Raw genomic sequence first — 86,531 nt, 5'->3', positions numbered from 1 at the left:
CACAGGAGCCTGAGCCTCAAACACAATCAAGCGATTCGACATTACACAGTGAGTCGTTGGATTTAGCCGATCTAGATATACCTAAATTTGGTGACGCAGCTCCGACAGAGAGTAATGTTGAATTAGAGGAACGTGAACCCAACGCATCAGCCGATCAAGACTATGACAATCTGCCTGAATTCGATGAACAAGATGCCCTAGCGGCAGCATTTGATGCTGGCTCTCAAGATGTTGACTTTAAGCTAGATGAATTGGAGCTACCATCTTTGGGGGAAATACCTTCTGAAGCGGCACAAGAGCTAGCAAATCATGAATACAATGAGGATGCGTTTGATGAGCTGCTTGCGGAAGAAGATCCGAAGCAGTCAACAAGTTTTGATTTTGAGTCTCCAGATCCTCTGACTTCTGATAGCGCAGGTATGGATATTGAGGCCATGTTGGAAGTGGGAGAGGATTGGAATGGATTCAGTCTTTCTCCAGAGCAGCAGTCTCAGATTTCGGATGATATCCCGGAATCTGAACAGGGAGTATGGGATGACAACAATCGTCCTGAACAAGCTCAGATATTGGATGAAAATTGGGAAGACCAAGACGAACTCGACGAGTTCACACCTCAGGAAGGTGAGTTCCGAACAATCGATGAGTTGATGGCTGAAGTTGAAAAAGAAGAGCAGCAGGACTTTCAGGAAGAAGATCTGAAATTAGATGTTGGGCTGAGTGACTTCCCTGACGTTATCGGTGATACAGGTGATGTTGATGTCGATAGTAACTCGGAGGCCGCAGGTAAACTTGATTTGGCCAAGATCTACATTGAGATGAATGATTCACAAGGAGCAATTAAGCTTCTTGAGGAAGCGATTGTCGATGGTAGTGATGAAATCCGTCGAGAAGCCAAAAATCTTATCGATGCGATTAACGCTAGCTAAAGTTTAGTCATCAGAGAGGGGGCGGGGAGCCCCTTATCTTTTTGAGTAAAAATGTTTATACTTCTCGGCCTGTTTTTGAAGAGATCACCCCGATGAGAATTGCATTAGGTATTGAGTACAATGGCACTCAGTACTTCGGCTGGCAGCGTCAGAAAGAAGTGAAAAGTGTTCAGGAAAAGCTTGAGCGGGCACTGAGCATCGTAGCAAACCACCCAGTAGAGGTTCAGTGTGCAGGTCGCACTGATGCAGGCGTACATGGTACTGGGCAAGTAGTTCACTTTGACACCACGGCGAATAGAAAGATAGTTGCTTGGACGATGGGCGCTAATGCAAACTTGCCAAGTGATATTGCGGTTAGGTGGGCGAAAGAGGTACCTGAAGAATTTCATGCCCGTTTTGCTGCTACAGCTCGTCGTTATCGTTACATCATATTTAACAGCGCCCTACGACCAGGTATTTTGTCATCAGGGGTGAGCCACTATCACGGTGAGCTTGATGTCGACAAAATGCATGAAGCGGGTCAGTATCTGCTGGGCGAGAATGACTTTACATCCTTTCGTGCCATCCATTGCCAGTCACGTAGCCCTTGGCGCAATATGATGCATCTGAATGTTACCCGTCATGGGCAATATGTTGTCATCGATATTAAAGCCAATGCATTTGTACATCACATGGTACGTAATATTACCGGAAGTTTGATATGTGTAGGGCGCGGCGAACAGACTCCGGAGTGGATAAACTGGCTGTTAGAAGTGAAAGATCGCAAACTGGCTGGTGCCACAGCTAAGGCTGAAGGTCTATACTTGGTTGATGTTGATTATCCCGCAGAATTTGAATTGCCAAGAGTGCCAATTGGGCCACTATTTTTGCCAGACAATTTGAACTAGTTCGTTCTAAATTGTCCAACTAATCAGTTCTTTAGGGCGTGAGATACTAGTGTAAGAAATAGGTACAACCAGTTTTTTGTCTACACTTGGCATTTTATATGCTTTAATCCTCTCGCGTAAATTCAGAATTTTTGTCCTTCGCAAAGTGCGGAGGCGATGAGATAAAAAGGTCTTCCATGAGTTGGCTTGAAAAGATTTTAGAAAAAAGCAACATTGTTAGTTCACGTAAAGCGTCCATCCCTGAGGGTGTATGGACCAAATGTACATCTTGTGAACAGGTGCTTTATCACGCTGAACTAGAGCGTAACCTAGAAGTATGTCCAAAATGTGATCATCACATGCGTATGAAAGCGCGTCGTCGTTTGGAAACATTTTTGGATGAAAACAACCGCGTAGAACTTGCGGACGAGCTTGAACCTCAAGACAAGCTTAAGTTTAAAGATTCAAAGAAATACAAAGATCGTATCTCAGCTGCACAAAAGAGCAGCGGTGAGAAAGATGCTCTTATTGTAATGAAAGGTGAGCTGTTAGGCCTCCCTATCGTTGCTTGTGCATTTGAATTCTCTTTCATGGGCGGTTCAATGGGCTCTGTAGTTGGCGCTCGTTTTGTCCGTGCTGTAGAAGCGGCTATCGAGAACAATACAGGCCTTGTTTGTTTTTCTGCAAGTGGTGGTGCACGTATGCAAGAGGCTTTGATGTCTTTGATGCAAATGGCCAAAACCAGTGCTGCACTTGAGCGCCTGTCTCAGAAAGGTCTGCCGTTTATTTCAGTAATGACGGATCCAACTATGGGGGGGGTCTCTGCAAGCCTTGCGATGTTGGGTGACGTGAATATCGGTGAGCCCAAAGCGTTGATTGGTTTTGCGGGCCGTCGTGTTATTGAACAGACGGTACGTGAAGATCTTCCTGAAGGTTTCCAGCGTAGCGAATTTCTGCTCGAGCATGGTGCTATCGACATGATTGTTGATCGCCGAGAAATGCGTCAGCGTATTGGTAGCCTGATTGCGAAAATGACTAACCAACCTTCGCCTCTGGTCGTTTCTGTTAACGATTCACAAAATGAAGCTGCTTATTCTGTACCAGAAGCGGACAAAAAAGGGTAAAGTAACATACTAACAAACAACCACAATGACTTGGTTAGAGTTAGATGAGTCAATCCCAAATTCCTCAAGCCACATCCTCTCTTGCGATGTGGCTTGATTATTTAACAAACATACACACCTCTGCTATCGATCTTGGCTTAGATCGTGTTAAGGCTGTCGCCGAGAAAACCAACCTAGTTAAACCTGCTCCTACCGTGATTACTGTCGCGGGGACCAATGGTAAAGGTTCCACTTGTGCACTTATGGAAGCCATATTGCTTGATGCAGGCTACTCCGTTGGTGTTTACAGTTCACCCCACCTGATTCGCTATAACGAACGTATCCGTATTAATGGTCAAGATTTGGCTGATGAGAAGCACACTGAAGCGTTTGACTTTATTGAAAAGCAGCGTGGCGATATTAGTCTAAGTTTTTTTGAATATGGGACTTTAGCGGCATTGCGCCTGTTCCAAACTGAAAAAGTGGATGTTGTCTTACTTGAAGTCGGTTTAGGTGGGCGTTTGGATGCGACGAATGTTGTTGACCACGATGTTTCTATCATTACCAGCCTAGCGATTGATCATGTTGATTGGCTTGGTGATGATATCAATGTCATCGGTTTCGAGAAGGCAGGCATTTATCGCGCCGGTAAACCAGCGATTTGTGGTCAGCCTAAAGCACCGTCAACAGTTGCAGCACACGCTGATGACATAGGCGCTGAACTGTTTCAGGTAGAAATCCAATACAACTACCAGTTGGTAAGTGAGAATACCTGGCGTTGGACACATGGCTCTTATGAGCTTGATGAGTTGCCTGTTCCGGGATTACCGTTACAAAATGCCGCCACAGCATTAATGGCGCTTGCTACTTCTCATCTCGATATCTCTGACATCAATATTGTCAAAGGTTTGAAAGAAGCAAAGTTACCAGGAAGAATGCAGGTGGTGAGTATCGATCCAACAGTCATTCTCGATGTGGCGCACAATCCGCACTCCGCTGAGTACTTGGTAGAAAGCGTTCAACGAAAGTTCTCGAGCAAAAATATACACGCCGTGGTTGCGATGTTACACGATAAAGATATCAAAACGACGTTGGAGGCTTTATCTCCAGTTGTTAGTCAGTGGTACCCTGCTTCACTGCAAGGCCCGAGAGCGGCGAGCGCTGATGAGCTCTGTAAATTCTTACCCGAAGGCAACGAGCGCTTTGCCACCCCTGTTGACGCTTTTAAAGCTGCCATGACAAGCGTAGGAGCTGAAGATGTCATTTTAGTGGTGGGATCATTCCATACTGTCGGTGAAGTTCTCGAATTCTGGCAGAACCAAGGAGAGTAAATGGCGAGTAAGTTTCAAAATCGTTTGGTTGGCACCATTTTACTGGTATCAATTGGCGTTATCGTGTTGCCCGATGTCCTTGATGGCAAGAAAACGCATTATGAAGAAGAAATTGCCAGTATCCCTATTAAGCCAGAGCTCGATAGTGATGTTGAAAGTTTCGATGTGCTTGAACCTGTCGATGACACCGCAAGCCTACCTGAGACTCCGGTAGAATTAGTACAAGACATAGAGCCATCCGTTGAAGCAACGGATGATAAACCACTGCCAGTTGCGATAAAGGAAGTTCCAGAACGCAATGAGTATCAAGACAGCGCTTGGATTATTCAACTGATGGCGTTGAAGAATGCTGAGAATGCCAAAAATGTTGTAAAAGACCTTCAAAAGCGTGGCTATCAGGCTCATACCAAACTCGAAAACGGTTTTACTCGTGTCATTATCGGTCCTGATGTCTCTAAGAATAAGCTAGAGCAACAAGTGACAGAACTCGAAAAAATAACCGGCTCTAAAGGTCGATTGCTTAAATTTAAGCCACTAAACCCATAAGAAAACGTTTGCGTCGGCGTTTTTTCTGTTAAAATGCGCGCCAACTTAAGATGTAAGAACAGATGAATTCGTTAGATATTGTCATTTTGAGTGTGATCGGCCTATCGGCATTGATCAGTTTGATTCGAGGCTTCGCAAAAGAAGCATTGTCCTTAGTTATTTGGTTTGGTGCTTTTTTTATCGCCAGTCAGTACTACGCAAAATTAGCGGTGTACTTCTCCAATATCCAAGACGACATGTTTCGTAACGGAGCCGCGATCGCAGCCTTGTTTGTTTCAACGCTAATCGTGGGGGCTATAGTGAATTATGTCATCGCTCAATTAGTACAGAAAACAGGCTTGTCGGGAACAGATAGAGTACTTGGCGTCGTCTTTGGCGGCTTGCGTGGTGTTTTGATTGTTTCTGCTGCATTGTTTTTTATGGATGCGTTTACATCGTTTCCAGACTCAGAGTGGTGGAGGAGTTCGCAACTGGTACCGGAATTTAGCCGTATCATTGCGCCTTTCTTTGAGCACTTGCAAGCAACATCAAGTTTCTTATCTGGCGCGCTATAACGCGCCAGCCATTGTCGCAAATCGAGGGTTAGGACATGTGTGGTATTGTTGGAATCGTGGGTACAACGCCTGTAAACCAGTCTATCTATGACGCACTGACTGTATTGCAGCATCGTGGCCAAGATGCCGCGGGTATTTGTACCATAGAAAGCAATCGTTTTCGTCTGAGAAAGGCGAACGGTTTAGTTAAGGATGTGTTTGAAGCAAAACACATGCAACGCCTCCAGGGAACGGTTGGTATTGGTCATGTGCGCTACCCAACAGCCGGTAGTTCTAGTGCCTCAGAAGCTCAGCCTTTCTACGTAAACTCTCCATTCGGTATCACTCTCGCTCACAATGGTAATTTGACTAATGCTGCTGAAGTTCGCGAGAAATTATTTGAGAAAGACCGCCGTCACGTCAACACGACTTCTGACTCTGAAGTCCTACTCAATGTGCTTGCCCATGAAATTGATACAGTCAAAGGCAATGTCACCGCAGAAGACGTATTTCGTGCAGTGACTAACGTACATCGAGCTATCCGTGGTGCTTACGCTGTATCTGCAATGATCATAGGTCACGGTATGGTGGCTTTCCGTGATCCTAATGGTATTCGTCCGCTATGCCTTGGTAAGCGTGTTGTCGGTGAGACGATAGAATACATGGTTGCTTCAGAGTCTGTTGCTCTGGATGCTGTTGGCTTTGATTTCATCCGTGATGTCGCTCCGGGAGAAGCTATTTATGTAACTTTTGATGGTGAGTTACATACCAAGCAGTGCGCTGATAACCCTGTGCTCAATCCATGTATTTTCGAGTTTGTTTACTTCTCACGACCTGATTCGTTTATTGATAAAATTTCGGTTTATAGTGCTCGCGTAGAAATGGGTAAGAAACTTGGTGCGCGTATTCGTGATGAATATAGCCATCTTGATATTGATGTGGTTATCCCAATCCCAGAAACTTCATGTGATATAGCCTTGCAAATCGCACAGGCTATCGATAAACCTTATCGTCAGGGATTTGTGAAAAACCGTTACGTTGGTCGTACTTTTATCATGCCAGGGCAACAACAGCGTAAAAAGTCAGTGCGCCGCAAGCTGAATGCGATTCGTTCGGAATTTAAAGACAAAAATGTTCTGTTGGTTGACGATTCGATCGTTCGTGGTACTACGTCAGAACAAATTATTGAAATGGCTCGCGACTCCGGTGCTAGGAAAGTCTTTATGGTTTCAGCGGCACCAGAGATACGTTTCCCTAATGTGTATGGTATTGATATGCCAAATGCGAATGAGTTAATTGCCCATGGTCGTGACAATGATGCGATATGTAAGCAAATCGGTGCCGATGAGCTGATATTCCAGACATTGGATGACCTAGTAGAAGCCGTAGGCATGGGTAATACGGATATCATTCAATTTGAAACATCGGTTTTCAATGGTCAATATGTCACTGGTGATATCGATCAGAAGTACTTGGACTTTTTACAATCTTTGCGTAGCGATGATGCTAAGGTTCAGAGAGAGATTCAACAAGATCTCGCTAATCTAGAGTTACATAATGAGGGAGCGTAAGACTGGCGACGACGCTCTTTCTTGAGGCTCGATAAAAGGGTTGGCGCATTGCGTCAACCCTTTTATCTTTCCATGACCTCAGTGTTTTGTGCGATAAGCCTGCGCTAACATGAACATCGCCGTAGCACTGATAACAACGGAAGGGCCTGCCGGGGTGTCATAATGCCAAGACATACTTAGACCAAGTAAGACTGCCACAGCACCAATACAAGAAGCCGTGAAAGCCATTTGCTCCGGAGTCTTTGAGAAACGTCGTGCAGTGGCTGCTGGTATAATCAAAAGTGATGTCATTATCAATGCACCGACAAACTTCATACCGATAGCGATCACGAGACCAACCATAACCATCAAGATTAGTCGCATTAAATCAACGTTATGTCCTTCAACAGCAGCCAAATCCTCATTCACTGTTGTTGCGAGCAACGAGCGCCAGAAACAAAACAAGATGACAGAAACTATTGCCGAACCGACATAGATATAGAAGAGATCGTTCGGGGTTACTGCAAGTAAATCACCGAATAAATAACTCATAAGATCGATACGAACATTGTCAAGAAAGCTCACTGCAACAAGGCCCAGTGAAAGTGCACTATGGGCTAAGATCCCCAGCAAAGTATCGGTAGCCACAAGCTGTTGTCTTTGTAATGCAACCAAAATGAAAGCCAACGCAAGGCAGCAGACGATCAAAGCAAGGTATAAGTTGACGTCGAGCAAGAAACCGAGAGCAAGGCCCATTAAGGAAGCATGTGCTAAAGTATCACCAAAATAGGCCATTTTACGCCAGACGACGAATGATCCAAGTGGGCCAGCAATTGCTGCAATACCAAGCCCAGCGAGAATAGAAGGTAGCAAAAACTCAATCATGGTGATGGCCGTGTGAATGATGGGAACAAGAAGATGCAGCACCCAGAACTGGGTCACCAGCAAGATCATGATGATGGTGTTGATGCTGATGATGATAAAACGCGAGAGATTCGCTGCGAACTTCCCCAAAAAGAGCGATGTAATTAGGGTGCTTAGTGATATCCGCTGGTGCGCCTGAACAACAGATATGATGGTGTAAGCAGATTACATCATCCGTTTTAGCCATTACAAGATGCAAATCGTGTGAGACCATGAATACCGCACAACTAAAACGATGGCGAATGGTATCAATCAATTCGTACAAGTCAATCTGTCCTTGAACATCAACACCTTGAGCTGGCTCATCAAGTACGAGTAGGTCAGGTCGTTGTAGTAATGCTCTCGCCAACAGAATCCGCTGGTTTTCACCTCCAGATAACGAGTGCATGTTGGCCCTTAGCAGATGCTCGGCACCAACAAGTTTAAGCGCATCTTGGAGTTCCTGCTCACTGTATTTGCCAGCGAGTTTCATAAAACGTTTAACGTCTAGAGGAAGTGAATCATTGAGTCTTAGCTTTTGAGGGACATAGCCAATCTTGAGCCCTTTTGCTTTTTTTACTGACCCTGTGAACCTTTTTTGCAGCCCCAAAAGTACTTTTACTAATGTAGATTTACCCGCACCATTGGGACCAATTAAAGTAGTGATCTCGCCTCTTTTAAGCTGGAGGCTAATGTTATCTAGGACTTTACGCTCATCAAATTGAACGCAAACTTGTTGAAGTTCGACCAGTGCCGACATGAATGGAACTCATTTGCAAATAACTAGTGTTATAATGTAACATTTGTCGCACTTTAACGCCAGAGAGTAGTGGTATTGAATTATGAAATATCTTATCCCTTTGCTATCCATACTTGCTATAGGTAGTGCCAATGCTAACGAGGTACTGACCAGTATCAAGCCGATTCAAATGATCACCTATGAGATCACCCAAGGTGTTTCTGAGCCAGATGTATTGCTTGACTCCAACACTTCTCCCCATGATTACGCGCTGAAGCCATCTGACGTAAAGCGAATTAGAAAAGCGGATCTGGTTGTTTGGTATGGAAAAGACTTAGAACCTTTCCTAGCCAAAGTTCTTGAGGATCAGAAGAATGTTTTAACCATTAGCGAGATCCATGGTTTAAACCTACGTGAGTTTTCTGCTGACGGGCATAGTCATGATCATGATGGACATCATCATGGTTCACACGATCCGCATTTCTGGTTAGGTCATGAACAAAGTATCAGGGCCGCGGAAGCAATCAGCCAAAAACTTGCTGAGGTAGACCCGAGCAACAAAGATGTTTATCAAGCGAACTATCAGGCGTTTGTGAAAAATGCTAATCAGTACGATGAAAAGTGGCGGGCAGCGTTAAAGCCAGTAAAAGATGTGGGTTACTACGTATTCCATGATGCCTATGGTTATTTCGAGCAGGACTATGGCTTAAATCATTTGGGGCAATTTACTGTCAGCCCTGAGAGAAAACCAGGTGCTAAGACACTTATTAAAATAAAGAAAGCCTTGGCAAAAGGTGATGCTAAGTGTGTTTTTTCTGAACCTCAGTTTACCCCTGCAGTTGTTGAGTCTGTAACACGTGGTAGTCAAGCTAAACAAGGAGTGCTTGATCCTATTGGTACCGGAATTCAAGTTGGACCGGGAAGCTACTTTACTTTTATTCAATCTATAACGGACAGCTTTGCAAAATGTCTTAATCAATAAAAATCGGTTTGATAAAGAGTTAAAGGGAAGTGTAACACTTCCCTTTTTTGCATTAACACAACAACAAAAGATGGATTTTTTGAAGCAGCTTCTTGTTTCTCGGTTTAAATACAAGATAATTATTCGCACAAAATAATTTAATGATCTCATTCATTTAGTCTAGTTTTGTCGATTAGATGAACCGATAGCTCAGTCTAGATGTAATTAAATGCCATTTTTGCTGCAAGGGAACTGTGAGTGTATAAAGCTATTTGCTTCTTATCGCTATTGCTAATAACTCGTTTGGCATCCGCGATGGATCTTCCTTTGTCGGTTTTTTACCCACTGCCTACTAAAATTCAGGGTAAAGCTTTCGCAGCCAAAGCTCTTTTTTTAGCCGATAATGGTGGAGTTTGGTTTCAGGATGTCAGAAATCAGCTACTTTTTTTTGACGGTCAGAATATCTTACCTAAATCAGGTTCCGCACTTGAGTTTAGTGCAGAAGATATTGCGTTTATCGACAATGCGTTTTGGTCGTTTGTGGGGAACGAGATCTATCGGACCATTCCAGGTAAAAAACGAGAGTTGATGTTTGGCCTGACCCCCGGAACTGAAGTATTACAGATCGGGGTTTCCAATCGCTATATTTGGATCTCTGATGCCTCTAGTTTCTACACGTATCATGTCGACAACGCCGAGTTTACCTCTTATTCCTTGATAGAGTTATACCAATACAATCAAGCGGCAAAAATAAGCATTACTGACGCTACGCTGATTAATGAGAAGTGGGTGTTGGCAACAAATGCAGGGGTATATTTGTCTGATGGCAGTCACTTTGAGCATATTCCTCGCTCTGGAACGAACTATATAGAAACCCTCCATTTTTCTGATAAACGTCAAGAGTTGGTTTTAGGAACTCGTTATGGGACAGTCCTAATCAATATCAATGAACCTGATTCCTCTATAAAACAGATTCCAAGCGGGCATGTTTTGAGTATAGAGGAAACGCAAGAAGCTTATTGGATAGGCACGGACTCTGGTTTACTCACTCATACTTTTACTACTGGTGAAAGTGAGTATTTCCCTGAGAGTCTCAAGCGTAATAGCATTTTGTTTGGTGAAAAGGTTTATTCGTTACTCAATGATCATCGTGGTGGGATGTGGATTGCCACTGAGCGGGGGATATACTATTTCTCTTTGTTCGCTCACCACTTCAAGCGTTTTCCTGATTTGATGCTTAGCCATGGTTCTGTTTCAGAAAAACTGATCCAACTGACCAACATGAAAAGCAGGAGTGGATTCTGGATGATCACGAGTGCTGGCGTTTATGCGCTAGCCTTAGACCAAAATGCTTCCAGGAAACGCCTTTACAAAGGAAAAGTGAACGATGTGATTGAGCAGAATGGGGTACTTTGGCTCGCTACCGAGAACGGTATTATCTCTGTTGATAGTGCATCTGGTGCAGTTATTTCTAGTCGTTTACCCAACCTTCTCAACAACTCTTCAGTGAAGTTGCTAGAACTGGATTCACAAGGGCGATTATGGGGAGCTAGTGATCTAAAACTATGGCGTTATGACATCAAAAGTCGGCAGTTGATTCAGTACGGGTCTGAGTGGATACTAAATAAACACCTACCAACTCAGTTGACCCAGATGGCAGTGACAGAGAATGGAAGCCTAGTTCTTGGTACCGAGAATGGTTTATATGTTCTAGTTAATGGTCAGATTCATTATGTTGATGAAGCAGAGCATTTTGGTCGAGTCGTGAGCATCGAAGAAGTCAACAAAGGTGAAGTATGGATTGCGAACACCTACGGTTTGTATCGATTAGATATTGCCAGCTTACAACTTAACCCTCTAGACATGGTAGATGAGCATATTACTACCAAATGTCTGGTTAGAAATAAGAATGGTATCTGGATGACGTCTTCTGCTGGGCTTACGCATTATGCGAGTAGTGGGGAAATTGAAGCACACTATAGTGAACCGTTGGGCCTAGAGAACAACGAATTTCTGTCTGGATTATGCACTACTGGGTCTGAGAGTAAAGACAATCTGCTATTTGGCTCTAGGAGAAGTTTGGTCAAGATTGATACGAAAACGTTGAGTGTTACCCCCCCTCCTAAGCGACAAGTCGTATTCAGCCAGGTCGTTGCTAACCAGGAGCTATTCTCGCTTGGCGGAAGTGTACTAAGCGCGCCAAACGTAAAATATGGAGAGTCGATTGCTTTCCAATTTGGTGTACTCCCCCAAGTTAGTAATGTGTCACTTCAATATCGTTTTGGCCGCCAAGAAAACTGGCAAGACCTTGAAGGAATGAAGCTGACCATAGAACATATTCTCCCCGGTGACTACACTTTGCAAGTTCGTGTCTCGACTAATGGTTTTGTTCAAGGCGACATTGAATCATTTCTCTTTACAGTGGAAGAGCCATGGTACATGGGGGTTTATGCGGTCATATCCTACATTGTTGCGGCTTCTTTACTTATCGCAGTTATTGTTTATTGGCGATCACACATGATGGCGAAAACCAATAAAGAGTTGAAGTCTCTGGTTGCACTACAGACCAACCAATTACGTCATCAAAGTCGGATTTTACTGACCAACAACGACAAATTACGTAAGCAGCTGCAAATAAGACGTATTTTGTACCACCAGTCGCTGCAGTCTTTACGGGAAAAGCTTCAAGGTTATTCTTTGAAAGAAGAGGTTGAGCTTGAGCAAGGACAGCAGCATTTCGTGCAATTTATGACTCATGAGCTGGACTTGTTGCTCAATGTTCGGGCTGCCAATGGTGACGCTTTACCTGTTTATAACCTGTCATTGGTCCTACGCTCGGCCTTGTATGGCTGGCGAGAGGAACTTAACAAATCTGCTTTGTCTGTCGAAGTCAGGCCTGCGCAAGATAAAGATATTTATGTCGCGCTCGAAGTGTTTAACCTTGATAGTGTGTTTAATCTACTGATTGATAATCTGATCAAACGCTCGTATCGGGGACAAGTTGCCTTGATGACTTGCCGTATCAGTAACGACAAAGTGCATTTTTCTATGACTGAACAAGGCAAAAGATTTGATGATCCGTCAGTGAATACCATTGAGCTGTGGAATGAACTGGAGTCTCTAGTCAATGAAAGCGGCGGCTGCTTTCATCGATACTGTTCTGATGAAAACAACACTATCGAGTTTGTATGGTCAGCGGGTAACGAGTTTAAAGAAAATTCAATGGTTAAACTCTCAGATATTGGGGTATCTAAAGACCCATGGATTGAGAAACTTGAAGCCTTAGTCATGCAACACTATTCCAATCCAGAGTTTGGTACCGCGGCAGCAGCTAAGCAGATGTATTTATCAGAACGAAGTTTGCAGCGCCGATTTAAATCTGCCACACAACGTACATTTATGGATTATGTCACAGAGGTACGGTTAGACTATGCCTGTCGGCGCTTGCTGGCTGGTGAGAAAATATCCGATGTAGCCTTTGAATGTGGATTTAATGATCCCTCTTATTTCAGCCAACGATTCAAACATCGTTTTGGTGTGTCACCTTCCCAATTCATTGAAAACCAAGATAGTTGATGAGACTAAGCTGTCCAGTGAGCTTAAAAGGCACACTTGAAGCTATGTACTGCAGAACCTGAGAACACACTGATTGACATACTTTAAAAAAATATCGTGGTATAGCCGGGGTGACTATACCACGGGTGCCAATGACACCTTCGCTTGCTGCCGGAGTGATGCATGCTGCACCACCTCTGGAATTTCTTGTCTTTGAGGAGCTTTCCCTGTCGACGTTTTTAACTATAAAACTATCGACTTATTTTACTTATAAAATTAACGCCAAGGTTGTATGACAAAAACGACAACTTTTCTAAATTATTGATTTTAATTGATTATTTATTGTTTATTACCAATGGTGTCAAAATGGAATGATGACTAAATACTCGTTATCGATAACTTTTAACGGATTTGACGAGTTGTAAATGAACAAAAATAACGTTCCATAAATGTAATGTTTGATTTCAGACAAGATTTACAAAATTTACACGGGCTAAGATTCCAGATTATTAATAATAATATTTCTCATTTTTATCTTTAATTGGCCTGTCTATGAAACTTTCAGATTTAACTCAAGGGCAAAAAGCAACGATCACCGGTTTTTCAGAGCTTTCTAATGATGTCAGGAAAAAGCTCATGGTAATGGGGCTGCTTCCTCAGACTCCAGTCACTCTTATCCGTAAAGCCCCAATGGGCGATCCTCTTCAGGTTGAGGTTCGTGGTGTATCTCTCGCAGTTAGAACTAATATTGCGAATTCAATTCATGTGGAGGCCAACTGATGAAATACAAAATTCTGACCGTCGGTAATCCAAACAGTGGTAAAACAACACTTTTTAATGGCCTGACGGGAGCCAAACAGCAAGTTGGTAACTGGGCAGGTGTGACGGTTGAAAAGAAAACAGGTCGTTACAGTCATTCTGGTGATGATTTTATGCTCACCGACCTTCCTGGTATCTACGCATTGGATAGTGGTAACGATGGCAACAGCATTGATGAGTCGATCGCTTCACGTGCTGTACTAACGCACCCAGCGGATTTAATCATTAACGTTGTTGATGCGACGTGTCTTGAACGCAGTTTATATATGACGCTTCAGCTGCGAGAGCTTGGCAGACCGATGATGGTTGTGCTGAATAAAATGGATGCATTGAAGCGTGAACGACAAACTATCGATGTTAAAGCGTTAGAAAAAATGCTGGGCTGTCCGGTCTATGCGTTATCTGCAAACAACAAAAATCAGGTCCAACGCCTGAAAGAACGTCTACATAAAGCGGTGGTTCAAGGCGTTGCGCTGAATGAACTGAAGATTCGTTATGACGTAGAATTTGAGCAGGCGATAGACCAAATCCAACCTGTTTTTGCTAATCATTCTGAGGTATCCGCACGCGCTCTTTCTATTCGAGCTTTAGAGCAGGATCTGTTGGTCTTAAACAATCTCTCGTCTGAGGAAAGGGATAACATTGCAAAGGTTCAGAACAACATAGACCTAGATATCGATCTTACGGTTGCCGATACCAAATATACCTTCCTCCATGAACAGTGCAAAAAAGTGCGCCGGACTGAAGGCAAGCTTAGTCATAGCTTTACGGAAAAGGTGGATAACATCATTCTCAATAAGTGGGTTGGTGTTCCATTTTTCTTTGTCGTTATGTACCTAATGTTTATGTTCTCTATCAATATCGGCAGTGCATTTATCGACTTCTTTGATATTGGTGTCGGCGCTTTGCTAGTTGATGGCGGACACTACTTGTTAGATGACCATTTGCCTGTCTGGCTGGTGACATTGATTGCGGATGGCGTAGGTGGCGGTATCCAGACTGTCGCCACTTTTATTCCGGTGATTGCTTGCTTGTATCTTTTTTTGGCTATCTTGGAAAGCTCAGGCTATATGTCTCGTGCTGCTTTTGTTCTCGATAAAGTGATGCAGAAGATTGGTTTACCGGGTAAAGCCTTCGTCCCATTAGTTCTTGGCTTCGGCTGTAACGTACCAGCCATCATGGCAACACGAACGTTAGATCAGGAACGTGAACGCAAACTTGCTGCTTCAATGGCGCCGTTCATGTCTTGTGGTGCTCGTCTTCCTGTATATGCATTGTTTGCTGCCGCGTTTTTCCCTGAAAGTGGCCAGAATATCGTATTTGCTCTTTACCTACTGGGGATTGCTGCGGCTGTATTCACTGGGTTGGTGCTAAAGCATACGCTTTATCCGGGCTCAAGCGACAGCTTAATCATGGAAATGCCTGATTACGAATTACCAACGATACAGAATGTACTGATAAAAACGTGGCAAAAACTGAAACGCTTTGTTCTTGGGGCAGGTAAAACTATCGTTGTTGTTGTGACTATTCTTAGCTTCCTCAACTCTGTAGGTACTGATGGGTCATTTGGCAATGAAGACAGCGAGAATTCAGTACTGTCCAAAGTCTCTCAGGTGGTGACGCCTGTATTTGAACCGATTGGCGTTCATGAAGATAACTGGCCAGCGACAGTGGGTATTATCACAGGCATTTTTGCCAAAGAAGCGGTAGTGGGTACTTTGAACAACCTTTACGCCCCAAGTGAAGGAGAAGAAAGCGAGTTCAATCTTATGGCGAGTTTGGAAGAGGCGGTCATGTCTATACCGGAAAACTTAGCTGGATTGAGTTATTCCGATCCGTTGGGTATTGAAGTGGGTGATTTGACCGACAGTTCTACTGTGGCAGAAGAGCAGGAAGTCGACGCTTCTATTTTTGGTAACCTGAACCAGTATTTCGTCTCGGGCCATGCCGCGTTTGCTTACTTGATTTTCATCTTGTTGTACACACCGTGTGTCGCGGCTATGGGCGCATATGTCCGTGAATTTGGTCAGAAATTCGCGCGCTTTATTGCTGTATGGACGATGGGTCTTGCTTACGGCGGTGCAGTGCTTTACTACCAGACGATGCATTTCACAGACCACCCAATCTACAGTGCAGCCTGGATAGCCGGAGTCATTTTGGTTTCCTTTGCGACTTATCGCGCGTTGAAAGCGGCGGGGCTGAAGCAGGTGCATTATGCTGAGGCACAAACAGCATGATCTTACAGGAGTTGAAACGGCACATCGAACAGCAGGGTTGCGTTAGCCAGAAAGAACTCGCGAAGAAATTTTCAATGAGTGAAGACGGTGTCGATGCCATGCTGGCGGTATGGATCAAAAAAGGGAAGATATCTCGCTTAGTCGATACCAATAAAGCTCAGAAAGTGACCCGGATCCGATACTCCGCGAATAGGGTCGATGAGTTATCTCTCACGGTGACCATGTAAAGAAAATGCCGCTGGTAACAGCGGCATTTTTTATGCTTTTTTAAACAAGCTACTTAGTGACAAGACATTTTGAATCTTACTGAGTATCGCTTGTTGTTCCTCTTCAGCACGAAAATTCCCCTGAGTATTTCCCCATACGGGCCCCGGCCAGGCAACGTCATCTTTAAAACGAGCGATGTGATGGACATGAAGTTGCGGGACCATATTACCAAGCGCACCTAAGTTGAGTTTATCTGGGCGAAACGTTGCTTCTAATGCTTGGCTTACTGCTTGTGATTCGAGTAAGAACTGTTGTTGCTCTTGCATTGGCAAGTGATGCAGTTCTTTGAGGTTGTCCCGCTTAGGAACAAGAATGACCCAAGGAACAGCGTTGTCCTTGTGGAGCAGAGCAATAGTCAAAGGAAAGTGACCGATGACGCTAGTATCCTTTACCAGTTGTGGGTGGAGTTCAAAACTCATGATTCATTCCTATTAGTATTTTTAGCCAGTATACGCCAGAAAAAACAAAAGGTTGATGCTTTCACATCAACCTTTATTTTCTATCGCTAAAGCCCTAGCTTACATACGTTCTAGCGTATCAATACCTAGCAGAGAAAGACCTTGCTTAATTGTCTTCGCCGTCAGTGCTGCCAGCTTCAGACGACTCTGTTTAACAGACTCATCTTCTGTGTTCAGAATTGGGCATGCTTCATAGAAGCTTGAGAATTGGCCAGCAAGTTCGAATAAGTAACTACACATGATATGCGGTTGACCTTCACGAGCAACAGACTGCACGGCTTCTTCAAATTGAAGTAGCTTGGCGATAAGAGATTTCTCTTTCTCTTCGGTGATCTGAATGTTACCAGCTAGCTCATCCATAGAGGTGCCTGCTTTGGCAAAGATAGATGCAACGCGCGTGTATGCGTATTGCATGTAGGGCGCTGTGTTACCTTCAAATGCTAACATGTTGTCCCAGTCAAACACGTAGTCAGTTGTACGGTGTTTAGACAGGTCTGCGTACTTAACAGCAGCCATTGCTACAGTGTTCGCGATGTTTTGCTTTTCAGCCGTTTCTAAGTCTGGGTTCTTAGACTCGATAAGTTTGATTGCACGCTCTTCTGCTTCATCTAGTAGGTCCGCCAAACGAACTGTGCCACCTGCACGCGTCTTAAATGGACGGCCATCTTTACCAAGCATCATACCGAAAGCGTGGTGCTCAAGAGTTACCTCTTCTGGCACATAGCCTGCTTTACGAACGATTGTCCATGCTTGCATGAGGTGTTGATGCTGGCGTGAGTCAATAAAGTACAATACGCGGTCTGCACCTAGCGTTTCGTAGCGGTATTTCGCACAAGCGATATCGGTAGTGGTGTACAAGAAGCCGCCGTCACGCTTCTGGATGATGACACCCATAGGCTCGCCGTCTTTGTTTCTGTACTCTTCAAGGAATACAACTTGTGCACCGTCATCTTCTTGTGCAAGACCTTGCTCTTTCAGGTCTGCTACAATGCCAGGAAGCATGTCGTTGTACATGCTCTCACCCATTACGTTTTCGCGAGTTAGAGAGACATTAAGACGATCGTAGTTGCGCTGGTTTTGGATCATGGTGACATCCACCAGTTTCTTCCACATCTCTGCGCAGTATTCATCACCACCTTGCAGTTTAACCACGTAGTTACGCGCCTTTACTGCAAACTCTTCATCTTCGTCGTAAAGCTTTTTCGACTCGCGGTAGAAGGCTTCAAGGTCAGCCAGCTCCATTGAAACTTCACCAGACTCTTGCTGTACACGTTCTAGGTTGGCGATAAGCATACCGAACTGAGTGCCCCAGTCACCGATGTGGTTGGCACGGATAACTTTATGACCAAGGAATTCGAGAGTGCGAACCACAGCATCACCGATGATTGTTGAACGCAGGTGGCCAACGTGCATTTCTTTAGCAACGTTTGGCGCTGAATAGTCAGCAACGATCGTTTTTTGCGCTTCAGCTGCAACACCAAGGCGAGAGTCAGATAGCGCGGACTCAGCCTGTTTAGCGAGGAATTCTTCGCTCAGGAAGATGTTGATAAAACCAGGGCCTGCAATTTCAGTTTTGCTTGCAATACCGTCAAGGTCTAGAACATCCAATACTTTTTGAGCAAATTCGCGTGGGTTTGTGCCGAGTTTCTTAGCAACGCCCATCACACCGTTTGCTTGGTAATCACCAAACTGTGGCTTTGCTGATTGACGAACGGCTGCAGGGCTGCCCGCAGGTGCGCCAGCGGCTTCAAGAGCCTGAGATACTTTGTCGTTAATAAGTGCTTGGATATTCACACGCGCTTCCTTCAATTCTTGGGAATTGGTTGGATATGCATTGAGTTATTCAGCTTCGTCAGACGCTATTACTGAATAATATCCACTCTGGTGGAGTGAATGCATATCTCTATAGAGTTCATAATTTGGCGCACATAATACCAACTTTATTACTTTTCTTATAGGGAGTGTACTGGGAAATTTTCTACTTTTCCTTAGGTTCTTGCTAGTATTGCGGAAAAATCAACGTTTTGGATAGATGAAAATGTCTCAAAGACTACTGGATGCTGAATTGATGCCTTCACAAATGAAAGGCAAGATTGAAGATTTTATGCATAAAATTCAAGGTTTAAGCGAGAAACTGCATATTAATTTACGTCCTTTTCAGGCGGATCATATTGCATTACGTATCAATGACTTGGAATTGGCAAAACTGGCTCATCAAGAATGGTTAAAAGAAGGCTGTGAAATATCAAATGCGGTGATAAATGGTCGTCCGATCATTGTGATTGAATTCACTGAGCCATTGAAGGCATTAAATTGGTCCATAGAGTGCTTAGAATTGCCTTATCCAGCCGAGGGTAAAAGCTATCCGCAGCAGTCATGGGAGCATGTCGAGTTCGTTGTTCCTTCGCAAGCTGAAACAGCAGAGGAATTTTTGCAGGGCATCAAGCAGCAACAGCCAGAACTTGCCAAGCACTGGAATCAGCTGGGAGAGCAGGGAATTAAGGTCAAATTATCAAGTCCGAAGGGAGAGGGTGAGCGTCTCAACAATCCTACAGTGGCATTTAAGCACGATGGCGTTTGTATCAAGCTTCACCCACATTCATTGAAAAAGATTGTCGAGTCGGAGCAATCAGCCTAAATCGATGTCCTTTGGTCTCAATTGAAATTCTTCAATTGAGCCAATTTCCAAACCTAATTGGAGCGGAGCGGAGTCATGATGTGCGTTTCCTTGAGTGTGCATAATCAGGCGGTTCGCTGTTCTTGGCTTAAGCTCGTTGACCACAAAGCGAATCATATCAGCGCGTGTTAAGGTTTTGAGTTCCTCTAATACCCTCTCTTTCTGATTGAATTGGTGATCTTTATTACCGATGGCAACCCATAGGCGTTGAGCTCGACTCCTTAACGTTGTATCTGGCGTGGCTATCTGATTCCATAGTCCTTTCTTACTGCTGTGCCATTGGTACTCGTTGAGCTCAAGAAGCACCATGTAGAACGCATTGAGAAACTCATCAATCGAGCTAATCAAATCGATAGGGGCGGCATTGGGAGACTGTACATAGAGCACAATACCCGGATGACGATTGAGTGGTAAGTTCCCTGTTCCTACCATATAACCCAGCTGTTGTTTGGTTCTTATTTCATGAAAGAAAGTGGCAGACATCAGGTGGTTGGCCAGTGAATAGAGTGCTATGTGTCGGGGTTCTATGTCATCACATTGGTAATAAACCACAATGGCAGAATCGTCTTGGTTACACTCCACCGAACGTTGGAAAGAACCATTTTCGCCAAGCATAATTAGAGGGCGAAGCGCTTCTTCATATTGTTGATTGTGCACTCGGAGTGCATCTTTAAGGGTTGTCCCTAACTGAATGGCGTCGGTGCGGTTCCAATCTCCATAAACAAACATCTCGACATGCAATTCAGCCAAAATGTCCTGAACGAAGTCCGCTAACTCTTCGACATGAATGTTTTCAAGCGCCTCCAGCAATTCCACGTAAGGTGGGTTATTGGGTTGCAACAGCCCGGTCATTGCGTTGAACAGCTGCGAAATAGGCTTGTCTTGTGCGGCGTTACGCCAGTTCCTGATTAGCTGAGTTTTGATGGTCTCAAAGCGTTTGGCACTGAATTCTCTTTTAGCAAAGCGATTGAGGATCATTTTCATCAACTCAGGCTGCTTCTTGCTAAAACCAGACAGTGTTAACGTTACGCCACCTTGATGGGCATACATGTTGTAGCCCATACCGGCAATTTCCGCCTGATAAGTCTCTTTAGCCAGCGAATCGAGGAACATTTCTACACACAAGCGTGTTTTGACAATGTTTTTCGGATTAGCGACCGCATGCGGGCTATCAATCGCCACATAGATGACTCCCTTAGGCACGCGGAATTCATGGTCTTGTAGGTGCCACAATTTGAAGCCTGGAAGATCTTCAATGATTTCAGGAATGTCAGCCTGAGAATCGATGGGTTGCGGATCCAAGTCATAACAAATAAATGGGTTCTTTGGTGGAAGGCAAAAGCTCAATTCGCTTGTGGCTTTGTAGTAAGCTAGCTTCTCTGAGTTAAATGGAGTGACAGAGTAGGGGGAAGCGTACCATTGAGCTTGCTTGTCATACGTGAAGCCCTGCGCGAGTAGAGTAATACGAAGGTTCTCTGGCGTTAAATATTGGAGTAGGTCTTTGAGCAGAGGTTCGTCATACTCATTCATCATAAAGTCGCCGTAGATCGTATCGTCTGGCGAATAATGCTGCATGTTGACCACTAAATGACTCACTAGGTCGAGTGGTCTGGTAGGTTCTTGAAAGCGGAAAGCAGATTCCAATACTGCCTGCTTTTCAAGATAGCGCCACTCATCAAAGCCTTCATGGCTCAGGAGAGAGAGGTAGCTAAACATGGCTTGAACTATCTCGTCTACGTGATCGACGCCATTAGACGTTAACGCACAGCTAACAGTAAACTCTCGATAGTTACTTCCGCTTGTTCCGCCTCCGGCAGAAAGGGAAGTTATCCATCCGGCGTCCTTTAAGGCAAGCATTAGACTGCCGTCTCCCTCATACCCCAGAAGATGAGCAAAGTATGACAGTGGTTTTTGACGGTAATATTGGTCCATACAAGGCATGGGGAAAGTCAAAATCAGTTTTCTAATTTCTTTTACAGGTTCAACATTAACCAAAATACGGGTGGAATGCTCATCGACATACGGGACATCAATCGTCTTACCCGCCAAATTGTGCGTAGGAATTGCGGAAAACTTTTCGCTGATCCAGCTCTCGATTTCATCTAGCGGCTGGGGACCCATTGCGGTTAGTGTCATTAAGTCAGCAGAATAGTGCTGCTCATAAAATTTAACGATGTCATCTCGAATTGACTGACCATCGCGGTCCGCTAGTGTTTCTAGATTTCCTACAGAGAATTTAGCAAAAGGATGGGCCGGATTAACCAGCTCTTTATGGACCTGATACAGCCTTCTAGAGTCATCTTTAAGTTTGAGTTTATATTCAGATTCTACCGCTTGGCGTTCCTTATCTAGAGCTTCATGGTTAAAAAGTGGAGCGGTAAAAAATTGACTGAATCTTTCAAGGCTGTCATCAAATGCAGAGGGTGCGATGTCAAAAAAGAAGCAAGTGTGCTCTGTTCCGGTCCATGCGTTATTGCTGCCACCATGCTGGTTAATGTAGCTTTGAAACTCACCTACTTTAGGGTACTTTTCGGTTCCTAGAAACAGCATGTGTTCCAAATAATGCGCGAGTCCCTGTCGTTCAATAGGATCGTCAAAATGACCGACATTAACAGCTAAGGCTGCCGCTGATTTTTGTGCATCGCTATCGTGGATCGCCAACACTCTAAGCCCGTTTTCCAACGTGAAGTAGCGATATTGGCTGGTATCATTCGGGCTTATGTGCACAAGAGATTCTCCGCTAAAGGTGCTTAGATATTAGTATGTACGTGATGTCGATGAGTGCCAACAATCTGTGTAACAAATAGAAGCTACGCAAATTATTGGTTCGTACATCAAGATTGTTAAGAAAGTCGAAGTCTTTAGCAAGGCACTTGATATAATTATTTTTTAAACGGGCTCTAAAAGTCCTCGTATAAAACAATAACAATCGTAATGACTAGAAAGTCGCAGAGTTAGGAAGAAGCCATGAAAATATTCATCATGCGTCATGGAGAAGCTGAGCATTATGCAGCCTCTGATGCAGAACGAGCGTTGACAGAGAAAGGACGTAGCGCTTCTACAACAGTGGCTAGGACATGTGTAGAGCAAGGTTACGTTCAGTTTGATATGGTGCTTGTTAGCCCGTATTTACGTGCACAACAAACTTGGCAAGAAGTCTCGCGCAGCTTTAGCGCCAAACAGATTCAAACATGCGAAGACATAACGCCTTATGGTGAATCCAGCCATGTCGCTGATTACGTTGCTGCTATCGCTGAGGTGCAAGGACTGGATTCTATTTTGTTGGTCTCCCATTTGCCGTTGGTTGGTTACCTAACCGCTGAGTTTGTGCCCGATATGGCACCTCCGATGTTTCCTACGTCAGGTATCGCTTGTATTGAATATGACTTAGCAAAACGACGTGGCAAATTGATCTTCAATATCCAACCCTAGCCAGTACGTCAGCTGTTTTACGAGGTAAGCGCAATCAACCTGTTTGCGCTCTCTCCGAACTTGTGCCGTTAGCCATAAAATTGACAGGACTTTTGGACTGGAATTTGCATATAAGCACAAGTCCTTCAATTTTGGTTAAGTTATAGATTTCTTTTTATGAAATTTACATTGCCGTTCGCGGATAAGTTACCTTCCATTCCTCAAAGAGCGATGCCAGCGATAGGGGCGCCTATCATGGTACTGGCGACGCTGGCGATGGTGGTATTGCCAATACCCCCTTTTCTGCTCGACTTATTTTTCACTTTCAATATCGCATTGGCGATGGTCGTGCTTCTTGTCACCGTATACACACGTAGGCCTTTGGATTTTGCAGCTTTTCCGACGGTACTCCTTATTGCTACTTTGTTACGACTGGCGCTAAACGTGGCATCGACCCGAGTTGTACTCCTGTATGGCCATGAAGGTACAGGTGCTGCGGGTAGCGTGATTGAAGCTTTTGGTAGCGTTGTGATCGGTGGTAATTACGCTGTTGGTTTGGTGGTATTTCTCATCCTGATGATCATCAACTTCATGGTTGTAACCAAAGGTGCAGGTCGAATTTCTGAGGTGAGTGCACGATTTACCTTGGATGCATTGCCCGGTAAACAGATGGCAATCGACGCTGATTTAAATGCGGGGTTGATTGACCAAGAACAAGCAAGAACTCGTCGTCAAGAAGTCACCAAAGAAGCGGATTTTTATGGTTCGATGGATGGTGCGTCAAAATTTGTTAAAGGTGATGCGATTGCCGGAATTTTGATTCTTTTCATTAACATCATCGGTGGTTTATCGATTGGTATGGCTCAATACGGTCTTGCTTTTGGGGAGGCGATTCAGATCTATACCTTACTGACTATTGGTGACGGTCTGGTGGCGCAAATCCCATCGCTATTACTTTCTATTGGTGCTGCGATCATGGTGACTCGTCAGAACACGGACGAGGACATGGGTCAGCAGGTTGTCTTTCAAATGTTTGACAACCCAAAAGCGTTGATGATCACCGCTGGCATATTGGGGGTAATGGGCGTTGTTCCTGGTATGCCACATTTTGCATTCTTACTGCTTGCAATACTGGCTGGTGGTGGCGCGTACTGGATTTATCGTAAGCAGAAAAAAGAGGCAGAACAGGCGAAATTGCCTGCGACAACAGAGCAAGAAGTACCAACTTCAAAAGAGTTGTCATGGGATGATGTTCAACCTGTTGACATTATTGGTTTGGAAGTCGGTTATCGTCTGATACCTCTCGTCGACAAAGATCAGGGTGGGGAACTGTTAGAACGCGTTAAAGGTGTGCGTAAAAAATTGTCGCAAGATTTTGGTTTTCTTGTGCCTGCAGTCCATATCCGAGACAACTTAGAACTAACGCCAAATAGCTATCGGATCACGCTCATGGGCGTGGCTGTAGGGGAAGCAGAGATCCGTCCCGATATGGAGCTAGCGATTAACCCGGGACAGGTGTACGGGATGGTGGAAGGTGAGCCAACCATTGATCCTGCTTTTGGCCTAGAGGCTGTATGGATAAAAGGTGAACAGCGAGAGCATGCGCAAGCGCTTGGTTACACTGTCGTGGATTCATCTACCGTTCTCGCTACTCACTTAAGCCAACTGTTAACGAACAATGCTTCCAATCTGATTGGTCATGAAGAAGTGCAAAACTTGTTGGAGATGCTTAGTCGAAGTGCGCCGAAATTGGTGGAGAACTTTGTGCCAGATCAGCTGCAGCTTGGTGTGGTTGTTAAGGTCCTGCAGAACCTACTGAACGAAGCAGTGCCAATTCGAGACATTCGTACCATTGTCCAAACATTGGCTGAATACTCGAGCAAGAGTCAAGAACCTGACATCCTAACTGCGGCCGTTCGAATATCATTGAAACGATTAATTGTTCAGGAAATCAATGGAATAGAGCCAGAACTGCCTGTCATAACTTTGATACCAGAATTGGAACAAATATTGCATCAAACAATGCAAGCATCTGGGGGAGAATCTGCAGGTATTGAACCAGGCTTGGCAGAGCGACTACAATCTTCTTTAACTCAGGCAACACAAGAGCAGGAGTTGAAAGGGGAACCAGCCGTTCTTCTGACCTCTGGGGTATTGCGTTCGACATTGGCTAAGTTCGTGAAGAATACAATTCCATCGCTGCGAGTGCTTTCTTATCAGGAAATCCCAGACGAGAAACAAATACGTATTGTTCAAGCTGTTGGTAACTAGCATTGATGCGTTAATAGACGGATATCTAATTTGAAGATTAAACGATTTTTTGCCAAAGACATGCGTACCGCACTACTCCAAGTGAAAGGAGAGTTGGGCGATGATGCTGTGATCATGTCTAATAAAAAAGTCGCAGGTGGTGTTGAAATTGTTGCGGCGATAGACAACGAGACGGCCGCCGCGCGTTCCAGTGCTAACTATAACTCCCAGCCTCGCTACAATAATTCACAAGCCGCAGCGACAATGCAGAGTGCGTCTACACCAAAGCAACGCCAACTAGATGAAGACCGCGTGAGTTTGCAGACTAAGGCAGATTCTGGTCGCTCTATGACGAAGCGTTTTGCCAATATGCTCAAGCAATATAGTAATGGAGCTGAGGAGGCGGACGGCAGAGAAGCGGAAAATGTGGATTCATTGTCTGCATTGTTGAAACGACAATCTGCCGCTCGTAATGGCAACAATGGTGTTCAATTAAAAGAAGACTCCCCATTAGCTCGTTTGATTGCCGAAGATACAAGTGCCGAGCGTCCTGCTCCACGCCTTGACCCCACTCGTTACGAGCGTCATCGTGCCGAAGAACAAAATGTGCGCAGTGAAGATCTTGAAGATATGCGTGAAGAAATGACATCAATTCGTCGTTTGCTGGAACACCAAGTCTCAGGGTTAATGTGGCAGGAAGTTGAACGACGAGAGCCGCTGCGTGCTATGTTGATTAAACGTCTTGAGCGAATGGGAGTTTCGGCCGAACTTGCGGATCAGTTGGCTTGCTATATCCCTGAAGATACCCCTCCGACAAAAGCTTGGAAAGCGTTACTGGGTTTGGTTTCCGATCAGATCCCTATTTCTAAACAAGACATCCTAAAACGTGGCGGAGTCGTGGCGTTACTTGGACCGACGGGTGTTGGTAAAACGACCACTGTCGCTAAGCTTGCCGCTCGGGCTGCAATGGAGTTTGGTTCAGATAACGTCGCTTTGGTGACAACCGATACCTATCGTATCGGCGCCCATGAGCAGTTAGCAATTTATGGACGTATTATGGGATGCGCTGTAAAAGTTGCTAAAGATTCCAAAGAGTTAGCCGATGTAATATACCAATTGAGAAATCGTCGCCTAATTCTAGTAGATACAGCAGGTATGGGACAACGAGACGTACGTCTGTCAGAGCAGCTGGATACTCTAATGCACGAAAGCGGGGAGATTATTCACAGCTACCTCGTTTTACCAGCCACCGCGCAGCGAAAAGTACTGCAGGAGACGATAGACCATTTTAAAAGGATCCCACTATCAGGCTGTATCCTTACCAAATTAGATGAGTCGTTAAGTCTTGGAGAGTTTGTCAGTGTCGTTGTACAAAACTCATTACCCGTTGCTTACATTGCTAACGGGCAACGAGTTCCGGAAGACATAGTGATAGCGCAGCCTAAGTATATGGTTGCCAAGGCAAATGAATTGTTAGAGAAGTCGACAGATGACGAACCTCACTACTGGAATAGTGAATCAGAAGGGTTCTAGGCGGCGTACGATTATGACTAAGAATATGATACAAGACCAAGCAAGCGGACTACGCCGCTTAACACAACCTTCACTAACCAAAGTAATCGCAGTTACTGGTGGTAAGGGTGGCGTGGGTAAAACAAATGTAACCTTGGGTCTGGCGATTTGTATGGCTCGTCAGGGCAAAAAGGTCATGGTACTTGATGCTGACCTGGGCCTAGCCAATGTTGATGTAATGCTCGGTATACGGGCGAAAAAGAACCTTGGACACGTATTGGCAGGTGAATGTGACCTACAAGATGCTATTGTTGAAGGACCGTATGGGATCAGAATCATTCCAGCGACCTCAGGCACCCAGTCTATGACTGAGCTGTCACATGCACAACATGTAGGTTTAATTCGTGCTTTTGGCAGTTTGGAAGATGAGATGGACGTACTACTCATTGATACTGCAGCCGGGATCTCAGACATGGTAGTGAGCTTTTCACGCGCGGCTCAGGATGTGGTAGTGGTGGTTTGTGATGAGCCGACATCTATCACGGATGCATATGCTCTGATCAAACTTTTGAGTAAAGAACATCAAGTTCAACGATTTAAAATTGTTGCAAATATGGTCAGAAGCTATCGTGAAGGGAGAGAATTGTTCGCAAAGTTGACCTTGGTCACAGAGCGATTCTTGAATGTTAGCATTGAGCTCGTAGCATGTATTCCATTGGATGATAAAGTTCGACAAGCTGTTAAAAAACAAAAGATTGTCGTGGATGCATTCCCTCGTTCGCCTGCATCGTTGGCTTTGGGTTCGTTAGCAAATAAAGCGCTAACTTGGCCAATTCCCAAAACACCGAGTGGACATCTGGAGTTTTTTGTAGAACGCTTACTTCATAGAACAGAGATGTTAGAGGAACCATTTGGTGAATAAGGCATTGACCTATGACCAATACGCAAATCAAAACAGCCAGCGAGCATTTTTAGAAAAATACTCGGTACTGGTTAAGCGCATTGCACACCATTTGCTTGGACGATTACCTCCGAGCGTGCAGGTTGAAGACCTTATTCAAGCTGGAATGATCGGCTTGTTGGAAGCTCAAAAGAATTACGATGGCAGCAAAGGTGCCAGTTTTGAAACCTATGCTGGTATTCGCATTCGTGGTGCTATGCTAGATGATATACGCCGAGGGGATTGGGTCCCTCGCTCCGTACACAAAAACAGTCGAGAAATCAGTCAGGCGATTGCGCAGTTAGAAGGTGAACTCAATCGTGATCCGACAGATGCAGAGGTTGCCAAGCGTTTGGATATGACTCTCGATCAATACCACAGTGCACTAACTGATATAAACAGTTCACGCCTCATTGGTATTGACGATTTAGGTGTGTCAGAAGATGCGATATCGCACGAAGATGCTGACGAAGAAAATATCCCTTTTCAGGGCGTCGCAGATGAATATTTTCGTACAGCACTGGTAGAATCAATTAAATCACTTCCTGAAAGAGAAGCTCTAGTACTTTCGCTTTATTATGATGAAGAGTTAAACTTGAAGGAAATCGGCGAAGTTATTGGTGTTAGCGAGTCGCGCGTTAGCCAAATACTAAGCCAATCAATGCAGCGTCTACGCACTAAGTTGAGTGTTTGGACAAATAATGACTAGAAATCACTGATATCAAACTCAGTGGAGGCAATTTTGAATAAAAACATGAAGATCCTTATTGTTGACGATTTTTCAACAATGCGCCGTATCGTTAAGAACTTACTTCGTGACTTGGGTTTCAATAACACTCAAGAAGCGGACGACGGCTTAACGGCGTTACCAATGCTTAAAAAAGGTGAGTTCGAATTTGTTGTAACAGACTGGAACATGCCTGGTATGCAAGGTATAGACCTTCTGAAGCATATTCGTGCCGATGAGGAGCTTAAGCACCTACCTGTTCTAATGATCACAGCAGAAGCAAAGCGCGAACAAATCATTGAAGCTGCGCAAGCTGGTGTAAACGGATATATCGTTAAGCCATTTACTGCAGCTACACTAAAAGAAAAATTAGATAAAATCTTTGAGCGTTTATAAGTCAAGGAATTGACGAAGTATCGCAAAAGGCCAATTCAGAATGATTTCATTAGAACAGGCAAAGCACCTGGTAGAGTTGTTAGAAAACGATCAGCAAAATGAAGCTGACCAACTTGTTAAAGACATACATGATGGCTCTTCTAATCCAATGCTACAGGAAATAGGCGAGCTAACGCGTGACCTTCACGAGTCTATCAAGCAGTTTAGCCTTGATGAACGTATGAGTGAGATCGCGAATGATGAAATCCCTGATGCTAGGGACCGACTCAAGTACGTCATTGAAAAAACAGAGACAGCGGCAAACAAAACCATGGATGCTGTAGACCGCTGTATGCCAATAGCGGATAACTTGCATGACGGGTTGCTTCAGGTTCGCCCTCAATGGAACGAGTTAATGCATGGTAGGATTGATCTGACTGAGTTTAAAGCACTTTGCCATCGTATTGATGCATTGTTGAGCGAGGTAGAGGGCGATAGTACTGAACTCAGAGGGCAATTAACCGAGATTCTAATGGCTCAGGATTTCCAAGACTTAACAGGTCAGATTATTAGTCGAGTCATTACTTTGGTTAACGAAGTAGAGGATCGGCTTGTGGAAATTCTGACAGCATTTGGTGCTAGCCAGCTGGAAAATGCTGCAAACAATAAGAACAATTCATCGATAGACCCAGAGGGGCCAATACTCAACCCTCATGAAAGGGATGATGCGGTTTCATCACAAGACGAAGTCGACGACTTACTCTCAAGTCTTGGGTTTTAGAGGTAACTTATGAGCTATGAATTAGACGAAGATATTCTACAGGACTTTTTGGTCGAGGCAGGAGAAATTCTAGAGCTGCTTTCTGAGCAGTTGGTAGAATTGGAAAACAACCCCGACGACAAAGATCTTTTAAATGCAATCTTTCGTGGATTCCACACAGTCAAAGGCGGGGCAGGTTTTCTTTCATTGACCGAACTGGTCGATACTTGTCACGGTGCGGAGAACGTATTCGATATTTTGCGTAACGGGCAGCGTGAGGTATCTGCAAGTCTAATGGATACTATGCTGACGGCCTTAGATACTGTTAATGAACAGTTTCAAGCTGTGCAAGATAGAGAGCCTCTAACCCCAGCTGACCAAGCTCTCTTGGACGAACTGCATCGATTGAGTCAGCCGCAAACCGCGGATGAAGAAGGGCCTGGTGAAACCGCACCAGTGGAGCCTGAAGTTGTAGCTGAAGAACCAGCTCCGCAACAACCAGAAGTCACTGAGTCAGTAGAAGCTTCATCAAGCTCTGAAACCATTTCAGCTGGTTCTATTGACGAAATTACTCAGGACGAGTTTGATAAATTATTAGATCAGTTGCACGGTGAAGGTAGCGCACCAGGAGCAGCTCAAGCTGCTGCTGCACCAGAAACACCCGCCGCCCCATCAGCACTTGACGGTGATATGAGTGGCGATATTACAGATGATGAATTTGAAAAACTCTTAGATGAACTGCATGGTAGCGGAAAAGCACCTGGTGAAGGTGCGGTAACTACCCCAGCGGCCGCGCCTGCTTCTGGCAAACCTGAATCGCCAGCACCAGCTGCGGCTTCTGGTGCTGTTGACAGTGATCTAATGACAGACGCTGAATTCGAAAAGTTGCTTGATGATTTACATGGTTCAGGTAAAGGCCCTTCAATTGAAGAACTTGATGCCGTTACTAAGCCAGCCGCACAAAACGTAGCGCCAGATCCAGAACCGACGCCAGCCCCAAAAGCTGCGGCACCCGCGCCTAAGGCGGCCGCTCCTGCTGCTTCGACAGTTGCACCTGCGCCCAAACCAAAAGAGAAAGCTGCACCGCCAGCTAAAAAAGAGTCGTCTCCCCCAGCGACACAAGCCAAAAAACCTCAAGCTGAGGCCACGGTTCGAGTCGATACTTCAACCCTAGATACCATTATGAACATGGTAGGGGAATTGGTACTTGTTCGTAACCGACTGTTAAGTTTAGGCCTCAACAGCAACGACGAAGAAATGTCTAAAGCGGTAGCTAACTTGGATGTAGTTACTGCTGATTTGCAAGGCGCAGTCATGAAGACTCGCATGCAGCCAATTAAGAAAGTGTTTGGTCGTTTCCCTCGAGTTGTTAGAGATCTCGCACGTAGTTTGAAGAAAGATATTGACCTTGAGATGCGCGGTGAAGACACCGACCTAGATAAAAACTTGGTTGAAGCACTTGCGGATCCATTGATCCACTTGGTGCGTAACTCCGTTGACCATGGCGTTGAGATGCCAGATGATCGTGCTAAGGCAGGCAAACCAAGAACGGGTAAAGTCATTCTATCTGCTTCTCAAGAAGGCGATCATATCGAGCTAGCCATTGTGGATGATGGCGGTGGTATGGACCCCGATAAACTTCGCGGCATTGCGGTTAAGCGTGGCATGATGGATGAAGATGCAGCTTCTCGTTTGACCAATAAAGAGTGTTTTAATCTTATCTTTATGCCCGGATTCTCTAGTAAAGAGAAAATTTCCGATATTTCAGGCCGTGGTGTAGGTATGGATGTGGTTAAAACCGCTATCAATACTCTAAATGGCTCCATTGACATCGATTCAGAGATGGGTAAAGGGACCAAAATAACGATTAAGGTGCCGTTAACTTTGGCTATCCTTCCTACCTTAATGGTCGGTGTGGCTGGACACCCATTTGCTCTTCCATTGGCGAGCGTCAATGAGATTTTCCACCTTGATTTGAGTCGAACTAACGTTGTTGATGGCCAACTGACCATTATTGTTCGTGAAAAATCGATCCCATTATTCTATCTGCAGAATTGGTTAGCACCGAGAGCTGGGGATGTAGAACTTCGTAAAGGGCATGGTCATGTCGTGATAGTTCAGATCGGTAGCCAGCGTGTTGGTTTTGTGGTGGATACTTTGATTGGACAAGAGGAAGTGGTTATAAAACCGCTCGATAGTATGCTTCAAGGCACGCCAGGTATGGCAGGTGCAACAATCACCAGTGATGGACATATTGCGCTTATTCTGGATGTGCCAGATTTGCTCAAGCAGTACGCAACTGCTTCTCGAATCTAAGTCGTAGAAATAATAAGGATAGCTATGGCGATTAAAGTATTAGTAGTAGATGATTCGAGTTTTTTTCGTCGCCGAGTCAGTGAAATAATAAACTCCGAACCTCGACTTGAGGTAATGGACGTGGCCACCAACGGTAAGGAAGCGGTTGAAAAAGCTGTGAAGCTGAAGCCAGATGTTATTACTATGGACATTGAAATGCCAGTGATGGATGGTATTACCGCTGTTCGTGAAATAATGGCTAAAAGCCCAGTGCCTATCTTAATGTTTTCATCACTAACCCATGATGGCGCCAAAGCTACACTGGATGCTTTGGATGCAGGTGCATTAGACTTTTTGCCGAAGAAGTTCGAGGATATTGCGCGCAACCGTGATGAAGCCGTATCTTTGCTCCAGCAACGCGTTATTCAAATATCTACACGTCGTACCTTCATGCGTCGTCCGGCTTCTAAACCTGCGCCAACGGCCACTTCTACGACAAGGCAAACCGCTGCGCCGGCAGCTTCCGCGCAACGAGCGACGCGCCAAGCTGCACCTGCGTCTAAACCGTCTTCCACTGCGAGATTTAAAGCGAGCGGCAAAAAATACCAGTTGACCGCAATTGGGACTTCCACAGGAGGGCCTGTTGCATTGCAAAAGATACTTACAAAGCTGCCAGCTAACTATCCACACCCCATCGTTTTGATTCAGCATATGCCCGCGACATTTACGGCGGCTTTTGCAAGTCGTTTAAACTCTCTGTGTAAGATCCAGGTAAAAGAAGCTGCCGATGGTGATGCTCTCAAACCTGGGGTGGCATACTTAGCGCCTGGTGGCAAACAGATGATGATCGATGGTCGACCTGGCTCTGCTAAGTTGCGTATTATCGATGGTGGTGAGCGCATGAACTACAAGCCATGCGTTGATGTGACGTTTGGTAGTGCGGCCAAAATATATTCAGAACAAGTGCTCTCTATGGTACTGACTGGTATGGGAGCTGATGGTCGTGAAGGGGCTCGAATGCTAAAAAGTGCAGGCGCAACTATCTGGGCACAAGATGAAGAAAGCTGTGTTGTATACGGAATGCCACAAGCGGTGGCTAAAGCGGGTATTTCCACTGAAGACCTCCCCTTAGACCGCATCGCCGAGCGAATGTTGGTAGAAGTCGGTTTATCGTAGGGGCTACGCATGATTGTTTGGAGTATTGCAAACCAAAAAGGTGGTGTAGGTAAAACAACGACTACGATCACATTGGCAGGTTTGTTGAGCAAGCAAGGAAAACGGGTTTTGCTTGTCGATACAGACCCTCATGCATCTCTGACTACGTATTTAGGCTATGATTCAGACGGTGTAGATGCAAGCTTATTTGACCTCTTTCAGTTGAAAGAGTTCAGCGAGCAAAGCGTATTGCCTTTGGTGATGAAGTCTGACATTGAAGGTATTGATATTATTCCGGCGCACATGTCGCTCGCCACACTAGACCGAGTTATGGGCAACCGCAGCGGAATGGGCTTGATTCTCAAGCGCGCGATGATGGCGATCAAAGAGCATTACGACTACGTGCTGATTGATTGTCCACCTATTCTTGGTGTAATGATGGTCAATGCGTTAGCGGCGAGCAATAGAATACTCATTCCAGTTCAGACAGAATTTTTGGCGATGAAAGGTCTGGAACGAATGGTTCGCACGCTCGCGATTATGCAGAAATCACGAAATAGAGCCTTCAATGTTACGATCGTACCGACTATGTATGATAAACGCACAAGGGCGTCGTTGCAGACATTACAGCAATTAAAGAAGGACTACCCTGATCAGGTATGGTCTTCTGCAGTTCCCATTGATACAAAGTTTAGGGATGCGAGTTTAAAACATCTTCCTGTTTCGCATTTTGCGTCCGGGAGTCGTGGAGTTTTTGCCTATAAACAACTGTTGATCTATCTAGAGAGGTTAGCGGTGAATGAGTAGCGATACCTTACTATCAAGTGAACAGGCGCTGGACGAATATTTTTCGGCTCTACTCGATGAAACGATTGAATCTGAAGAGGTTTTAGAAGAGCTAGTCAGTGATAAGGATGGTTTACCAGAACCTGAGCCTCTGGTTCAATCGGTCGAAGAGAAAAGCTACTACTCTGCACCGACTCTGGAAGTCGAAGTACCGAATTTGGACGATGTAGAAAGGTTGTTAGAACAACTAGAATCTACGAATCCGGTTGCCGAACTTCAACTTGAAGAAGTCATGGAGCAAAACACGGTTCAGATCGCAGAAGCGAAAGAACCGGTTGAAGAAATTCAGGAGTGGAATGTTGAGACTCCTGAGGCAATTGAGGTAAGCGTTGAACCAGAGTTAGATGTTTCTTTAGTTGAACCAGAGTTAGATGTTTCTTTAGTAGATGAGACCTTAGAAGTCGAACTTGAACCAGAAACTTTCTATGAAGAACCTGAAATCATTGCTGAAAATACACCGCAAGCCGAGCCTGAAACAGAAACCGGTGGCAGCGACCTAGGGACTTGGCATTCGACAATACGTGATGTTGAGTTTCAGGTGCTTTACTTTGACGTAAATGGAGTGACCTTTGCGGTTCCTCTTGACGAACTTGGTGGCATACACCGAATCGCGGAATTGAATCATCTGATAGGCCGCCCTGAATGGTATTTAGGCCTACAAACAAGCCGAGAGGCTCAGTTGGATGTGGTAGATACGGCAAAGTGGGTGATGGCCGAAAAGCTGGTAGATGATAGCTACAAGGATGAATACCAATATATAGTGATGCTAGATGAGAGTATGTGGGGACTGGCTTCCACGCAGCTCAAAGGAACAGAATCACTTAATCCAGAGAAAGTCCGCTGGCGTAAAACGGCTGGAAAGCGACCGTGGTTAGCTGGAATGGTTAAAGAAAAAATGTGTGCTTTGATCCATGTTGAAGCATTGATAGCTATGCTTAATGCAGGACTTGATGTAAAAGCCTTAGATAAATAAAACATTTATGCCGATTTAGGCTTAGAGAGGAATAGGTATGTCTCAAACTAATGAAGTCGAAGTAAGAAAAGATCAGTCCAATGACGAAGTACTTCAGTGGGTGACGTTCCAGCTAGAAGAAGAAACTTACGGTATCAATGTCATGCAAGTACGTGAAGTACTTCGCTATACCGAAATTGCACCTGTGCCAGGCGCGCCTGAATATGTTCTAGGTATTATCAATCTACGTGGTAACGTCGTAACGGTAATCGATACCCGTTCACGCTTCGGCTTGATGGAAGGTGAAATTACCGATAATACACGTATCATCGTGATTGAATCTGAACATCAGGTGATTGGTATTCTAGTGGATAGTGTTGCTGAAGTGGTTTATTTGCGTTCTTCTGAAATTGACACCACGCCAAGTGTTGGTACTGACGAAAGTGCTAAATTCATCCAAGGTGTAAGCAACCGCGATGGTAAGCTTCTAATTCTGGTTGATCTGAACAAACTTCTGACTGACGAAGAATGGGATGAGATGGCTCACCTGTAATGGATTCGGTTGTGTTGGCAAATGCTCCTGTGATTGCAGGAGCCGTTGCGTTAGTTGTACTGTTGTTTGTATTGGCTCTTTTTCGTCTTAAGAAAAGTCAGCGTTTAATGGCCGACCATTGGCGACAGCAAAATCGTCATCTTGATAAAGAGTTACACAAGGCGACAAAGCAATTGCTTGAAGTACGCTCAGTGGTTGTCGGATTGGGACAACGCGTCAGTGAGCAGCAGGACCTCATCCAGCATCTGAACGAAAGAATATCAGAACTAGAACAGGAAGATGGTGATGGTCGGTTGTATTCACGCGCCACAAAAATGGTTCAGCTAGGCGCTGACGTTAACGAGCTCATTGAAGAATGTGAATTGCCTAAAGCGGAAGCGGAGTTGATGTTATCCTTGCAAAAAAAGATTGCTGGAAAAGAAAAGGTTCCTCCGCTAAGAGCAAGTAAAGAACAACGAAAAGCACCAGTACGGCGAAAAAGTGCAAGAAAATAACGATTGAAAAAGGATGCAAATAGCATCCTTTTTTTGTGTTCAATTGTAACCATTTAGTGGTAGTTAAATGGGGCTGTGATAGATTATTAACAGAATCTTACCGAGTTTCGTGATTCGTATGGGGCTATTTCTATTTTGTGTGAGTACGGCTGTGGTACTATACCCACATAAAATTTATCTAGTGAACGTTCATGTTAGAAGTATCTCAACTGACTGCCATCAGAGATGAAAGAATTCTCTTCGAATCCCTATCTTTTACTATAAATTCCGGTGAGTTAGTACAGATTGAAGGCCGAAATGGCACGGGCAAAACAACGTTATTGCGTATCGTTACTGGGCTCGGAGAGCGTGACAGTGGTGAGATTTTCTGGAACAACGAAAACATTGAGTCAAACCGGGATGGTTATCACCAAGAACTGCTGTTTTTGGGCCATCAAACGGGTGTAAAACGTGAGCTCACCGCTTATGAAAATTTGAGGTTCTACCTTAATATTCATTCTCACAAGCCAGTCGATAAAGAGACTATTTATCGCGCTCTTATGAAAGTGGGTTTAGTGGGTCGTGAGGATGTCCCTGTTGCTCAGTTATCTGCAGGACAACAACGTCGAGTTGCATTGGCACGTTTGTGGTTAAGCGATCATAAACTTTGGATCTTGGATGAGCCCTTGACAGCGATCGATAAACAGGGAGTGAAAGTTTTGGAATCTCTCTTTCTTAGCCACGCTGAAAAGGGTGGTATCGTGATACTTACAACACATCAGGATATGTTCGCTGATACTCCAAAACTAAGAAAAATAAAACTGGGTAGTTAACCATGTTTGCAACGATGAACAGTATTATTCGACGTGAATTGCTTATTGCGTTTCGCCGTCAGGCAGACATACTCAATCCGCTATGGTTTTTTATTATAGTGATTACACTTTTCCCACTCAGCATTGGTCCAGAGCCCAGCCTGTTGGCTCGTATTGCTGCCGGTATTGTGTGGGTCGCGGCATTGTTGTCTGCATTGTTATCTCTAGAAAGGCTATTTAGGGACGATTTTCAGGATGGATCACTGGAACAAATGATGTTAATGCCTGTCCCGTTGCCAGTCGTGGTGATGTCAAAAGTCATTGCTCATTGGGCTTTGACGGGCTTACCCTTGATCTTGATTAGCCCTTTGCTGGCTATTTTACTTTCTCTTGATATGAACTCTTGGTTGGCTATTGTTTCGACTTTGCTTGTAGGCACTCCAACGTTGAGCTTCATCGGTGCTATTGGTGTCGCGTTGACGGTGGGTCTACAAAAAGGGGGCGTGTTACTCAGTTTGTTGATTTTGCCTCTGTATATTCCCGTACTAATTTTTGCGACTTCGGCTATTGATGCTGCTTCACTTGGAATGGCATACAACGGACAGCTCGCAATCATGGGTGCGATGTTGATGGGGGCAATGACCCTAACACCATTTGCGATCAGTGCGGCGTTGAGAGTGAGTGTCAATTAATTGTTTTCGATCAAGCACGAATTTTCCCCTTTCTATAAATTACAAAACTAATAATTGTCAAAATAAGTCTAAGAGACGTACATAAGACAAAGACTGAAGTAAGAGTGAGAACGACGATGTGGAAATGGCTCCATCCTTATGCCAAGCCTGAAACTGCTTATCAGCTGTGTGGTAAGCTACTGCCCTGGTTTTCGATATTAGCCCTATTGTGTTTATCAGTAGGGACAATATGGGGTCTGGCTTTCGCCCCCTCTGACTATCAACAAGGTGACAGCTTCCGGATTATTTACATCCATGTCCCTTCTGCGATTTGGTCTATGGGTGTTTACATGTCCATGGCTATTGCCGCATTTATTGGCTTGGTATGGCAAGTGAAGCTGTCAGATATGGCCGCTTCTGCAATGGCGCCAATCGGTGCAGTTTATACTTTCATTGCTCTACTTACAGGTGCTGTATGGGGTAAGCCGATGTGGGGGGCATGGTGGGTATGGGATGCACGTCTAACTTCTGAACTGATCCTATTATTCCTTTATCTCGGTGTTATCGCACTCTATCACGCGTTTGATGATCAAAAAACCGCCGCAAAAGCCGCGGGCATTCTTGCGATTGTTGGCGTGGTGAACTTACCGATTATTCATTTTTCAGTTGAGTGGTGGAATACCCTACATCAGGGAGCGACGATCACTAAATTTGCAAAGCCTTCCATCTCTAGCGATATGCTTTGGCCTCTATTGCTGAACATTTTCGGTTTTGCCTTTTTCTTTGGTGTAGTGACGATGATTCGTCTACGCAATGAGATTATTAGCAAAGAGAGTCACCGCCCGTGGGTGATTGCTTTAGCTCAGGCTAAATCTCAGCGAGGTAACTAAACGATGTATTTTGAATCTTTGAGCGATTTTTTCGCGATGGGCGGTTATGCAGGCTATGTCTGGAGCGCTTTTGGTATCACATTCTTTTCTATGTTTGTTCTGCTTATAGTCAGCATCCGCCGTGGCAAAAACCTGTTGAATGAAGTGCAGTCGAAGGTAGACAGGCAAGCGCGTATTGATGCGGCTAAAAATTTGGAGAACACATTATGAACCCTAGGCGAAAGAAAAGGCTGGCTATTGTCTTAACCATTTTCATTGGTATTAGCGCTACTGTTGGTTTGATGCTTTACGCATTGAATCAGAATATGGATTTGTTCTATACACCGACAGAGCTAGTGGATGGTAAACCTGACGGCACCAAACCTGAAGTCGGCCAGCGTCTTCGGATTGGCGGTATGGTGGTTGAAGGTTCGGTTCGACGAGACCCTGAATCATTGCGTGTTTCTTTCGATTTGCATGATATCGGGCCAAAGGTCACCATCGTCTATGACGGTATTCTTCCAGACCTGTTCAGGGAAGGGCAGGGTATTGTCGCTCAGGGTGTCTTAAAAGATGCGACCACCGTGGAAGCCTTTGAAGTGTTGGCAAAGCATGATGAAGAATACATGCCGCCAGAGATAGCGGAAGCGATGAAGAAAAATCACCAACCGCTTGAATATACACAACAACAAAAACAAGGAAGCGGTCAATGATTGCTGAAATTGGTCATTTTGCAATGATTGTTTCACTGGCAATGGCAGTGCTATTGAGCATACTGCCGTTAGTCGGTGCATCTCGAAATAATACCATGCTGATGAACACCGCAAGGCCTCTGTCTTGGGGAATGTTCCTACTGTTACTTTTCTCTTTTTGTGTTCTGCTTTGGGCATTTTATACCAATGACTTTACACTTAATTATGTTGCTACTAACTCAAACAGTCAGCTGCCTTGGTACTATCGCCTGACCGCCGTTTGGGGAGCGCATGAAGGCTCCTTGCTTCTTTGGGTTCTGATCCAAGCCGCTTGGACAGTAGCAGTCGCGGCATTCAGCCGCGGTATGCCGCAAGAATCGGTTGCTCGTGTACTTGCTGTCATGGGGATGATTACGGTTGGGTTCTTACTATTCATCATAGTCACATCTAACCCATTTCTACGTACTTTGCCTTTCTTCCCTGTTGATGGGCGCGACTTGAACCCATTGCTTCAAGACCCTGGCTTAATTATTCATCCACCCATGCTCTACATGGGTTATGTCGGTTTCTCAGTTGCGTTCTCTTTTGCAATCGCTTCGTTAATGACGGGGCGGCTTGACACCGCTTGGGCTCGTTGGTCTCGTCCTTGGACCACCGCAGCTTGGTTGTTCCTGACTCTGGGTATCGCGCTAGGTTCGTGGTGGGCATATTACGAACTCGGCTGGGGTGGCTGGTGGTTCTGGGATCCAGTAGAAAACGCATCATTTATGCCTTGGCTTGCGGGCACAGCACTTATGCACTCATTAGCCGTAACCGAAAAGCGTGGTACTTTCAAAGCTTGGACTGTGTTGTTGGCTATCTCTGCATTTTCTCTGAGTTTGTTAGGTACTTTCCTCGTACGTTCGGGCATTTTGGTGTCAGTTCACGCGTTTGCATCTGATCCTTCACGAGGTATGTTTATACTCGGCTTCTTGGTATTTGTTATCGGCGGCTCACTGCTGTTGTTTGCTCTAAAAGGGGCAACCGTTCGTGCTCGAGGTAACTTCAGCTTAGTCTCACGCGAAAACGCACTGCTATCAAACAACGTCCTATTGATTGCTGCTTTGGTGGTGGTTTTAGTTGGTACGCTATTACCACTAGTGCATAAACAGATTGGCTTGGGCTCTGTGTCTATCGGTGCGCCATTTTTCAATATGTTGTTTGCGTGGTTAATGATTCCTTTCTCTTTCTTGTTAGGTATCGGTCCGCTGATTCGTTGGAAACGAGATAGCTTAACAAGCTTGCTCAAGCCTATGCTGGTTTCTGGCATAGCGTCGCTTGTACTCGCAGGTGTATTTGTATACTTGTTTGCTGATTTCTTCCAGTTTATGGCTTATTTAGGCTGGGTAATGGCGTTGTGGATTATCTTCATGCACGGCTTTGAGTTGCATGAACGTGCAACTCACCGTCACAGTTTTGCTGTTGGCATCAAGAAACTTCAGCGTAGTCACTGGGCGATGATGATGGGTCACATTGGCCTTGCCGTAAGTATTATTGGTATTGCGATGGTTCAGAACTACAGCATCGAGCGAGATGTACGTTTAGCTCCTGGTCAGCATTACAACATTCAAGGTTATGACTTCTACTTTGAAGGACTGCGTGACAAAGATGGCCCGAACTATGATGGTTATATTGCTGACTTCAAGATCACTCATAATGGTCAGTACATTAATACCCTTCACGCAGAAAAACGCTTCTATCGCACTGCACGCTCGATGATGACTGAAGCTGCGATTGATCGTGGTGTGACTCGTGATTTGTATATTGCTATGGGCGAACGTCTAGATGACAATAAGTCTTGGGCCGTGCGTATTTATTACAAACCGTTTGTTCGTTGGATCTGGGCAGGCTCCCTGTTGATGGCTTTGGGCGGCGCTATTGCAATCAGTGACAAGCGCTATCGTTTTAGACAAAGCACTAAGACGCAGGAGGCATAATGAATAAGAAACTACTGTTCATACCACTTTTTGTGTTTTTGGGTTTGGTGGCTGTCTTTGCTACCCAACTGATTAAAAACTCGCATGGCGATGATCCTACTAAGCTAGAATCTGTGCTAGTAGGAAAATCGGTGCCTGAATTTCGTCTTGAAGATCTCGCTGAGCCAGGCAAGCTTTATGATCAATCCATCTTTAAAGGTGAGCCACTACTGCTAAATGTATGGGCGACTTGGTGTCCAACTTGTTATGCAGAGCACCAATACCTTAATGAGTTAGCATCTCAAGGTGTGAAGATCATCGGCATGAACTACAAAGATGAGCGTGATAAAGCTGTTCAGTGGCTGAATGAGCTGGGTAATCCATACCTGATTAGCTTATTCGATGGTAACGGAATGCTTGGTTTAGACTTAGGCGTATATGGTGCCCCAGAAACCTTCCTTATTGATGCGCAAGGGAAGATTCGTTATCGCCATGTCGGTGATGTGAATGACCGTAACTGGAACGAAACGCTTAAGCCGATGTATGAGCAAGTTCTCGCGGAGGCTGGTCAATGAAAAAGATGATATTCGCTCTGCTTGCTGCGATGACTCTGTCTTTATCTGCACATGCCACAATCCAAATTTATGAGTTTGAAAATTTGCAACAAGAGCAGCAGTTCAAAGAACTCGGAAATACGCTTCGTTGTCCTAAATGTCAAAACAATACGATTGCGGATTCCAACGCAGAGTTGGCTGTCGACTTACGCCAAAAAGTGTATGAGATGACTAAAGAAGGTAAGCCAAAACAGGAAATTGTTGACTACATGATTGCTCGTTACGGCAATTTTGTTACGTATAATCCTCCATTCACAATGGCGACATCAATTTTATGGCTAGGACCGATTTTTGTCTTGGTATTTGGTTTTGGCTTTATTGTCCTAAGAACTCGATCGCGTAAAGTGCAACCTGAGCAGACAGAATCTTGGGATAAAGCGAAAGAAGCACGCTTGAAAGCGCTGTTGGATGATAAGAATGATGGAGACAAGCAGTAATGACACTATTTTGGGTAGCTTCAGTCATTCTCGTTGCATTGAGTTCACTGTTGATTGCTTTGCCAATCGTTAGAAAAAGAGCGAATAATGATGAAGCATTACGTGATGAATTAAATAAAGCGTTTTACAAAGATCGTTTATCGGAGCTTAAAGAAGAAACTGAAGAAGGGTTAGTCGAAAACCAACAAGAGCTTATTGACGATTTGAAACAGTCACTGCTAGATGACATTCCACAAGCTCAAAAAGCAGAGCGCGAAAACGGTATTTCACCTACGGCAGTACTTATACCATCGGTCCTTCTGGTCATTGTATTGTCTTATGCGATGTATATGGCATTTGGTGCTTCAGATGAAGTCGTAGAATGGCAGCAAGTGAGTGCCAATCTTCCTGCTCTGTCGAAAAAGCTGATGGCACCGGAAGGGACGGCGTTGAGTGATGACGAAATGCAAGATCTTACTTTAGCACTTCGCACTCGTTTGCATTACCAACCTGATGATTCTACAGGCTGGTTGCTTCTTGGTCGAATTGCACTCGCCAATAGGGATGTGGAAACGGCAATTGGGTCGATGAGAAAAGCGTACAGGCTTGAGTCAGATAACGCGGATGTGAAACTGGGTTATGCGCAAGCTTTGATGTTGTCTCAGGATGATATCGACCAAGACAAAGCTCGTAAGATACTTGGTCAACTGGTTCAAAGTGATTATGTTGATTTACGCGTATTCTCATTGTTAGCTTTCGATGCGTACGAGCGTAAAGATTATCCAGCAGCGGTTCGCTACTGGAGCGTTATGCAGCAGATGATTGGCCCGCAAGATAGTCGCTACGAGATGCTTTCTCGAAGTATCGAGAATGCTCAGAAACAAATGGGTGAAGACGTTTCTAGCGGTCAATCGGTATCCGTTTTAATATCGATCAGTGAGCAAGTTCAAGCAGATCCTAACTCAGCTTTGATTGTATCGGTACACACTGCTGATGGCGCGCCAATGCCAGTTGCTGCAGCGAGGTATCCACTCGGTTCTTTCCCAAGGACTGTTGTTTTGGATGACGGGAATAGCATGTTGCAAAATCGCAAGCTTTCTTCACTCGAATCTTTGATGGTAAGGGTTCGTTTAGATAGCGATGGAAATGTCGCAACGAAGCAAGGGGACTGGTTTGGAGAGAGCGAAGCCGTTAAAATGGGCGAACCTGTTGAAGTTATAATTGATAAGCAGTATCAATGATACTCCTTATGAATGTACGAAGGCTGGTGACGATACCAGCCTTTTTTATGGAAATTATAATAATGAAGAGCCTTAAGTCTCAGATCTGGGTGATTGCTTGTACGTCGATTTTATTATTCGGCTGTGCGGGTTCTCCTCAAGAAAATGAATACTCAACGTCAGCCGAATCTGAAGTGAATGATCCATTTGAGGGTTTCAACCGCACAATGTGGACCATTAACTATGATTTCCTGGACCCTTATTTTGTACGTCCCGTTTCGTTGGCATATGTTAATTATGTGCCTGATCCATTGCGTCATGGTGTATCTAACTTTCTTGGCAACTTAGACGAACCAGCGAGTATGGTAAATAATCTGTTGATGGGAAACGGTGAAAAAGCGCTTGACCATTTTAATCGCTTTTGGATTAACAGTACTTTTGGTTTGTTGGGTCTTATTGATATTGCCTCAGAAGCGGGGATTACAGATCACAATGAGAAAGCATTCAGTGACGCTGTTGGACATTACGGAGTAGGCAATGGTCCTTATGTTATGGTGCCGGGATACGGACCTTGGACTGTGCGTGAATCCACAGATATTGTCGATGGCTTATATATACCGCTGTCGTTAGTTAACTTCTGGGCTGGGCTAGGTAAGTGGGCGCTTGAAGGTATGGAGACGCGTGCGGCATTGGTGTCCCAAGAAGCTATGCTAGAAAATTCCCCTGATCCATACGCGCTGACACGTGATGCGTTTCTTCAGAGACAAGACTTTAAAGCAGAAATCGAGCCCAAGGATGATTACGATGCAGATGAAGAAGCTTACCTAGATGAATATCTGGATGAAGATTTCTAATAAAAAGGCTTGGTCATTGACCAAGCCTTTTTTCTTTGCGGGATAATTATTTAGAATGTGTAATTAGCTTGCACACCGATTAGCCAGACACTGCCTTTAGTTTCGCCGACGAATTGGCCTGCAACATTTTGTGCTTCATCATCCGATGTGTATCCGCGTGATTCGGTGATTGGTGCGTCTTTCGCGAGGATGTAGGTTAATCCACCATCTAGTGTGAACTGCTTAGTAAACTCGTAGCTCGCACCTAGGCTCAGCCATGTACGATCGGTTTCTGGAATGGTAATGGTGCGATTTTTATCACTGACTGCTGATGTGTCGTATGCGACGCCCGTACGCAGAGTTAGTTTTTGGTCAACCTGATAGGTGGCACCGATGGCGAAACGGTAGTTGTCTTCCCAGTTTTCAACCTTGACCATTTTAGTACCATAGGTATCAAGTTGTGCTTCAAGTTTCTCGAAGCTGCTCCAATCAGTCCAGTTTAAACTTGCGTGGATGGCAAGCTTTTCCGTTAGCTGGTGGAAGCTTGCTAGTTCAGCGGTTGCTGGTAGGGTGAGATCCATAGAGCCGTTGTCACGGTTTCCATTACCAAGGGACGAGTCAAAACCAATACCGGTTGCGTAGCCTTCAAGTTTTAGATCAATTTCAGATTTGTAAGTAAAGCCAATTCTATGATCTTGGTTAATTTGCCAAGCTGATCCGATTTGCCAACCCCAAGCGGTATCATCACCTTCCATGTATTTTAGAGTGGTGCCCTTGGCTGCTGAAATTGGAGTCGTGCCAATAACACCAATTACGTTGTTTTCCGGCGTTTTTGCACCGAAGCTACCTTCCCCCATGACGTAACGGAGACCACCACCAAAACTGAATTGTTCATTTAGCTGGTAAGCGGCGTTTAGATTAGCTTCCATCGTGGTGACGCTGGCTTCGTTACCAAAGTGTGCGGCGGCAAAGTCATCACCTAGATTGGTTTCCATACCGTAGTTAGTACCCAAGGCAAAGCCGACTGCGACTTTTTCAGAGTATTTATGAGAGAGATAAAAGTTAGGAATAACGGCGTCATTCGCGAAATCATCAGAAGAAGCATTGGATGTAGGAAGGGTCGGATTTGATGACTTAGAACCATCCACACTACCATTAACATCAACATTCGGGTTGACGTAGATAGCGCCAACAGAAATCTGAGTACCTTCTAGATAGGTTAGCATTGCTGGGTTGCGCCACTGAGCGCTCGCGTTGTCGGCTATAGCGGCTTCACCCGCGTAGGCGCGACCTAACCCTGTCGCTGAATATTCAGCGAGCTGGAATCCCGCTGCATTGACTGATGCTGATACTGAAAGAAGGCTACCTGCCACTGCAAGAGATAGGAGAGTTTTGTTTGTTTTCATTTTAATGTTCGCTGAACGTGTCAAGAGATGGTCGTGCGATCATAAGTTTAGAGTTATTGCTTTAAAAATTAAAAACAGTGTTAAGCTAGTATTTGGTATAAAATACTTGAAAATGAGTATTAACCTACTTAATCAACTAAATGTTAATGGCTTGTTTTGTAAACTGAGCGTACACGCGTAGTCTGAAAATGTTGTTTACGAGTACATGTGTAAGCTGAAAATAGTTGATAAACAGAGGTTTAAAGTGGGCTTTATCGTTCAGCTAAAAGAAAGGGCCAGTAAAAACTGGCCCTTTAAAGTTGTTATTAACTATACGTTAAAACTTGTGAGTGTATTGCATACCGAACAACATAGCTGTCGCTTTAGTCGTTGTATCTAGCTTAATGGTGTTCGCACCACTTGTGATGGTGTCGTTAACCTTTTGGTCTTCGCCTATGAGATAGGTGAAGCCAACATCTATTGCTTGATCTTGGTTGATATGGTAAGTGGCACCGGCAGAGAACCATTGACGGTCAGAATCAGGTACGGATACTGAAGTCAGTTCATCTTGAACGCCTTCGTCGAACATGTAGCCTACACGAGCTTCCCAGTCTTGGTTAATGTAGTAGGTACCACCAATAGAGTAGTGGAAGGTATCTTTCCACTTATATTCTTTAATTTCAGTACCGTTAGTTGTTGCTAAGCGATCGAAAGCGCTCCAACCAATCCATTGTACGCTGTAGTGAACAGCGAATTTAGTGTCTTCAATACGGTGGTAACCAGAGAATTCAAACATATCGGGTAGTGGGATCTTAAGATCACCGATATTTGAGTTACCGTTGTACGAAACAGTGCCGCTCACTTCTTTCTCTGGGCTGTAATGATAGCTTAAACCGAAGCGGTTGTTTTCATTTAACTCGTATACGGTTCCTAAGTTAAACCCTACTGCCCACCCAGACGCATCTATATTCATAAGCTCGCTGCTCTGAGTACCCAAGTTGCCACCCGGATTGTCCACTATATTTACAGTAGTCTGGCGTTTAAGTTCCCCTTCACCATAAATAATATCTAGTCCGCCACCAATGCTCCATTGTTCATTAAGACGATATGAACCAAGTAAAGCAATATTTGTTGTTTTAACGTTAGTAATGCCGCCGAAAGCGTCTGCACCAGGCACACTAGCGATGGTATTCGCGCCGCCTGATGAGGTGTACACTGTACCCGTTCCTTTACCCCAGTTGCTATCAAACTCATTGGTTGTACCAAAGTTAGAGTAAATACCAAGGCCGACAGCAAACTCTTCGTTAACAGGATGCACAATATAAAAGTTTGGCACAAAAGAGGTTGCGTCGTTTGTTGTGTCATCGACAGAACTAGATGAACCGCCGACTGCAGCTGGTTGAGTGTAAGTCGAATCCTTTATTTTTACTTCGGAGTCAATGATGTTAAAACCAAGCGACACTTCTGTTTGGTCGAATAATGACATTGCTGCAGCGTTACGAGACATAACAGAAGCGTTATCGGCGATAACAGCATCACCAGCGAATGCACGGCCTAAACCAGTCGCTGATTGAGAATTAAGTTGGAAACCGGCAGCGAGAGCTTGCTGCGAAGCCATTGTGGTTGTGGCAATGGTCACTGCTAAAAGTGATTTTTTAAACAGACGCGTCTTGTTCATTTTTGCTTTTTCCTTTTTTGTTCGTCTCTACCGGACGTTATACTCGAGCAAAAGCTCAGTGGTGGCTGATACTAGACTCAAGTATAAAAGATAGAAATCCGACCATTAGCTAATTGGATGATAAAATTATGGAAATGATGTGTATTTGGCAGGAAAATGCTGGAAAAAACTTCATTTTAGAGCTTGAGCTCTAATTTTATGCTAAAAAAATGGCTTGAACGATTCGCTCAAGCCATGAGGTGGGTCACAAAATGTTAAAATTTGGTTAACTCATAGGTTTGATGATAGTCATCAAGTTTTCGGCGATTTTGGCCACATCTTCACCCTCTTCTCCGACCAAGATTAAACTGGTCTGACCGACAGGTTCTACAACACCCGCCATACCTTCTTTCTCGAAGTCGACAGTCTTGTCTGAAGTAATGCCTGTTAAGAACAAGGTAACTTTACCTTTTTCACCACGGAAGACCATGTGAAGTGCATTCGATTGACCAAACCCACAATGATTGAGGTAGTAGACATGATATGGGAAGTTTTCACCAAGCTGGTGATCAAATGGCATCATCTTGGCGTTGATTTGCGATGATGCGACATTTTCATCCAAATTTTGAACGAATGGCTTTTCAGCAATGACGTGCTTGATGGCAGTATCAGCCAGACTTGCTTGTGCTGGAGATACAACGAGGTTACCCCAATTTACCTGTCCGACGAGCAAGCCAAAAACAAACGCAATCGATGCCGCCATGGCCATTGCTCGTTTAGCAAAGTTTGGTCTAACTACGTTTGATTCTGTGCTTGATGTCTGATGGAACAATATTCTGTCCGCCAGTTCTTCAGGGACATCTACATTCATTGCTTTGGCAATCTGAGCATCAAGATCCATTATATCATCGGCGAACTTGCCATTGGCATCATTCGACTTAATGGCTTCTAACATATCGCTGTCGCGGTCTTTAGGATCGGACATGATGCGACGACGAAACTCTAACTCATCCATTTTGCTGCCCTCTGTGACGGTTTTCTGTGTCTAACATATCTTTCAGTTGGTTTCTTGCTCTGAAGAGACGTGTCATCACAGTGTTCTTATTCAGACCGAGTATTTCACCAATTTCTTCGCCGCTAAATCCGCCGACGACTTGCAAGAAAAGTGGTTCGCGATACTCATCTTCCAGCTTCATGATCTGCGCCTGAATCCATTCGGATTGATGGTGTGGGTCATCGCTGACCTTTGCATCGTTGCCGTGATCATCAATATCGACCAGGTCAAACTGTTTTCTCTCAAAACGGCGAGCGTTTTCTCGTCTCAATATGGTAATGAGCCAAGATTTAGCTGCTTTTTCGTCCTGTAAACTATCCAGAGATTTCCATGCCCGTAGGCAAGTTTCTTGTACTAAATCCTCTGCCACCGACTGGTCTTTACATAACCAGTAAGCGTAACGGTACAAGTCTCTGTGATACGCTCTGACAAGCGCTTCATACTTTCTTTGTCTGTCCATATCCGAGTTGACCGGGCGGCTGGATTTTTTCTTCCCAAAAAAACTGATGATTGACACATGAGCCTCCAAATTTGCTCTGTGGTTTTTGTTGAACGCCTGTAAGTAAAGGTTGTTCGTGAGACCTGAATGAAATGGGCATGTCCAACTTTATGTGCAAGCGAATGTTCTCATAGCGACTGATAGAATTAAAGTTAATCGGATTATTTTATAAAATCTAATTAAGTGGATAAATCCACATAAACTTGATCTATTTCAAAATCCACTCAGTTTCAACGGTTATAGTATTCCTTGTCATCTAGTTGGTCTTATGACCAACATGTTGAGCAAGATGACACTTCCTTTTGAAGGCTGACTTTACTTTCTCCTAATCAGGAAACTGATTATTTTCAATTGGCGTAAGTTAATTGTTTTATATATTCCGACCACACAGTTCTGTGTGGTTTTTTTTTGCTCAACATTCTCCGCCACTGTAACTATAGATGATAGATTTTTTGCAAACAGCTTGCCTAAACCAAGGCTTTTTCTGCAAGCTATCTAATCTATAAATGCCGCTGCCATTCAGCTTTGGTTCATCCCAAACAAGTAAACTGCTTTTCCATCCTAAATCACGTTTATTTAAACGACCGTTTGATTGTATTAACATTCTGATTACAATGTTTCTGGTCAGACCTCTATTCTTTAAAGGAGAAACAATGGGCAAACAGGAAGTGAAAACGCGCTCTGGAGAGCGCGTCGCGGTTGTCGCTGGTTTGCGTACACCATTTGCACGTCAAAGTACTGAATTCAGTCAAGTGCCAGCAGTTGATCTGGGTAAAATGGTCGTAAGCGAGATGATGGCGCGAACTGAGATCGACCCAAAACTTGTCGATCAAGTCGTTTTTGGTCAAGTCGTGCAAATGCCGGAGGCTCCGAACATTGCTCGTGAAATCGTTCTTGGTACAGGAATGAATATTCACACTGATGCTTACAGCGTGACCCGAGCTTGCGCGACGAGTTTTCAGTCGGCGGTCAATGTGGCTGAAAGCATTATGTCTGGTTCGATTGATGTGGGGATTGCGGGTGGCGCAGACTCTTCTTCAGTATTACCCATTGGCGTGTCTAAAAAACTAGCGGCAAATCTACTCGCTCTGAGCAAAACGAAAACTCTAGGCCAAAAGCTCAAGATTCTTAAAAGTTTGTCCTTTAAAGATTTGATGCCAGTGCCTCCAGCTGTGGCAGAATACTCAACAGGTTTGTCGATGGGCCAAACTGCTGAACAGATGGCTAAATCACATGCGATTACTCGTCTTGAGCAAGATGCGTTGGCGCATCGTTCTCATACTCTTGCTGCTCAGGCATGGAATGAAGGGAAAATTGAAGGGGAGGTCATGACGGCATTCCCTGAACCGTATAAAAAGTGGCTCGCAAAAGATAATAACATTCGCTATGACTCTACACTCGAAGGTTACGCAAAGTTGCGTCCGGCCTTTGATCGTCAGTATGGCAGTGTCACTGCCGCAAACAGTACGCCACTCACCGATGGAGCCGCGGCAATTATGCTGATGCGTGAAGGCAAAGCAAAAGAGTTGGGCCTCGATATCATGGGTTACATCCGATCTTACGCATTCTCTGCGATTGGTGTTGAAACGGATATGTTAATGGGTCCTTCTTACTCAACGCCGATGGCTCTGTCCAGAGCGGGTATTGAACTGTCTGACCTTACTTTGATTGATATGCATGAGGCATTCGCAGCTCAAACCTTATCAAATGTGAAGATGTTTGCTTCTGATAAGTTTGCTCAAGAGCAACTGGGTCGATCCAAAGCGATTGGTGAAATCGATATGGATAAGTTTAATGTGCTGGGTGGCTCGATTGCCTATGGTCACCCATTTGCAGCGACAGGAGCACGAATGATTACTCAGACGTTACGAGAGCTAAAACGTCGAGGTGGTGGACTAGCGTTGAATACAGCGTGTGCCGCAGGTGGTTTGGGTGCAGCGATGGTTTTGGAGGTTGAGTAATGAGCGAGCAAAAAGCGTTTGAGTTAAAAATAGACGAACAAGATATCGCCTGGCTGTCTATTGATGTTCCGGGTGAGAAAATGAACACCTTACAAGCAGCGTTTGCTCAGGAAATGGAAGACATCTTTACCCAACTGAAGGAGAAAAAGTCCTCAGTAAAAGGTTTGATTATCCACTCTCTGAAACCGGACAACTTTATCGCAGGCGCTGATGTCAGGATGTTGGACGCATGTAACAGTGCTTCACAAGCGCAAGCTTTAGCCGAGCAAGGTCAACAGATGTTTCAGCAACTATCTGACTTACCTTATCCTGTTATTGCTGCCATTCACGGCCCTTGCTTGGGTGGCGGTTTAGAGCTTGCCCTTGCATGTGATTACCGTGTTTGTACGAACTCAGATAAAACTCGGCTAGGTTTACCGGAAGTACAGCTTGGACTGCTCCCAGGCTCTGGTGGTACGCAGCGACTGCCACGTCTTGTAGGGCTATTGCCATCTTTGGATATGATCCTGACAGGTAAGCAGCTACGTGCTAAAAAAGCCAAGAAACTTGGTGTTGTGGATGCTGTGGTACCTGAGACGATTTTACTTGAGGTAGCGAAGAGCTTTGTCGAAAAGCATGCTGGCAAATCGCGAGCTAAGCGCAAGGTTTCAACGAAAGAGAAGCTAATCGCTAATACTGGCCTTGGTCGTAAAGTGATCTTTGAGCAAGCATCAAAGAAGACCCTCGAAAAGACTCGTGGCAATTACCCAGCGGCAGAGGCAATCCTAGAAGTGATTCGCTACGGCTTAGAGAAAGGGTTTGAGAAAGGCCAGCAAAAAGAAGCGCAGCGCTTTGGTGAGTTGGTAATGACCTCTGAGTCGAAAGCACTTCGCTCTATTTTCTTCGCGACAACTGAGATGAAGAAAGAGAATGGCAGCGATGCTGAGCCTAAAATGATTGAACGTGCGGCGGTTCTTGGTGGTGGCCTGATGGGTGCTGGAATTAGCCACGTCAGCGTCTCGAAAGCGAAAGTTCCAGTGCGTATTAAAGATGTCTCTAATGATGGTATTCTTAACGCATTGAAGTACAACTACAAGTTGTTTGATAAGCAGCGTAAGCGTCGCATTATTTCTAAAGCACAACTGCAGTCCCAAATGTTACAGATGTCAGGTGGAACCGATTTCACCAGCTTCAATCATACGGATGTTGTTGTTGAAGCGGTATTTGAAGATCTGAGCCTCAAGCAGCAAATGGTCGCTGATGTGGAAGAGAATGCGAAAGATAGCACTATTTTTGCTACTAATACCTCTTCGCTGCCCATTCATCAGATAGCGGAAAAAGCTCAGCGACCTGAAAACATCGTTGGCTTGCATTACTTTAGCCCAGTAGAAAAAATGCCGTTGGTTGAGGTTATTCCTCATCAAACAACGTCTGATGAAACAATCTCGACTGTCGTTGAGTTTGCACGTAAGCAAGGTAAAACGCCGATTGTTGTTAAAGATTGCGCAGGTTTCTACGTGAACCGTATTCTTGCTCCGTACATGAATGAAGCGGCGCAAGTTTTGATGTCTGGTGAGCCGATAGAGCAATTGGATAAAGCTTTGCTGAACTTTGGATTCCCAGTAGGCCCGATAACCTTGCTTGACGAAGTCGGTGTCGATATCGGTGCTAAGATCATGCCGATTCTGGTTGAAGAATTAGGCGAACGTTTCCAAGGCCCTGACGTGTTCGATATCTTGCTGAATGATAATCGTAAAGGACGTAAGACAGGTAAAGGTTTCTATACCTATAAGGGTAAGAAGAAGGAAGTCGACAAGTCAGTGTATAAGCTACTTAGCTTGTCACCAGAGTCTAAGATGGCAGAGAAAGACATCGCGATGCGCTGTGTGCTACCTATGTTGAATGAAGCGGTTCGCTGTCTGGACGAAGGCATTATTCGTAGCCCTCGAGATGGTGACATTGGTGCTATTTTTGGTATTGGCTTCCCTCCTTTCCTTGGTGGTCCATTCCGCTATATGGACCAGATTGGTGTGAAGAAACTGGTAGAAATGATGAACGAGCACGCGCAGAAATACGGGGATCGTTTCGCTCCTTGTGATGGTTTGTTGACCCGAGCAGGGTTAGAGAAATCGTTTTACGAGTAACGCGAGATCGAAGATGGTAAGGCGAACCGTAAGGTTCGCCTTTTTTGTTACCTGAGGTTATGATCAAGCCAAAGCAAAGATAAAAACTCAGTAAGGATTTCAAATGGATGCTTTAGATTTGTTGCTCAACCGTCGTTCGATAGCAAAATTGTCTGAGCCTGCGCCAGAAGGACAGGTGCTTGAGAATATAATCCGTGCTGGATTGAGAGCCCCAGATCACGCAGGCTTAACACCTTGGCGCTTTGTTATTTCCCAAGGTGAAGGTCTTAACAAGCTGTCACACATTCTGGTGTCAGCGGCCAAAGTCGAGAACAGCGAAGACGCGGTTTTAGATAAACTGAAAAATGCGCCATTCCGAGCACCTATGGTTATCACAGTGATTGCTAAAGTTACTCAGCATGAAAAAGTACCGCCACTGGAGCAATATCTATCTGCGGGGTGTGCGGTGCAGGCTATGCAAATGGCCGCGGTGGCTCAAGGTTTTCAAGGCTTTTGGCGCTCAGGAAAGTGGATGTTTCACCCAGCAGTTCACGATGCGTTTGGTCTAACAGGTGAAGATGAAATTGTTGGCTTTCTCTACTTGGGAACACCATCATGTAACCCAATGAAAGTACCAGAACGGGACCTGAGTAAGTTTGTCGAGTACTTGTAACAAAAGAGCTTGGGTTCCCCCAAGCTCTTTTTATTTATCAATGGATGTTGTAAGCGATCACAAAGTCGATAAACAAGCGTACTTTTTCTGGTAGGTGGTCTTTGTGGTTATACAACATGTAGATATCTCGTGGGTTTGCGCTCCACTCTTCAAGAACCCGCACTAAACTGCCATCTTGGAGGTACTCCTTAAGCATCGCATCAGGCATAAGCGTTATACCCAAGCCATCTGAGCAGGCACTACGCACCACGTCTAAGGTGTTTGCTTGAAAACGTCCTTTATCATTATTTACAACGGTTTCTCCACTGGCGTTAGTCAGTTGCCATTTGAGGAGAGGAGCACCTTTCAACAGCGGGTGGGTGTGTAAATCTTCGGCATGTTTTGGAGCTGGGTTATTTTTCAAATAAATTGGGCTGGCAACCAAGATATCTTCAACAGAACTGATTTTACGAGCAATGAGGCTTGAATCTCGTTGCGGGCCGACACGGAATATGACGTCCCATTCTGTTGGGTCGAGCTGATCTGCATGGTTACTGGTAGTGAGTTCAATATTAATGTCCGGATAATGCGTCATGAACTCATTGAACATCGGCATCATCATTCTCTTGGTGAGGTTAGATGGTGCTGAAATACGAATTTTACCCGCAGCGCCACGACATTCGTCAGTGATCTCTTCAGCGGCTAGGGTCAGTCTGTTGAGTAGCGGAGAGCATTCGTTGTAAAAACGTTCGCCGGCTTCTGTGAGAGAAAGCTTACGAGCATGGCGATTGAGCAGTCTAAGGTTTAGAGCCTCTTCCAACGCTTGTATGCGTCGAGTGATTGTAGCAACGGGAATCATCGTCTTACGAGACGTGGCGGTATAGCTCCCATTTTCCACAACTAGCCTAAACAGGTTGAGATCGTCTAATTTCATTTTGTCCGACACATTTTTATGGATTTGGTTAATTTATATCTATATCAGATGTCAAAGGTTGAGTCACATCAACAAGTTTTACGATCTTTGACATTGCATACATATAGTATGTAACAAGTGCGAGAAGTGGAAGATTTGTATAAATACACTTTCGCGACTACTTTTAAATGAGTGTTTGAAACGAGTTATAAAAACAATAATAACAGCAGTTGTACGTTTTTAGTTGTGTGAGGCGAAGGTTTATGCATAAAACATACGAAGTGGCGACAAAGCCCTCAGTTCAGCTGGCTGCCAGCCCAAAACGGATTATGCTAGTCGACGATGATCCTGTTTTTCGTAAGATTACCAGCGGGTTTCTCGAAGCTCAAGGTTATCAAGTCGTAGAAGCTGAAAATGGCTTAGAAGGTCTTAAAAAGCTCAGAGATGCTGAGCCCGATATTATTTTGTGCGATCTATCGATGCCAGTGTTGGATGGTATAGAGTTTGTGGAAGAGGTGAGTTTAGAGTACCCATCGCTCCCGTTGATCGTTGTATCTGCAACCGATGAAATGTCAGATGTAGCAAAAGCGCTACGGTTCGGCATTAAGGATTTTTTACCGAAGCCAATTACAAATCATGAGCATCTCGCGAGTGCAATCGAGAACACGCTCGACGATTCAGATAACCATCTTTCTGATCAGCGTGATTTTGCCAGCCAATGGTTTCGTGTAGACAGTGGTGATATGCCAGAGGAACAGGAGTTACATTGGCACCTCGAATTTCTCGAAGACAATCCCATTGCTGCGAAAGATTTACTTCATGCTTTGCTACCCGATAAGGATACGTCTCAGGGGGATTGGAAGTGCAGTTACCGCTTATTGCAGTCCACAGATGTTATGCCTCTAGTGTTTGATTATGCTTGGCTTATGAATGGCCAGTTTGCGTTTTATCTTGTTGACTCAGCGAGCGAAGGGCAGCACGGTGCAGCGACGACTCTGCTGGTACGCGCGTTGTTCCATGATTACTTAAGAAATCTGAAGTGTTTCAACGCGGATCTGAAAGACATTGCTGACCTTCTTGAAAAAGGGGTGACGTGTTCCGAATGTGCGAGTCCAGTACGTGCCCTGTTTGGATTAGCTGATGTGTCTGAAGGAACACTATCTATTTTACCTGCCGGATTAGATGCCCAGTGGTCTAATGGCTACTTTTCGCAGCACATACCTGCGGGTGTGAGGCTAGGGGATAGTTGTGCGAAGAACTTCATTACCACTGATCTGCCAATACAGTCTGCTTGCCAGTTAACTTTAAGCTGTTTGGGTTCAAGTAGTTTCAGCTTAGATATTTTCCGCGGAGGGAGTGCGTAAGCGCTCCTTTGGCATTGAGTAGAATAGTGGAATAACCTTTTTTTTATTCGGTGTTTATGTGCAAGGTATTAGGGTATAGTCCGCCAAAACAAAAATGACCCAATGTTTTAACGAAAGTTTAACTCGTGGTCGGAAAATCGTCACTACATTAGAGAAGTAATCCCATGGCAGACAAAGATTTCAAAGAACCTTACAATATTTTCTACTTTCTAGGTTTTATTGCAGTGCTACTGATCCCTACACTACCAGCCACGTTAACTTGGATTCGTGTAATGAACGGATACGCGGGTTTCTAATTGATTTCTTGGAGCTTACCATCAGTATTCAAAGACTTGGTTTAAATATTGTCGGTAGCTTAAGTTTGTGCCTGGGCTTTCTGGGCATATTCCTCCCTCTTCTCCCAACGACGCCATTTATTCTTCTTGCCAGTGCGTGTTTCATGCGCAGTAGCCCAACCTTCCATCGTTGGTTGCATGAGCACAAAACGTTTGGGCCTATCTTAGACAATTGGCATCAGCATGGTGCAGTAACCAGCAAAGTAAAAACACGTGGTGCCATCTGTATGGTCGCGAGCTTTACCTTTTCTATTTGGGTTGTTCCCCACTTTTGGCTAAAGATTATGCTGGTAGTCATGCTGATCATCTTATTGACTTGGTTTATTCGTTTACCAGTGATAGAGCGCCTTGCTGACAAGCAAGAAAATCACTAAGATTGCAGTAAAGTGTGCCCGCTCTTCAGAGTGGGCGTTTATAATTGTAGGCACAGAACATTTAAGTCAGCGGTTGATGACCCAAATGTGCAGAGAACCCCGCTAGCGTCACCACATAATGACAAGATAGGTACACGCTTAGCCAATCTAAGAAATGAGTTATGACAACTGAAACAATCTCACTGATCAAATCCAGCATCAAAAGTATTCCAGATTATCCAAAGCCAGGCATTCTATTTCGTGACGTGACCAGCTTGATGGAAGACGCTCCTGCTTACCAAGCGACGATCCAACTATTGGTTGAAAAATACAAGGACATGGGTTTCACCAAAATTGTAGGTACAGAAGCGCGTGGTTTTCTATTTGGGGCTCCGCTTGCACTTGAGCTAGGCCTAGGTTTTGTTCCTGTGCGTAAGCCGGGTAAATTGCCACGTGAGACCGTTGCTCAATCTTATGAGCTCGAGTACGGCACTGACACACTGGAAATCCACACTGACGCGATTTCACAAGGTGACAAAGTGTTGGTTGTTGATGATCTTTTGGCCACTGGTGGCACTATTGAAGCGACAACGAAACTGATTCGTCAGTTGGGTGGCGTTGTGGAACATGCTGCATTTGTTATCAATCTTCCAGAGATTGGTGGCGACAAGCGTCTAGAAGGTTTAGGCCTCGACGTATACAGTATCTGTGAATTTGACGGCCATTAATCGGATATATTCATGAGTTATCTTGCTTTAGCTCGAAAGTGGCGACCTACTAACTTCAATGAAGTGGTAGGGCAAAGCCATGTTTTGACAGCATTGGAAAATGCTTTAGCCCAGAACCGGCTCCATCATGCCTACTTGTTTAGCGGTACACGTGGTGTTGGGAAAACGACGATAGGTCGATTGTTTGCAAAAGGGCTGAATTGTGAAACAGGAATTACAGCGACGCCTTGTGGTACTTGTGCTACTTGTAAAGAAATCGATGAAGGCCGGTTTGTCGACCTATTGGAAATCGATGCTGCGTCACGCACTAAAGTTGAAGATACTCGTGAATTGCTGGATAACGTGCAATATAAGCCTGCACGAGGTCGATTTAAGGTTTATCTAATCGATGAAGTCCACATGCTCTCGCGCCACAGTTTTAACGCGTTACTTAAAACACTCGAAGAGCCGCCTGAGTATGTGAAATTCCTTCTGGCGACGACTGATCCGCAAAAGCTACCTGTTACCATTTTATCCCGTTGTTTGCAGTTTCATCTCAAGCCAATCAGTGTTGATACTATCCATGAACAGTTGGATCATATTTTAAAACATGAGCAAGTCTCCTCTGAGCCGCGAGCGCTTGGAATGATAGCACACGCTGCTGATGGTAGTATGCGTGATGCATTGAGCTTAAGTGATCAGGCCATTGCATTAGGTAACGGACAAGTACTTACTGACAGCGTGGCACACATGTTGGGCACACTGGATACCGACCAGGCGTTGCATTTGCTTGAGGCGATCAGCTCAAAGCAACCTCAGGTGGCGATGGACCGTTTATCAGCCTTAGCGCAAAACGGCGTTGAATGGGATGGGCTGCTCCAACAGCTTGCGACTCAGTTGCATCGTCTAGCAATGTATCAGGCACTGCCTGCAACATTGGACAAGGCGCAGCCTGACGCAGAAAAAGTAGAGCTTTTGAGTCGTGCTTTAGCGCCTCAAGATGTTCAGCTGTATTATCAAATTGCTTTGAAAGGTCGCCAAGATCTTCCTTTAGCGCCTTCAGAGCGCATTGGTCTAGAGATGGTTGTGCTGAGAATGATGGCATTCAGGCCATCAGCGAAACCTGATGCACAAGCGATCTCGACAGATGTTACTCAGTCTGAGCTGACGACTCCAGTTTCAGTCTCTCAACCTCCCTCTAGTGCGACGACTCACAGTACCACCTCGCCTGTCGCACCGACTCCTTCCCATCGGCAGGATCGAGAAGCGTTACCGCCGGCTGGTTACACGCCAGAGCAATATAGCCATGAGCCTATGGATTACGAGCCTTTGCAGCCTGACACACCGGTCCCATCTATGTCTCAAGAGCAGCAGGTTCCGCCTTCAGTACAACAGGACCAACCTACATCGCCTGTGAGTGGGTTGCGTCATCAGCTTCGTTCTCAACGTAAAGGGAACCACCAAGGAAATACGCCAAAAAAGGCTAACGCGACATCAGCAAAAAAATCAGAATCTGTTCTTGACCGAGTTGCTCAGCGACAATCAGGAACTCTGCCGGTGTCGCCATTGTCAAACTCGCAGTCGGTAGCGACACCTGAGCCGATTAAGAATGAACCTTATCAGTGGAAGCCGACCCTAACTCAAGTCGAAAAACAGGACAGTGAACTGACTCCAACTCAGATAAAAAAAGCGTTGGAGCATGAGAAAACACCTGAAATGGCCCAAAAATTAGCAGAAGAGAGCCTAGGGAAAAATGAGTGGGCGAAGCTGATTAGTCAGCTGGACACGGCTAAGCTGACTGAGCAATTGGCTCTGAACTCCCATTATGAAAAACAAGGTTCATTAATCGCACTAACATTAAGGCCTCAGCAGGCGCATTTAAATACTGAGCGTGCGCAAAGTGAGTTACTCGAGGCAGTCAACAGAGCTATTGGTGAGGATTGTCATCTTACTGTTGAGATAGGCGATAGCGGAGAAACACCTTTAGAGCTGAGAGAAAAACTTTATCAAGGAAGATTGCAACAGGCGTTTGTGAGCTTAGAAAATGATAATCATGTTCAGTTCATTGAGCAAAGATTTGCTGCAGAACTCGATAAAGACAGTGTACGACCAATCTAATTCTGGGGTTGAAAAGTCATACTTCGACCCCATTTATTAACGAAATAGGCTAAATAACCAGAGAGATAATCATGTTTGGTAAAGGCGGTATGGGCAATTTGATGAAGCAAGCCCAGCAAATGCAAGAGCGTATGCAAAAGCTTCAAGAAGAAATTGCAAATATGGAAGTGACAGGTGAGTCTGGTGCAGGCCTAGTAAAAGTCACTATCACGGGCAGCCACAGCGTGCGTCGCGTTGAAATTGATGAAAGTCTGATGGAAGACGACAAGGAAATGTTAGAAGACCTTATCGCTGCTGCTTTCAACGATGCTGCTCGTCGTGTTGAAGAAACTCAGAAAGAAAAAATGGCTGGCGTGACTGGAGGTATGCAACTACCACCGGGCATGAAAATGCCTTTCTAATCGATAGGGTTAGTTAATGCGCACCAGTCATATGCTGGAGCAATTGATGGAGGCCTTGCGTTGTCTGCCTGGGGTTGGTCCCAAGTCGGCTCAACGTATGGCCTTTCATTTGTTACAGCGCGATAGAAAAGGTGGTTTGCAGTTATCGGATGCGTTAAGCCATGCGATGACTGAAATTGGTCACTGCAATGAATGTCGCACGTTTACCGAAGAAGAAACCTGCCATATTTGTACCAATCCTAAACGTCAGGAAAATGGTCAAATTTGTGTAGTTGAAAGCCCGGCTGATATTGCTGCTGTAGAGTCAACGGGTCAGTTTTCTGGCCGCTATTTTGTTTTGATGGGGCATTTGTCTCCCCTTGATGGAATTGGTCCGAGTGATATTGGCCTGGATGTGCTCGACTACCGCTTACGCCGAGGGGATGTTTCCGAAGTCATTCTCGCGACCAACCCCACAGTCGAAGGGGAGGCCACAGCACATTATATCGCTGAATTGTGTAAGGAACATCAGGTTCAGGCGAGCAGAATTGCCCATGGCGTCCCTGTAGGTGGTGAATTAGAGTTGGTGGATGGCACAACGCTCTCACATTCACTGTTAGGTCGACAAAAGCTATGATTCATACTGGATGATTGAAAAAGCCACTCTTGAGAGTGGCTTTTTTGTTATTTCTGTTTGGTGTGAAACTGTTCACAAGCCAACATTGTATTCTCAATCAAGCTGGCTACTGTCATTGGACCAACACCACCAGGAACGGGTGTAATAAAGCTCGCACTTTCCTTCGCGTTTTTGTAATCGACGTCACCGACGAGTTTTCCAGACTCTAAGCGGTTGATACCGACATCGACTACCACGGCGCCTTCTTTGATCCAATTACCTGGAATAAAGTTAGGTTTACCTACCGCTACTACCACTACATCAGCTTGTCGCACGTGGCTTTCGAGATCTTTGGTGAATCGGTGACAAGTGGTCGTGGTACAGCCCGCTAGCAGAAGCTCAAGCGTCATAGGGCGGCCAACAATGTTAGACGCGCCTACAACAACCGCATGCATACCGCGAAGGTTGATATTGTAGCGGTCAAGTAACGTGATGATGCCTTTGGGTGTGCATGAACGAAGTTTAGGGATACGTTGAGCAAGACGACCAACGTTATAAGGGTGGAAGCCATCAACGTCTTTTTCTGGGTGAATACGTTCTAATACATGTGTTGTATCGATACCAGCGGGTAACGGAAGCTGTACCAGAATACCATCAATTTCTTCGTCAGCATTCAACTCATCAATTAGAGACAACAATGCTTCTTCTGAAGTTGAAGCAGAAAGATCAAATGATTTTGATACGAACCCTACTTCTTCACACGCGCGACGCTTGCTTCCAACGTACACTTGCGATGCCGGATCTTCCCCGACCAGCACTACAGCAAGGCCAGGTGCTCTTAAGCCAGAATTGACACGAGCCTTCACACGAGCGGCAACTTCCGATCGAACGGTTTGAGAAATAAGTGTTCCATCAATATTTTGAGCAGTCATGGCGTTCCTTTAAATAGAATGGCTATCTAGTTGCCGCGCATTGTCGCAAAAAATTTGACTAACATCTATAAGCAAACGTTTGCCTTGGGGTGTTTTTAATCAAAATGCAATCTGGTGACCTTTTTTTAGTCATTCAGATCAGAATGTTAAGAAAATACCTTGTTTTAAGAACTCGAACTCGTATAATCCTTTCCCTGTAGCGCGCCCTTAGCTCAGTTGGATAGAGCACGTGCCTTCTAAGCATGTGGTCGCAGGTTCGAATCCTGCAGGGCGTGCCATTTCTTTAAAAACCCTGATGGCTTAGCGGCTGTCAGGGTTTTGTCTTTCTATGAAAGGATGAAAACTGGTTCATAACCATAGCGTGACGATTGCACTGAATTTGACCTGTACATAAGCTGAGCTTTTCTGTAGCATGACGTTCCTTCTCAAAGTACCTAAATTGATTAAAGCTTGAACAGGGCCCCATACGTTCAGACAACATGCGCAGTATCCATACTAAAATTAAACCCGAGTTTGAGCCTCTTCTGTCTGAGCTAGCATTACATGCATTGCTTCATCTGCACACTAATCATTCTGCACAGGCTTTAGGCCGAAAGTCGCGTTCGGACATCAATGATATACTTTCTGCTTGGCTGAACAAGGCGGCTAACAGCAAGAAGTATAAGCCTTTTAAGAAGAAAGTCCGCTCTCTGGTCAGTCACGCTCGCTCTCAGCGTCTGGATATGGAATCAATGCTAGGCAATCTGTTCTCACCAATTCATGGTGATGAATTGCCTCATTTAGACAGCTTTCTTTTGCTTATCAACTCTATAGAGAAAGAACTCAATACAACGGTGCTGGTGTCTAGTGCAGAAGAGGTGGACTTAGCCTTTAATCCTAAAGGTTGTCTATTGTGTGTGCTGTCACCGGATTTGAATGCGCATTTTGATAATCGCAATCGTCTATCTGCTAATATTTCAATGCTATTTCGTGGTACTCGTGGCGAAAAGCATGCCATTCTTCGAACCATTTACGCTTCCGCAATCTTTGAACATAAAGTTGATTACGAAGATGATAGCTTTGTGCGCATTAGCTTAGGTTTGAAATAAATTTACCGCTTCGTCCCTGAATGGACTGAAATCTTAATTGCCTTCATTTAATTGTATTTTTACGAATTTTAGCCGCAATTTACCGATAAATCGCGCACTGGAACCAATTGTTTACACTCTTTAAAGCTCGAAAAGTAAGCTTAAACTCTCAAATTTTTCAGATTGTCATAAAAATTTAATCTTATTGTGTATTGAGAAACCTCATCAAATTCATCATATTGTAATCAAGATGTAATAAAAATAATGAGGAGAATGTATGCAGCATCAAGAAATGATTCAACCTTCTAACTTTGGCGTTATCAGCCGCACTTGCCTATTTTCTCTTGTAGGGATTGTGGGTGTTTTCGCTCTTATTTAATATTGAATGACACTAAAGCAAAGCCTTAATAAGTGTTCAGGGACGTGGTTATAACATCATTTATTAGGGCAGCTTTCGAAGCATATCTATTCGCTTTAGTCAATTCCCTTCAGCAGCTCTTCCTAATTGACCTCTCTTGTTGAAAAGTACTGGATTACTTTTATATTTGTTAATAGGTTGTGATCTGAATCTGTTTTGTGATCAAATAATCCAATTTTATCAATCTGCCCCATTCCTATTAATCTCTAAACTAGAGCCAGACATCGTAAGTAATAATTGAAGTGAATGAACGCAAAGATACTTGTTGTAGATGATGATCTAGAAATTCGGGAGCTGTTGGGTGAATACCTGACCAAAGCGGGTTATCAGGTCAACGCCGTGGCGGATGGAGATGAATTAAAAGCGCACCTCGATCAAGAAGGCTACCCAGATATGGTTCTTCTTGATGTGATGCTACCGGGTGATGACGGCTTTACCTTGTGCCAACACATTCGTCGCGACTCGAATGTACCAATTATTATGTTGACTGCAGTGTCGGATGAAACTGATCAGATCATTGGTCTGGAAATTGGAGCCGATGACTACATTGCTAAACCATTTAATCCACGTCAGCTCATTGCTCGGATAAAAGCGGTGTTGCGACGAGTTCAAGTCAATGAAGAAAAAAGTTCGGATTCTCTACCAAAACAGATTACGTTTGGTGACTGGCAACTTGATACCTTAGCGCACAAAATTACCCATAGTGATACCCAAGAAGAACACGATCTGTCGGGCAGTGACTTTGCACTCTTAATGCTGTTTCTCTCGCGTCCGAATGAAGTTTTAGATCGCGATACGATCTCTTTTGCGACCAGAGGGCGAGAGGCACTTCCTTTTGAGCGAGGTATTGACGTCCAGTTGAGTCGCTTGCGTCAGCGTTTGGGTGATAGTGGTAAATACCCGCAATATATTAAAACTATGCGCGGAAATGGCTATATCCTCGCCGTACCAGTCAGCATCGAACATTGATAGATGGACGCTTTATTACATAGGCTAAAACCCAATTCCTTGGTCACCCGTACTCTAGGGCTAGCGTTGTTAGCGGTGATATTAGCACAGGGCATTGCCACGGCTATCTGGTATACCGAATCGAAGCAAAAAGAGTTGGCAGGTATTCAGTCTGCCTCTGAAAGCATGGCGAACATGTTTTCCTCAACCGTGACATTTTTCCAATCCCTACCGACGCGCTATCGTCATATTGTACTAGATCAGATTCGTAATATGGGTGGCACGCGTTTCTTTGTGTCATTCAACAAAGAAAAGCTAATTGTTGAGCCGATTCCAGATACACAGTTAAAAAGAGCCTCACTCTCTGCGGTGGAAACTGTGCTCAACGACAAGTTACCTAAGGTGTCTTCGATATCTGTCGACTTTTCTCATGCGCACAATCTTCGTCTACTAAAGAATGACATCTACCTTAGTGATTTACCAAAATCATGGGCGCATCATACTTTAACATTATCACCCATTGATCCTCCCGTCCTAGTGGTACAGATCGAGCTTAAGAGCAATGAGTGGGTCTATATTGCTGCCTTACTTCCCGCACCCTATGTCACATTGGATGACACCTTAATTGGTCGAGAGCAGATCCTGTTCATCTTCTTCTCGACGACCTTGTTGCTTGGTCTGACTTACCTGTTAATGCGCCGGCAAGTCAAACCCTTAAAGCGTTTGGCAAAAGCGGCCAATGAAATGAGCATGGATATTGATCAGCCGCCACTAGGTGAAGAAGGGGCGAGCGAACTGGTCACTGCGACGCGAGCGTTTAATCGTATGCAGCAGCGTATCAGACGCTATGTGGCTGATAGGGAGCATCTGTTTTCGTCTATATCGCATGATCTCAAAACGCCGATCACTCGATTACGTTTAAGAGCTGAGCTACTCGATGACGACAAAAAACGTCATAAATTCAATCAGGACTTAGATGAGCTGGAGATGATGGTCAAAGGGGCGCTTCAATGTGTGAAAGACACTGATTTACACGAGAACAATGCCTTTATTGATCTCAATGCCATGATTCAGTCGGTAATCGAGCCGATGAACTTTAAGCGTGATAGCGTCACTTTTACTCCAATCGAGATGGAACCTATGGTGGCTAAGCCCTTAGCCATTAAGCGAGTGTTGACCAATTTAATCGATAATGCGGTTAAATATGGAAATAGTGCGAGCGTGTCGATTGAAGTGACGGATGAATGGATTTCCGTCTCGATTGACGATGTTGGACCGGGCATACCAAGTGATAAGCTTGAAGCCGTTTTTGAGCCGTATTTTCGCTTAGCTTCTGATGATCAGGGCCACGGTCTTGGCTTAGGTATCTGCCGCAACATTCTGCATGGGCACGGCGGAGATCTCATTATTAGCAATTGCCCACAAGGCGGTTTGAGAGCGCAACTCTTTATTCCACCGACACTTGAAGTTTAATGTAACATTGTTGTTACATTCCTATTACGGTTTGTTTCAATCTAATCTGTGCAAATCTATACACTCATTTTCGAACACATGAAACAGGGGCTTGTTCGCTGTCAGCCCTGTGTCTAATCCAATACATGGAAGATAATAATGAAAATGAATAAAACCCTACTTACCTTATCCCTTCTATCAGCGGCCTCTATGACTCAAGCGGGTGAGGTTGAAGTACTTCACTGGTGGACTTCGGGTGGCGAAGCTAAATCCATTTCTGTTCTGAAAGACATGCTGGAAGAACAAGGCCATAGCTGGAAGGATTTTGCGGTTGCTGGTGGCGGTGGTGAAAGTGCGATGACGGTACTGAAAACTCGTGCGGTGTCAGGTAATCCACCTTCAGCGGCGCAGATAAAAGGCCATGACATTCAAGAGTGGGGTGGTCTGGGTTTCCTGACTAATCTTGATGACGTTGCAGAAAAAGGTAACTGGGATGGCGTAGTGCCAAAAATGGTGACCGACGTCATGAAGTGGGATGGTGATTTTGTCGCTGTGCCAGTCAACGTTCACCGTGTGAACTGGCTTTGGGCAAACCCAGCGGTATTTGAAAAAGCGGGCGCAAAAGTCCCAACGACCTTGGATGAGTTTTTCGTCGCAGGTGACAAAATTAAAGCAGCTGGTTTAATCCCGTTGGCCCACGGTGGTCAGCCATGGCAGGACGCTACTGTGTTTGAAGCGGTTGCGCTTGATGTTTTAGGCAGCGAAGACTATGTCAAAGCCTTTGTTGAGCTGGATATGGATGTTCTGTCTGGCGACAAGATGGTCGAAGTGTTCGCCAAATTCCAGAAAATGCATGATTACATCGACTCAAACTCGCCGGGCCGTGACTGGAACGTTGCGACTTCTATGGTGATCAATGGTGAAGCAGCGATGCAAATCATGGGTGATTGGGCGAAGGGCGAATTCTCAGCAGCCGGCAAAGTGGCAGGTAAAGATTATGTCTGTGTACCAGCTCCGGGTACCGCAGGTCAATTTACTCATAATGTCGACAGCTTTGCTTTCTTTGAGCTAGGCGAATCAGGCAACCAACAAGCGCAAAAAGCGTTGGCAGCCACCATTCTTGACCCTAAATTCCAAGAAGTGTTCAACCTGAATAAAGGTTCTATTCCAGTACGCCTAGATATGGATATGTCGAAGTTTGATAAGTGTGCACTGGATTCAATGGACGAGTTTAAAGCGACGGCGAAATCCGGTGATCTCGTACCAAGTATGGCGCACGGCATGTCAACAACCAGCTACGCACAAGGCGCGATCTTTGACGTTGTGACTAACTTCTTTAACGACAAAGATGCCAATCCGCAAGACGCCGCGCAGAAACTGGCGAAAGCAGTAAAAGCGGCGATCTAACGGCGCTTTATTCTGTCACCCCCAAGGGCAGGCAGGCTTGTGGGGAGCCTGCTTGTCCTTTCCTTCTAAGACTTACTTTCAGGGAAAGTGTCACAAGGATTCGTTATGGAGCATGTTTTGACTGGGTCAAAAAGTCAGTCTGTCTATAAGCCAAGCTTTGCTGACAGGCTACAAACCTGGCTACCGAAGATCGTATTAGCACCGACCATGTTGGTTACTGTGGTGTGTATTTACGGCTACATCTTCTGGACTGCCGCACTATCTATGACCAACTCTCGATTTCTACCTAGCTTTAATTTTGTCGGTTTTACCCAGTACGAAAAGCTAATGGACAACGACCGTTGGATCACTTCGATTTCAAACTTAGGCATTTTTGGCCTGCTATTTATGCTGGTCGCAATCGGCTTAGGTGTCGGTCTAGCAATATTGCTCGATCAAAATATTCGTCAGGAAGGGGCGATTCGTACTATTTATCTCTATCCGATGGCGTTGTCGTTCATTGTTACTGGTACGGCTTGGAAATGGATTCTAAACCCGGGTCTGGGCATCGAGAAACTGATGCACGACTGGGGATTTACAGACTTCAAATTCGACTGGTTGGTAGACTCTGATATGGCGGTTTACACGTTAGTCATCGCTGCAGTATGGCAATCTTCCGGTTTTGTAATGGCGATGTTCCTGGCGGGCCTCCGTGGTATCGATTCATCGATCATCAAAGCTGCTCAAATTGATGGTGCTAATCTGCCGACGATTTACGTGAAAATTATTCTACCTTGCCTAAGGCCTGTGTTTTTCAGCGCGGTAATCATTACTTCGCATATTGCGATTAAGAGTTTTGATTTAGTGACCGCAATGACGGCTGGGGGGCCAGGTTATTCCTCTGATTTACCTGCACTGTTTATGTATGCCCATTCATTTACGCGTGGTCAGATTGGCCTTGGTGCTGCCAGTGCCATGATGATGCTAGCCGGAATTCTTGCCATTCTGGTGCCGTATTTGTATTCCGAACTTAGGGAGAAAAAATCATGACCAATAACATGAATTTTGCTCGCCTATTCATTTACTCAGCGCTGGTTTTCTTCTGTCTGGTTTACCTGATGCCATTGTTTGTCATGGTCATCACGTCATTCAAAACCTTACCAGATATCAAAGCGGGTAATTTGATGAGCTTACCTAAAGAGTGGGTGTTTGATGCTTGGTATAAAGCTTGGGACGGAGCTTGCACCGGAGTGAAATGTGAAGGTGTGAAAGGTTATTTCTGGAACTCTTTCCAGATGGTGATACCTGCTGTTGCGATCTCAACCTTACTTGGTGCTTTCAATGGCTATGTTGTGACTAAGTGGCAGTTCCGTGGTTCGAACCTCTTCTTTAGCTTATTGCTGTTTGGCTGTTTTATCCCATTTCAGGTGATCTTGCTGCCTATGGCGGCGGTGCTAGGTAAGTTGGGTTTAGCTAATACCACAGCGGGTTTGGTAACTGTTCACGTTATCTACGGTATGGCCTTTACGACATTGTTCTTCCGCAACTTCTACATCAGCATTCCTGATGAGTTGATCAAAGCAGCGAAGCTGGATGGGGCGGGTTTCTTTACCATCTTCTTCAAAATCCTGCTGCCACTTTCAACGCCAATCATTATGGTGACCGTGATTTGGCAGTTCACATCGATCTGGAACGACTTCTTGTTTGGTGTGGTGTATTCAGGATCCGACACACAGCCGATTACGGTAGCACTTAACAACTTGGTGAATACCAGCACCGGTGTGAAGGAATACAACGTGGATATGGCTGCGGCCATCATTGCCGCTCTACCGACGTTGCTGGTTTATGTGCTGGCAGGGAAATATTTTGTTCGTGGCCTGACCGCCGGATCAGTAAAAGGATAATCATAATGGCAACTTTAGAACTCAAACAGATCCGTAAAACCTACCCAAAAGCGGAACAGGAAACTCTTAAGGGAATCGATATCAACATTGACTCGGGGGAGTTTCTGATTTTAGTTGGCCCATCGGGCTGTGGTAAATCAACTTTGATGAACACCATTGCTGGTTTAGAAGGCATCAGTTCAGGTGAAATTGTGATCGATGGCCGTGATGTCTCAGTCGTGGAGCCAAAAGATCGTGACATCGCGATGGTTTTCCAGTCCTACGCGTTGTATCCAAACATGACAGTGCGCGGCAACATCGCGTTTGGCCTTAAGATCCGTAAAATGCCTGACGCAGAGATCGATGCTGAAGTGCAGCGTGTGGCCGAGATGCTACAAATCGACCATCTGCTTGACCGTAAGCCATCACAGCTATCAGGTGGTCAGCGTCAGCGTGTTGCGATGGGACGAGCCTTAGCGCGCCGACCTAAGTTATATCTGTTTGATGAACCGTTATCGAATTTGGACGCAAAACTGCGTGTCGAAATGCGTCATCAGATCAAACGCCTTCATCAACAACTCAATACCACCATTGTTTATGTTACTCATGATCAGATTGAAGCCATGACCTTGGCTGATCGCATTGCCGTGATGAAAGATGGTGAATTGCAGCAACTGGGCACACCTCAGGAAATCTACAATACGCCCAGCAATATGTTTGTTGCTGGTTTTATGGGGTCACCATCGATGAACTTCATTAAGACCATGGTTGATCTTGATGATGAGCAGCAGCCAGTGATTAAAGTAAAAGGTGGTAACGATCAGGAGCACCATATCCGTTTGCCTAACTCAATGCGTGAGCAAGATGGTAAGGAAGTTGTGATTGGTTTGCGTCCAGAGCACATTACTGAGAAACAAAATCAGGAATCGAATGCTACCACTCAACTTGATTTGCAACTTGAGGTTCTGGAACCCACTGGGCCGGATACTATCGCGATGATTAAGGTCAATGGTCAGGAGGTGGCATGTCGACTGTCTCCGGAGTTTGACGCTCGTGTTGGTCAGGTTGCCCCTCTGCATTTTGACCTGTCAAAAGCGGTATTCTTTGATGCACAAACAGAACAAAGAATTGAGTTTCATTAATAAGATTGAACACGCTCCCAACCAGTACGGGGGAGAATCGGACTGGCTTGCTGTCCGAGTTGGGAGCGTGTTCGCCCTTAATTCGGCTAATTAAAAAAACCTTTATTTAATAAAACAATCAATAGCGACTATGCTTATAGCATCATCATGAATATGAAATTCGTGTTTGTCTTGAGAGGGGAGCCAGTCAGTCTCCTTGCTGACTCTCAAATCTCATGTAATAAAAATGGCAGCCTGACGCTGCCATTTGTTTGTCTAACGTTTGGTTAATGTTAAACATGTGTAAAATGACACATTCGAGAAGTTTCGATGTGTCACTTTCCACCCATTTCTATCTAACAAATCTGTTTGTCATTGTTTTCTCGCATAGGCATGAATCTAATTTATTGAAATATAAAGATTAAATTTATTTTCATAAGTTGGCTTGGATATTGCCCTTATAAATATATCAACACCCAGTGATGGGGTTGTTCTATTAACAAGGAGAAAAACAATGCTAAAGCCTTTGACCCTACTATCGGCTTCGATTCTTGCTGTAACCAGTTTTAATGCGGCCGCTAACTGTGACCCAGGTGAGACTGTGATTAAGTTCAGCCACGTGACGAATACAGATAAACACCCTAAAGGTATTGCGGCTTCACTGCTGGAAAAACGTGTTAACGAAGAGATGAACGGAAAAGTGTGTATGCAGGTTTTCCCGAACTCGACGCTTTATGATGACAACAAGGTACTGGAAGCGCTGCTAAACGGTGACGTGCAACTTGCTGCCCCTTCTCTTTCTAAGTTTGAAAAGTTCACCAAGAAATACCGTATTTTCGATTTGCCATTCCTGTTTGAAGATGTTGACGCCGTTGACCGTTTCCAGAACTCAGAGTCTGGTGAGAAGCTGAAAAATGCAATGAAGCGTCGTGGCTTGCAAGGTTTGGCTTTCTGGCACAATGGCATGAAGCAAATGTCGGCAAACAAACCGTTATTGTCACCTGAAGATGCGAAAGGTCTTAAATTCCGTGTTCAGGCTTCTGATGTATTGGTGGCGCAGTTCGAGCAACTAGGCGCGAACCCGCAGAAAATGTCGTTTAAAGAAGTGTACGGCGGCCTACAAACTAAGGTTATTGATGGTCAAGAAAACACTTGGTCAAACATCTACGGTAAGAAATTCTTTGAAGTTCAGGACGGTATTACAGAAACCAACCACGGTATCCTAGATTACCTTGTGGTTACCTCGAACGACTTCTGGAAGAAACTACCAGCAGATCAGCGTGAACAACTGAATACCATTATTCAGGAAGTCACTGCACAGCGTAATGCCGAGTCAGCTAAAGTGAACCTAGCGAATAAGAACAACATCATCGAAGCGGGTGGTGAAGTACGTACATTGACGCCTGAGCAGCGTCAACAGTGGGTTACTGCGCTGCAACCTGTTTGGAAGAAATTTGAAAAAGACATCGGCTCTGACCTAATCGAAGCTGCACTGGCTTCAAATCAGTAACACGACAATAAAAACATCCCTGACTATTGGCCCTCCGAATCGGGAGGAGGGCCTTTTTTACCCTGCAATACCTGTTAGGCGCGGCCAACGGGTGATCAAAGCGATGTAACTATGGAACAGTCAATTTTTGCCAGAATAGGAAAGGTGACAGATGCTATCGAGGAAACGCTGATTGCGTTTTTCTTGGGAGCAATGACACTGCTGACCTTTGCTAATGTAATTTTTCGATATGTCTTTAACGACAATATTCTTTGGGCTCTTGAGCTCACCGTTTTCCTTTTTGCCTGGATGGTTCTGGTCGGCGCGTCATATGGCGTAAAAAAACATTTTCACATTGGTGTCGATGTCATCATCAACATGGCACCAGACCAACTGCGTAAAGTCTACGCGTTACTTGCAGCGGCTTGCTGTTTAGCATTCTCAATTCTTCTTCTGGTTGGTTCTTGGAACTATTGGTATCCGTTTGTCACTGAACGTGCTTGGTATGAAACCGACGATATTCCGATGCCAGAAATATTGCAGTTCCTAGCTGACTGGCTGAATGAAGGTGAGCGCTATGAAAAGCTTCCACGCTTTATTCCTTATATGGCGCTACCGATTGGCATGGCGCTGATGACATTCCGTTTTATTCAAATCACCGTACAAATCGCAACAGGTAAATTAGACCGCTTGATTGCAGGTCATGAAGCGGAAGAAGAACTTGAGGCGCTGAAAGAAGAGCTCAAAGACGCTGGTGAAGCGATGGAACCGAAAAAAACCGACGATAAGAGCAAGGAGAGCTAAGCCATGGATATTTTGTTTTTATTCATAATGGTGGTTGGCTTTATGCTGATTGGTGTGCCAATTGCCGTATCGCTTGGTCTATCGAGCATCCTGTTTTTGATGATGCATTCTGATGCTTCTTTAGCCTCGGTAGCTCAAACCCTGTTCAACGCGTTCGCCGGTCACTACACCTTACTTGCTATTCCATTCTTTATTTTGGCATCAAGCTTTATGTCGACAGGTGGTGTGGCTAAGCGAATAATTCGTTTTGCTATTGCAATGGTCGGCTGGTTCCGTGGCGGATTGGCGATGGCTTCTGTCGTCGCGTGTATGATGTTCGCCGCGCTATCAGGTTCGTCTCCGGCCACGGTTGTTGCCATCGGTAGTATCGTTATCGCTGGTATGATCAAAAACGGTTACTCCAAAGACTTTGCTGCTGGGGTGATTTGTAATGCGGGTACGTTAGGTATCTTAATTCCACCGTCAATCGTTATGGTTGTATACGCCGCTGCGACGGACGTGTCGGTTGGTCGTATGTTCCTCGGCGGTGTGATTCCAGGCCTTCTGGCGGGTGTGATGCTGATGATCGCTATCTATATTGCAGCGCGCGTTAAAAACCTGCCAAAACAGCCATTCGTTGGCTGGAGTGAAATGTTTGATGCCGCGAAAGACGCAAGCTGGGGTCTACTACTGGTTGTGATTATTCTAGGCGGTATCTATGGTGGTATTTTCACGCCGACTGAAGCTGCAGCGGTTGCTGCGGTCTATTCCTTCTTTATTGCAAACTTCGTGTACAAAGACATGGGGCCTTTCGCAGAGAAAGAAAATGGCAAGCCAGCCATCGTCAAGATCTTCCAAGCATTTGTCCATAAAGACACTAAACATACGCTGTATGAAGCGGGCAAGCTGACTATTATGTTGCTGTTTATCATTGCAAATGCCCTGATTCTTAAGCACGTACTGACAGAAGAGCGCATCCCGCAGATGATTACTGAGTCGATGCTATCTGCTGGTCTTGGGCCGATTACCTTCCTAATCGTGGTCAATGTCTTGCTTCTGATTGGTGGTCAGTTTATGGAACCGTCGGGTCTGCTGATCATTGTTGCTCCGTTGGTGTTCCCAATTGCGATTGCACTGGGCATCGACCCTATTCACCTAGGTATCATGATGGTCGTGAACATGGAAATAGGGATGATCACACCGCCTGTTGGGCTCAACCTGTTTGTAACGGCCGGAGTGGCTAAGATGTCGATGATGCAAGTGGTCAAGGCTGCGCTCCCTTGGGTGGCGGTCATGTTCTTGTTCCTCATTATCGTTACTTACGTACCATGGGTATCGACTTGGCTTCCAACGACACTAATGGGGCCTGAAATCATAACCAAGTAAGTGCCTCCTGAGTTCTAATTAAAAAGCCTCACTGTCGATGTGAGGCTTTTTTTGCTCGGGGTGATTGGGTCTATAGTTAAAGAGGAATAGTTACTGTAATTGTGGCTTAGTTGTTTTTTTTTCTGAGAATCGAGTGAGGACATTATGGAAATGCACCAACACTCAATGCGTGATTTGTTTCAGCAACTTGGACTAGCGAGCTCCGACGACAGCATTCGGGAATTTGTTAATCACCACAGTGGGCTGGTGGTCGGCACTGCACTGCATGAAGCCTTTTTCTGGTCGCCTTCACAGGCCGCGTTTCTGAAAGAAGCGATAGAAGAAGATGCTGACTGGGCAGAACTGGTCGATCAGCTCGATGTGATGTTGAGGACCTAAAGTCAAAAGCCAGCATCTGGTGCTGGCTTTATTATTACTGTGATTAATCGGTTTTGTAGTTGGCTTTGTCTAGCCCGTAACGTTGCATTTTGTCGTAGAGCGTTTTTCTCGCAAGGCTGAGTTTATCCATGGTTTGTTTGATACTGCCTCCAGACTCAAGCAAAGCTTGCTCGATCGCACTTCTTTCGAACTCTGCCACTTGTGTCGCCAGTGAGAGTGGTTGAGTACTTTGCTCCGTGTTTTCTCCAAATTGAGTCAGCTTACCCAGCAAGACGAAACGTTCGGCGGCGTTTCTTAGCTCGCGGACATTGCCGGGCCAATCATGGCTTAAAAGCTGACTCAGTACGCTGTTTGGAAGCGCAGGGGCACTTTTTCCATAGCGTGAAGCGGCAACCAACAGGAAGTGATGGAACAGAGCTGTAATGTCTTCTTTGCGTTCTCTCAGTGCAGGCAAATCTAGCGTGACGATGTTAAGGCGGTAGTAGAGATCTTGACGAAATTCCCCTGCCTCTGCGGCTTTTTTAAGATCCACTTTTGTAGCGGCAATGACTCTTATATCCAGTGGTAACAGCTCATTCGAACCCACTCTTTCAATTACGCGTTCCTGAAGGACGCGTAACAGTCGAATTTGTGCCTGCATCGGCATGGATTCAATCTCATCAAGGAATAAGGTTCCGCCCTGAGCATGCTCAAACTTACCGATACGCTTAGTTTCTGCACCAGTAAATGCGCCTTTCTCGTGGCCATAGAGCTCACTCTCGATGAGGTTCTCAGGCACTGCGCCACAGTTGATGGCGACAAAGTTCGCGTCGCGTCTTGAACTTTGTTCGTGAATTGAACGAGCAACCAGCTCTTTGCCTGTCCCTGTTTCACCAAATAAGAGAATATCGGCGTCGGTATCGGCAATATGTGAAATGGTTTCTCTCAGCATTTGGATAGACGGTGTGTCACCTATGATTCTAGGGCCGAGGGTCTGGCTCGCTTTGAGACTGCGCTTGAGTTCCTGATTCTCGAGAGTGAGTTCACGCTTTTCCAATCCGCGTCGTGTGGTATCGATGAGCCGGTCGATGGGGAAAGGTTTCTCGATAAAGTCATAAGCGCCATTTCTGAGGGCGTTAACAGCCATGGAGATATCTCCATGGCCCGTAATGAGAATGACAGGAACATCTTTGTCCTGATGCAGTACCGTTGAAAGCAGATTTTCACCGGAAAGACCGGGTAAGCAGATATCGGAAATAACCACTTTTGGCAAACCGTCCTGCTTAATGGCAAGAAGTGCATCTTCGGCACTGGAAAAAAATTGTGCGGATATTTCTTCTAACTCGAAGCTCTGCTCTATGGCTAAGCGAATATCGCTTTCGTCATCGATAAAAAAGACGTCGTACATCAAGAATCCTTTGAGTTATCTCTTAAGTCGAAACATGAAATGGTAACTGTATGGCAAACCTTGCTCCGCCATATGGCGAGGTCTCGACGGTTAACTGGCCATCCATCGCTTTAATGATCTGTTGGGAGATCGATAGGCCAAGGCCCAGACCATTCTGCTTCGTAGTAAAGAATGGCTCAAATAGGTGCTTAGCTTGATCTTTTTTAATTCCTGGGCCGTTGTCATCGATATAGATCATGATCGATGCCTCTGTTTGTTCAGTGAGGAGTTCGACAATGCGTTCGTCCTGCTCTTTCACAGCTTGTGCAGCGTTAGTGATCAGATTAATCAAAACCTGTTCAAGCTGAATCGCGTTTACCTCGGCGGAACCTGTGGTGTGATTAAACTGTGTGGCTAATTCTACCCGATAAGACTTTATCTGAGGTGCAACCAGTTCCTTCGCTGAGAGTAGGATAGGTTCGATATCGAGAACGCTTTTGTCGCTCGTGTCTGATTTGCGCGCAAAGGATTTTAGCTGATTGCTGATTTTTGCCACCCGGTCGGTCAAGGCTGAAATACGCCCTAGATTGTCATCAACGCGATCAAGTTTGTTATTATCCAGAAAGCGACGCCCGTTGTCGGCAAAGCTTCGTATAGCCGCGAGCGGATTATTTAGTTCATGACTAATACTGGCAGACATTTGGCCAAGAACGGCAAGTTTTGCCGCTTGAACAAGTTCATCTTGTGTCTGCCTTAAAACCTGTTCGGTACGAGATCTTTCCATGACTTCAGCTTGCAACTCTGAGGTCCGTTCCAATACTAGAAATTCCAGCTTTTGCTTTGCTTCAGACTGCAATTGTTCAAACTGACGCTTTTTGAGATGTCTTTGATAGGTAAGTTGCAGTGTTAAAAATGCAATTACAAATAGCAGAGTCAGTATCAGGGCGAAACTTAGCGTAGACCAAAAAACCGTTATCTTTTCAGTCAAAACACGAATGGTAAGATCGAGCAAGGAAAGTGTGCGACTGGAGACAATGTAGTCGCCTTGTATCCAGCCGAGCAAATGGTTTTCAAGCTCAGACTGGGCCTTATCGAGTTGCCCAACCAGCCCGAGAGATTTTATGTCTTTATCTAGGTATTGTCGGCTGTTGGAAATCTGATTACGTTCCGCTTCTGTCAGAGTGAGCAGGCTTTTAAATAACCATTGCGGGTTGCTCGACATGAAAATCACGCCGTAGCTGTCAGTAGCAACAAACGTATTTTGCTTAATTTTCCAGTTCTCTTCGATTGCAGAGAGGTCCATCTTGACCACTATAACGCCGGCTATTTCACCTGCGTACACGACAGGGAATGAGTAGTAATAACCTCTTTGCCCAGAGGTGGAACCGAGCGCGAAATACTGGCTGGAGTTGCCTTTTACCGCTTCTGAAAAATAGGGACGCCACGAAAAGTTTTTGCCAATAAACGAGCGCTCCAAATTCCAGTTGCTGGCGGCAATTGTGTTGCCGACCCGATCTATCAAGTAAGTATCTGACGCTTGAATAATGTTGTTAACGTTTGCTAAATAGCGGTTTGTAATGTCGAGTTGGGCTGGGTTGTCCGGCCGCATCAAGGCAGAAATTAGCTCAGTGTCTTTAGCTAGCAATTGAGGGAGATGAGCGTATTTATCGAGTCTTGAAGCAATATGGCTAGCAAAGCGATCGAGTTGTGCCTGATGTTCGTCGAGTAGTAAGTGATAGTGGTAATTCCATACCCACCGCGAGCCGACAATTAGGCAGAACAGGTAGAGAATAAACAGGTAGGCATTGGCTCGACGAAAAAATGACATCATGTTCCCTGTAATTGAGGTACTACTAATAAAGTAGGGTAATGTTTTTTGTTACAGGTGTGTTGGTTTGTGTAACGAAAATGAGTAGCAAAACCGGACTTGGATCTAGTTTTCTCGTTTAATTCAGAAAAAAGACTAGTTTCTCTTGAAAAACCGATTAACGTCCCCATTTCTGGAAGCGTTGGCTGCTGGATTGACGATTTTTTTAGCAGTTAACTGAGTTTTTAGGGTAAAGCCTGACCTATGTTAGGGATCGGCTCGACAGTGACCGATGAGGTCGGTAGAATGCTGCGTCTAAATTTTTATCCTGAGGCTAATCGGAGATACCTTTCACCAACTTGGTTGGAAAGATATCGCTAATTAGTCCGGTAACTGACTCGTTTGGTTACCGATACTCGATTTACGAAGAGTGCTCTTAGAGCGCAAACAAGGATGGGTCCTGAACTTTTTATGGTTTTAGGGCACATACGCTCAGCTCAGTCTGAGCCAGTTTTGAGGTTAATGAATAATGCAAGTTACTGTTGAAACGCTAGAGGGCCTAGAGCGCCGTCTAAACATTACTGTTCCTGCTGCTAACATCGAAGATGCTGTAACAGCTGAACTACGCAACATCGCTAAAAACCGTCGTTTCGATGGTTTCCGTAAAGGCAAAGTGCCTCTAAAAATGGTTGCGAAGATGTACGGCAAAGCAGTACGTCAAGACGTAATGGGTGAAGTAATGCAACGCCACTTCATCGAAGCGATCGTTAAAGAAAAAATCAACCCAGCAGGCGCACCAACTTTTGCTCCAGTAGAGAGCAAAGAAGGTGAAGATCTAGTATTCAACGCAACTTTCGAAGTTTACCCAGAAGTTGAGTTGAAAGGTCTAGAGAACATCACTGTTGAAAAGCCAACAACTGAAGTGCAAGACGCTGACGTTGAAGAGATGATCGAAACTCTACGTAAGCAACAAGCGACTTGGGCAGAAGTTGATTCAGCTGCTGAAGAAGGTACTCGTGCAACTATCGATTTCGTTGGTTCTATCGACGGCGAAGAGTTCGAAGGTGGTAAAGCTGAGAACTTCCCACTAGAAATGGGCGCAGGTCGCATGATCCCTGGTTTCGAAGACGGTATCACTGGTAAAACAGCGGGTATGGAATTCGACATCGACGTAACATTCCCAGAAGATTACCACGCTGAAAACCTAAAAGGTAAAGCAGCTAAGTTCGCGATCAAAGTGAACAAGGTTGAAGCTCGTGAGCTTCCAGAAATCAACGATGAGTTCGTTTCTAAGTTCGGTGTAGCTGAAGGTGGCGTTGACGCTCTTAAAGCTGAAGTTCGTAAGAACATGGAGCGTGAGCTTAAGCAAGCCGTTAAAAACCGCATCAAAGAGCAAGCGATTGATGGTCTAGTGAACGAAAATGAAATCGACGTACCATCTGCACTTATCGATCAAGAGATCGGTACACTACGTCAGCAAGCTGCACAGCGTTTTGGTGGCAACCCAGAAGCTGCTGAGCAACTTCCACGTGAGCTGTTCGAAGAGCAAGCTAAGCGTCGCGTAGTGGTTGGTCTTCTTCTAGGTGAGGTAATCAAGTCTGAAGAGCTAAAAGCTGACGATGAGAAAGTGAAAGCACTGATCGAAGATATGGCTACAGCATACGAAGATCCATCAGAAGTAATTGCTTACTACGAGCAAAACACTCAGATGATGGACAACATGCGTAATGTTGCTCTAGAAGAGCAAGCCATTGATGCTATCATCGCTAAAGCACAGGTTTCTGAGAAAGAAGTTAGCTTCAACGAGCTAATGAACCAACAGCAGCCAGCTTAATAAGCAATATCTTGCGTATAAGGTTGACGGAACGTTAACTATTCTGCTAACAATGGTCCGTATGATGTTTATCATTCGGGCCATTTATTTTAGGGACATAAGAATATGAGCTACCAAGAAAAAAATGCAATGTCACCAATTTTAGACGCGCTAGTACCAATGGTGGTTGAACAAACTTCCCGCGGTGAACGTTCTTACGATATTTACTCTCGTCTATTAAAAGAGCGAGTGATTTTCTTAACAGGTCAAGTGGAAGACCACATGGCAAATCTTGTCGTGGCACAGCTGCTTTTCTTAGAATCCGAAAATCCTGATAAAGATATTTTCCTATACATTAACTCACCAGGCGGTAGCGTGACTGCGGGTATGTCTATCTATGACACTATGCAGTTTATCAAACCCAATGTGAGCACTGTGTGTATGGGGCAAGCTTGCTCTATGGGGGCTTTCCTTCTTGCTGGTGGTGCTCCAGGCAAGCGTTATGTACTGCCAAATTCTCGCGTTATGATTCACCAGCCACTAGGCGGCTTCCAAGGACAGGCATCTGACATCCAAATCCACGCTCAGGAAATCCTGACTATCAAGCAGAAGCTGAATAAGTTGCTTGCAGAACACACAGGCCAACCTCTTGAAGTTATTGAGCGTGATACTGACCGTGATAACTTTATGGCCGCAGAACAGGCGGTAGAATATGGTTTGGTCGATGCTGTACTGACTCATCGCGGTGAGTAATAATTGCCAGAGCATTTTGGCTATAATTGATATACACTCAGAACATAAAGAGTAAAGGCTAAGAGGTTAGCGAATGACAGACAAAAGCAAAGAGAGCGGTAGTAGTAAGCTTCTTTACTGCTCTTTCTGCGGCAAAAGCCAGCACGAAGTTCGCAAGCTAATTGCAGGTCCATCCGTTTATATTTGCGATGAATGTGTCGATTTGTGTAACGACATTATTCGTGAAGAGATCAAAGATGTTCTGCCTAAGAAGCAATCTGAAGCACTACCAGTGCCAAGAGAGATTCGGGAACACCTAGATGATTACGTGATAGGGCAAGATTACGCTAAGAAAGTGCTAGCGGTAGCCGTTTATAACCACTATAAGCGTTTACGTAATGGAGATACGACAAGTGAAGGAGTGGAGCTTGGTAAAAGTAACATCCTTCTTATCGGACCTACAGGTAGTGGTAAAACGCTGCTTGCCGAGACGCTTGCGCGTTTCCTCGATGTACCATTCACTATGGCAGACGCGACTACGTTAACTGAAGCTGGTTACGTGGGTGAAGATGTCGAGAACATCATTCAGAAGTTGCTGCAGAAATGTGACTATGACGTAGCAAAAGCAGAACGTGGCATCGTGTACATCGATGAGATCGATAAGATTTCACGTAAAGCTGAAAACCCATCTATCACACGTGATGTGTCTGGTGAAGGTGTTCAGCAGGCGCTACTTAAACTGATTGAAGGCACAGTAGCTTCTGTGCCACCTCAAGGTGGTCGTAAACATCCACAACAAGAGTTCCTTCAAGTCGATACTTCCAAGATTTTGTTTATCTGTGGCGGTGCATTTGCTGGTCTAGACAAGGTGATTGAGCAACGCGTAGCAACTGGCACGGGCATTGGCTTTGGCGCGGAAGTGCGTTCTAAAGATGAAACCAAGACTGTCGGTGAGTTGTTTACACAAGTAGAACCAGAAGATTTGGTGAAGTATGGTTTGATTCCAGAGTTCATTGGTCGTCTTCCTGTGACGACAACATTGACAGAGCTGGATGAAGAAGCGCTTATCCAAATTCTATGTGAACCAAAGAATGCACTAACTAAGCAATATGCAGCGCTCTTTGAACTTGAAGACTCAGAACTTGAATTCCGTGAAGACGCTTTGCGTGCTATTGCGAAAAAAGCGATGGAACGTAAAACGGGCGCACGTGGATTGCGTTCAATTCTAGAGGGTGTTCTGCTTGAAACTATGTACGAACTGCCGTCTATGAATGATGTGAGTAAAGTTGTGATCGATGAGTCTGTAATCAATGGCGAGTCTGAGCCATTGCTCATTTACAGCAACTCAGATAACCAGGCTGCTGGTGCTGAATCCTAATCAGATTCACATAAATTAATGAATAATTTAAGGAGGTAATCATTTACCTCCTTTTTTTTATTCTTTCATTGAATCCAACCAATTAGCCCCCATATACTGCTCATAGGACTAAGCGGAAGAGAGAAGAATATGAACTTGGAACGTTCCGAACGTATCGAGATCCCCGTACTACCTCTAAGAGATGTAGTCGTTTACCCGCACATGGTAATTCCTTTGTTTGTTGGTCGTGAAAAGTCAATTGCTTGCCTTGAAGCAGCAATGGACAACAACAAGCAAATATTGTTAGTTGCGCAGAAAAAAGCGGAAACAGATGAACCAACAAAAGACGATTTGTTCGATGTTGGTACAGTGGCAACTATTCTTCAATTACTTAAACTGCCTGATGGGACGGTGAAAGTGCTAGTTGAAGGCCAGCAACGTGCAAAAATTCACAAGTTTACTGAAGAAGAATTCTTCACTGCTGATGCCGAGTATTTGAACACTGAGCAGCTCGACGAGCGCGAAGAAGAAGTGATTGTTCGTAGTGCGATTAATCAGTTCGAAGGTTTTATTAAGCTAAACAAGAAAATACCACCTGAAGTACTGACTTCTCTAAACGGTATTGATGAAGCAGCACGTTTGGCGGATACGATCGCAGCCCACATGCCCTTGAAGTTAGCGGACAAGCAAATTGTGCTTGAAACTCTGGGTGTGACTGAACGTCTAGAATTTTTGATGGGACAAATGGAATCCGAGATTGACCTGCTGCAGGTTGAAAAACGCATTCGTACCCGTGTCAAAAAGCAGATGGAGAAATCTCAGCGTGAGTATTATCTGAACGAGCAGATGAAAGCGATTCAGAAAGAGCTCGGTGAGACGGAAGATGGTGTGGACGAGTTTGAAGCTCTGAAACAAAAAATCATCGACTCAAAAATGCCTCAAGAAGCGCGCGAAAAGACAGAGCAAGAACTACAGAAGTTGAAAATGATGTCGCCAATGTCGGCTGAAGCGACTGTAGTGCGTGGTTACATTGATTGGATGCTAGGTGTACCATGGCATAAGCGTTCGAAAGTTAAGAAAAACTTGGCGAAAGCAGAAGAAGTGCTTAACGAAGACCATTATGGTCTTGAGCGTGTTAAAGAGCGTATTCTTGAATATCTCGCGGTGCAAAACCGAATCAATAAGCTCAAGGGACCGATCCTGTGTCTTGTCGGGCCTCCAGGTGTAGGTAAAACCTCACTAGGTCGCTCAATTGCTGCTGCAACAGGTCGCAAATACACCCGCATGGCACTGGGTGGTGTACGTGATGAAGCTGAAATCCGTGGCCACCGTCGTACCTATATAGGCTCTATGCCAGGTAAGCTGATTCAGAAGATGTCTAAAGTTGGGGTTAAAAACCCACTATTTCTTTTGGATGAGATCGACAAAATGTCTTCTGACATGCGTGGTGATCCTTCGTCAGCTCTACTGGAAGTACTGGATCCAGAGCAAAACAACGCCTTTAACGATCACTATTTAGAGGTTGATTATGACCTATCTGACGTGATGTTTGTTGCAACGTCTAACTCAATGAATATTCCAGGTCCGTTATTGGATCGTATGGAAGTCATTCGTTTATCTGGTTACACAGAAGATGAGAAGCTCAACATTGCAAAACGTCACTTAGTTGAGAAACAGATCAAACGTAATGGTTTGAAGCTGGGTGAAATCGAGATTGAAGACTCTGCAATCATAGGCATTATCCGTTACTACACACGTGAAGCAGGTGTGCGTAGCCTAGAGCGTGAAATCTCCAAGATTTGCCGTAAAGCGGTGAAAAATATCCTGCTCGACAGTAGCCTTAAAACGGTCACTGTGAACATGGATAACCTAAAAGAGTACTTAGGTGTTCAGCGTCATGATTACGGTAAGGCGGATGACAGTAACCGCATTGGTCAGGTAACAGGCTTAGCGTGGACGGAAGTCGGTGGCGATCTTCTCACGATTGAAACAGAAGCGATGCCGGGTAAGGGTAAACTGACTCAAACTGGCTCTCTTGGCGATGTGATGCAAGAGTCGATTCAAGCTGCGATGACAGTGGTTCGTTCTCGTGCTGTTAAGTTGGGCATCAACTCTGACTTCTACGAGAAACGTGATATCCATGTACACGTGCCTGAAGGTGCGACACCGAAAGACGGCCCTAGTGCGGGTATTGCAATGTGTACAGCGCTTGTCTCAAGCCTGACAGGTAACCCAGTCAAAGCGGAAGTCGCGATGACAGGTGAAATTACCCTTCGTGGTGAAGTTTTACCTATCGGTGGTTTGAAAGAGAAACTACTGGCAGCGCATCGTGGTGGTATCAAAACGGTCTTAATTCCAAAAGATAACGAGCGTGATTTAGAAGAGATTCCAGAAAACGTTATTGCTGATCTGAAGGTAATTCCAGTTCGTTGGATTGACGATGTTCTGAAAGTAGCGCTAGAAAAAGACCCGTCAGGTGTCGAAATTGCTGCTGTAAAATAGTGATGTGCAGCAAAAATAAATAAAAGATTACGCTGATTGGCATAAAAAGGCTTGTCAGCGTTTTTTTTGGGCGCTAACGTTACTCACATAGCTTCAGGCCTTATTGTACAAGGGGTTGAAGTTAGTTTTAAATTGAAATGGAACGAATGCTGCCTTTAAAAATAACAACAGGTGGCGCAAAGGGGAATCACAGTGAATAAAACACAATTAGTAGAAAAAATTGCAGAAAGCGCTGACCTGTCAAAGGCTTCAGCGGGACGTGCTCTTGACGCATTTATTGAAGCAGTAGGTGACACTCTTCAGTCGGGTGATCAAGTTGCGCTAGTAGGCTTTGGTACATTTAGTGTGCGTACTCGTGCAGCTCGTACGGGTCGTAACCCAAAAACGGGTGAAGAAATCCAAATCGCAGAAGCAAAAGTACCAGCATTCAAAGCTGGTAAAGCTCTGAAAGACTCTTGTAACTAGTCTTGAAATTGCCGATAGCGGCAGTTTTTATCGAACCTTTTTTAATTATGCGCATCATACTGATGCGCATTTCTTTTTCTGATATTATCGCGCTATCTGATTTTAATTATAACGTACGCCGTGTTAGCAGCGATAAGAGCTAGTGCGGACTATACGCGGAGAGTGTTTTACATATGATGGATCGATTACGCGAAGGCGTTAATAGCATCGCGGTTAAAATTATCCTTGGATTAATCATCCTATCTTTCGTCTTTGCTGGTGTTGGCAGCTACATTGTTGGCGGTAGCAACAACTCAGCAGCAAAGGTTGGTAATGTAGAGATTGGTCGTGGTGAGTTTGAACAAGCTTACCAGAACGAGCGCAATCGCATGCAAGCTCAGCTTGGCGATTATTTCTCTAATCTGCTAGCGGACCCAAGCTACGTTGAATCTTTCCGTAAGTCAGTGCTTGACCGAATGATCAACGATTTGTTGCTTGAACAACATGCTGAGGCTCTGGGCTTACGCGTTAGTGATAATCAGGTAAGAAGCATGATCGTGGACATGCCTCAATTTCAAGTGGATGGCAAGTTTGATCAAGAGATATATCAAGCATCTCTTCGTCGTGCCGGCTTTACGCCTGATAGCTTTGCAGAATATCTACGTAGAGACCTTGTGCGTAATCAACTGCTCACTGCTATCCAATCGAGTGACTTCTCACTAGAAGGTGAAGTGGACGCGCAAAGCAAGCTTTTGACCCAGACTCGTGAAATTAAGAAAGTGACGCTTTCTTTGTCTGAATTTGCTTCGAAGGCCGAGCTATCTGAGTCTGAAATTAACGACTACTACACTCAAAACTCAGATCGTTATACTCGTCCTGAACAAGTTAAAGTAGCTTATATCGAGCTGTCTGCACAGCAGTTGAAAGAGGCAGTACAAATTTCTGATGAGCAAGCTAAGCAATATTACCAAGATCATCTTGATAAATATTCTTCACAAGAACAGCGTCGTGTTAGCCATATCTTGATTCAAGGCGATGACAAAGCTAAAGCTCAGTCTATTCTGGACCAATTAAACGCTGGTGCTGATTTTGCTGCTTTAGCTGAAGAAAAGTCTGATGATTTTGGAAGTGCTTCTGAAGGCGGTTCTCTTGGTTGGATTGAGCGTGATGTTATGGACCCAGCATTTGAAGAGGCAGCGTTTGCTCTGAAGAAGGCTGGTGACGTGACAGGTTTGGTGAAATCTGATTTTGGCTATCACATCATTAAGCTTGATGAGCTGAAAGGTTCTGTGGTTAAGCCTTATGATGAAGTGGCTGCTGAAATAAAACAGGAACTGAAAGACCAACAAGCCATTGATCAATTCTATGAGCTGCAGAGTGAGCTAGAAAAAGTTGCATTTGAATATCCAGATTCTTTGGATGATGCGGCTAGGGCAGTCAAAGCTAAAATTCAAGCGACAGACTTCATTTCTCAAGCTGATGCGCCGGAGTTGTTAAAAACCCCCGCTGTAATGCAGGCCATTTTAAGCCCTGAAGTGAAAGAAGATGGGTTGAACTCAGAAGTGATAGAAGTGGCACCTGAACACGTGATTGTTGTTCGTGTAGAAGATACGCGTGACGAAACAGTACTTCCACTAGAGGACGTTCGCGAGCAAGTGACAACGGCGCTGGCGAAAGTGAAAGGTGAACAAAGCGCAATTGAGCTTGCTGACAATTTGGTTGCAGAGTTGAAGAAGGGCAACAAAGACCTAATGACTGAAAATGGTCTTGCTTTTAGTGACTTGGAAAACATTGATCGTAGCTCTCCGTTGGCTGACGTAGTGTTCTCTATGAAAAAACCCAACGAAGGTGAAGTCGAATTTGCACAGGCAAAAGATTTTAATGGCGATGTTGTTGTGGTTGAACTTACCAAAGTGAAATCTGATGATAATACTCAGTACAATGAACAGATTAGTACTCAGTTAACCCAGATGAACGCTCAGCAAGACCTTTCCGGTTTAATCAATATCCTTCGTAAAACCATAGATATCGAATATTATGCTGTGACTCAGTAATCTGAATGGATGTAACTGATAAACTACTTATAACGGGCTGCAGATGCAGCCCGTTTTATTTTGAGCAGTTTTCTCCCTTTCTGTCGGCAGGTTCCTTTACGGTATCTGTTCCATCATGTTACTTAGACGAGGAGAGCAAATGTTACGCACACTCTGGATGAGCCTGTTAATGGTGATAGTGGCCTATAGTCCGATCAGCATCTCGGCTGAAAAAGTCAACAACGCAGAATACGCTGGAATTGAAATTACAGTAAATGTTAACACCGCTGAAGCGGCTGAATTGGCAGCGCTGCTGATTGGGGTTGGTGCCCAAAAAGCCCAAGCGATTGTTCGGTATAGAGAAGAAAACGGTCCATTCTTGAAGGTGAGTGATTTGGCTTTGGTTAAAGGTATTGGTCCTGCTTTAATCGACAAAAACCTTAGCCGCATAAAGTTGTAAATAGGTAGAGCGCTTAGCGCTCTATTTTTTTAGCTTTTTCCTTTCATTACTCTCTGGTGCAGAGAGGTGAATCCCACTATAATTCACGCCGAATACTGGTCAGCTCAATGGCTATTATTTTCAACTAATGTGGAGTAAAACATGTCGTCTCATACGCCGGTTGTAACCGTTGATGGACCAAGTGGTGCAGGTAAAGGCACTCTCTGTATGCTTCTAGCGAAGAAGTTTGGCTTTCACTTATTGGATTCCGGTGCGATTTATCGTGTCTTGGCTTTGGCTGCAATTCACCATGGTGTCGATCTGGACTCTGAAGATGCGCTTGTACCATTAGCAACACATCTTGATGTTCAGTTCATTGCCGAAGGTGACTTAGTCAAAGTCATTCTGGAAGGGGAAGACGTTTCAGGTGAGCTCCGCAAAGAAGAGACTGGAATGGCGGCTTCAAAAGTTGCTGCGTTTCCGCGAGTGCGTGAAGCCCTACTTCGACGTCAACGTGCGTTTGCCGAAGGTAAGGGGCTAGTTGCAGACGGTCGTGATATGGGCACAGTTGTTTTCCCTCAAGCTGAAGTGAAAATTTTCCTCGATGCTAGTGCAGAAGAGCGAGCGAACCGCCGCCTTAAACAGTTGCAAGGCAAGGGGTTAAATGTTAAATTTGACGACCTTTTGAGCGAGATCCAAGAGCGTGACGACCGAGATCGTAACCGCCCGGTGGCACCATTACGCCCCGCAGAGGATTCGCTTTTGCTTGACTCTACCACAATGAACATCGACGAAGTGGTAGAAAAGGCACTACAATATATCGAATCTAAGCTAGTCGTTTAGGCGGCTAGGTAAGAACGTTGATCGCATGGATGATGATCGGCGAAGCTAATAACC

78 protein-coding genes and 1 tRNA gene are annotated in these 86,531 nt (G+C 44.9%); 66 read left to right on the top strand and 13 right to left on the bottom strand.

Going from position 1 to position 86,531, the window contains the following annotated elements:
• From OH455_RS10145 to purF, 7 genes are all read left to right on the top strand, one after another.
• A partial coding sequence (locus OH455_RS10145) for a FimV/HubP family polar landmark protein (protein ID WP_333482725.1) occupies positions 1–926 on the top strand: 926 nt, incomplete at its 5' end.
• 92 nt (positions 927–1,018) lie between these two features.
• The gene (gene truA / locus OH455_RS10140) at positions 1,019–1,813 is read left to right on the top strand and encodes a tRNA pseudouridine(38-40) synthase TruA (protein ID WP_269981271.1); all 795 of its coding nucleotides are present in this window, start codon (positions 1,019–1,021) and stop codon (positions 1,811–1,813) included.
• 176 nt (positions 1,814–1,989) lie between these two features.
• Complete coding sequence (gene accD, locus OH455_RS10135; RefSeq protein ID WP_045975314.1) at positions 1,990–2,916, top strand: acetyl-CoA carboxylase, carboxyltransferase subunit beta; 927 nt, start codon at positions 1,990–1,992, stop codon at positions 2,914–2,916.
• 44 nt (positions 2,917–2,960) lie between these two features.
• Entirely contained in the window at positions 2,961–4,226 is a 1,266-nt protein-coding gene (gene folC / locus OH455_RS10130; RefSeq protein WP_269981270.1) for a bifunctional tetrahydrofolate synthase/dihydrofolate synthase, read from the top strand.
• On the top strand, positions 4,227–4,772 hold the full coding sequence (locus OH455_RS10125; RefSeq protein WP_206368428.1) for an SPOR domain-containing protein: 546 nt from the start codon (positions 4,227–4,229) through the stop codon (positions 4,770–4,772).
• A 62-nt stretch (positions 4,773–4,834) separates the two neighbouring features.
• Positions 4,835–5,326, top strand: a complete 492-nt coding sequence (locus OH455_RS10120) for a CvpA family protein (RefSeq protein ID WP_045975311.1) — start codon at positions 4,835–4,837, stop codon at positions 5,324–5,326.
• Positions 5,327–5,361: 35 nt separating this feature from the next.
• Complete coding sequence (gene purF, locus OH455_RS10115; protein WP_045975310.1) at positions 5,362–6,876, top strand: amidophosphoribosyltransferase; 1,515 nt, start codon at positions 5,362–5,364, stop codon at positions 6,874–6,876.
• Positions 6,877–6,954: 78 nt separating this feature from the next.
• Here purF and znuB read toward each other — a convergent pair whose 3' ends face one another.
• Both znuB and znuC read right to left on the bottom strand, forming a co-directional pair.
• Positions 6,955–7,740: a zinc ABC transporter permease subunit ZnuB gene (znuB, locus tag OH455_RS10110; RefSeq protein ID WP_045975309.1), complete on the bottom strand. Its 786-nt coding sequence runs from the start codon at positions 7,738–7,740 to the stop codon at positions 6,955–6,957.
• A complete protein-coding gene (znuC, locus tag OH455_RS10105; RefSeq protein ID WP_269981269.1) occupies positions 7,733–8,518 on the bottom strand; it encodes a zinc ABC transporter ATP-binding protein ZnuC in 786 nt (261 codons plus the stop codon). The genes znuB and znuC overlap by 8 nt, the downstream gene beginning before the upstream one ends.
• Before the next feature lie 82 nt (positions 8,519–8,600).
• Between znuC and znuA the strand changes: the two genes are divergently transcribed.
• The 5 genes from znuA (at position 8,601) to OH455_RS10080 (ending at position 16,296) form a co-directional block, all read left to right on the top strand.
• Positions 8,601–9,479 (top strand): zinc ABC transporter substrate-binding protein ZnuA, encoded by an 879-nt coding sequence (gene znuA, locus OH455_RS10100; protein WP_269981268.1) that lies wholly within the window; start codon positions 8,601–8,603, stop codon positions 9,477–9,479.
• Between the two features lie 237 nt (positions 9,480–9,716).
• Positions 9,717–13,034 carry an AraC family transcriptional regulator gene (locus tag OH455_RS10095; RefSeq protein ID WP_269981267.1) on the top strand — a complete coding sequence of 1,106 codons (3,318 nt, stop codon included), beginning with the start codon at positions 9,717–9,719 and terminating at the stop codon, positions 13,032–13,034.
• 531 nt (positions 13,035–13,565) lie between these two features.
• Positions 13,566–13,793, top strand: a complete 228-nt coding sequence (locus OH455_RS10090; protein WP_021457201.1) for a FeoA family protein — start codon at positions 13,566–13,568, stop codon at positions 13,791–13,793.
• On the top strand, positions 13,793–16,069 hold the full coding sequence (gene feoB, locus OH455_RS10085; protein WP_269981266.1) for a Fe(2+) transporter permease subunit FeoB: 2,277 nt from the start codon (positions 13,793–13,795) through the stop codon (positions 16,067–16,069). The genes OH455_RS10090 and feoB overlap by 1 nt, the downstream gene beginning before the upstream one ends.
• A complete protein-coding gene (locus tag OH455_RS10080; RefSeq protein ID WP_269981265.1) occupies positions 16,066–16,296 on the top strand; it encodes a FeoC-like transcriptional regulator in 231 nt (76 codons plus the stop codon). Before feoB ends, OH455_RS10080 begins: the two co-directional genes overlap by 4 nt.
• Before the next feature lie 30 nt (positions 16,297–16,326).
• Here OH455_RS10080 and OH455_RS10075 read toward each other — a convergent pair whose 3' ends face one another.
• Positions 16,327–16,755, bottom strand: coding sequence for an HIT family protein (locus OH455_RS10075; protein ID WP_269981264.1), 429 nt, complete (start codon positions 16,753–16,755; stop codon positions 16,327–16,329).
• A 99-nt stretch (positions 16,756–16,854) separates the two neighbouring features.
• On the bottom strand, positions 16,855–18,588 hold the full coding sequence (argS, locus tag OH455_RS10070; protein WP_269981263.1) for an arginine--tRNA ligase: 1,734 nt from the start codon (positions 18,586–18,588) through the stop codon (positions 16,855–16,857).
• Positions 18,589–18,832: 244 nt separating this feature from the next.
• Here argS and OH455_RS10065 point away from each other — a divergent pair, with 244 nt between their 5' ends.
• Complete coding sequence (locus tag OH455_RS10065) at positions 18,833–19,432, top strand: VOC family protein (protein ID WP_269981262.1); 600 nt, start codon at positions 18,833–18,835, stop codon at positions 19,430–19,432.
• Here the strand turns inward: OH455_RS10065 and OH455_RS10060 are convergent.
• Positions 19,424–22,198 (bottom strand): insulinase family protein, encoded by a 2,775-nt coding sequence (locus OH455_RS10060; protein ID WP_269981261.1) that lies wholly within the window; start codon positions 22,196–22,198, stop codon positions 19,424–19,426. The genes OH455_RS10065 and OH455_RS10060 overlap by 9 nt on opposite strands.
• 240 nt (positions 22,199–22,438) lie before the next feature.
• Between OH455_RS10060 and sixA the strand changes: the two genes are divergently transcribed.
• From sixA to OH455_RS09945, 23 genes are all read left to right on the top strand, one after another.
• Entirely contained in the window at positions 22,439–22,903 is a 465-nt protein-coding gene (sixA, locus tag OH455_RS10055) for a phosphohistidine phosphatase SixA (protein WP_206374133.1), read from the top strand.
• 156 nt (positions 22,904–23,059) lie between these two features.
• Positions 23,060–25,153, top strand: coding sequence for a flagellar biosynthesis protein FlhA (gene flhA, locus OH455_RS10050; protein ID WP_206374131.1), 2,094 nt, complete (start codon positions 23,060–23,062; stop codon positions 25,151–25,153).
• A 30-nt stretch (positions 25,154–25,183) separates the two neighbouring features.
• On the top strand, positions 25,184–26,665 hold the full coding sequence (flhF, locus tag OH455_RS10045; RefSeq protein ID WP_269981260.1) for a flagellar biosynthesis protein FlhF: 1,482 nt from the start codon (positions 25,184–25,186) through the stop codon (positions 26,663–26,665).
• A gap of 13 nt (positions 26,666–26,678) precedes the next feature.
• Positions 26,679–27,566, top strand: a complete 888-nt coding sequence (locus OH455_RS10040; protein WP_045975296.1) for a MinD/ParA family protein — start codon at positions 26,679–26,681, stop codon at positions 27,564–27,566.
• Positions 27,559–28,293, top strand: coding sequence for an RNA polymerase sigma factor FliA (locus tag OH455_RS10035; protein WP_045975295.1), 735 nt, complete (start codon positions 27,559–27,561; stop codon positions 28,291–28,293). The genes OH455_RS10040 and OH455_RS10035 overlap by 8 nt, the downstream gene beginning before the upstream one ends.
• Before the next feature lie 45 nt (positions 28,294–28,338).
• Positions 28,339–28,707, top strand: a complete 369-nt coding sequence (gene cheY, locus OH455_RS10030; RefSeq protein ID WP_045975294.1) for a chemotaxis response regulator CheY — start codon at positions 28,339–28,341, stop codon at positions 28,705–28,707.
• A 40-nt stretch (positions 28,708–28,747) separates the two neighbouring features.
• Positions 28,748–29,467 carry a protein phosphatase CheZ gene (locus OH455_RS10025; protein ID WP_045975293.1) on the top strand — a complete coding sequence of 240 codons (720 nt, stop codon included), beginning with the start codon at positions 28,748–28,750 and terminating at the stop codon, positions 29,465–29,467.
• A gap of 9 nt (positions 29,468–29,476) precedes the next feature.
• On the top strand, positions 29,477–31,762 hold the full coding sequence (locus OH455_RS10020) for a chemotaxis protein CheA (protein ID WP_269981259.1): 2,286 nt from the start codon (positions 29,477–29,479) through the stop codon (positions 31,760–31,762).
• Positions 31,763–31,786: 24 nt separating this feature from the next.
• Positions 31,787–32,917 (top strand): protein-glutamate methylesterase/protein-glutamine glutaminase, encoded by a 1,131-nt coding sequence (locus tag OH455_RS10015; protein ID WP_269981258.1) that lies wholly within the window; start codon positions 31,787–31,789, stop codon positions 32,915–32,917.
• A 9-nt stretch (positions 32,918–32,926) separates the two neighbouring features.
• A complete protein-coding gene (locus OH455_RS10010; protein ID WP_045975290.1) occupies positions 32,927–33,703 on the top strand; it encodes a ParA family protein in 777 nt (258 codons plus the stop codon).
• Positions 33,696–34,715 carry a chemotaxis protein CheW gene (locus tag OH455_RS10005; RefSeq protein WP_269981257.1) on the top strand — a complete coding sequence of 340 codons (1,020 nt, stop codon included), beginning with the start codon at positions 33,696–33,698 and terminating at the stop codon, positions 34,713–34,715. Before OH455_RS10010 ends, OH455_RS10005 begins: the two co-directional genes overlap by 8 nt.
• A 37-nt stretch (positions 34,716–34,752) precedes the next feature.
• On the top strand, positions 34,753–35,247 hold the full coding sequence (locus OH455_RS10000) for a chemotaxis protein CheW (protein WP_045975288.1): 495 nt from the start codon (positions 34,753–34,755) through the stop codon (positions 35,245–35,247).
• Positions 35,247–35,741 (top strand): DUF2802 domain-containing protein, encoded by a 495-nt coding sequence (locus tag OH455_RS09995; RefSeq protein ID WP_269981256.1) that lies wholly within the window; start codon positions 35,247–35,249, stop codon positions 35,739–35,741. The genes OH455_RS10000 and OH455_RS09995 overlap by 1 nt, the downstream gene beginning before the upstream one ends.
• A 191-nt stretch (positions 35,742–35,932) precedes the next feature.
• Positions 35,933–36,553: a cytochrome c biogenesis heme-transporting ATPase CcmA gene (gene ccmA / locus OH455_RS09990; protein ID WP_269981255.1), complete on the top strand. Its 621-nt coding sequence runs from the start codon at positions 35,933–35,935 to the stop codon at positions 36,551–36,553.
• Positions 36,554–36,555: 2 nt separating this feature from the next.
• Entirely contained in the window at positions 36,556–37,224 is a 669-nt protein-coding gene (ccmB, locus tag OH455_RS09985) for a heme exporter protein CcmB (RefSeq protein ID WP_045975285.1), read from the top strand.
• A gap of 116 nt (positions 37,225–37,340) precedes the next feature.
• Positions 37,341–38,093 (top strand): heme ABC transporter permease, encoded by a 753-nt coding sequence (locus tag OH455_RS09980; RefSeq protein ID WP_045975284.1) that lies wholly within the window; start codon positions 37,341–37,343, stop codon positions 38,091–38,093.
• 3 nt (positions 38,094–38,096) lie between these two features.
• A complete protein-coding gene (gene ccmD, locus OH455_RS09975) occupies positions 38,097–38,303 on the top strand; it encodes a heme exporter protein CcmD (protein ID WP_269981254.1) in 207 nt (68 codons plus the stop codon).
• On the top strand, positions 38,300–38,785 hold the full coding sequence (ccmE, locus tag OH455_RS09970; protein ID WP_045975282.1) for a cytochrome c maturation protein CcmE: 486 nt from the start codon (positions 38,300–38,302) through the stop codon (positions 38,783–38,785). The genes ccmD and ccmE overlap by 4 nt, the downstream gene beginning before the upstream one ends.
• Positions 38,782–40,740, top strand: a complete 1,959-nt coding sequence (locus tag OH455_RS09965; RefSeq protein ID WP_206368451.1) for a heme lyase CcmF/NrfE family subunit — start codon at positions 38,782–38,784, stop codon at positions 40,738–40,740. Before ccmE ends, OH455_RS09965 begins: the two co-directional genes overlap by 4 nt.
• Positions 40,740–41,294, top strand: coding sequence for a DsbE family thiol:disulfide interchange protein (locus tag OH455_RS09960; RefSeq protein ID WP_045975280.1), 555 nt, complete (start codon positions 40,740–40,742; stop codon positions 41,292–41,294). Before OH455_RS09965 ends, OH455_RS09960 begins: the two co-directional genes overlap by 1 nt.
• On the top strand, positions 41,291–41,770 hold the full coding sequence (locus tag OH455_RS09955) for a cytochrome c-type biogenesis protein (protein ID WP_269981253.1): 480 nt from the start codon (positions 41,291–41,293) through the stop codon (positions 41,768–41,770). The genes OH455_RS09960 and OH455_RS09955 overlap by 4 nt, the downstream gene beginning before the upstream one ends.
• Complete coding sequence (ccmI, locus tag OH455_RS09950; RefSeq protein WP_269981252.1) at positions 41,770–42,990, top strand: c-type cytochrome biogenesis protein CcmI; 1,221 nt, start codon at positions 41,770–41,772, stop codon at positions 42,988–42,990. The genes OH455_RS09955 and ccmI overlap by 1 nt, the downstream gene beginning before the upstream one ends.
• Before the next feature lie 62 nt (positions 42,991–43,052).
• Entirely contained in the window at positions 43,053–43,823 is a 771-nt protein-coding gene (locus OH455_RS09945) for an MlaA family lipoprotein (RefSeq protein WP_045975277.1), read from the top strand.
• Between the two features lie 50 nt (positions 43,824–43,873).
• On the opposite strand, the gene OH455_RS09940 is transcribed toward OH455_RS09945, so the two are convergent.
• The 4 genes from OH455_RS09940 to OH455_RS09925 all read right to left on the bottom strand — a co-directional run bounded on the left by OH455_RS09940 (position 43,874) and on the right by OH455_RS09925 (position 48,427).
• Complete coding sequence (locus tag OH455_RS09940; protein WP_269981251.1) at positions 43,874–45,208, bottom strand: outer membrane protein transport protein; 1,335 nt, start codon at positions 45,206–45,208, stop codon at positions 43,874–43,876.
• Between the two features lie 316 nt (positions 45,209–45,524).
• On the bottom strand, positions 45,525–46,865 hold the full coding sequence (locus OH455_RS09935; RefSeq protein ID WP_269981250.1) for an outer membrane protein transport protein: 1,341 nt from the start codon (positions 46,863–46,865) through the stop codon (positions 45,525–45,527).
• Between the two features lie 265 nt (positions 46,866–47,130).
• Positions 47,131–47,859: a DUF3379 domain-containing protein gene (locus tag OH455_RS09930; RefSeq protein WP_269981249.1), complete on the bottom strand. Its 729-nt coding sequence runs from the start codon at positions 47,857–47,859 to the stop codon at positions 47,131–47,133.
• Positions 47,852–48,427, bottom strand: a complete 576-nt coding sequence (locus tag OH455_RS09925) for a sigma-70 family RNA polymerase sigma factor (RefSeq protein WP_157634020.1) — start codon at positions 48,425–48,427, stop codon at positions 47,852–47,854. The genes OH455_RS09930 and OH455_RS09925 overlap by 8 nt, the downstream gene beginning before the upstream one ends.
• Before the next feature lie 623 nt (positions 48,428–49,050).
• On the opposite strand from OH455_RS09925, the gene fadI reads away from it, so the two are divergent.
• The 3 genes from fadI (at position 49,051) to OH455_RS09910 (ending at position 53,133) form a co-directional block, all read left to right on the top strand.
• Positions 49,051–50,358, top strand: a complete 1,308-nt coding sequence (gene fadI / locus OH455_RS09920) for an acetyl-CoA C-acyltransferase FadI (protein WP_045975272.1) — start codon at positions 49,051–49,053, stop codon at positions 50,356–50,358.
• Positions 50,358–52,481: a fatty acid oxidation complex subunit alpha FadJ gene (fadJ, locus tag OH455_RS09915; RefSeq protein ID WP_269981248.1), complete on the top strand. Its 2,124-nt coding sequence runs from the start codon at positions 50,358–50,360 to the stop codon at positions 52,479–52,481. The genes fadI and fadJ overlap by 1 nt, the downstream gene beginning before the upstream one ends.
• Before the next feature lie 103 nt (positions 52,482–52,584).
• A complete protein-coding gene (locus tag OH455_RS09910; protein ID WP_045975270.1) occupies positions 52,585–53,133 on the top strand; it encodes an NAD(P)H nitroreductase in 549 nt (182 codons plus the stop codon).
• A gap of 37 nt (positions 53,134–53,170) precedes the next feature.
• Here the strand turns inward: OH455_RS09910 and OH455_RS09905 are convergent, their stop codons facing one another.
• A complete protein-coding gene (locus OH455_RS09905) occupies positions 53,171–54,046 on the bottom strand; it encodes a LysR family transcriptional regulator (RefSeq protein ID WP_045975269.1) in 876 nt (291 codons plus the stop codon).
• 242 nt (positions 54,047–54,288) lie between these two features.
• Here OH455_RS09905 and OH455_RS09900 point away from each other — a divergent pair, with 242 nt between their 5' ends.
• From OH455_RS09900 to recR, 7 genes are all read left to right on the top strand, one after another.
• Entirely contained in the window at positions 54,289–55,389 is a 1,101-nt protein-coding gene (locus OH455_RS09900) for a response regulator (protein WP_269981247.1), read from the top strand.
• A 164-nt stretch (positions 55,390–55,553) separates the two neighbouring features.
• Positions 55,554–55,685 (top strand): hypothetical protein, encoded by a 132-nt coding sequence (locus OH455_RS09895; RefSeq protein ID WP_005432936.1) that lies wholly within the window; start codon positions 55,554–55,556, stop codon positions 55,683–55,685.
• Positions 55,686–55,732: 47 nt separating this feature from the next.
• Positions 55,733–56,098 carry a YbaN family protein gene (locus OH455_RS09890; RefSeq protein WP_045975317.1) on the top strand — a complete coding sequence of 122 codons (366 nt, stop codon included), beginning with the start codon at positions 55,733–55,735 and terminating at the stop codon, positions 56,096–56,098.
• A gap of 161 nt (positions 56,099–56,259) precedes the next feature.
• Positions 56,260–56,805: an adenine phosphoribosyltransferase gene (apt, locus tag OH455_RS09885; RefSeq protein WP_269981246.1), complete on the top strand. Its 546-nt coding sequence runs from the start codon at positions 56,260–56,262 to the stop codon at positions 56,803–56,805.
• A gap of 12 nt (positions 56,806–56,817) precedes the next feature.
• Positions 56,818–58,902, top strand: a complete 2,085-nt coding sequence (gene dnaX / locus OH455_RS09880; protein ID WP_269981245.1) for a DNA polymerase III subunit gamma/tau — start codon at positions 56,818–56,820, stop codon at positions 58,900–58,902.
• Positions 58,903–58,973: 71 nt separating this feature from the next.
• Positions 58,974–59,303, top strand: a complete 330-nt coding sequence (locus OH455_RS09875; protein ID WP_006959389.1) for a YbaB/EbfC family nucleoid-associated protein — start codon at positions 58,974–58,976, stop codon at positions 59,301–59,303.
• A 16-nt stretch (positions 59,304–59,319) separates the two neighbouring features.
• Positions 59,320–59,919 (top strand): recombination mediator RecR, encoded by a 600-nt coding sequence (gene recR, locus OH455_RS09870; RefSeq protein ID WP_045975265.1) that lies wholly within the window; start codon positions 59,320–59,322, stop codon positions 59,917–59,919.
• A gap of 47 nt (positions 59,920–59,966) precedes the next feature.
• On the opposite strand, the gene folD is transcribed toward recR, so the two are convergent.
• Positions 59,967–60,830 (bottom strand): bifunctional methylenetetrahydrofolate dehydrogenase/methenyltetrahydrofolate cyclohydrolase FolD, encoded by an 864-nt coding sequence (gene folD / locus OH455_RS09865; RefSeq protein ID WP_269981244.1) that lies wholly within the window; start codon positions 60,828–60,830, stop codon positions 59,967–59,969.
• 201 nt (positions 60,831–61,031) lie between these two features.
• Here folD and OH455_RS09860 point away from each other — a divergent pair.
• The 12 genes from OH455_RS09860 (at position 61,032) to OH455_RS09805 (ending at position 73,141) form a co-directional block, all read left to right on the top strand.
• Positions 61,032–61,108 (top strand) — tRNA-Arg (locus OH455_RS09860).
• Between the two features lie 201 nt (positions 61,109–61,309).
• A complete protein-coding gene (locus tag OH455_RS09855; RefSeq protein ID WP_269981243.1) occupies positions 61,310–61,918 on the top strand; it encodes a DUF2913 family protein in 609 nt (202 codons plus the stop codon).
• Between the two features lie 643 nt (positions 61,919–62,561).
• Positions 62,562–63,284 carry a response regulator gene (locus OH455_RS09850; RefSeq protein WP_239836842.1) on the top strand — a complete coding sequence of 241 codons (723 nt, stop codon included), beginning with the start codon at positions 62,562–62,564 and terminating at the stop codon, positions 63,282–63,284.
• Positions 63,285–63,287: 3 nt separating this feature from the next.
• Positions 63,288–64,736 carry an ATP-binding protein gene (locus tag OH455_RS09845; RefSeq protein ID WP_269981242.1) on the top strand — a complete coding sequence of 483 codons (1,449 nt, stop codon included), beginning with the start codon at positions 63,288–63,290 and terminating at the stop codon, positions 64,734–64,736.
• Between the two features lie 138 nt (positions 64,737–64,874).
• A complete protein-coding gene (locus OH455_RS09840) occupies positions 64,875–66,122 on the top strand; it encodes an ABC transporter substrate-binding protein (protein ID WP_006959371.1) in 1,248 nt (415 codons plus the stop codon).
• A 105-nt stretch (positions 66,123–66,227) separates the two neighbouring features.
• Positions 66,228–67,151: a carbohydrate ABC transporter permease gene (locus OH455_RS09835; protein ID WP_006959370.1), complete on the top strand. Its 924-nt coding sequence runs from the start codon at positions 66,228–66,230 to the stop codon at positions 67,149–67,151.
• On the top strand, positions 67,148–68,005 hold the full coding sequence (locus OH455_RS09830; RefSeq protein ID WP_006959367.1) for a carbohydrate ABC transporter permease: 858 nt from the start codon (positions 67,148–67,150) through the stop codon (positions 68,003–68,005). Before OH455_RS09835 ends, OH455_RS09830 begins: the two co-directional genes overlap by 4 nt.
• Before the next feature lie 5 nt (positions 68,006–68,010).
• Positions 68,011–69,126 carry an ABC transporter ATP-binding protein gene (locus OH455_RS09825; protein WP_269981241.1) on the top strand — a complete coding sequence of 372 codons (1,116 nt, stop codon included), beginning with the start codon at positions 68,011–68,013 and terminating at the stop codon, positions 69,124–69,126.
• Between the two features lie 493 nt (positions 69,127–69,619).
• The gene (locus OH455_RS09820) at positions 69,620–70,615 is read left to right on the top strand and encodes a TRAP transporter substrate-binding protein (protein WP_021457148.1); all 996 of its coding nucleotides are present in this window, start codon (positions 69,620–69,622) and stop codon (positions 70,613–70,615) included.
• Positions 70,616–70,726: 111 nt separating this feature from the next.
• The gene (locus OH455_RS09815) at positions 70,727–71,398 is read left to right on the top strand and encodes a TRAP transporter small permease (protein WP_269981240.1); all 672 of its coding nucleotides are present in this window, start codon (positions 70,727–70,729) and stop codon (positions 71,396–71,398) included.
• Between the two features lie 3 nt (positions 71,399–71,401).
• Positions 71,402–72,763, top strand: coding sequence for a TRAP transporter large permease (locus tag OH455_RS09810; RefSeq protein WP_269981239.1), 1,362 nt, complete (start codon positions 71,402–71,404; stop codon positions 72,761–72,763).
• A 144-nt stretch (positions 72,764–72,907) separates the two neighbouring features.
• Positions 72,908–73,141, top strand: coding sequence for a DUF2789 domain-containing protein (locus OH455_RS09805; protein WP_006959358.1), 234 nt, complete (start codon positions 72,908–72,910; stop codon positions 73,139–73,141).
• 43 nt (positions 73,142–73,184) lie between these two features.
• Here the strand turns inward: OH455_RS09805 and OH455_RS09800 are convergent, their stop codons facing one another.
• A complete protein-coding gene (locus tag OH455_RS09800) occupies positions 73,185–74,528 on the bottom strand; it encodes a sigma-54-dependent transcriptional regulator (RefSeq protein WP_206368483.1) in 1,344 nt (447 codons plus the stop codon).
• A 22-nt stretch (positions 74,529–74,550) separates the two neighbouring features.
• The gene (locus OH455_RS09795; RefSeq protein ID WP_269981238.1) at positions 74,551–76,335 is read right to left on the bottom strand and encodes a sensor histidine kinase; all 1,785 of its coding nucleotides are present in this window, start codon (positions 76,333–76,335) and stop codon (positions 74,551–74,553) included.
• A 508-nt stretch (positions 76,336–76,843) separates the two neighbouring features.
• Here OH455_RS09795 and tig point away from each other — a divergent pair.
• From tig to cmk, 8 genes are all read left to right on the top strand, one after another.
• Entirely contained in the window at positions 76,844–78,148 is a 1,305-nt protein-coding gene (gene tig, locus OH455_RS09790) for a trigger factor (protein WP_269981237.1), read from the top strand.
• Between the two features lie 105 nt (positions 78,149–78,253).
• Entirely contained in the window at positions 78,254–78,880 is a 627-nt protein-coding gene (gene clpP, locus OH455_RS09785) for an ATP-dependent Clp endopeptidase proteolytic subunit ClpP (RefSeq protein WP_045975254.1), read from the top strand.
• A gap of 73 nt (positions 78,881–78,953) precedes the next feature.
• Entirely contained in the window at positions 78,954–80,237 is a 1,284-nt protein-coding gene (clpX, locus tag OH455_RS09780) for an ATP-dependent protease ATP-binding subunit ClpX (protein WP_045975253.1), read from the top strand.
• Positions 80,238–80,366: 129 nt separating this feature from the next.
• Positions 80,367–82,718 carry an endopeptidase La gene (gene lon, locus OH455_RS09775; protein WP_269981236.1) on the top strand — a complete coding sequence of 784 codons (2,352 nt, stop codon included), beginning with the start codon at positions 80,367–80,369 and terminating at the stop codon, positions 82,716–82,718.
• Positions 82,719–82,910: 192 nt separating this feature from the next.
• Positions 82,911–83,183, top strand: coding sequence for an HU family DNA-binding protein (locus tag OH455_RS09770; RefSeq protein WP_045975251.1), 273 nt, complete (start codon positions 82,911–82,913; stop codon positions 83,181–83,183).
• 173 nt (positions 83,184–83,356) lie between these two features.
• Positions 83,357–85,216 (top strand): peptidylprolyl isomerase, encoded by a 1,860-nt coding sequence (gene ppiD, locus OH455_RS09765; protein ID WP_269981235.1) that lies wholly within the window; start codon positions 83,357–83,359, stop codon positions 85,214–85,216.
• A 139-nt stretch (positions 85,217–85,355) separates the two neighbouring features.
• Positions 85,356–85,655 (top strand): helix-hairpin-helix domain-containing protein, encoded by a 300-nt coding sequence (locus OH455_RS09760; RefSeq protein WP_045975249.1) that lies wholly within the window; start codon positions 85,356–85,358, stop codon positions 85,653–85,655.
• 141 nt (positions 85,656–85,796) lie between these two features.
• Positions 85,797–86,477 carry a (d)CMP kinase gene (cmk, locus tag OH455_RS09755; protein ID WP_206368493.1) on the top strand — a complete coding sequence of 227 codons (681 nt, stop codon included), beginning with the start codon at positions 85,797–85,799 and terminating at the stop codon, positions 86,475–86,477.
• The last annotated feature ends 54 nt before the right edge of the window (positions 86,478–86,531 follow it).

The organism is Vibrio sp. T11.5 (assembly GCF_027587155.1).
Classification (GTDB): Bacteria; Pseudomonadota; Gammaproteobacteria; order Enterobacterales; family Vibrionaceae; genus Vibrio; species Vibrio neptunius.
This window is presented reverse-complemented; position numbering and strand designations above follow the sequence as displayed.

Bases quoted from the DNA above. Each gene is read 5' to 3' on its own strand.
- znuC (WP_269981269.1), bottom strand. From the start codon at position 8,518: ATGTCGGCACTGGTCGAACTTCAACAAGTTTGCGTTCAATTTGATGAG.
- recR (WP_045975265.1), top strand. From the start codon at position 59,320: ATGCGCACCAGTCATATGCTGGAGCAATTGATGGAGGCCTTGCGTTGT.
- OH455_RS09835 (WP_006959370.1), top strand. From the start codon at position 66,228: ATGGAGCATGTTTTGACTGGGTCAAAAAGTCAGTCTGTCTATAAGCCA.
- OH455_RS09940 (WP_269981251.1), bottom strand. From the start codon at position 45,208: ATGAAAACAAACAAAACTCTCCTATCTCTTGCAGTGGCAGGTAGCCTT.
- OH455_RS09995 (WP_269981256.1), top strand. From the start codon at position 35,247: ATGGATTCGGTTGTGTTGGCAAATGCTCCTGTGATTGCAGGAGCCGTT.
- accD (WP_045975314.1), top strand. From the start codon at position 1,990: ATGAGTTGGCTTGAAAAGATTTTAGAAAAAAGCAACATTGTTAGTTCA.
- tig (WP_269981237.1), top strand. From the start codon at position 76,844: ATGCAAGTTACTGTTGAAACGCTAGAGGGCCTAGAGCGCCGTCTAAAC.
- ccmD (WP_269981254.1), top strand. From the start codon at position 38,097: ATGTATTTTGAATCTTTGAGCGATTTTTTCGCGATGGGCGGTTATGCA.
- truA (WP_269981271.1), top strand. From the start codon at position 1,019: ATGAGAATTGCATTAGGTATTGAGTACAATGGCACTCAGTACTTCGGC.
- OH455_RS09930 (WP_269981249.1), bottom strand. From the start codon at position 47,859: ATGGATGAGTTAGAGTTTCGTCGTCGCATCATGTCCGATCCTAAAGAC.
- feoB (WP_269981266.1), top strand. From the start codon at position 13,793: ATGAAATACAAAATTCTGACCGTCGGTAATCCAAACAGTGGTAAAACA.
- clpP (WP_045975254.1), top strand. From the start codon at position 78,254: ATGAGCTACCAAGAAAAAAATGCAATGTCACCAATTTTAGACGCGCTA.
- ccmI (WP_269981252.1), top strand. From the start codon at position 41,770: ATGACACTATTTTGGGTAGCTTCAGTCATTCTCGTTGCATTGAGTTCA.
- OH455_RS09840 (WP_006959371.1), top strand. From the start codon at position 64,875: ATGAAAATGAATAAAACCCTACTTACCTTATCCCTTCTATCAGCGGCC.
- OH455_RS10120 (WP_045975311.1), top strand. From the start codon at position 4,835: ATGAATTCGTTAGATATTGTCATTTTGAGTGTGATCGGCCTATCGGCA.
- purF (WP_045975310.1), top strand. From the start codon at position 5,362: ATGTGTGGTATTGTTGGAATCGTGGGTACAACGCCTGTAAACCAGTCT.
- OH455_RS09820 (WP_021457148.1), top strand. From the start codon at position 69,620: ATGCTAAAGCCTTTGACCCTACTATCGGCTTCGATTCTTGCTGTAACC.
- OH455_RS10125 (WP_206368428.1), top strand. From the start codon at position 4,227: ATGGCGAGTAAGTTTCAAAATCGTTTGGTTGGCACCATTTTACTGGTA.
- OH455_RS09810 (WP_269981239.1), top strand. From the start codon at position 71,402: ATGGATATTTTGTTTTTATTCATAATGGTGGTTGGCTTTATGCTGATT.
- folC (WP_269981270.1), top strand. From the start codon at position 2,961: ATGAGTCAATCCCAAATTCCTCAAGCCACATCCTCTCTTGCGATGTGG.
- OH455_RS09955 (WP_269981253.1), top strand. From the start codon at position 41,291: ATGAAAAAGATGATATTCGCTCTGCTTGCTGCGATGACTCTGTCTTTA.
- folD (WP_269981244.1), bottom strand. From the start codon at position 60,830: ATGACTGCTCAAAATATTGATGGAACACTTATTTCTCAAACCGTTCGA.
- flhA (WP_206374131.1), top strand. From the start codon at position 23,060: ATGAAATTTACATTGCCGTTCGCGGATAAGTTACCTTCCATTCCTCAA.
- sixA (WP_206374133.1), top strand. From the start codon at position 22,439: ATGAAAATATTCATCATGCGTCATGGAGAAGCTGAGCATTATGCAGCC.
- ccmA (WP_269981255.1), top strand. From the start codon at position 35,933: ATGTTAGAAGTATCTCAACTGACTGCCATCAGAGATGAAAGAATTCTC.
- OH455_RS10065 (WP_269981262.1), top strand. From the start codon at position 18,833: ATGTCTCAAAGACTACTGGATGCTGAATTGATGCCTTCACAAATGAAA.
- fadJ (WP_269981248.1), top strand. From the start codon at position 50,358: ATGAGCGAGCAAAAAGCGTTTGAGTTAAAAATAGACGAACAAGATATC.
- OH455_RS09805 (WP_006959358.1), top strand. From the start codon at position 72,908: ATGGAAATGCACCAACACTCAATGCGTGATTTGTTTCAGCAACTTGGA.
- lon (WP_269981236.1), top strand. From the start codon at position 80,367: ATGAACTTGGAACGTTCCGAACGTATCGAGATCCCCGTACTACCTCTA.
- OH455_RS09980 (WP_045975284.1), top strand. From the start codon at position 37,341: ATGTGGAAATGGCTCCATCCTTATGCCAAGCCTGAAACTGCTTATCAG.
- OH455_RS09935 (WP_269981250.1), bottom strand. From the start codon at position 46,865: ATGAACAAGACGCGTCTGTTTAAAAAATCACTTTTAGCAGTGACCATT.
- OH455_RS09825 (WP_269981241.1), top strand. From the start codon at position 68,011: ATGGCAACTTTAGAACTCAAACAGATCCGTAAAACCTACCCAAAAGCG.
- OH455_RS09800 (WP_206368483.1), bottom strand. From the start codon at position 74,528: ATGTACGACGTCTTTTTTATCGATGACGAAAGCGATATTCGCTTAGCC.
- OH455_RS09760 (WP_045975249.1), top strand. From the start codon at position 85,356: ATGTTACGCACACTCTGGATGAGCCTGTTAATGGTGATAGTGGCCTAT.
- OH455_RS09850 (WP_239836842.1), top strand. From the start codon at position 62,562: ATGAACGCAAAGATACTTGTTGTAGATGATGATCTAGAAATTCGGGAG.
- znuB (WP_045975309.1), bottom strand. From the start codon at position 7,740: ATGATTGAGTTTTTGCTACCTTCTATTCTCGCTGGGCTTGGTATTGCA.
- dnaX (WP_269981245.1), top strand. From the start codon at position 56,818: ATGAGTTATCTTGCTTTAGCTCGAAAGTGGCGACCTACTAACTTCAAT.
- OH455_RS10040 (WP_045975296.1), top strand. From the start codon at position 26,679: ATGACTAAGAATATGATACAAGACCAAGCAAGCGGACTACGCCGCTTA.
- OH455_RS09960 (WP_045975280.1), top strand. From the start codon at position 40,740: ATGAATAAGAAACTACTGTTCATACCACTTTTTGTGTTTTTGGGTTTG.
- OH455_RS09830 (WP_006959367.1), top strand. From the start codon at position 67,148: ATGACCAATAACATGAATTTTGCTCGCCTATTCATTTACTCAGCGCTG.
- clpX (WP_045975253.1), top strand. From the start codon at position 78,954: ATGACAGACAAAAGCAAAGAGAGCGGTAGTAGTAAGCTTCTTTACTGC.
- OH455_RS09965 (WP_206368451.1), top strand. From the start codon at position 38,782: ATGATTGCTGAAATTGGTCATTTTGCAATGATTGTTTCACTGGCAATG.
- OH455_RS09895 (WP_005432936.1), top strand. From the start codon at position 55,554: ATGGCAGACAAAGATTTCAAAGAACCTTACAATATTTTCTACTTTCTA.
- OH455_RS09855 (WP_269981243.1), top strand. From the start codon at position 61,310: ATGCGCAGTATCCATACTAAAATTAAACCCGAGTTTGAGCCTCTTCTG.
- apt (WP_269981246.1), top strand. From the start codon at position 56,260: ATGACAACTGAAACAATCTCACTGATCAAATCCAGCATCAAAAGTATT.
- OH455_RS09845 (WP_269981242.1), top strand. From the start codon at position 63,288: ATGGACGCTTTATTACATAGGCTAAAACCCAATTCCTTGGTCACCCGT.
- znuA (WP_269981268.1), top strand. From the start codon at position 8,601: ATGAAATATCTTATCCCTTTGCTATCCATACTTGCTATAGGTAGTGCC.
- cheY (WP_045975294.1), top strand. From the start codon at position 28,339: ATGAAGATCCTTATTGTTGACGATTTTTCAACAATGCGCCGTATCGTT.
- OH455_RS10010 (WP_045975290.1), top strand. From the start codon at position 32,927: ATGATTGTTTGGAGTATTGCAAACCAAAAAGGTGGTGTAGGTAAAACA.
- OH455_RS10000 (WP_045975288.1), top strand. From the start codon at position 34,753: ATGTCTCAAACTAATGAAGTCGAAGTAAGAAAAGATCAGTCCAATGAC.
- OH455_RS10015 (WP_269981258.1), top strand. From the start codon at position 31,787: ATGGCGATTAAAGTATTAGTAGTAGATGATTCGAGTTTTTTTCGTCGC.
- ccmE (WP_045975282.1), top strand. From the start codon at position 38,300: ATGAACCCTAGGCGAAAGAAAAGGCTGGCTATTGTCTTAACCATTTTC.
- OH455_RS09875 (WP_006959389.1), top strand. From the start codon at position 58,974: ATGTTTGGTAAAGGCGGTATGGGCAATTTGATGAAGCAAGCCCAGCAA.
- OH455_RS09905 (WP_045975269.1), bottom strand. From the start codon at position 54,046: ATGAAATTAGACGATCTCAACCTGTTTAGGCTAGTTGTGGAAAATGGG.
- OH455_RS09910 (WP_045975270.1), top strand. From the start codon at position 52,585: ATGGATGCTTTAGATTTGTTGCTCAACCGTCGTTCGATAGCAAAATTG.
- OH455_RS09815 (WP_269981240.1), top strand. From the start codon at position 70,727: ATGGAACAGTCAATTTTTGCCAGAATAGGAAAGGTGACAGATGCTATC.
- ccmB (WP_045975285.1), top strand. From the start codon at position 36,556: ATGTTTGCAACGATGAACAGTATTATTCGACGTGAATTGCTTATTGCG.
- OH455_RS10090 (WP_021457201.1), top strand. From the start codon at position 13,566: ATGAAACTTTCAGATTTAACTCAAGGGCAAAAAGCAACGATCACCGGT.
- OH455_RS10025 (WP_045975293.1), top strand. From the start codon at position 28,748: ATGATTTCATTAGAACAGGCAAAGCACCTGGTAGAGTTGTTAGAAAAC.
- OH455_RS10005 (WP_269981257.1), top strand. From the start codon at position 33,696: ATGAGTAGCGATACCTTACTATCAAGTGAACAGGCGCTGGACGAATAT.
- fadI (WP_045975272.1), top strand. From the start codon at position 49,051: ATGGGCAAACAGGAAGTGAAAACGCGCTCTGGAGAGCGCGTCGCGGTT.
- OH455_RS09900 (WP_269981247.1), top strand. From the start codon at position 54,289: ATGCATAAAACATACGAAGTGGCGACAAAGCCCTCAGTTCAGCTGGCT.
- OH455_RS10075 (WP_269981264.1), bottom strand. From the start codon at position 16,755: ATGAGTTTTGAACTCCACCCACAACTGGTAAAGGATACTAGCGTCATC.
- OH455_RS09945 (WP_045975277.1), top strand. From the start codon at position 43,053: ATGAAGAGCCTTAAGTCTCAGATCTGGGTGATTGCTTGTACGTCGATT.
- OH455_RS09795 (WP_269981238.1), bottom strand. From the start codon at position 76,335: ATGTCATTTTTTCGTCGAGCCAATGCCTACCTGTTTATTCTCTACCTG.
- OH455_RS10080 (WP_269981265.1), top strand. From the start codon at position 16,066: ATGATCTTACAGGAGTTGAAACGGCACATCGAACAGCAGGGTTGCGTT.
- cmk (WP_206368493.1), top strand. From the start codon at position 85,797: ATGTCGTCTCATACGCCGGTTGTAACCGTTGATGGACCAAGTGGTGCA.
- OH455_RS10020 (WP_269981259.1), top strand. From the start codon at position 29,477: ATGAGCTATGAATTAGACGAAGATATTCTACAGGACTTTTTGGTCGAG.
- ppiD (WP_269981235.1), top strand. From the start codon at position 83,357: ATGATGGATCGATTACGCGAAGGCGTTAATAGCATCGCGGTTAAAATT.